Origin of the sequence: Glycomyces artemisiae (assembly GCF_003002955.1) — a bacterium.
Lineage (GTDB): Bacteria > Actinomycetota > Actinomycetes > Mycobacteriales > Micromonosporaceae > Glycomyces > Glycomyces artemisiae.
The window spans coordinates 57,672-158,694 of sequence record NZ_PVTJ01000012.1 but is presented as its reverse complement, the minus strand read 5'-3'; the positions used below and the strand labels follow the sequence as shown (position 1 = coordinate 158,694).

Genomic DNA, 101,023 nt, shown 5'->3' with positions numbered 1-101,023 from the left:
CCCGGTCCCATTCCGAACCCGGTCGTTACGGCTTCCAGCGCCGATGGTACTGCACCCGAGGGGGTGTGGGAGAGCAGGACACCGCCAAACATGAAACGAATAGAAGGGCCCGACACCTAGTGTCGGGCCCTTCTGCATGCCCGGAAACGGTTCTCGGCGATCAAGTCGGCCGGTGGAGCCTGCGTCGGATGGCGCGTTTGACGTGCCGGACGAGGTTGTGGGTGCTCTTGGTCTTGTGGACTTCGAGGGCGACTCGCTTGCGGGGGTTGGTGAGGTACTGGTGAACGCTCACGCTGGTGCGGAGCCGATAGCGGGTCAACATCGTTCGCCGGCGGGAGAGTTCTGCGGGGTTCGGGACTCGTAGGGCCTGTTGGAGGGTCTGGCCGGGAAGTTCGAACTCCACGTAGAGGTCGAACACGTCGCCCTGGGCGAGATCGTGGAAGTCCTCGATGGGGTCGATCTCGATGTTGAAGTGCTGGGTATCGGGGTCGTACTCGGCGGGTTTGGTCAGGGTGGCTCCGGTCTCGCGGGCGATGGCGACCATGCGGGGATGCAGACCCAGGACCCGGTGGCGCGCGAATCCGGTGGTGCCGCTGATGTGGAGACGGCCGTTGCGGCGGGCGATGCCGGTGACGGTGGTGGACATGCGTGAGGGCTTGTCCAGGAGGAAGGTCGTGGGGGCACCGCGGTCGGCGATGGCCAGGTAGCGCTCGTGGAGGGCGCCGTCGATGACGGTGAGTTCCTTGACGCGGCCGTGGTCGGCGGCGCCTCGGTAGTGGCCTTCGATCTCAGTGAACTCGGTTGCGGCCGCGGCCAAGAGGATCGGCTGGTTGTGGGGGTGGAGTTTGGCGAGGGAACCGGCGGTGAGGTGGCGGTGGAGAAGCTCGGTGGTGCGCTGCCACCATTCGGTGCGGGCTTCGGGGTCGTCGATCATGGCGATGAAGCGCAGGAGCGAGATGCCTTCGGTCTCCCAGTGGCGGTACATGAGGTGGTCGCGGCCGGGGCCGGGCGGGACGTGCTCGTGGAGGAGCTCGACCATGTGGACGAGCATTTCCCAGAGGATCGCGGTGCGCTGCAAGAAGTCCTCTCCGGTCGCTGAGGTGACGTTGCCTCCGTCGTCGCGGCGGACGAGGTACAGGCAGTCGTAGTCGGCGACGATGGAGATGTTGCGGGCGCGGAGGTAGGCGTGGAATGTGAACGGCTGGTCCTCGGCGCGTTTGACGCCCACGGGAAAGCGGATGCCATGCCGGCGGAGGTGGTCGGTGCGGAAGAGTTTCCAGGCGGCGATGGACCAGTAGATGCGGGACGTGTAGAGGTCGGCGGCGTCCTCGTTGCGGCGGAACATCGACTGGGGCGCGGAGCGGTCGACGCCGACGACCTTGCCGAGGACCACGTCCGACCCGTTGCGGCGGGCCGATGCGACGAGGCGTTCGAGGGCTTCGGGTCCGAGATGGTCGTCGGCATCGAGGAAGAAGACGTACTCGCCGGTGGCGAAGTAGTCGAGGGCGACGTTCCTCGGGTGACCGGGCCCGCCGGAGGCGGCCTGGTGGACGACCGTGATGAGGTCGCCGTGGTGGTGGGCGAGCTTGTCGAGGAAGTCGCCGCTGCCGTCGGTGGAGCCGTCGTCGACGGCGATGATCTCGATCCGGTCGGTGCCGATGGTCTGGGACAGCACCGAGTCGATGGTCTTCTCCAGATACGGCATGGCGTTGTGCACAGGTATCACAACGGACACAGTCGGGAACCGCACTACTGTCTCTCCTTGTCCTCACCGTGTCGGAAGGACGGTAGTGCGGAGTCGTAACCAGAGATGTCTTCGCGGAGTTAACGCGAAGTATCCATGAGTCCCGTTTGGAATTCGTTCTGTGCGTTTGCGAGCCGGCCTCGGCTCAGACGTACGGGCCTTCGATGTGCTCGCCGGCGTGCTGGCGGTACCAGAGGCCGCGGTAGCAGCGCCACGGCTGGGGGCGCAGCTGGGTCGGCGCGAAGATCTGTTCGAGGAGGCGGCGGGCCTCCAGGAAGAAGTCGAGGCGCTCGTCGGGGGCCGCGATGTGCTGGGAGTCGTCGACGGGACTCTCCGCGGGGAGGATCGTCAGCGACGGCCACATCGTGGTCTGCTCGGCGAGGGGGAGGAGCCAGGCGCGCATCTCGTCGAGCGGTTCGCTGCCCACCGTGTAGGTGAACGAGGTGCGGTGGCCGGCTTCCCTTGCCGCCGAGAGGATCTCGGAGAGGCGCTCGGACTGGCGGCTGGCGACCGGCATGACGGGGTCGGCGGCCGCGGCGTCCTCGGGGACGATCGGTTCGGCGGCGAGTTCGGCGCTGTCGTCCTTGTACGTCTCGGTCGTGAGGAACAGGAGGACGGGCCCCACTTTCTCGGCGAGCTCGTTGAACGCGGCCTTGCTGCGCAGGGCCGGGGTCAGGACGCCGAGCGTCGTGGACTCGGGGAGCCCTTCGGCGGTCATGGCCTCGCGGACCGCGAGGAGGTGCTCGACGATCAGCTGCTCGTCGCGGGCGCCGCTCGCGGAGAGGGTGACCTCGTCGAAGAGGTGCTGCTCGCCGTCGTCGGCGAGGTCGGAGGCGAGGGCCTCCAGGAGGTCGCGGTAGCACTTGACCAGTTCGGCGGACTCGACGTCGGCCTGGAGGAGGAGGGTGGCGGCGGTGCCGTCGGCGCGGAGGTATCCGCGGACCTCTTCTCCCGGTTCGGCCTCGATGATCTCGGCGACCGGGGTGCCGTCGACGCAGAGCTCGCTCAGGCCGTGCTGGGGCGAGGACGGGTCGACGTGGGCGCGGAGGCTGAACGGCGAGGTCGCGCGGTCGGCCGGGAGGACGAGCATGAACTCCTCGTCCTCGGAGTTCAGCCGCAGGCGCATGCCTTCGCTGTTGTTGCCGCGCAGGCCGTACAGGTTGAGGGCGATGAGCAGGAGCTCGCTCCACTCAAGGTCGTGCCGCACTGCGAGGCGCCGCCAGCGGTGCACCGTAGACGAGATCGGTCCGGCTGAATCAGCTGGTTGTATCGGCTCTTCCATGACCAGTTCCGATCTTTCCTCTCGTCCCCACCGCGGAAACTCCACCGTACAAGAGACTTGGGCGTACAGGTGGACGCGGTCCACCTCTATGCTAGGTCCGCCGACGGACAAAAACACCCGTCGTGAGCACCGGCACGCGGTCCGAATGCTGGGAACCGTGTCTCCATGGACGCCATTGCGATCCGCCTCCCCGATCTTATCGAGTGGGATCGATGCGCGCATGCCGCGGCGGGGTGGGCGCCCCGATCGGGGCGCTCGTCACTAGCCGCGCGGCAAGGTAGGCTTTCCGCCATGCCGGACCTGCGGTCCGGCGCGAATCCGTCCCCCCGTTCGGCGATGGCCGGCGGTTGCGCAAAGGAGTCACCCGTGGTCGACCAGGGTGTGGTCTGTTCCGTCGATCCGCACGTCAGCCGGATCGGCGCCGACGTGCTCGCGAACGGCGGCAACGCCGTCGACGCCGCGATCGCCGCCGGTGCGGCGCTGACGATCGTGGCCCCGCACCTGTGCGGGCTGGGCGGGGACCTGTTCGCACTGGTCCATGTGCCCGGCGAGGACGTTCCCGCGTATCTGAACGCGTCGGGGCGTGCGGGGTCGGGTGCCGACGCCGAGGGGCTGCGGGCCGAGGGGCACCGGGCGATGCCGTTCCGGAACGACCTGCGGTCGGCGACCGTGCCGGGCTGCGTGGACGGGTGGTTCGCGCTGCACGGGCGGTACGGGTCGCGGCCGATGGCGGAGCTGCTGGCGCCCGCGATCGAGCTGGCGTCGCAGGGCTGGCCCGCGACGGCGATGCTCGCGAAGGCCGGGACGCTCCTGGACGGCGTCGAGGGCGCCGAGGACCTCGTGGGGCTTGAGGCCGGGGCGACGGTGACGCGGGAGCGGACCGCCGCGGCGCTGCGCGCGGCCGCCGAGGGCGGGCGCGACGGGTTCTACCTGGGGGACTTCGGGCAGGGGCTCGTGGAGATCGGGAAGGGCCTGTTCACGGAGGCGGACCTCGCCGCGGTGCAGGCGCAGTGGGAGGAGCCGCTGAGCGTGGAGGCGTTCGGGCACCGAATCTGGTCCGCGGCGCCGAACTCGCAGGGGTACCTGCTGCTGCTCGCGCTGGCGATCGCCAACAGGCTGGACCTGCCGGTGGACGCGGGCGACCCGCTGTGGGCGCACTACCTGGTCGAGGCCGCGCGGCAGGCCGGGTACGACCGGCCGGAGCGGCTGTTCGACGGTGCCGACGTCGCCGACCTGCTGGCCGCGGCCGGGGAGCGGGCCGGGAGGATCAGCGCCGACGCGAAGGCCGAGGTGCCGGTGCACCAGGCCGCGGGCGGCACTACTTATATGGCGGTGCTCGACGGGAACGGCATGGGCGTCTCGTACATCCAGTCGAATGCGGCCGGGTTCGGGACGTGGCTGTTCGAGCCGCGCACCGGGATCGGCCTCCAGAACCGCGGGACCGGGTTCAACCTGGAGCCGGGGCACCCGGCCGAGTACGGGCCGGGGAAGCGCCCGCCGCACACGCTCGTGCCGGCGCTCGTGACGCGGGCCGACGGGTCGCTGCGGCTCGTGGCCGGGTCGATGGGCGGGGACTCGCAGCCGCAGATCGTGTCGCAGCTGATCGCGCGGGTCCTGCACGGCGGCGAGTCCGTCGAGGCGGCGGTGGCGGCGCCGCGGTGGCGGCTGCACCCGGGGGAGACCGGGTTCGGGACGTGGACCGGCGTGTACGAGACGGACGTGGAGCTGGAGGACGGGAGCCCCGAGGCGTGGGGCGCGGGCCTGAGCGAACGCGGGTTCGCGGTCGCCCCGGCGGCGGCCGGGAGCGGGTTCGGGCACGCGCACCTCATCGAAATCGACGAGGCGGGACGTGTTGCGGGCGCGGCGGATCCGCGCGCGGAGACGGGGACGGTCGGGACGGCGCCGAACCGGGGCTGACGGATTGTCGGACCCCGGCGGTACGGTCGGGGGCGATCGGTGTGGCTCGTGGAGAGGACTGGTGACGTGCCTGAGTCGTTGCGGCTGGCGGATGCGCGGCGGATCGCGATCGCCGCGCAGTTGCGGCCGAAGGCCGCGCGCTTCAAGACGGTGCTGGAGCGGCTCGGGTGCATTCAGCTCGACACGATCTCCGCGGTGCGGCGCGCGCACGAGCTGACGCTGCTCGCGCGGGACCTCGACGTCGATGAGGCGGTGCGGAGCCTGGACCGGCGCAAGTCGCCGGTGGCGTTCGAGTACTGGGCGCACGCGATGTCGCTGCTGCCGGTGTCGGCCTGGCCGTACCTGGCGCGGCGGCGCAGCGCATGGCGCGAGCGGTACGCCGACGACTCGCTCGCGGAAGCCGAGGCCGAGGTGCTGGCGCTGCTGCGCGAGCGCGGCGCGATCACCGTGTCGGACTTCCCTTCCGGCGCGATGCACCGCGACCGGGGCACCGGGAACATGGGCGACTCGTGGAACTTCAGGACCGACCACAAGCACGCCGTGGAGCGGCTGCTGTGGTTCGGGGACGTCGCGTGCACGCACCGGATCGGCTTCAAGCGGGTCTACCAGCTGGCCGAGCGGGCGATCCCCGCCGAGCACCTGTGGGACGCCGACGACGCGGAGTGCCTGCGGTACATGGTGTCCACGGCGCTGCGGAACCTCGGCGTGGGCACGACGAAGGACGTCGCGGACTACTTCCGGCTCAAGATCGCCGACACCGAGCGGGTGCTGCGCGAACTGGAGGTCGAGCAGGTCGCGGTGGAGGGGTGGAAGGGCCGCGCGTGGATCGACCCGCAGGTGCGGCGCACCCGCACCACCGGAGCCGAGCGGGCCGTCGCGGTGTCGATGTTCGACCAGCTCGTGTGGCTGCGCGAGCGCATGGAGCGGCTGTGGGGCCACGGCTGGAAGATCGAGATCTACGTGCCCGAGCCGCAGCGCACGTTCGGGTACTACTGCCTGCCGGTGTTCGTCGGCAGCGACCTGCCGGGGCGGGTCGCCTTGCGCCGCAGCAACGGTGACCTCGTCGTCGAGGCGGCGCAGTGGGACGACGCGCGGGCCGACCGGGAGCACCTGCATGCGGCGGTGGACCGGGCGGCGTCGTGGGTCGGGGCCGAGGCGCGGTGGAAGACCGAGGTCCGGGGGTTCGACACCGCCTGAGGCGGGAAAGGGGGCGCGGTTGAGCGGTTAGGGGACACGGCGAAGCCCCGGCCTGGGGTGGCGACCGGGGCTCCGGAGTCCGAGCCGTCGCGGCTCAAGAAGGTCGGGCCCGGCCGTTGTCGATCCGGCCGGACCCTGGCATCGGTCCTACGTCGTGACGAGCGTCAGGCCCCACGCGGAGAGGGCCGGGCCGATCGGCTGGAAGTAGGTCGTGCCGCCGGAGGAGCAGTTGCCGGAGCCGCCGGAGGTCATGCCCTGGGCGGAGTTGCCGGTGATGAACGAGCCGCCGGAGTCGCCGGGCTCGGCGCACACGTTGGTGCGGGTCAGGCCGGTGACGGTGCCCTCGGCGTAGTTGACGGTCTGGTTGAACGCCCCGACCGTGCCGCAGTGCCAACCCGTGGTCGAGCCGGAGCGGCAGATCGAGGAGCCGACGGCCGCCTGGTTGGCGTTCGCGACGTCGCGCGAGCCCGAGTACATGTTGACCTCGTCGTACAGCGGCTCGCTGGAGCCGACCGCGACCCAGGCGCGGTCGGAGCCCGGGAACACCGAGTTGCGGAAGGTGCCCGGGGCGGCCTCGCCGCTGGTCACCTGGTCGCCGGCGGAGCCGCAGTGGCCCGCGGTCACGAAGCCGGGCGTCGAGCCCTGGCGGACCGAGAAGCCCACCGAGCAGCGCCACGAGTTCTCGATGATGTACGAGTCGCCGCCGCGCACGAAGTACAGCTCGGGCGCCTCGGCGGCCGTCACCGAGACGAGCGACGGGTCGATGCCCGCGGCGTCCACGGCCTCGGCCGCGACGGCCTCGTCGGCCGCCTCGACCACGAGCGTGTTGCGCTCCACGTCGATGTAGTGGCCGTACAGGCCGTCGAGCGCGAGGGCGTCGAGGCTGGATCCGGCCGCTTCGAGGTCGGCGAGGGCGTGCTCGACGAGGACCGGGGTGGCCCCTTCGGCGCGGACCTCGTTGAACTCGGCGCGGTCGGTGGTCGCGACGAGGATCTCGTCGGCGCCCTCGGCGACCCACAGGCCGCCGTAGGAGGCGTCGAGCGAGTCGGGGACCTCGGTGAGGAGCTCGGACGCGACGGCCTCGACGGCGAGGCGGTCATAGGCCTCGGACTCGGTGAGCCCGAAGGTGTCCGAGAGCTCGTCGATGAGGGCGGGGGAGACGTTCCCGAGGAGGTCGGCGCGGGCGTCCGCGGCCTTGGCGTCGAGGATCTCGGCCGAGGCGGGTGCGGCGCCCGCGGCGAGCGAGAGCGCGGTGACTACGGCGCCGGCGGCCGTGACCGCAAGTGCGCGTTGGCGATTCATGTGATGCATGCCTTTCGGGTGAGGGCATCGACGGCCGACGGGGTTGGCGACCGCCATGGCAGGGCCGGGTGCGACCGCTGGTTGCGGTCTCACCCGAGGTGATGGGTGAGCCATGCCATACATGGAGATTAGAGGTAAACCGCGCAAAACTAAAGATAGAAATAATTCAGTGAATATCGGGCTAAGTGGTCTTCAGTTTCAGAAATGCGAACTGGGCTGTGATTTCACAGATTTACACCAAAAGGGGCGGCGTTCCGACCGGAACGCCGCCCCTTTCCGCTGGGGCGCTACTTGAACGCGTCGGCGTGCTCGGCCGCCCACTGCGCGAACGTGCGGGCCGGGCGGCCGGTGACCCGCTCGACCGTGTCGGCGACGGTCTTCCCCTCCGGCGGCGTGTTCCCAAGGGCCTCAAGAAGGAACGCGATCAGGCCCTCGTGGAAGCCCTCGCCGCGCCACTTCTCCTTCGCCTCTTCCACGGTGAGCTCCACGTACTCGACCTCGCGGCCGATCGCCTCGCCGAGGGCGCGGACCTTGTCCTGCATCGTGAGGACCTCGGGGCCGGTGATAACGAGCTCCGCGCCGTCCTGCCCGCCGTCGAGCAGGACCCGCGCGGCGACCGCGCCGATGTCGGCGGGGTGGACCATCGCGCTGAGGCGGTCGCCGAAGGGCTCGCGGATGCGGCTCTCGGCCTTGATGGGCGCAGCCCACCACATGAGGGCGTTCGACATGAACTCGACCGGGTGGAGGAAGGTCGTCTCGATCGCGCTGGCGGCCAGGAGGGTTTCGAGCGGGCCGTCGGCCATGCCGCCCAGGACGGTGGCGCGGCGCACGCCCGCCTCTTCGGCGAGGGCGACGACGGCGGCCGGGTCGGGGATCGCGCCGTACTGCTCGCCCGCGAAGTTGATGAAGTGGACGGCGTCGACGCCCTTGAAGGCGTCGGCGAGGGTCTCGGGCGCGGCCAGGTCGCCCACGGCGAGCTCGACGCCGGCGGGGACGGCGGCCTCGGGGTTGCGGGTGAGCGCGCGGAGCTCGGCGGTCGGGTCGGCGGCGATGAGCTGCTCGACGACGTTGCGGCCGACGGTGCCGGTGGCGCCGGTGATCAGGATGCGCATGGGGACTCCTCGAAAACTCTGGAACGGAATGAGTTGTTCCAAGTATAGCAGAGCGGAATGATCCATTCCAATAGGCGGGTCGAAGTTTCCTGAGAAGGGGTGTTCCTACTGCTCGCGGGGGTCGCCCGCGGTGACGAGGCCCGTTTCGTAGGCGCAGATGACGGCCTGGGCGCGGTCGCGGAGTTCGAGTTTGGCGAAGATCTTGCCGACGTGGGTCTTGACGGTCTGCTCGGAGACGAAGAGGGCGGCGGCGATCTCGGGGTTGGAGAGGCCGCGGGCGATGAGGCGCAGGACCTCCTCTTCGCGAGGGGTGAGGGAGTCGAGGCGGGAGGAGCGGCGGAGGGCCGGGCGGGCCTTGAAGCACTCCTCGATGAGGCGGCGGGTGACCGAAGGGGCCAGGAGGGCGTCGCCGTCGGCGACGACGCGGACCGCGGCGATGAGGTCGCCGGGCGGGGCGTCCTTGAGGAGGAAGCCGCTGGCGCCCATGCGGAGCGCTTCGTAGACGTAGTCGTCGATGTCGAAGGTCGTGAGCATGAGCACGCGCGGGCGGCGCTCCGGCGGCGCCGACAGGATGCGCTTCGCCGCCTCAAGGCCGTCCATCGTCGGCATGCGCACGTCCATGAGGACCACGTCGGGGCGCAGGCGGGTCGTCTCGGTGACCGCCGCGACGCCGTCGGGGGCGTCGCCGACGACGTCGATGTCCTCCTGCGCGTTCAGGAGCGCGGCGAAGCCGGCGCGGACCATGGCCTGGTCGTCGGCGATGAGCACCTTGATCGTCACGCGGACTCCTCTGCGGTCGGACGGATCGGCAGGACCGCGCGGACGCGGAAGCCGCCTTCGGACGTCGGCTCCGCCACGAGATCGCCGCCGTCGAGGGCGACGCGCTCGCGCATGCCGACCAGGCCCAGGCCCGAGCCGTCGCGGCCCGTCGGGCCGGGGCCGCCGGGCGGCGGGCCGTTCACCACCGTAACGTCCAGTGTCCCGTTCTCGGAGGTGACGGAGGCATGTACGTGTGCGCCCGGCGCGTGGCGCATCACGTTGCTCAGGGCTTCTTGGACCACTCGGAACACCGTGAGCGCCAGCGTTTCCGGGAGGTCGTCGGGGAGGTCGCCGACCTCCAGATCCACGGGTGTGCCGGTCCTCGTGACCGCCTCGGCCAGGCCGTGCAGCGCCTCCGGGCCCGGCTGCGGCTCCCTCGTGCCCGCGTCGTCCTCGCTGCGCAGCACGCCCAGGAGCCGCCGCATCTCTGCGAGCGCCTCGCGGGCCTGGTCGCTGATCGAGCGGAACTCCGCCTTCGCGTCTTCGTCGAGGCCGGCGAGGCGGTACTCCGCCGTGGAGGACTGGACGGCGACGACCGACATGTGGTGGGCGACGATGTCGTGCAGCTCCCGGGCGATGCGGGCGCGCTCCTCCAGGAGGCGGCGGCGCTGGCGCTCGCCCTCGGCGACGCGTTCCTTCTCGGCGACGCGGGTGCGGCCCTGGCGCCAGATGCGCACCGTCAGGCCGACGAGGAACGCGAACGCGCCGAGGAGGAGGCCGAGCGTGAGGTTGTCGGAGGCCGGGTTCGGGTTCGCGTCGAGGACCGGCTGCGGCATGGGGGACAAGCGGTGCGAGCTGACGCCCCAGACCGCGGCGGCGCCCACGGCCGCGTACCCCAGCCAGCACAGGACGCCCGCCCAGGCGCGGCGGTCGCGGCCGAGCGCGAACAGCACGGTCATGAGGGCGAACAGGCTGGGGACGGTCAGCGGCCACGGCTCCCACTTCGTGGTCACCGTCCAGAGGGCGGTCGCGACGAGGGAGGCCATGACCAGCAGCCACGCCTCGACGGGCCGGAACCGCGCGAGGATGATCGCGGCGCCGGTGGCGATGGTGATGGGCGCGCCCACGGCGATGCCGTAGTTGGTGGCCATGAGGCCGTTCTGGATGGCGAACATCATGAGCGCGAAGGGGACCGAGCCGGGGCCGACGAGGGCGAGCGTGGAGGTGAAGCGCCAGCGCCAGTCGCCGTCGCCGAGGGGCGCGACGGGCACCAGGTAGCTGATGACCCGGCGGACGGGATGCGGGTGCTGCGCGGGCTCGTTCGGTGCGGTCTCGGCGGTCACGTGCCCAACGGTATGCCGCCGGGGACCTGCGCGCCCTCACTCCGGGGTACGGGCCCGGCGGGGGCGTCTCACCCCTGGGTATGAGGGGGGATTCCACGCCTCGGCTTGAGGGAAGGGGACTTCCCGGAACCTACCGTTCGGCGCATGAACCGAGACTTCTTCCGAACGCGCGCAGCCGAGGTGACCGCCATGTCGGGGATCGCCGCCTCCCAGGCGGGCTTCGCGGTGATGCACTTGACGCAGTCCCATGACGTGGATGCCGTCTCCACGCCGGTGTCGGCGTATGCCGTGACCTGGCCCGGCGTTCTTCTGTTCCCCGCTTCGGTGATCGCGCTGGCCGCGACCTGCTTCATCCTGGCGATGCGCGGGGTGGGGCTGGCGCGGGAGGGGTTCGTGAAGTTCCTGCTGGGGGCGACGGCGGTGATGCTGGTGTGCGCGGCGGTGTTCCGCACGGGGACGCCGGAGTCGGGGCTGACGTGGTGGGCGCAGATCCACCGGTATTCGGCCGGGGCGGCGTTCGTGCTGCTGACGGTGGTGGCGGGGATCTGCGCGGCGCGGATGCGGGGCGCCGATGCGCCCGCGTGGGTGCGGCACGGGACGTGGTGGGCGACGGTGCTGGCGGCGCTGACGTTCCTGACGACGACGGTGAACACATTCCTGCCGGGGGTCCTCGACGGCGGGGACTGGCGGGGGATTCCGCAGCGGGTGCTGCTGGTGGTCCTGTCGTCGCTGCTGTGGTTCCTGGTGGCGAACTCGATTCGGACGGCGGCCCCGGTGGCTCCGGTTCCCGTGGTCGAACCGGTGCCGACCCCGGCCCGCGTCCTGACGGGGGTCCGGTCGTGAAGGGCCTCAAGGGGATTCGGTCACGCATGGCGCGGGTCCGGCTCGCCTTGGGCGGTTGCCGCGAACTGCGGCGGGCCCGGGAGGAGTGCTCACCCTTCACCGCTCGGCAGGAGTCGGGGGACGGTCCGTACTTCGGCAGCTGGTTCTAGCCGGATCACATATCCTATAGGATATAGGATATGTGATCCGGGCCGGAGGGTTCGACGCGTCATGCCGCTACGCGGGCCAGTTCCGGTTCTGCCGCTTCGGGTTCGGCGGCGCGCTTCGGCAGGAACGCGGCGATGGCGAGCGCGGCGAGCGAGGCGCCCGCGGCGATGAGGAAGATGATCTGGAAGGCGTCCCGGGAGGGGACGGCGGTGCCCGCGAAGTCGACGGTGACGTGGGCGAGGACGACGCCGGCGATGGCGCTGGAGACCGAGGTGCCGATGGACCGCATGAGGGTGTTCAGGCTGTTGGCGGCGGCGGTCTCGTGGACGGGCGTGGCGTCCATGATGAGGGCGGGCATGGCGCCGTAGGCGAGTCCCATGCCGGCGCCCATGAGGGTGGCGACGAGGACGAGCTGCCAGATCTCGGCCATGAGGAACGCGCCGAGGCCGTAGGCGAGGGCGACGACGACGGCGCCGGCCATGAGGGTCGTCTTGGGGCCCTTGGCGTTCGTGATGCGCGCGGAGACCGGTGACATGGCCATCATGACCAGGCCGGAGGGCATCATGACGAGGCCGACGGTGAGCATCGACTGTCCGAATCCGACGCCGGTGGCCTCGGGGATCTGGAGGAGCTGGGGCAGGACCAGCGACATGGCGAGCATCGCGAAGCCGAAGACGACTGAGGCGAGGTCGGTGAGCAGGACTTGGCGGCGGGCGGTGGTGCGCAGGTCGACGAGCGGCTGCGGGGTGCGCAGTTCCCATGCGCCCCAGGCGAGGAGGACGACGACGGCGCCGATGCCGAGGCCGAGGGTGAGCGGGTCGGTCCAGCCCCAGTCGGCGCCTTTGGAGACGGCGAGGAGCAGGGCGAGGAGGCCCGCGGAGAGGCCGATCGCGCCGACGGGGTCGAAGCGGCCGCCGGACTTGACGCCGGATTCGGGGACGGTGGCGGCGACGAGGAGCAGGCACAGGAGCCCGGCGCCGGAGGCGACCCAGAAGAGGACGTGCCAGTCGGCGTGGTCGGCGAGGAGCGCGGCGGCGGGGAGACCGAGGGCGCCGCCGATGCCGAGGGAGGCGCTCATGAGGGCCATGGCTCCGGCGAGTCTCGCCTTCGGGAGTTCGTCGCGCATGATGCTGATGCCCAAGGGGATCACGCCTGCGGCGAGGCCCTGGACCGCGCGGCCGGTGATGAACGCGGCGAGGTTCGTGCTGAGCGCGGCGACGACCGAGCCCGCGGTGAGCAGGACGAGGCTGATGAGGAGCATGCGGCGCTTGCCGAACATGTCGCCGAGGCGGCCGACGACCGGGACGGCGACGGCGGAGGCGAGGAGGGTCGCGGTGACGGCCCACGAGGTGTCGCCGACGGAGGCGCCGAGGAGTTCCGGCAGTTCGGGCAGGAGCGGGATCACGAAGGTCTGCATGAGCGAGACGACGATCCCGGAGATGGCGAGGACCGCGATGATGCGGTTCGGGCGCACGGGCGTTCCGTCCAGCTCGGCGGTGTTCTGAGTCATCAGTGGTGGTTTCCATCCTGGTAGTGCATGTGACCCGAAATATTTTAAGTCAACTGCTTGACTTACTGTACTCCGCGGGGTTGAATAGTGGGCAAATCGCACTGCCGTCGATCTGCCAGGAGGCCCCATGTCCGAGCGCACCGCCCTCCAGTACCCGATCCCCAACGACGCCGTGCTCGACCCGCCGGCCGAGTGGGCCGAGCTCAGGGGCAAGTGCCCCGTCGCGCATGTGACGTTCGCCTCGGGCGACCCGGCGACGCTCCTCACCCGGTACGAGGACGTCAAGGCCACCCTCGCCGACCCGCGCTTCACCCGCACCTCCGCCGACGGCGACAGTGCCCGCGTCGGCGAGGAGTCCGGCGGCGTCCTCGACTCCCAGATGGCCTCGGTCCTCCCGCAGCACGGCGAGGCCCACCTCAAGTGGCGCCGCACCCTCAACAAGTGGTTCACCGCCAAGCGCATGGCCGCCCTCCGCCCCGGCATCACCGCCATGGCCGACCGGCTCGTCGACGAGATGACCGCGCAGGGCGACACCGCGGACCTCAAGGCCGCCTTCGGGTTCCCGCTGCCGGTGTGGGTGATCTGCGAGATCCTCGGCGTCCCCGAGGACGACCGCGACAAGTTCTCGTACTGGTCCGACACGCTCCTGAGCATGACCAGGTACACCCAGGACGAGATCGTCGCCGCGCAGACCGCGTTCCACGTCTACCTCGCCGGGCACGTCGCCGCGAAGCGCGCGGAGCCCGGCGACGACCTCCTCTCCGAGCTCGTCACCGACTCCGACATGAGCGACGCCGAGATCATCGCCACCGGCCAGGGGCTCCTCGTCGCCGGGCACGAGACCACCGCGAACATGATCGCCAAGATGGCCGCGATGCTCCTCGCCGACCGCACCCGCTGGGAGGCGCTCCTCGCCGACCCGAAGCTCATCAGGTCCGCCGTCGAGGAGTCCCTGCGCATGGACGTCAACGCCGGGTTCGGCATGGTCCGCTACATCGACCGGGAGTTCGAGGTCGGCGGGTCCGTGATCGAGCCGGGCACCACCGTCGTCTGCTCCATGGCCGCCGCCAACCGCGACGAGGCCGCGTTCGACGACGCCCACGCGATGGACCTCGCCCGCACCCCCAACCCCCACTTGGCGTTCGGCGCCGGAGCGCACTCGTGCCTCGGGCAGGCGCTCGCGCGCACCGAGCTCCAAGTCGCGCTGGAAGTGCTCCTGCGGCGCCTGCCGTCGCTCGAACTGGCCGTCGCGCCCGGGGACCTCCAGCGGGTGGAAGGACTCCTGGTCGGCGGCATGGCCGCCGTCCCCGTACGGTGGCGGACATGAGCACCAGCACCAGGGCCTCGCGGGTCGCCGCGACCCGCGAGGCGATCATCACCGCAGCCGAGCGCCTCTTCGCCGAGCACGGCGTCGCGGCCGTCTCCAACCGCCAGATCTCCGAAGCGGCCGGGCAGGGCAACAACACCGCCGTCGGCTACCACTTCGGGACCAAGGCCGACCTCGTGCGCGCCATCATCCGCAAGCACATGGCGCACATAGAGGAAGCGCGCGAGGAGCGCCTCGCGCACATCGGACCCGAGCCGGGGCTCCGCGACTGGGTCGAGTGCTTCGTCATGCCGACCATGGACCACCTCGGCTCGCTCGGCGACCCGACCTGGTTCGCGCGGTTCGCCGCCCAGGTCCTCACCGACCCGGCCGTGCGCGACGAGATCGCCGACGAGGCGATGCAGTCGCCCGCCCTGCGGCGCGTCAGCGACGGGCTCGACGTGTGCCTGTCCGACCTGCCGCCCGAGATCCGCGACGAGCGCAACGCCATGGTCAGGCAGCTCGCCGTGCTCGTCCCGGCCGTGCGCGAAGCCTCGCTCGCGGCCGGGAAGACCACCGCCAGGGACACCTGGCATGAAGCAGGCCTCGGCCTGGTCGACGCCATCGTCGGCCTGTACGGGGCCGAAGTCACCGAACTCAGGGAGTTACCCGCCATGAAAGTGACCGTGGACGAAGACAAGTGCTGCGGCGCGGGCTCGTGCGTGCTCGTCGCGCCGGACGTGTTCGACCAGCGCGACGAGGACGGGATCGTGATCCTCCTCGAACCCGCGCCCGCCGCCGAGCACCACGAGGCCGTGCGCGAGGCCGCGAGCGTGTGCCCCGCGCTCGCCATCGACGTCAGCGAGGGCGCGTGACGGCGAGCGTCCTCGTCGTGGGCGCCTCCGCGGCGGGGCTCGCCACCGCCGAGGCACTGCGCCGCAAGGGATTCGACGGACGCCTGACGCTCCTCGGCGCCGAACCGCACCTGCCGTACGACCGGCCGCCGCTGTCCAAGCAGGTCCTCTCCGGGGCCTGGGAGCCCGCGCGGGCGCGGCTGCGGCCCGACGCGATGCTGTCCTCACTGGACGCCGAGTTCGCGCTCGGCGAGGCCGCCACCGGCCTTGACGTGGGGAACCGGGCCGTCACGACCGAGAACGGCCGGGTGCTGGGGGCCGACGCGATCGTCATCGCCACGGGCATCCGGGCGCGGACGCTCCCGGGCGCCGCCGGGCTCGGCGGCGTGCACGTGCTGCGCACCATCGAGGACGCGCTGCGGCTCAAAGGCGAACTCGCGCAGGCGAAGCGGCTCGTGGTCGTCGGTGACGGCGTCCTCGGCGCCGAGATCGCCGCCACCGCCACCGGGCTCGGACCGGACGTGACCCTCGTGGGGCCGCAGGCCGCGCCGATGGAGCTCCAGCTCGGCCCCGGCGTCGCGAAGCACCTCGCAGAGATGCACACCGAGCGCGGCGTCAGGCTCCGGCCCGGCGTCGGCGTCGCGGGCCTGGAGGAGCGCGACGGGCGCGTGACGGGCGTGCGCCTCGACAGCGGAGACGTGCTCACCGCTGACGCGGTCGTCGTGTCGATCGGGTCGATCCCGGTCACCGAGTGGCTCACCGGCTCGGGCCTGCGGATCGACAACGGCATCGTGTGCGACGCGAACTGCCTTGCCGCCGAGGGCATCTGGGCGGTCGGCGACGTCGCGCGCTGGCACCACGCGGGGCTCGGGCGCGACCTGCGCCTGGAGAACCGCACGAACGCCACCGAGCAGGCGGCCGCGGTGGCCGCGAACATCCTCGGCGCCGACCTGCCGTACAAGCCGGTGCCGTACTTCTGGACCGACCAGTTCGACGCGAAGATCCAGGTCTACGGCCTGCCTTCGGTCGACGGCGAACTCGACGTCCTCGAAGGCGACCCGGCCGCGCGCCGCTTCGTCGCCGCGTACCGGACCGAAGGCCGGATCACCGGCGTCGTCGGCTGGTCCATGCCGAAGCAGGCCCGGCAGCACCGTCAGTCTCTTGTGGAGTCGTTCGCGTAGCGTCCCCGCGCCCCCGGATCTCAGAACGCCCTTGAGCGTCGCGGTGCTGCGCCCCGACTGCGCCTTTACGGAACCGGTACCGCGACTTGAACACCCGAACCGAAAGGAACGCGCGATGACCGACCAGGAGATCCCGGCCTATCCGATGGAGCGGGCCGTGAAGTGCCCGTTCGACCCGCCGCCCGAGCTCAAGACCCTCCAGGAGGAGGGGCCGATCACCAAGGTGCGCTTGGCCGACGGCCAGACGCCGTGGCTCGTCACCGGCTACGACGACCAGCGCGCGGTCCTGTCGGACCCGCGCGTCAGCTCCGACACCGCGAGCCCCGGCTACCCGAACCCGGCCGTCGCCAAGGACTACGAGGGCGACGGCGACGAGCCGCAGGAGCAGCGGCCGAAGATCGGGTTCATCCTCATGGACGACCCCGAGCACGCGCGCCTGCGCCGCATGGTGACCGCGCCGTTCGCGATCAAGCGCTCCGAGGCGCGGCGGCCCGCGATCCAGAAGATCGTCGACGACGCGATCGACGCGATGCTCGCCGGGCCCAACCCGACCGACCTCGTGGAGGCGTTCGCGCTGCCCGTGCCGTCGCTCGTGATCAGCGAACTGCTCGGCGTCCCGTACGCCGACCACGACTTCTTCCAGGAGAACAGCAAGGTCATCGTCAACCTCGATGTGGCGCCGGAGGAGCGCACGGCCGGGATGCGGAACCTGACCGTGTACCTCGACGACCTGGTGGGGCAGAAGATGAAGGCCCCGGGCGACGACCTGCTGTCGGGACTCGTCGGGCGCATCCAGGCCGGGGACCTCACGCGTGCGGAGGCCGCGCAGATCGGCGTGCTGCTGCTCATCGCCGGGCACGAGACCACCGCGAACATGATCGCGCTGGGCACGTTGGCGCTCTTCGAGAACCCCGACCAGCTGGCGCTCCTGCGCGACAGCGACAACCCGGTCGTGGTCGCCAAGGCCGTCGAGGAACTGCTGCGGTACCTGCACATCACGCACAACGGCCGCCGCCGGGCCGTCCTGGAGGACATCGAGATCGGCGGGCAGCCCGTCAAGGCCGGCGAGGGCGTCATCCTCCCCGGCGACATCGCCAACCGCGACCCGCGCCTCTTCCCCGACCCCGACCGCCTCGACCTCACCCGCGACGCCCGCCGCCACATCGCCTTCGGCTTCGGCGTCCACCAGTGCCTCGGCCAGTCCCTCGCCCGCGTCGAACTCCAGGTCGTCTACAGCACCTTGTACAAACGCATCCCCACCCTCGCCCTCGCCGGCGACCTGAGGGAACTCCCCTTCAAACACGACGCCGCCGTCTACGGCGTCTACGAACTCCCCGTGACCTGGTGACCCGGCCCGGGGGCCGACGCGGCAGCCGGCCCCCGGGCCTTCGACCGGCCCTCTCCCGGCGCGGCCCGTGTACATTGGCCCGATGAACCCGAACGACCGTCCGACCGGCGCCGACCTCGGCATCGCAGCGGCGGACGTGCTCGCCCGCAGCGGCAACCGCCCGATCGCCCCGGGACTCACCGACGCCGAGTTCGAGCGCATCGAGCACGAGTACGGCTTCGAATTCAGCGACGACCACCGCGCCTTCCTCGCCGCCGGACTGCCGCTCGACACCCCCGCCGAACGCGGACACCCTGGACGGACCTGGTGGATCGACTGGCGCTCAGACGATCCAGAGACCATTCGGGACATGCTCGGATGGCCGGTCGAAGGCGTGCTCTTCGACGTCGAGTCGAACGAGTTCTGGTACGACGGCTGGGGCCCGCGGCCGACCGCGATGAGCGAGGCGCTGGCACTGGCGGCATCACAACTCGCCGATGTACCGCGCATGGTCCCGGTCTGCGGCCACCGGTGCCTGCCCGCGGGCCGCGGCACGTGGGGGCGTCCGGTCCTGTCGATGTACCAGACCGACATCATCGTCTACGGGACGGATCTCCTCGCGTTCATCGCGGGAGAGAAGACCGACAACGCCGACTATGCGGACGCGATCAACCGGTCGGCCGACTTCTGGCGCGACCTCATCGGCTGAGTCGCCGCCAGTTCGGGTCATGGGACGGAAGCGGGTCCGCTCGTAAGGTCGACCGGATCAGCTCTCAACTTCAGAGTTAGCTGGAATCTCCTGGCGCACCAGCACTCGCAGCGCCGACAACGGCGGGCAGTGCGTAGAGGTCGGGCCCCTGGCGGATGGCTCGGGTCGGGTGGCGGTTCGTCACTCCCATAACCCCGAGAGCTCGGTGATCGTCTACACCCGCGCCGAGTGGGCGGCCTTCCTCGCCGGGGCCAAGGACGGCGAGTTCGACTTCGGCTCCGGCAGCTAGAGTCCGCGGAGTTCGCCCGGGCAATGCACCTGCGGCTTCCGTTGGCGGGCAGGTCAAGTGGGCTCCTTTCGGGTCGCGTCGGGGGACCGGGTTCACCGGTCACGGCGTCTTGCAGTGGTGCAGCGGCGTGGTGTGCGGTCCGCTGGACTTGCCGTGTGCCTCGTTGCGAGCACGTGCTCCCCGGGGCGAGGTGATCCCGCCCGGAGGTCTCCCACCCCCTTGCGACCCTTCCCAGGGCCCGGGATGGAACCCGATGGCACTGAGGGCTGAGACCCGCCCGACCGCCCTGCGCGGTCCGGGGTTCTCGAAATCAGTCCGGTGCACGGTCCCGGCCAGAGGCTTGTCTCAGTCTGCTTACACCTGCCGCCAACCGTCCTGATTTCGCATCCCTGTGCGTATATCAATGGTCCCTCGTCGCCTGAATGGGCCGCAACACCCACACGGGGAGAAATCGTTCATGTTCTCGCGCAGGGAATCAGTACGATGCCGAGATACTCAGGGACATGCGGATGGTCGGCGGGTGATGGCGATGCGGCTTGCAGGGCGGGAATGGCGGGTCGTCGTTGACGAGGTTCGGCTTGGGGCGGATCGGTTCCGGGTGGTGCGGTCGGCGAAGGTCGGGCACATGCCGCTGTACGAGGGGCGGCTCGGGGCGCAGATGGGTGTGGACAAGCACGGGACCGTTGACCTCGCGATCGCGTGGTGGTTGGCGGCGCGGTCGCCGCGGAGCCTGGTGTACCTGCCGCTGAAGGGAAGCGCGGTGGACTGCGGGGCGGAGTACGGCGGGCGGAAGCTCGATCTGGTGCTGCTGCATCACAGCCTGGGGTTTCGGGTGTCGCGGTGGAAGGAAGTGCGGGGGCGGCTGGGGGCCGGGCGGGTGCAGAAGGTGACCATGCCCGCCGACCCGTTCCCCGAGCAGGAATTGGAAGCCGCTCGGACCCGATGGCATCGGGACTTCAAGGACCGGCTCCGATGGGCGATCGCGGCCGACACGCTGTTCCTCGTGGGAAGCCGCTCGGCGTTCGAGTTCGAGGGCGAGCAGCTGCGGGCGTTGGTGGAGGACTGCCCCTCGCATCTCGCTGAGCAGCCCGATGCACATTGCTGCGCGGAGATCGAACTCGGCCGCTTTAACAGCACCGACCGGCGGAATTCCTGGTCGCAGCTCCATGTCGAATGCTGCAACCGCCATTGGTGATCAGTGCTGCCGCAAGCGGTCGAGGACGGCCTTGATCGCGGGGGTGTAGGCCGGATGCGGGGTCCATGGGGTCTGTCGGGCTGCGGCGGCGTGGCGGTCGGTGAGGATTCGGTAGAGGAGTGCACGAAGGGCGAGTTGCGGTGAGGCGCTGTCGAGGAGGACGGTGGGGGCGTCGTGCCAGCAGATGGCGTCGATGAGGGCGACGGCGGTGGCCCAGGCGGTGGGGCGCCAGTAGGGCGCCCAGTCGATGACGGCCGGAGGCAGACCGGGCTCGTAGAGGACGTTGCCGAGGAGGTCGCCGTGGACGAGCTGGTGGGGGACCGTCATCGGGGTGCGGGCTGCGGCGAGGTCGTCGACCTCCGCGGGGAGGGCGATATCGAGGTTCCAGGAGTCGCGGTCGGCCGTCGACCACCAGTCGTCGCGGGAGGCGAGGAACTCCGGGCAGGGGACGGCGGCGAGCGCTGCGTGGAACTGTTCGCCGGTCGCCACGGCTTCGTTCCAGCTTTTCGGGTCGGTCGAGCCGGAGAGGAGTTCGCTCGCTTCCCAGTGCTCGACGATCCAGTTGCCGGAGACCGACCTTATGGGTTTCGGAACTCGGAAGGCTTCGCTTTCGGGGAGCGCGGCGAGGGTTTCGGCCCGCCATTCGGCCTCGGCAGAGTTGTCGACCGGCTTGAGGACGATGTCGCCGCTTCGCCAGGTGCGTCCTTGTCCGCCTTCCATGAGCGTCGGTTCGGCGGTGGATCCGAAGGCGGTGAGAACGGTTCTGGGTGGGCCGGTTTGCATGTGGGCGACCGTAGCCGCGACGATCGGGCTGGTCAATCGCTTTGCGCGGCGTGGAGGTGGTGGAAGGCCCGCACTTGAGCGGCGGCGTACGCGTCTTCGGGGTCGACGCCGGTGGTGCGGTGGCGGCAGATCTCCGCGCGGAGGCCCTCACGGATGAGGGGGATGAGGAGGGCCCGGTCGAACGGGCGGCCGGTGGCCGTCTCGTAGGTCTGGAGGAACGACGTTGCGGCGGCGTGCCGGAGGGCGTCGCCGTCGGAGTGCTTGCACAGTTCCCAGACGGTCCAGGCGAATTCGCGTTCGGGGTGGTCGATGCGGAGTTCGTCCCAGTCGATGAGGCCGCGGATCGCGTCGTCGGCGCAGATCAGGTTGCGGCGGTAGAAGTCGCCGTGCAAGGGGACCGGGCGCCCGCGGGTCCGCCGCCATGCGGCGAGGGCGTCGTCCAGGGCGGGGTCGCGGAGGTCAGGCCAGTGCGGGCAGTCGGTGCAGCGGCGGGGCGGGTTCGGGCGGGGAGCGTCAGGCAGCGATTCGGCCGCGAGGTGGAGGCGGGCCAGGAGGTCGGCGGCGCGGGTTCGAGCGGCGGGGTCGTCGCGGTCGAGGTGGGTGCCGTCGATCCAGGGCCACACCGAGACCGGGCGGTCGTGCCAGTCGGCGGTGGTGCGGCCGCCGCGGGTGCGGAGCGGGGGCACCGCTTCCGGGACGACCGCCGCGAAGCGCCCGACGAGGTCGTGGACCCATTCGAGGTCGGTGCGGAACGCGGGGCTGGCGCGGATGGCCAGGCCGCCGTGTTCGCGAGTGCTCCAGATGTCGCACTCGTCGCCCAGGCCGCGAACGGGATCGGCGCTGGCGATGCGCAGGCCGAATTCGTCGGCGAGGAGCGCGCGCAGGGAGTCGTCGAAGGGGGCGGTCATCCTTGCAGGCTAGTGCCCGCTTCAGCGCCAGTAGGCCATTGAGTGGAGGCGGTCCTTGGGGACGGCGAGGTCTTTGCGGGCGAAGGCGGTGAGGGCGCGGGTGGTGCGGGCTTCGCAGGTTATCCACAGGTATGTGGACGGCGTGACGAGGGGCGGGAGGGCGGTGCGGACGGCGGTTTCGAGGGCGGTGCCGTCGCCGCGGGGGACCAGGTGGAGGTCGTGGACGTCGCGGGCGCGGAAGGGGAGGTCGTCGTCGCTGGTGGTCTCGAACCAGATCGTGGCGGGGGTGTCGGGGAAGGCGTCGAGGAGGGAGTTGATCGCGGGGAGCGAGGCCGGGTCGCCGACGAGGAGGAGGCGCTCGGGGAACGGGTCGGGGGTGGTGAAGGCGGTGCCGTAGATGGTGGCGGCGATGGCGTCGCCGGGGGCGGCCGTCTCGGACCAGTTGCTCGCGACGCCGTCGTGGAGGGCGAACTCGATGTCGAAGGTGCCGGCCTCGGGGTCCGGGTCGACGAGGGTGTAGCCGCGCTGGTGGGGCTTGCCGTCGGCCTCGAACCAGAGGCGGACCCACATCGTGGGGTGGACGCCGAGCTCGGAGAGGAGCCCGCCGTCGGTGAACGAGAGCCTCCGGTAGCGGGGTGCGACCTGTTCCGCGCCGGTGACGGTGAACTTGAAGTCCTTGGCGCGCAGCAGCTTCAGTACGGCGCCTTCCCAGCCCTTGCCCATGCCGGTCCTCTCGAAACTAGGGGTTCTCGTTAGTTAGGCTAGACTAACCTAATTATGAGGTTCGAATGCTACCGGGATTCCTGGGGGATCCCGCACCTGCGGGCGCCCGACTCGACGGCGCTCGTCTTCGCCCAGGGCTGGAACGCCGCCACCGACCGGGCCTGGCAGCTGGAGCTGCTCCGGCGTCGTGCGACGGGGACCGCCTCGGAGGCGCTCGGGAGCGAGTGGGTCCACTGGGACCGGTTGACGAGGCAGGTGCGCGTCACCACCTCGGCGCGAGCGGCTTTCGATCGGCTTGACTCTTCTACGCGGGAATGGGTCTCGGCGTTCGTCAACGGGGTCAATTCGGTTGGGACTTACTCGGATTGGGAGCCTTGGACGCCTCTCGCCGTATGGCACGCGGAGCACCTGACGTTCGGGTCCGGGTTCCCCGCCAAGATCTGGCGGCAGCGGGTCCGCGAGACGCTCGGGGCCGATGCCGTCTCGCGGTTCGCCATGGACGGGCCCGAGCCGGTCGGGTCCAACGGGTGGTTGATTTCGGGAGGCCTGACTGAGTCGGGCGCTGCCATCGTCGCCGGGGACCCGCACCGGTTCATTCAGCTTCCCGGGTCCTACCAGCAGATTCGACTCTCGTGCGATGAGTTCGACGTCGTCGGGCTCGCCATGCCCGGCATCCCCGGGATCGCTCATTTCGGCCATACCGGCTCCGTTGCCTGGGGCATCACCAACGCGATGGCCGATACCTCTGACTTGTTCCAGGAGCAGTTGCGGCGCAATGAGGATGGATCGGTAGAGGCGTTCGGGCCCGACGGGTGGGAGGCTGTCTTCTCCGCTACCGAGTCCTTTGCGGTGGCCGGGGGCGAGGATCACGTTGTCGAGATCCTGGAGACCGCCCGCGGACCGATCGTCGGGAAAGGGCCCGAAGGCGTGGTGAGCCTTCGCGGGCCCGTCACGGCTGGGGCCGATCTCGGGTTCGCCGCCGTGCCGAAGCTGCTGCGGGCCCGCACCGTGGCCGATGTCGATGCCGCACTTGACGACTGGGTGCTCCCGGTCAATGTCGTCATGGCCGCCGACACTCAGGGCGGGCTCCTGCACCGAGCCGCCGGGAAGGTGCCCGCGCGCGACCTGGAGAACCGCAAGTACCCCGTCCCCGCCTGGGACGCACGCTACGCCTGGCACGGCTGGGAGCCCATGCCCCGCAAGGATGTCGGGCAGGTCGCGACCATGGCGAACGACCGCGGCGTCGCCGCCCCGCTCGGGGTCGAGTTCTGCCAGCCGTACCGGGCCGACCGCATCCGCGACCTCCTCCAGGAGCGGACCGACTGGACCGCACCGGACATGGCACGCATCCACACCGACACCCTGCTGCCCTCGGCCTGGATCGTCCTCGACCTGCTGCCAGCGCTCAAGCTCGGCCCCGAAGGCCGCGGCCTCCGGGAGCGGCTGCTGCTGTGGGACCGGCACATGGACGCAGGCAGCACCGAAGCCGCCGCGTTCGCGCGCGTCAGGGCCGCGTTCATCGAGCGGCTCGCCGGGCTGCCGGTGTTCGCGCCGCTCACCGAGCCGACAGCGTATTCGCCGTTCTTCGCCGGTTGGCTGGCCCTGGTGCCGCGCATCGCGTACGCGCTGGAGCACGTGCTCGCCAGCGGCCTGATCGGCGACGAGGAGCGCGACGCCGCGCTGGCCGCGGCCGTCGAGGAGGTCGCCGCGCGCGAGCCGGTCGAGTGGGGCGAGGTGCATCGGCTCGCGCCGTGGCACGACGCCGCGCCGGGTGAGGACGCGGTCGAGCCGATCGGCGGCATGGGCGGGGACGCCGACTGCGTGCTGTCCACCGCGGGCGGCCTCGGGGCGAGCGAGGACTTCCTGCGCGGGCCCGCCGCGAGGTGGGTGTGGGATCTCGCGGACCGCCGGAACAGCCGTTGGATCGTCCCCTTCGGATCTTCGGGGGAGCCCGGGGCGCATCAGCGGGACCAGTTCCCGCTGTGGCGGCGCGGGGAGCTCGTGAGGATCGAGACCGATTGGCACGCTTTGGAACTGGAGTACCGCATGATCGACCGGCCCGCAGTGTTCGAGGAGCGGGTGGAGGGCTTCGGGCGCATCGCGATCGTGCCCGTGCGGCCCGCCGAGGACCTCGACCTGATCTACGGCTGGGTCACCGAGGAGCGCGCGAAGTTCTGGGGGATGACCGAGCACTCCAAGGACCATGTGCTGGAGATCTACGAGTACCTCGACTCGCTGGAGACCCATCATGCGTTCCTGGTGCTGCGGGATCGGACGCCCATCGCCCTGTTCCAGACCTACGAGCCCGCCGCCGACCCGGTCGGCGAGTGCTACGAGGTCGAGCCCGGCGACATCGGGGCGCACCTGCTCGTCGCGGGGGCGAACGGGCGGGCCCGGCCCGGGTTCACCGGGGAACTCATGGGGGTCCTCGCGCAGTACCTGTTCGCCGACCCCGCGCATCGGCGGATCGTCGTGGAGCCCGACGCGAGGAACGCGCAGGCCGCGGCCCGCATGCGCCGCACCGGGTTCGCGCTCGGGCCGGAGATCCAGTTGGGGGACAAGCGCGCTCAGCTGGCGTTCCTGCGCCGCGAGGACGCGCCCTGCCGGCTGAAGTGAAGCGATGGATGAGCGGCGGCCCCAACCCCAGGGCCGCCGCTCGCGGTTCAGCGGCGGTGCGGCTCAGGTCCCAATACCGGGCTGCGGGCCGCTGAACCGGCTCAGGAGGGCCGGCACCGCGCGGGCGGGGTCGAGCCGGTAGTCGTAGAAGTCGCGCGGGTCGAAGCCCTCGCCCTGGGAGGTGACGAGCCCGTCGTCCCAGGTGCAGTCGACGGTGACGTTGCCGCGCTGCACGAGTTCGCCGTCGATCGTGTAGTACGGGTTGTGGACCCGCTCGTAGAAGCTGTTCTCGATGACGCCGTTGGAGAAGCCGCGCACGTAGTTCCCGTACGCGCTGACGTCCTGCAGCAGGTTGTTGTACATGTGCAGGTTCGCGATGTTGTCGGCGCTCGGGTTGCGCTGCACGGTGTCCTTGAACCAGTTGTGGTGGATGGTCATCTGCGAGGTCACGTTGGGCGTCCAGCCGATGCCGAACGTCTTGTTGTTCTCCCACAGGCGGTTCCACGAGACGGTGAGGAACGTGGTGTCCTTGCGGGAGTCGATGAGCCCGTCGTTCATGCGGGTCAGCGTGTTGTGGTCGATCCAGACGTGGTCGGCGGTGTCCATCTGGATCGCGTCGAAGTCGAACTGCTTGTCGTCCGGGTCGTCCTCGGGCATGAGGGTGTCGCGGATCGTCAGGTTCCGGATGATGACATTGTGGACGCCCGCGGCGAGGAAGAAGCCGCCGCCGACGATCTCGCCGCTGGTGCCGACGCCGACGATCGTCTTGTTGGAGGCCACGCGGATCTCGGTGCCGCGCGGGGCGATGTCGATCGCCGCCGCCACGCGGATGACGTAGGGGTCCGCGGCGGTCGCGTACGCGTTCAGGTCCTCCTGCGTGGTGACCGTGACGACCGCGCCTCCGGCGCCGCCGGTGGTCGGCCCGCGGCCGAGGCCGGGGAGGGACGCGAAGCCGTCGGCGCGGTCGGACCAGGGGCGTCCGGCGGCCTCCGCGGCGGCGGGCAGGCCTGCCGCGAACGTACCGGCCACGGCGGCCGCGCCGAGGGCGCGGCGGGTCAGTCTCGTTGTCTTCCAGGGGTTCACGCGAGGCTCCTTCGACTCGGGGAGGGCGAGGTCAGGGAGCAGTCTAAGCAGGTCGATTGATTATGGTCAATGGATTGCCCTAATCTCGGATTAATTTTTTTCATGACTTGACATAACCTCGGACGGGGTCGTAACCTGAGCGCCCAACCATCGAGTCCGATCGATACGCCGGACACGGGTGTCCGCGTGAAGGGACCGCAAGCGTGACCACAGCACAACCCCCCTCCACCCCTCGGCAGGCGGTCAGCCGCCGCAACCTCATGAAGGCCGGCGGCCTCGGCCTCGCCGCCGTCCCCGCGCTCGCCGCCTGCGGCCGCGGCTTCGGCGGCGGCGGGGACGGCGACTCCGGCGACGGCGTCACCCTCAACATGGTCTGGTGGGGCGACGCCGTCCGCGCCGAGAAGACCCAGGCCGCCCTCGACGCCTTCATGGAGCAGCACGAAGGCGTCAAGATCGAGGTCGAATACCAGGACTCCGGCCCCTACCAGGACAAGCTCGCGACCCGCTTCGCCGCGGGCGACCCGCCCGACCTCATGGCCATGCGCATGGACTCGCTCCGCGAGTACGCCGACCGCGGGGCCCTCCTCGACCTCAACGAGTACGCCGGGGACCTCGACCTCAGCGGCCTCAGCGACAACGCCGCGACCATCGCCGAGGTCGGTGACAGCATCTACGGCGTCCCCGCGGGGCTCAACACCGTCGGCTTCGTCGTCAGGCAGGACTTCGCCGAGCGGTACGGCGTCGCCGTCCCCGACGGCGACACGTGGGGCTGGGAAGACCTGGCCGCCTTCGCGACAGCGATCACCGACGCCAGCGGCGGCGAGGTCTACGGCACCGGCTTCGAGGCCCAGACCCTCGCGAACATCCTCGTCTTCACGCGCCAGCGCGGCGAGGACTTCTTCACCGAGGACGACCGGCTCGGCGTCACCGCCGCCACCGTCCAGGCCTGGTTCGAGATGATCAACGGGATGCGCGCCGACGGCGGCTTTCCGCCCGCCGGGTTCTTCGAGAACATCGGCGGCTCGGCAGACCAGTCCTACATCGCGCAGGGCAAGCTCGCCTCGCAGATCATCCCCACCAACAACTTCCTCGGCTACAACGAGGCGTGCGGCGGGACGCTCGCGCTGCTGCGCATGCCCGGCGAGACGCAGGGCGCGCGCCGCGGCCAGTCGGTCGACTGCCCGCACCTGTGGTCGGTCGCGTCCGAGTCGGAGCACCCGGAGACGGCGCTGAAGCTGCTGGACTTCCTGCTCAACGACCCGGCCGCGTCCCTCGCGACGGGCACCACGCGCGGCGTCCCCGCGAACGCCGAGGTGGCCGAGGAGATCAAGTCCTCGCTGGAGCCCGACGACCAGCTCGCCACGGACTTCCTCATCTCGCTCCAGGGCGAGGACCTCCCGCGCTCGCTGCTGTACCCGCCCGGCGGGTCGGCCGTGTTCGACTTCCTCGACGCGCTGGCGGTCGAGGTCGAGTTCGGGCGCGTCGGCCCGGCCGACGCCGCCGCGCAGTTCATCGAGCAGGCCGAAGGGGCCATTGCAGGGTGAGCACCGAGACCGCCGTCATGCCGGAGGCGGACGTGCCGCCGGCCCCGGGAGACGGGCGCCCCTCCGCAGGGCGCCTCCGGGGCCGGCGGGCGCGTAAGGACCGCGCCGGCTACCTGTTCCTCCTCCCGTGGTTCATCGGGATGCTGTTCACCGTGGTGCCGTTCTTCGCGTCGCTGTACCTGGCGTTCACGGACTACAACCTGCTGAACAGTCCGAAGTGGATCGGGTTTGAGAACTTCACCGCGATGTTCCGGGACCCGGTGCTGCTCAAGTCGTTGCAGGTCACGTTCGTCTACACGTTCGTGTCGGTGCCGCTGTCGCTGGCGGCGGCGCTGGGCGTGGCGATGATCCTGAACAAGGGCATCAGGGCGCTCCCGGTGTACCGGGCCGTGTTCTACCTGCCCTCGCTCCTCGGGGCGTCGGTGGCCGTGGTCCTGCTGTGGCGCTACGTCTTCGGGCTCGACGGGATCGTGAACGCGTTCCTCGGCTGGTTCGGGGTGCCCGCGATCGCGTGGACCTCCGACCCCGACTACGCGCTGACGACGCTCATCATCCTGCATATCTGGACGTTCGGTTCGCCGATGGTGATCTTCCTGGCGGGCCTGCGGCAGATCCCGGTCATGTACTACGAGGCGGCGGCGGTCGATGGGGCGTCGAAGTGGCGCCGGTTCCGCTCGATCACGCTGCCGCTCTTGAGCCCCATCATCTTCTTCAACCTGATCCAGTCGCTCATCGCGTCGTTCCAGACGTTCACGCAGGGCTTCGTGATGAACGACGGCGGCGGCGGTCCGGCGAACTCCACATTGTTCTACAACTTGTACCTGTACCAGCAGGGCTTCAACCAGTTCAACATGGGCTACGCCTCGGCGATGGCCTGGACCCTGCTGGTCATCATCGCCGCGTTCACCGCCCTGACGTTCTTCTCCGCGAAGTACTGGGTCAACTACGACAACTGAGGCCGCATCGATGACAACGACCTTGCAATCCCCGAAGGCGCGGCGCCCGGACGAGGACGCGCTGATCGAGCGGTTCGGTTCGAGCCGCAAATCCCGCTTCGCCAGGCACCTCGCGCTGTGCCTCATCGGCCTGTTCATGATGTACCCGCTGCTGTGGCTGGTGTCGAGCTCGGTGAAGCCGAACGGGCTGATCTTCTCGGACCTGTCGCTGTGGCCGGCCGAGTGGAGCCCGCAGAACTACGCGGACGGGTGGACGGCCCTGGAGTACGACTTCGGGGTCTACTTCTCGAACTCGATCGTCATCGTGGTGCTCAGCATCGTGGGGAACCTGTTCTCGTGCTCCCTTGCGGCGTACGGGTTCGCGCGGCTGAACTTCACCGGGCGCAAGCTCTTCTTCGCGCTCATGCTCGGGACGATGATGCTCCCGGGGCACGTGCTGCTCATCCCGCAGTACATCCTGTTCGCGAAGCTCGGCTGGCTCAACACGTACTACCCGCTGCTGGTGCCGAACTTCCTGGCCACCAACGCGTTCTACATCTTCCTGATGGTGCAGTTCATGCGCCAGCTCCCGCAGGAGCTCGACGACGCGGCCCGGATCGACGGGTGCGGGCCGTTCCGCACGTTCTGGAGCATCATCCTGCCGCTGTGCCGCCCGGCGTTCGCGACGACCGCGATCTTCACGTTCATCTCGGTGTGGAACGAGTTCTTCGGGCCGCTGCTGTACCTGACGGACCCCGAGCTGTACACGGTGCCGCTGGCGCTGCGGCAGTTCGTGGACTCGGAGGGCCAGTCGCAGTGGGGGCAGATGTTCGCGATGTCGGTGCTGTCGCTCGCGCCGATCATCGGCTTCTTCATCGCCGGACAGAAGTACCTGGTCAAGGGCATCGCCACGACCGGGCTCAAATAGAAGGAACGCCTTGACGAATCCGCTCCACGCCGACGTCCGCGGAGGCGCGGCTCCGATATGGACCGCCGACCTCGGCGACGGCACGTACCGCAACCCGGTCCTCAACGCGGACTGGTCCGACCCCGACGCGGTCCGGGTCGGCGACGACTTCTACCTGACCGCTTCCAGCTTCCACCGGGTGCCGGGCCTGCCGGTCCTGCACAGCCGGGACCTCGTGAACTGGACGGTCATCGGGCACGCGCTCACGAGGCTCGTGCCGGAGGAGGACTTCCGGACGCCGCAGCGCGGCGGCGGCGTCTGGGCCCCGGCCCTGCGCCACCACGCGGGCCGCTTCTGGATCGTGTACCCGGACCCCGACCGGGGCCTGTTCGTCACGAGCGCCAAGAACCCGGCCGGGCCTTGGAGCGAGCCGCTGCTGCTGAAGGGCGGCAAGGGGCTCATCGATCCCTGTCCACTGTGGGACGAGGACGGGTCGGCATACCTGGTGCACGGGTGGGCCAAGAGCCGGTCCGGGATCAACAACCGGTTGACCGTGCACCGCATGAGCACTGATGCGACCGAGTTGCTCGACGAGGGCGCGGTGGTGATCGACGGCGACGCGCTGGACGGGTACCGGACCCTCGAAGGCCCGAAGTTCTATAAGCGCGACGGCTGGTACTGGATCTTCGCCCCTGCGGGCGGGGTCGCGCAGGGCTGGCAGTCGGCGTTCCGGTCCCGGGACCCGTTCGGGCCGTATGAGGACCGGATCGTGCTCGCGCAGGGCTCGACGTCGGTGAACGGGCCGCACCAGGGCGCGTGGCTGGATACGCCCGACGGCACGGACTGGTTCCTGCACTTCCAGGACAAGGGGTTCCTGGGGCGGGTGGTCCACCTCCAGCCGATGCGGTGGAGCGAGGATGGCTGGCCCGTGATCGGCGACGGCGGCGAACCGGTGGCGGTGCACGCCAAGCCGATCCAGGGCGAGCCGGTGGCGGCGCCCGCCGCGGCGGACGACTTCGCGAACGGCATCGGACTCCAGTGGAGCTGGCAGGCGAACCCGGAGCCGCACTGGATCGAGTCGGCGGGGGTAAAGGGCGGTGGATTGCGGCTGAAGTGCGTGCCCGGACCGGCCGATCTGCGGTTCCTGCCGAACCTGCTGGGGCAGCTGCTGCCGAACGACGACTTCCGGGCCGAGGTCGCGGTGTCGCTCGACGACGCCGCACCCGGGGACCGGACCGGGCTCGCGATCGTGGGCGACACCTATGCGTGGATCGGCTTGGAGCGCAAGGAGAACGGGACCTTCCTCGTGCACCGCACTGCGGAGGACGGCGTCGAGACCGATGCGGCCGAACCGGTGGCGGTCGACGGAGCGGCTACGCTTGCGGTGGAGGTCGAGCCCGGAGGCCAGTGCCGCTTCGCCGCGTGGAGCGGAGACGACTCCAACCGGCAGAGAAGACGGATTCAAAACCCGTACATTGTGGGTTCGAATCCCACCCGGGCTACCGATGCGGCGCTTGTCGGCGAACCGTTCCAGGCCACCGAAGGGCGGTGGGTCGGGGCCGCGCTCGGGTTGTTCGCGAGCGGTGCGGGGGACGGCGGCTCTGCGGCGTTCGGGCCGTTCAGCGTCGAGGCGCGGTCGGGTGACCATGGATGAGCAGGTCACGCTCGTCCAGACGCATCCGCTGAGCCTCGGCGGCGCCACGGTCGCGGAGTACGTGTGGCGACCGCACCTGCCGAGCCTGCTGTCGCCGCGGCCGTACCTCCACCCCGTGCGGACCCTCGCCGGGACCGAGGTCACCGAGGCCATGCCCGTCGACCACCTCCACCACCTGGGCGCGAGCGTCGCCGTCCCGGACGTCGGCGGCGTCAACTTCTGGGGCGGGCGGACTTACGTGCGCGGCAAGGGGTCCGTGCCGCTGCCGAACCACGGCGTGCAGCGCCACCACCGCTGGGAGGCCCGGACCGACGCCGTGCTCGCGCACGAGCTGCGGTGGGTCGGGCCCGACGGGGCGACGGTGCTCCGCGAGCGGCGCAGGATCGCCGCCCGGCCGCTCGACGACCGGGCGTGGGCGCTCGACTTCCGGTACGCGATGCACAGCGCCGCGGCCGGGCCGCTGGAGTTCTCCAGCCCGGGGGCCAAGGGCCGCATCGGGGCCGGGTACGGCGGGTTCTTCTGGCGCGCGAACCGCGGCCTGCGGAGCGTGCGCCTCCTCGGGCCCGGCGGCGAGGGGGCCGCGCGGCTGCACGGGTCGCGGGGGCGGTGGGTCGCGCTCAGCGCGAGCGGGCCCGACCCGTGGACGCTCGTATTCATCGACGTTGCGGCCCAAGGGGACCCGTGGTTCGTGCGCGGCGACGACTACGTGGGGGTCGGCGCGTCGCTGGCCTGGGCGGAGGCGTTCTCGGTCGCGCCGGGGGAGGGTCCGCGGCGACGTATCATCACGGTAGTCGCGGACGGCGCGCTCGGGCCCAGGGAGACAGCGGACCTGGCGGCGTCGGTGTCCGCGGCCTCGGCGGAGCCGGATCGTGGATCGTAGATCCTATAGGATATCGGATCCGGGGCCCGGTATCGTACGGCCGGGACCGGCCGTTCTCTTGGGAGGCGCAATGGAGCACTCCGGCACGACGGGCTCGGTGGTCGCCGAACGGCCCGACGCCTTGGCACTGCACGTCGACGGCCGTGAGGTCGCCAGCTACGTGTGGCGCTCGCACCTGCCCGCCTCCACCGCGCCCCGCCCGTACCTCCACCCCGTGCGCACCCTCGCGGGCACCGTCGTCACCGACGCGCGCCCCCACTCGCACACGCACCAGCTCGGCATCAGCATCGCCGCGCCCGACATCGGCGGCCGCAACTTCTGGGGCGGGCGCACCTTCGTCGCCGGGCACGGCCCGGCCTGGCTCGACGACCATGGCGCGCAGCAGCACCGCCGCTGGCTGCGGCACACCGAGTCCGAACTCGCGCACACCCTCAACTGGGTCGACCGGGACGGCGCCGAACTGCTCTACGAGCGCCGCGAGATCGCCTGCCACCCCCTCTCTCCCGGAGCCTGGACGCTCTCGGTCCGCACGAGGCTACTCAACGCCACCGACAATCCGCTCCAGATCCGCAGCCCCGCGGCCCTCGGCCGCGTCGGCGCCGGCTACGGCGGGTTCTTCTGGCGCGGGCCGTCCAGGTCCGAGCGGGTCCGCGTGCTCAGCTCCGCCGGGGACGGCGAGCGCGCCGTCAACGGCACCACCGCCGAATGGGTGGCCGTCTCCGGTGCTGGACAAGGGGGGTGGACCGTCGTGTTCGCGCCCGCTGATGCGATCACCGCCGCCGACCGGTGGTTCGTGCGCTCGCGCGACTACCTCGGCGTGGGGTCCTCGCTCACTTGGGACCGTCCACTGGTGCTGGAGCCGGGCGGCGCGATCGCACGGCATATCCTCGCAGTCGTGGCGGACGGCACTCTCGACTCGGACGCGGCCGGCGCGCTGGCCGCGTCGGCGCGGTCCGCGCCGTGACCGGCGACCCCGCGCGCCAGGAGCGCCTCCGCGAACTCAACCTGGGCCTGGTGTTCCGCGAGGTCCTCGCCGCCGACGCGCCGCTCTCGCGCACCGAGCTGGCCGCCGCGACCGGCCTGACCCGCCCCACGATCACCCGGATCGTGGAAGAGCTGCTCGCCGGGCGGCTCGTCACCGAGACCGGCACCAACCCCGACGGCCGCGCCGGGCGCCCCCGCGTCGGGCTCACCCTGTCGCGCACCGGACCCGCGGGCCTCGGGCTCGACATCCGCTCGGACGGGCTCGCCGCGTGCGTCGTGGACCTCGCCGGACGGGTGCGGCACCTCGCGTTCGCGCCGCTCACCGACACCGACGCGCCCGCGGTCCTCGAACGCCTGGGCCGCATGGCAGCTGAGGCCGTCACGGCCGCCGCCGCCGAAGACCTCACCGTGGTCACCGCGACGCTCGCCGTCCCCGGACCCGTCGACGGCGGGATCGTGCGCACCGCGCCCGCGCTCGGCTGGCGCGACGTTCCGGCCGCCGACCTCCTCGACGCCGCGCTCTCGGGCCTCGGCCTGGCGACCGCCGTCGACTCGGAGGCGAACCTCGCCGCCCGCGGCGAGCTCCACGCCACCGGCGCCGACCGCGCGCTCACTCACTTCGTCTATGTGTCAGGCGGACTCGACATCGGCGCGGGCCTCGTCATGGACGGCCGCCTCATGCGCGGCGCCCGCGGCTGGGGCGGCGAACTCGGCCACGTCACCGTCGACCCCGAAGGCAAGCCGTGCCGGTGCGGCTCGCGCGGGTGCCTCCAGACCTATGCGAGCCTGCCCGCGCTCCTCGGCGGCGAGGTCGTCCCGGCCGGGGCCAGCCCCGAGTCCGTGATCCTCGGCCGCGCCGATGCGGGCCGCCCCGAGACCCTCGCGGCCCTCGACGCCGCTGCGAGCGCCCTCGGCGTCGCGCTCGCGAACGTGTGCAACCTCCTCGGGGTCGACACGGTGTTCCTCGGCGGCAGCTTCGCGCTCCTGGACTCCTGGCTCTCCGCGGGCGTGCAGGCGGAACTGTCCCAACGGGTCCTGTTCGCCGACTGGGCCCCCGTCACCGTCCGGCCCGCGACCATCGGCCCCGACGCCGCCGCGATCGGCGCGGCCCTCGCCGTCGTCGACCGCGTCAGCGCCGACCCGTCCGCCTGGCTCGCCGCCAACCGCTAGACGGAAGCGACCCCTCCCTCGGTTCGCATCATCAGGACTTCGGTTGGTCCTTGCAGCGACATCCCGCCATGAAGGAGGTCGCGCCAGCTTGCATCTGGTCGCCTCTGACATGGGAGTTCTCGTATTTCAGGTGAATGTGGTGGCGGCTGTGGCGGCTCCGGCGGAAGGTGTGGGAGATAGTCCGGGGCTTGGATGCCGGGTCTGGATTGATGCACGGGGACGCCGACCTTCTCAGTGTCCTGGGTTGGATTGCGGCTTCGCTGGAGGATGGTTTCTCCGGTCAGGGCGGGCGGCGACAAGGGGGTGGGTGGTGGGGCGGGGTCTGGTGCTGTGGCTTTGGGGTGTGTTGGGGTGCGGGTTGTTTGGCGGCGACGGAGTGGTGTGGGGGCGGGCCAAGCTTGGACGCCGGGCCTGGGGTTTTGATGTGCCTGTGCTTGTGCCTTCGCTTTCCTTCTCCCGCCCTGGTTGGGTGGTCCGGGGCGGGCGGGTTCAGAAGGGCGGGTCTTCTGGGCTGCCGGTCGGGATCGGTTCCCGATGGCTGGCCGCAGGCGGGGGCGGTCCGGTCGGCCTGCTCGCCTTGGCCGGTGCAGGCTCTTTGGCCTGGGGTGTGAAGCGTGTTCGGCATTTGGCTCTGGCTGCCCGGATCGAGGCGAGGGCTCTTTGCCGTTCGGCCTGTTCGGCTCGTGCGTCGAGGTCGGGTTTGAGGGTGGGGGACCATTCGGTGCGGTAGAGGCCGGTCGGGAACACATCCCAGTCCGTGTCCTGGTTTTCGGTGTCCATGTCCGCATCGGTGCGCCAGTCGGAGCATCCGCATTCCCTGGCCTGCCCGGCCCCGGTGTCATCACCGGTGGCGGGGTGGTCGTGGTGGGTGATGGTCGCCTGGCCGGGGCCGGTCTTTTCGATCGTCCAGCCGGTGGTGTGGATGCGGCCGTGGTGGAACCGGCACAGGAGGATCAGGTTGTCGGCACTGGTGTCGCCGCCGTCGGCCCAGTGCTGGATGTGGTGGGCTTCGGTCCAGGCGACCGGGCGCGAGCAGCCCGACCAGGCGCACCCTTCCCGCTGCTCCAGTTCGAGCTTGCGGCGCAGCGCGGCATTGGGGAGGCGGGCGGCCCTGCCGAGTTCGATTGCCTCGCCGGTCGCGTAGTCGAAGACGCCGGGGATGATCCCGGCTTCGCATGCCATCAGGCGGGCTTTGGCGACCGAGACGGGCTGGCCTTCCAGGAGGGGCGTGCGGCCGGTGTCCTTGCCCTGCAGGGTGTCGATGTCCACCATGAGGTCCAGGGTGGCGGTGTGGCCGTGGCGCTTGACTGCGTCGGGGCTGGTGCCGTAGCTGGCGAGGAGTTGGTGGAGGGCTTCGGCGTGCCGGTTCGGCTGCGCCGGGAGCACCCCGTCGAGGTCTTGTTCGTCTTGGCGGGGCGGGGGGCAGGCGGTCTTGAGGTACTTGTCGAGGAGTCTGCCGGTGTCGCCGGAGAGTTCGCCGGAGAGGGCCCACATGCCGTTGTCGGTCTCGGCCAGTTCGATCCATTGGAGGGACTGCTGGCCGAGGGAGTCGAGGAGTTCGGACTCCTCGGCCAGGTGGGCGGCCAGTTCATCAAGGTGCCGCTGGAGGTCTTTGAAGGGGGCGTGCTGGCAGTACTGGGCGATCAGGTGTTCGGGTGTCGCGCACAGCACCGCAGGATCGAAGGGGGAGGCCACGGGGGTGCGGAAGGGGGTGAGGGCGAACAGGCGCATCGCAGGGGACCGGTCGAGTTGCCTGACGGCGTAGGCGACCTGGTCGATTCTGGCCTGCCCGGAGACGGCTGCTTCGACGAGTGCCCGGAATTTGGTGGAGAGGCGGGCGATGGCGGCGATGTCGGCGGCGGTGCGGTGGGTGAAGTCGAAGGTGGAGATGAGCCAGTCGCGCAGGGCGGAGAAGCCGAAGGCGGTGCGGTGGAGGTTCGCCTGCTTGGCGTCGATGACCGCGGCGAGGACCTGGGCGTACTGGGTGTTGACTACCGTGGCGGCGCCTTCGAGGAGGGTCTGGATGGTCTGGGCCTGGTCGCTTGCGCTGGTGCGGGCTTCGATCGTATTGGCCGCCATCGGGATCACCCCCTCGCCTGTCGCTGTTCTCGAATGTGTCGCCTGTTTCCGTCTGCCTGTTCGATGAACGTGCTTCAATTGTGACGCTGTGTGCTAAAGTGCGTCAACACCCAGAAGGGTGATCTTTGGTGAGGAAGTTTCATCCAGCCCCGGCCGCACCACCGCTCTCTTTCCCTCCCGCCCGCCCCCGGACCCCAAGGCCGCCAACCCGACCCAAGCGCAATGGGACCTCTTCGTCGCTGCCCGCACTAGCCAGCACCCCACCGGACCAGAGAGTCAATCACTTGAGCAGCCCTTCCAGTGCGGCCCACTGGAGGAGCATCACCGTCTTCGCGTCGGCGATCTCGCCGGTGCGGACCATGCTGAGCGCCTTCGCGAACGGCAGCTCCACGACGGCGATGTCCTCGCCCTCCTCGGCGACGCCCGCGCGGTCGGCGAGCGGGGACGACCCGTCGTACGGGGCCGCGAAGCAGTGCAGGCGCTCGGTGACCGAGCCGGGGGACATGTACGGCGCGAACACGCGCTGCGGCTCGCCGATCGCGAGGCCGGTCTCCTCGGCGGCCTCGCGGCGGATCGCCTCCTCGGGCGCGTCGCCGTCGAGCAGGCCCGCCGGGACCTCCAAGAGCATCCCGTCGGGGTGCCCGTTCACATACGCGGGCAGTCGGAACTGGCGCGTGAGGACGACCGTGCCGCGCCCGGCGTCGTAGAGGAGGACCGCCGCGCCGTCGCCGCGGTCGTAGGTCTCGCGCTGCTGCCGGGTCCAGGTACCGTCGGGGCCGCGGTAGTCGAACGTGGTCTTGCGCAGCACGTACCAGTCGCTGGAGAGCAGCTCGACGTCGACGATGCGCACGTCCGGGTTCCCGTCCAGGCCCCGCCCCTGCCGGTCGAGCCCGGTGCGGCCGCGGCGGTCCGGGGTGTCGATCCCTGCGGTCATCGCGATGCCTCTTTTCGATAATGTGTGAATACGTTTGATTTTGATGATACTGCGGGGATTCCTCGGCGGCGAACGCCATGGTACGGTCACCTGCATACCGACCAGACGGTTTGGAGTCGTGGATGCAGAGGTTCGCGGACAGAGTCGCCCTCATCACCGGAGCGAGCAGGGGCATCGGCTTCGCCGTCGCCCGGCGGCTCGTCGACGAGGGCGCGTCGGTCGTCGTCACCGGTCGCGACGAGGAGGCCCTCAAGGCCGCCGTCGCCGAACTCGGCGAGGAGCGCGCCGCCGGCGTCCCCGGCAAGGCCGACGACCCCGCCCACCGGGACGCGGCCGTCGCGCACGCCGCCGAGCGGTTCGGCGGCCTCGACCATCTCGTCAACAACGCCGGGATCAACCCCGCGTACGGGCCCCTCACCGGCATCGACTTCGACGCGGCCCGCAAGATCCTGGAGGTCAACGTGCTCGCCGCGCTCGCCTGGACGAGCGCGGCCCTCAAGGGAGGGCGGCTGAAGTCGGTCGTGAACATGGCCTCGATCGCGGGCACCGCCGCCAGCCCCGGCATCGGCTTCTACGGGATCTCCAAGGCCGCGTTGATCAACCAGACCCAGCAGCTCGCCGCGGAGCTCGCGCCCGCCGCCCGCGTCAACGCGCTCGCGCCCGCGGTCGTCAAGTCCCGCTTCTCGAAGGCGCTCTACGAGGGCCGCGAGGCCGAGGCCGCCGCCGCGTACCCGCTCGCGCGGCTCGGGGAGCCCGAGGACGTCGCCGGGCCGGCCGCGTTCCTGCTCTCGGACGACGCCGCCTGGATCACCGGTCAGACGATCCTCGTGGACGGCGGCGCCAGCGCCCGCCTCACCTGGTGAAGGATGGGAGCCATGAAGACGAAGAACGTGGCCGACGAGGTGCTCCGCGCCGCCCTCGAACTGTTCGCCGCGCAGGGGTACGCCAACACCAGCGTCCAGCAGATCGTGCAGGCCGCGGGCGTCACCAAGGGCGCCATGTACCACTACTTCACGTCCAAGGACGACCTGCTGTTCGCGATCTACGAGCGGATGCTGTCGCTCCAGAAGCGCCGCCTCGACGAGATCACCGCGGCGGGCGGCGAGACCGAGGACGTGCTGCGGGCGGTGTGCGAGGACGTGGTGGTGACCTCGATCGACTTCCTCCCCGAGGGCACGGTGTTCTTCCGCAGCCAGCACATGCTCACGCCCGAGCGGCAGGCCGAGGTCAAGCGGCGCAGGCGCGAGTACCACGACAAGTTCGCCGAGCTCATCGTGCGCGGGCAGGAGGAGAAGCGGTTCCGCGACGACGTGCCCGTCTCGGTCCTCATCGCGCACTTCTTCTCCGACATCCACTACCTGCCCCACTGGTTCACCTACGAGGGGCCCGAGAACGAGGCCGAACTGGCCGCCCAGATCACCGAGCTGTTCCTGCGGAGCCTGCGGAGGGCCGATGGCTGAGACCATGCGCGCGTGGCGGATCGGCGCCTACGGGGAGCCCGCCGACGTCATGGCACTCGGCGAGGCGCCCGTGCCCGAGGCCGGGCCCGGCGAGGTCCTGATCCGCAATCGCGCTGTGGCCGTGAACTTCCCGGACGTGCTGCTCGCACGCGGGCAGTACCAGGAGCGGCCGCCGCTGCCGTTCACGCCCGGGATCGAGCTGTGCGGCGAGGTCGCCGCGCTCGGGCCCGGCGCGGAGCGGTTCGCGGTGGGGCAGCGGGTGGTCGCGACCGCGATCGGCGTCATGGCCGAGTACGCCGCCGTGCCGGAGGCGTCGGTCCACGAGGCGCCGGACGCCCTGGACGACGCGGCCGCCGCGGCGTTCCTCATCGCGTACCAGACCGCCTGGTTCGGACTCCACCGGCGCGCGAATATCCAGAGTGGAGAAACACTCCTCGTCCATGCCGCCGCGGGCGGCGTCGGCACTGCCGCCTGCCAGCTCGGCGCGGTCGCCGGGGCCGAGGTGATCGGCGTCGTCGGCTCCGAGGCCAAAGCGCGCGTTGCGGAAGCGTCCGGGGCGGCGCGGGTGCTGCTGCGCGGCGAGGACTGGGCCGGCGCGGTCAAGGCCGCCGGGGGAGCGGACGTCGTGTTCGACCCTGTCGGCGGCGCCGCGTTCACCGGGTCCGCCAGGGCCGTGGGCTTCGAGGGCCGCATCGTCGTGGTCGGCTTCGCCTCCGGGGAGGTCCCGCCCGTGCGCGCCGACCACGCCCTGGTCAAGAACTACAGCGTCCTCGGCCTCCATTGGGCCCTGTACCAGCGCCGCCGCCCCGACCTCGTCGCCGAGGCGCACGCCGAGCTGACCCGCCTCGCCGCCGAAGGGGCCGTGCGGCCCGTCGTCTCGGCGGCGGTGCCCTTCGCCGATGCGGCGCAGGCGGTCCAGCGGCTCGCCGACGGCGGGACCACCGGGCGGCTCGTGGTGGCGGTGGGGGAGTGAACGGCCTGGCCGGGCGCACCGCGATCGTCACCGGCGGCGCCCGCGGCATCGGCGAGGCGTACGTGCGGGCCCTGCACGCCGAGGGCATGCGGGTCGTGATCGCCGATGTCCTTGCAGAACAAGGGAAGGCGCTGGCCGAGGAGCTGGACGGGGCGCGGTTCTGCGCGCTCGACGTGACCGACGAGGGCGCCTGGGACGCCGCGGTCGCGGCGACGCTCGACGCGTTCGGGGCGGTCGACGTGCTCGTCAACAACGCCGGGATCGCGAACGCCGCCCCCATCGAGCACTTCACGCTGGCGAAGTGGAACGCGGTGCTGGCGGTGAACCTCACGGGCGTGTTCCTCGGCTGCCGGGCCGTCGTGCCCGCCATGAAGGCCGCCGGGCGCGGCGCCATCGTCAACGTGTCCTCTGTGGAAGGGCTGCGCGGTTCGGAACGGCTGCACGGCTACACCGCGGCCAAGTTCGGCGTCCGCGGGCTCACCAAGTCGCTCGCCGTCGAGCTCGGGCCCGCCGGGATCCGCGTCAACTCGCTCCATCCCGGGTTCGTCGCCACGGACATGACCACCCGGATCGACCCCGGCCGGCTCCAGATCCCGCTGGGGCGCCCCGGCGTCCCCGCCGATCTCGCCGGGGCCATCGTGTTCCTCGCAGGGGACGCCTCCGCGTACCTCACCGGCGCCGAGATCGTCGTCGACGGCGGCATGACCGTCGGCATCCCTCACACCTGACCTGCCGAAAGACACGCAAGATATCGACATGGATTCACTGTCCTCAGCACATACCGTCCGGTCGGTATCTAGGGTATGGTGAGACCACCCCCACACGAAGAGGTGCGCGCATGACCCCCTCCCCGCCCCGACTCGCCGTGAGCGGCCTCGAAGTCGCCTTCGGCGGCCTCACCGCCCTCGACGGCGTGAGCTTCGACGTCCGCCCCGGCGAGACCGTCGCCCTCATCGGCCCCAACGGCGCGGGCAAGACCACCGCCTTCAACGCGATCTGCGGACTCGTCAAGCCTCGCAAGGGAACCGTGCACATCGACGGGCGGCCCGCCCCCGCCCGGACCACCCGCCTCCTCGCCGCGGGCGTCGCCCGCACCCTCCAGGGACTCGGCCTGTTCGACCGCCTCACCGTCCTCGACAACGTCCGCGCGCCCCTCATCGCGCTCCGGGACCGCGACGCGGACGCCAAGGCCCGCACCGTCCTCGACGACCTCGGCCTGACCGGACTCGCCGACCGGCCCGCGGGCGCCCTGCCCTACCCCGAGCGCAAGCGCGTCGCGCTCGCCCGCGCCCTCGCGCCGCGCCCGCGGCTCCTGCTCCTCGACGAGCCCGCGGGCGGCCTCGGCCCCGCCGACATCGACGCCCTCGCCGAGACCGTCGACCGCCTCGACTGCGCCGTCCTCCTCGTGGAGCACCACGTCGACTTCGTCATGCGCACCGCCGACCGCATCGTCGTCCTCGACTTCGGCCGCGTGATCGCCACCGGCACCCCCGACGAGGTCCGCGACGACCCCGCCGTCGAAGCCGCGTACCTGGGTGTGGAGGCCGCCGCATGAGCGCCCTCGCCTGCGACGGCCTCACCGTCGGCTACGGCGACGGCGCCCCCGTCATCGACGGGCTGCACCTCGACCTCGCCGAAGGCGCCGTCACCGCCCTCCTCGGCGCCAACGGCGCCGGGAAGACCACGCTCCTGCGGGCCCTCACCGGGCTGGTCCCGCTGCGCGCGGGGCGGATCCTCCTCGGCGGCACCGACCTGACCGGTATGTCCACTGAGGATCGGATGCGGGCCGGACTCGGACTCGTGCCCGAAGGGCGCAGCACGGTCGTGGAGCTCACCGTGGACGAGAACCTGCGCCTCGGCGGGCTCTGGCGGCACAAGGCGAAGGCCCGCAAGGCCGCCGTGGAGGAGATGTACGGACTGTTCCCCGCGCTCGACCGGCGCCGCCGCACGCCCGGCCACACGCTCTCGGGCGGGGAGCGGCAGATGCTCGCCCTCGCCCGCGCCCTCCTCGCCCGGCCCCGCGTGCTCCTGCTCGACGAGCCGTCGCTCGGTCTGGCGCCCAAGGCGACCGCGCAGCTCCTCGGCGTGCTCCGCGAGACCGCGGCCCGCACCGGACTGACGGTGCTCCTCGCCGAGCAGAACGCCGCGAGCGCGCTCTCGGTCGCCGAAAGGGGCGTCGTGCTCTCGCTCGGCGCGGTCGCCGCCGACCGCCCGGCCGCCGAACTCGCCGCCGACCCGGCCCTGCGCCACGCCTACCTGGGGTTCTGATGGAACGAGCCCCCGCACTCGCCCCCCGGCACGAAACGGAGCCGCGCTGATGGACCGCCTCCTGTTCCTCCTCGCCGCCGGGCTCGCCCGCGGCGCCGTCCTCGCGCTCTTCGCGCTCTCGCTCGTGATCGTCTGGCGCGCCGCGAGAGTCGTCAACTTCGCGCAGGCCGCCATGGCCGCCGCCGCCGTGTACGCGGCCTTCCACGCCACCGCCGCCACCGGCTCCTACTGGATCGGCCTCGCCACGGGCCTCGCCGCCGGGGCGCTCCTCGGCGCCGCCGTCGAACGCGGCCTCATGCGGCGCCTGCCCGCGCACGCGCCGCTCCCGGGCATCATCGTCGCGATCGGACTCGTCATGGTCCTCCAAGCCGGGCTCGCCATCGCCTTCGGCCCTGAGCACCGGCCCATGCATCCGCCGTTCTCGCAGCGGCCCTTCGTGATCGGCGGTGTGCCCCTGCTCTCCCCGTACGACTTGTTCACGCTCGGCGCGGCCGCCGCGGTCATGGCCGCCCTGGCGCTGCTGTTCAACCGCACCCCGCTGGGCCTGCGACTGCGGGCCGCGGCGTTCGCGCCCGAGACCGCCCGGCTCGCCGGGGTGCGCGTCCCGCGCATGGTCGCACTCGGCTGGGCCCTGTCGGCCGCCGCCGCGGCGCTCGCCGCACTCCTGCTGGTGCCCACCGAACTCGGGCTCAACCCGCACGCCGTGGACCTCCTGTTCGTGAACGCGTTCGCCGTCGCCGTCATCGGCGGCCTCGACTCGCCCGCCGGGGCGCTCCTCGCCGGGATCGGCACCGGCCTGCTCGTCAGCCTCGTCACCGGGTACGCCTCCGCGTCCGCGGCCCCGCTCGCCGTCCTCGCGCTCATGACCCTCGTGCTCCTGGTCCGCCCCGGCGGCCTCCTCGCCGCGAAGGAGGCCCGCACCGCATGAAAACCCCGCTGCGCGCCCTCCTCCTCACCGTCCTCGCCCTCGGCGGGACCTTCGGGCTCGACCCGTTCCGCAACTACCAGCTCGCCGCCGCCGCCGCGTGCTTCGCCGCCGTCGCGGGCCTCACCGTCCTCGTCGGCCTCACCGGGCAGCTGTCCCTCGGCCACGCGGTCCTCATGGCCGCCGGAGGCTACGGATTCGCTTGGGCCGCAACGGCAGTGGACGGTCCATGGCCGCTCGCACTGCTCGCCGGCCTCCTCGCCGCGGCCCTGGCGTCCGGCCTCCTCGGGCTGCTCCTCGGCGCCGCCGCCGCGCGCCTGCGCGGCCCCTACCTCGCCGGACTCACCCTCGCCCTCGTCATCGCCCTCTCCGCCGCGGCGGGCGCCCTGCCGCTCGGCGGCGACCAGGGCGTCCGCGCGCCCTTCTTCCCCGTGCCCGAAGCGCTCTCGGCGCTCATCGCCGTCGAGCAGTGGCACGCGTGGCTCGCGATCACCGTCGCCGCGGCCGCAGTCACGCCGCTCGCCGTCCTCCGCTCCGGCCCGGCCGGGCTGCGCATGCGCGCGGTCCTCGACGACGAGACCGCCGCCCGGCTCTCCGGCATCGACCCCGGGCGCGTGAAGACCGGCGCGTTCGTCGCCTCCGCGATCCCCGCGGGGCTCGGCGGCGCGGTCCTGGCGATCGCCACCCAGCAGGTCACGCCCGGCGGATACGGCCTCGCGTTCTCGCTGTCGCTCGTCGTCGCGGCCGTCGCCGGCGGCCTCGGCAGCATCGGCGGCGCCGCCGCAGGGGCGGTCCTGGTGACCGTCCTCCCCTGGGCCGCAGACGAACTCGCCGCCCTCGCCCCCGCCGAACTCGGACGGCGGCTCGACGGGAACCTCGCGGTCCTCCTCTTCGGCGCCGCCCTCGTCGCCCTCACCCTCGCCTGGCCCGGCGGCGCCGCCCGCCTGCTCCACCGGGCCCGGGCCCTCCGCTTCGCAACCCCTTCCACGACCACAGAGAGGTGATCGTCATGCGAAACCCCAGAACCCTCAGCACCGCCGCCGCACTGGCCGCGGCCGCCCTCGCCGCCGCCGCGTGCTCCACGCCCGGCGGCGACGAGACCGTCCCCGGCGTCACCGACGACGCCGTCGTCATCGGCACCCACCAGCCGCTCACCGGCCCGGCCGCCGCCGGGTACTCCGCGATCTCCGCGGCCACCGCCGCCTACTTCGCGTACGTCAACGCCAACGGCGGCGTCAACGGCCGCGACATCGAGTACCTCGTCAAGGACGACGCGTACGACCCGGCCGCCACCCAGACCGCCGTGCGCGAACTGGTGACCGAGGACGAGGTCTTCGCGATCGTCAACGGCCTCGGCACCCCCACGCACTCGTCGGTCCTCGACTACCTCGACCAGCAGGGCGTCCCCGACCTGTTCGTCTCCTCCGGGGCGCTGGCCTGGAACCAGCCCGAGGTCTACGACAGCACCTTCGCGTTCAACGCCGACTACGTGACCGAGGGCGCCGCGCTCGCGCAGTACGCCGTCGAGCAGGACCCCGGCGCGGTCGTGTGCGTCCTCGGCCAGGACGACGACTACGGCGAGGGCATCCTCGAAGGCGTCGAGACCGTGGTGGGCTCCAACGAGATCGCCGAGGTCCAGACCTACGCGGTGTCCAGCGAGGACCTCACGGCGCAGCTCGGCGCCATGATGACCGCCGGGTGCGAGGTGAACGTCCTCGGCACCATCAACGGGTTCACCGCGATGGCCGTGGGCACCGCGGCCCAGATGGAGTGGTTCCCGCGGTGGTACGTGTCCTCCTCCGGCGCCGACTACCCGACCCTCGCGGGCTACCTCGGCGAGGACCTCGCCCCCGCGCTCCTCCAGGGCATGGTGAGCGTCAACTACCTGCCCTCCAGCGCGGGCGGCGAATGGGACGCGCTGTTCCGCGAGATCAACGACGAGTACAACGACGGCGCGCCCTACACCGGGAACACGGTCTTCGGGATGAGCGTCGGCTACCTGTTCGCCGAGGCCCTCGCCGCCGCCGGGGACGACCCGACCCGCGAGTCCCTCGTGGCCGCCGTCGAATCGGGCGACCTGGCGGGCAACGGGATCGTGCCCCTCTCGTTCTCCGAGGACGACCACGCCGCCTACCGGGCCGTGGGCGTCACCGTCGTCGACGAGGGCGTCCAGGACTACGCCGGACCGGTGTACGAGGTGACCGCGGGCGGCGTGAACGCGATCGAGGCGTCCCCCGTCCCCCTGGAGAACGAAGGCATCCCGGGCGAGTAGCCCGCGAGCGGAAGGAGACCGATGACCGACATGCCAGGGCTCGACACCGCGGGGCTCGCCCGCTGGCTGGCCCGGGAGCACCCCGGGCTCGCGGGGGAGGGCCCGCTGCGGGCCGCGCTGATCGACGGGGGGCGCTCGAACCTGACGTACCGGGTCGACGGCGCCGAGACCCCGCTGGTGCTGCGGCGCCCGCCCCTGGGCCACGCCCTGCCGACCGCCCACGACATGCGCCGCGAGCACCGGGTCGTCACGGCCCTGCACGGGACGATCCCGGTGCCCGCCACCGTGGACGTCGTGGACGACACCGAGGCCCGCGAGGTCACCGGCACGGTCTTCTTCGTGATGGCGTTCGTCGAGGGCGCGGTCCTGGACCGCCCCGCGCGCAACGCCGACTGGACCCCCGCGGGACTCCACGGCCTCGGGATCGAGGTCGCCGAGATCCTCGCCGACCTCCACGCCGCCGAGCCCGAGGCGCTCGGGCTCGGCGGCTTCGGCCGGCCCGACGGGTACCTGGCGCGCCAGATGCGCACCTGGGCGCGGCAGCTCGACGCGTCCCGGTCCCGGGAGGTCCCGGCCCTGGACGCCCTCGGGACCCGGCTCGCCGCCGCCGTCCCGGACTCCGGCCGCGCCGCGATCGTCCACGGCGACTACCGACTCGACAACATGATCGTCGCCGGGCCGCCCGGATCACCGCGCGTCGCCGCCGTCCTCGACTGGGAGATGGCGACCCTCGGCGACCCGCTCGTGGACCTCGGCATGCTCGGCATGTACTGGCACATCACGGAACTCGCCGGCGGCGAGCGGGCCGCGGGCGCGATCGTCCCCGGCGCGGGCTACCCCGCGTTCGGCGAGATCGTCGACGCGTACGCGGCGCGCGCGGGGACGCCCGTCCCCGACCTGCGCTGGTACCGGGCGTTCGCCTGCTACAAGCTTGCGGTGATCCTCGAAGGGGTCCACTTCCGGTACACGAAGGGCCACACCGTGGGCGAGGGCTTCGATGCGATCGGGGCGCTCGTGGCGCCCCTGGCGGAGGAGGGGCTGTGGATTTCCGACCCGACGAGATGACCCGCGCGTTCGCCGACGAGGCGGCCGCGTTCCTCGACGAGCACGTGCTCCCCGCCGAGCCGGTGCTCGCGCAGCAGCTCGCGGCCGCGCCCGGCGAGTGGGGCCCGCGCCCGATCGTGCGCGAGCTCCAGGAGATCGCCCGCGAACGCGGCCTGTGGAACCTGTTCCTGCCGCCGGGACCGCACGGGCGCGGCGGGGGCCTGTCGAACCTCCGGTACGCGCCGGTCGCCGAGATCACCGGCCGCAGCTCCCGGCTCGCCCCGGCCGCGATGAACTGCGCCGCGCCCGACACCGGGAACATGGAGCTCCTCGTCCACTTCGGCACGCCCGAGCAGCAGGAGCGGTGGCTCGAACCGCTCCTGGAGGCCCGCATCCGCTCGGCGTTCTGCATGACCGAGCCGGGCACCGCCTCCTCCGACGCCTCCCAGATCGGGACCCGGGTCCAGCGGGACGGCGGCGAATGGGTCGTCAACGGCCGCAAGTGGTTCGCGACAGGCGCCATGAACCCCGAGTGCGAGCTCCTCGTCGTCATGGGCAAGACCGACCCGAACGGGCCGCGGCACCGGCAGCAGTCGATGGTCCTCGTCCCGCGCGGCACCCCCGGCGTCACCGTCGTCAGGCCGCTCACGGTCCTCGGGTACGACGACCGCGACCACGGCGGGCACGCCGAGATCCGCTTCGAGGACGTGCGCGTCCCCGCCGCGAACCTTCTCGGCGAGCCCGGCGGCGGGTTCGCGATCGCGCAGGCCCGCCTCGGGCCCGGCCGGATCCACCACTGCATGCGCGCCCTCGGCATGGCCGAGCGGGCCCTGGACCTGGTGCGCGGCAGGGCGAACGAGCGGATCGCCTTCGGCGGGCCGCTCGCCCGCCGGGGCGTGGTCCGCGAGTGGGCCGCCGACGCGCGCGTCCAGGTCGAGGCGCTGCGGCTCCTGGTCCTGAAGACCGCGTGGCTCATGGACACCGAGGGGAACCGGGCCGCCATGAAGGAGATCCAGGGGATCAAGGTCGCCGTCCCCCGTGCGGTGCAGGGGATCCTCGACCGCGCGATCCAGCTGTTCGGCGCGGCCGGGCTCACCGGCGACCACCCGCTGGCGGAGATGTTCGCCGCCGCGCGGGCGCTGCGCCTGGCCGACGGCCCCGACGAAGTCCACGCCGCCTCCCTCGGCAAGGCCGAGCTGCGGCTATCATCATCCACAATGGAAGGAGCCGTGCAATGACGCACCGACCCGACCCCGCGATCGACGGCCCCGGCTACGGGACCCTCTCGATCGCCGCCATCCTCGCCGACACCGCGCGCCGCACGCCGGACGCGCCCGCCCTGCACTTCATGGGCGCCACCTTGCATTACGGGGAGCTGTGGGACCAGACCCGCGCCTACGCCGGGGCGCTCGCGGCCCGCGGCGTCGGGCGCGGCTCGCGCGTGGCGATGCTCGTGCCGAACGTCCCGGACTTCCCGCGCGTCTACTACGCGGCGCTCGCGCTCGGCGCCGTGATCGTGCCGATCCACCTGCTGTTCAAGGCCGACGAGATCGTGTTCGTGCTGGAGGACTCCGAGGCCGAGCTCCTCGTGGCCGCCGCGCCGCTCCTCGCCGAGGCCGCCCCCGCCGCGGCGCGCACCGGGACCCCGCTCGTCTCGGTGCTCGCCCCCGAGGGCCTCGAAGTCGGAGGCCGGCCCCTGCCGCGCCTCGAAGCCGAAGCGGCGCAGGCGGACCCGATCGAACGCTACGCCTCGGTCAACCCCCTCGACGCCGCCACGATCCTCTACACGTCGGGGACGACCGGCACGCCGAAGGGCGCGGTCGGCTCGCACCTGGCGATGGTCGAGCAGGTCAACGTCTCCCTCATCGACTCGTTCCCGATGTTCCCCGAGGACGTGGTCTACGGCGGGCTCCCGTTCTTCCACTCCTTCGGGCAGATGGCCGTCCTCAACGTCGCGTTCCGGCGCGGCGCCTCGATCATCCTGCTCCCGAAGTTCGACCCCGACGATGCGCTGGAACTGCTCAACCGCCACGGCGGCACCGTGTTCACGGCGGTGCCCACGAACTTCGCAGGGCTCGTCGAGGCCGCCGGGCGCAACCCCGCGCGACCGCCGCTGCGGTTCGCGGTCTCGGGCGGCGCGGCCCTGCCGGTGGCGCTGCTGGAGGCGTTCGAGGCGGCGTTCGGCGCGCAGGTCCACGAGGGCTACGGGCTCACGGAGACCGCGCCGTCGGCGACGTTCAACAAGGCGGGCGAGCCGATCCGGCCCGGGACCGTCGGCACCCCGATCTGGGGCGTGGACGTCGCGGCGGCCGACGCCGAGACCGAGGACCGCATCGTCCTGCTGGCCCCCGGCGAGCTCGGCGAGATCGTCATCCGCGGCCACAACCTCATGAAGGGCTACCTCGGGCGGCCCGACGCGACGGCCGCGGCGGTCGTGGACGGGTGGTTCCGCTCCGGCGACCTCGGCACCGTCACCGCCGACCACGTCGTGACCATCGTGGACCGCAAGAAGGACATGATCATCCGCAACGGCTACAACGTGTACCCCTCGGAGGTCGAGGCGGTCCTCGCGCGGCATCCGGCGGTGTCGATCGGCGCGGTCTTCGGCGTCCCGCACGACACGCACGGCCAGGAGGTCCACGCGGCGGTCGTCCCCGCGCGGGGCCGGGAGGTCGACGCGGCGGAGGTCGTGGCGTTCATGAAGGAGAAGGTCGCGGCCTACAAGTACCCGCGGGTCGTCCACGTCGTGGAGGCCCTCCCGCTCGGCGCGAGCGGGAAGGTCCTCAAACGCGAACTGGTGCAGAGGTTCACGCCTTAGCGCGCGCCTTCGCCGATCCGCAGCTCCGCCTCCACGGCGGCGCGGACCGGCGCGGGCACCGGCACCGGGCGGCGGCGGGCGCGGTCCACGAACACGTGCGTGAACCGCCCCAGCGCGAGCGGCGCCTCCCGGCCGGGGGCGCCCTCGCGCAGGATCGCCAGGTCCCACGTGATCGAGGTGGTCCCGAGGCGGGCCACCGCGATGTCCACCTCCAGGACGTCGGGGAACGAGGCGGGCGCGAGGAACTCGCACGACGAGGCCCGCGCCAGCCCGATGACCTCCCCGGCCGGGTCCAGGCCCGCGCGGCGCATCATCCAGGTGTTGACGCCCGAGTCCATCGCCTCGTAGTACACGGTGTTGTTCATATGGCCGTACTGGTCGTTGTCGTTCCAGCGCAAGGGGAACGGGAATCGGTTGGTCACGGTCTCCTCCAAGGGGAAGGCGGGGGTCCATGCATCCTAACCACATACCGACCGGTCGGTCCAATCTGTTGGAGGGCGACTTCTACGCCTTCCAGGACCTCCTCGCGCCCGAGGAGCGGGAGGCCGCGCTCCGCCTCCGCGACTTCATGGAGCGCGAGGTCCGGCCCATCGCCGACGACTACTGGGACCGCGCCGAGTTCCCGCACCACCTCATCCCGGGCATCGCCGCCACCGGCGTCCTCGGCACCGCCTGGCCCGAGTCCCGCCGGTTCCCCAACAGCGCCCTCTTCCGCGGCTGGGCCGCCGTCGAGATCGCCCGCGTCGACGCCTCCTTCGCCACCTTCGTCGGCGTCACCTCCGGACTCGCCATGGGCGCCATCGGCGTCGGCGGCTCCGACGAGCAGCGCGCCGCATGGCTCCCGCCCATGGGGCGCGGCGAGGTCGTCGGCGCGTTCGGCCTCACCGAGCCCCTCGCCGGGTCCGACACCGCCCGCGGCCTGCGCACCACCGCCGTCCGCCGCGGCGACACCTGGATCCTCGACGGCGCCAAGCGCTGGATCGGCAACGCCACCTTCGCCGACATCACCCTCATCTGGGCCAAGGACATCGACGACGGCCAGGTCAAGGGCTTCATCGTCCGCAAGGACACCCCGGGCTTCAAGACCGAGAAGATCGAGCGCAAGCAGTCCCTGCGCGGCGTCCAGAACGCCGACATCACCCTCACCGGCGTCGAAGTCCCCGAAGCCGACCGGCTCCAGCGGATCGACTCCTTCAAAGACCTCGCCGGCGTCCTCGGCCCCACCCGCGTGGGCGTCGCCTGGGAGGCCATGGGCATCGCCCTCGGCGCCCACGAGGCCGCCGTCCGCTACGCCGCGGAGCGCGAGCAGTTCGGGCGCCCCATCGCCTCGTTCCAGCTCGTGCAGCAGAAGCTCGCCGAGAACCTCGCCGACGTCACCGCCGGGCTCGCCGTCTGCGTGCGCGCCGCCCAGCTGGAGGACGCCGGGAAGCGCCGCGACGAGCACGCCGCCATGGCGAAGGCGTTCTGCACCTCCCGCATGCGCACCGTCGTCGCCCGCGCCCGCGCCGTCCTCGGCGGCAACGGCATCCAGCTCGACCACGGCGTCGCCCGATACTTCGCCGACGCCGAGGCCGTCTACTCCTACGAGGGCACCTACGACATGAACACCCTGATCGTCGGCCGGGCGATCACCGGACGCCAAGCGTTCGTCTAGAAAGGACACCGTCATGACCGAGGCCTACATCGCCGCCACCGCCCGCTCCCCGATCGGCCGTGCCCGCAAGGGCTCCCTCAAGGACGTCCGCGCCGACGACCTCGCCGCGCAGATGGTCCGCGCCGCCGTCGACAAGGTCCCCGGCCTCGACCCGGACCGCATCGACGACCTCCTCCTCGGGTGCGGCATGCCCGGCGGCCGCCAGGGCATGAACATGGCGCGCATCGTCGCCGTCATGCTCGGCTGGGGCGCCGTCCCCGGCGCCACCGTCACCCGCTACTGCGCCTCCAGCCTCCAGACCACCCGCATGGCCTTCCACGCGATCAAGGCGGGCGAGGGCGACGTCTTCGTCTCCGCGGGCGTCGAATCCGTCTCCGGCATGGACGTCGGCTCCAGCGACGCGATCCCCGGCGCCGAACTGGAGAATCCCGTCTTCGCTGAAGCGATGCGCCGCACTGCGAGACGCGCCGGAGGCACCCCCGACTGGACCGACCCTCGCGAGGACGGCCTGCTCCCCGACGCCTACATCGCCATGGGCCAGACCGCCGAGAACGTCGCCGCACTCCGCGGCATCACCCGCGAGGAGCAGGACGCCTACGCCGCCCGCAGCCAGCAGCGCGCCGAACGCGCCATCGCCGAAGGCTTCTGGGACAAGGACATCACCCCCGTCACCCTTCCCGACGGCACCGTCGTCGCCGCCGACGACGGCCCCCGGCCCGGCACCACCGTCGCCGGACTCGCCGCGCTCGACCCGGTCTTCCGGCCCGGCGGGACCGTCACCGCCGGGAACGCCTGCCCCCTCAACGACGGCGCCGCAGCCCTCGTCGTCGTCTCCGACCGCGCCGTGGCCGAACTCGGGATCGAGCCGATCGCGCGCATCGTCGCCACCGGCGTCTCCGGGATCTCCCCGGAGATCATGGGACTCGGCCCGGTCGAGGCGTCCCGGCGGACGCTCGCGCTGGCGGGCCTGGGGATCGGGGACATGGACCTCGTCGAGATCAACGAGGCGTTCGCCGCGCAGGTGATCCCCTCGGCCCGGGACCTCGGGATCGATGAGGACCGCCTCAACGTCAAAGGCGGCGCGATCGCCGTCGGCCACCCGTTCGGGATGACCGGCGCGCGGATCACCTCGACGCTGCTGAACGCCTTGCAGGACACCGGCGGCCGGTACGGCCTGGAGGCCATGTGCGTCGGCGGCGGCCAGGGCATGGCGATGGTCCTCGAACGGCTTTGATCCCACACGAAAGCGGCGCGGGCCCACGAGGCCCGCGCCGCTTCGTTCCCTACGCGGGGACGTAGAGCGTGATGGTGTCCGCGACGAGCGCGGGCTTCTCGGCGCCCTCGATCTCGACGGCGACGGCGTACCCGGCGCGCACGCCGCGGGCGGTGGCCTCGGCTGAGGCGAGCTCCACGACGGCGCGGACGCGGGCGCCGACCGGGACCGGCTGGAGAAACCGCAGCCGGTCGAGGCCGTAGTTGACGGACATGGCGAGGCCGTCGATCGCGACGAGCCCGCTGAGCAGGTGCGGCAGGAGCGAGAGCGTCAGGTACCCGTGGGCGATCGGCGCGCCGAAGGGACCGGCGGCGGCGCGGGCGGGGTCGGTGTGGATCCACTGGTGGTCGCCGGTGGCGTCGGCGAACGCGTCGACGCGGTCCTGGTCGATCGTGAGCCATTCGCTGGTGGCCTTGGCGCCCAAGGAGTTCGCGAGGTCGGCGGGGGAGGCGGCGGTGATCGTCATGCCTTCGGACCTCCGGCGACGTAGAGGACCTGCCCGGAGACGTACCCGGCCTCCTCGGAGCAGAAGAACGCGACGGCGGCCGCGATGTCCTCGGGCCGGCCGACGCGCCCGACCGGGACCTCCTTCGCGGCGTGCGCGAGGAAGTCGGCGAAGGGCACGCCCACGCGCTCGGCCGTCGCCTTCGTCATCTCGGTCTCGATGAACCCGGGCGCGACGGCGTTCGCGGTGATCCCGAACTTGCCGAGCTCGATCGCGAGCGTCTTGGTCAGGCCCTGCATGCCGGCCTTTGCGGCGGCGTAGTTCGCCTGCCCGCGGTTGCCGAGCGCGGAAGTGCTGGAGAGGTTGACGATCCGGCCCCAGCCGGACTCCACCATGGACGACTGGACGGCGCGGGCCATGAGGAACGCGCCGCGCAGGTGGACGCCGAGGACGGCGTCCCAGTCGGCGGCGCTCATCTTGAACAGGAGGTTGTCGCGGAGGATCCCGGCGTTGTTGACGAGGATCTGCGGCGGGCCGAGCTCGGCGGCGGCGCGCGCGACGGCGGCCGTCGCGGCGGCCTCGTCCGCGACGTCGGCGCCGATGGCGATCGCCTTGCCGCCCTTGGCGTTGATGTCGTCGGCGACGCCTGCCGCCTGGTCCTCGGCGAGGTCGAGGACGGCGACGGCGTGCCCGTCGGCGGCGAGGCGGCGGGCCGTGGCGGCCCCGATGCCGCGCGCGGCTCCGGTGACGATGGCGGTCCGTGAGGTCATGGGCGTCCTTTCGGTCAGAACATGATGAGCTGGCGCAGCGCCTCGCCCGAGGCGAGGCGGTCCAGGGCGGCCGGGAGGCCGTCGAGGCCGATCCGGTCGGAGACGAGCCGGTCGAGCGGGAGTCGCCCGGCACGCCAGAGGTCCGCGTAGCGGGGGACGTCGTCGCCGGGGACCGCGGAGCCGAGGTAGGACCCGACGACGGTGCGCGCCTCGGCGGTCAGGCGCAGCGGCGCGAGCGACGCGCGCGCGTCGGGGTGCGGCAGGCCCACGGTCACGGTGGTCCCGCCGGGGGCGGTGAGCGCGAACGCGGTCTCGAACGCGCGGGCCGAGCCCGCGGCCTCGACGACGACGGGCGCCCGGAGTACTTCGGCCGCTTCGGGAGTGCGGGCCTCGGCCCCGAGCGACCTGGCCAGGTCCAGTTTCGCGGGCACGGTGTCGACGCCGATCACGGAGTGGCCCAGAGCCAGCGCGACCAGGAGCGCGGCCATGCCGACCCCGCCGAGGCCCACGACCGCCACGGGCGCACCGGGTTCGGGCCTGCCCGCGTTGACGACGGCGCCGCCGCCGGTGAGCACCGCGCACCCGAGCAGGGCCGCAATGTCCGCGGGCACGTCGTCCTCCACCGGGACCACGGAGCTCTCGGAGACCACCGCGTGCGTCGCGAACGCGCTCACGCCGAGGTGGTGGGCGACGGGCTCGCCGCCGCGGCTGAGCCGCACGGCCCCGCCGACGAGGGTCCCCGCCGCATTCGCAGCGGAGCCGACCGCGCACGGCAGGCGCCCGAGCGTCCCGCACTCCTCGCAGCGCCCGCAGCGCGGCAGGAACGTCATGACGACGCGGCGGCCGACCGCGACGCCGGTTTCCGGGCCCGCCTCCTCGACGATGCCCGCGGCCTCGTGGCCCAGGAGCATCGGCACCGGCCGCACTCGGCTGCCGTCGACCACCGACAGGTCCGAGTGGCATAGTCCCGCGGCCTCCACGCGCACCAGCAGCTCGCCCGGTCCCGGGCGGTCGAGCTGCAAGGGCCCCAAGGTGACCGGCCGCGACTCGGCGTACGGCGCGGGGGCGCCGCAGCGCTCCAGCACGGCTCCGGTGATCTCCACGCCGACCTCCTCGTCGTTCGGTACCGCTCAGCATACCGACTGGACGGTTTGCAGCGCCAGTCCCGCGCCGCGGCGACCTGTGGCGATCCGCACAAGATGATGCACTCAGTGCATCGTTGCATTTAGTGTAGGCGGCATGGCCGCTCCCGCAGGACCCGTCGACCCGCCGCCCGGCCCGCCGGTCGACCGCCGCGCCGCGCTCAAAGCCAAGAGCCGCAAGGCGATCCTCGACGCCGCCGCCGACCTCATGCGCGAGCGCCAGGGCACCGGGTTCTCCGTCGACGAGCTGGCCGCCGCCGCCGACGTCTCGCGCCGCACCGTCTTCAACCACTTCGCGACCCTCGCCGACGTCGCCACCGAGGTCGCCGGGCAGATGCTCGTCGAGGTCGTCGACCGCATGTCCGCGCGCGCCGCCAACGACGAGCGCGAACCCGACACCGTCCTCGCCGACCTCGCCGCCACCTCCTCCGGCGACCACCTCGTGCCCGTCGTCGTGGAGCTCTTCGGGATCCTCGGCGGCGAGCCGCAGCCGGGGGAGCGCGAAGCCCTGCTCATGCAGCGCGCCTTCAACCTCTTCACCGAGCGGATGACGGCCGCGATGACGGGCCGCCACCCCGACGTGGACGCCCTCGCCGTCCGCCTCCTCGTCGCCGCGTTCTGCGGCGGCCTCCTCGGATTCGTGCACCTCTGGATCGAGGAGACCGGCGCCGCGGACACGCCCGGTTCGCGCCGCGCCTGGGACCGCTTCGTCGGCCGCGTCACCGCGGTCCTCCGCGAGCCCGGCACCTGAGCACCAGAACACCCGCAACCACCACCAGGAGACCACCTTGGCCGAATTCCTGTACCGCGTCGGGCGCTGGTGCGCCCGCCGCGCCAAGACCGTCATCGCCGCGTGGGCGCTGATCCTCGCGGCCGCCGCCGCGGCGTTCGTGCTCTTCGGCGGCGCCTTCGCGACCACGCTCTCCATCCCGGGCACCCCGACCGAGGAGGTCACCGACCACCTCGCCGAGGCGCTCCCCGAAGCCTCCGGCGGCACCGGCAGCATCGTCCTCTCCACCGCGAACGGCGACCCGTTCACCGACGAGCAGAAGGCCGCGATCTCGGCCCTCATCGCCGACGCCGCCGACGTCGACGGCGTCGAGACGGTGGTCGACCCGTTCGCCACCGAGGCGCAGCGCGAGGAGCAGCAGACCCAGATCGACCAGGGCCGCACCCAGATCGAGGACGGGCTCGCCCAGGCCGAGGCGGGCCGCGCCCAGATCCAGGACGCCCGCGCCGACCTCGACGCGTCCCAGGCGCAGCTCGACGCCGCCCGCGAGCAGTTCGGCGACTCCGCCGACCTCGACGCCCAGCAGGCCCAGCTCGACGCCGGGTACGCGGAACTCGAAGCGCAGGAGGCCCAGCTCGAAGCGGGCGCCGCCGAGCTCGAAGCCCAATCGAAGTCCCTTGAGGACGGCGCGGTGCTCCTCGACCTCGCCGCCGACGCGGGCGTCGTCTCCTCCGACGGCAGCGCCGCCATCGTCACGGTCGCGTTCACCGAGCCGCAGATGGACGTCACGCCCGAGACGAAGGAGGACGTCACCGCCGTCTTCGAGGACTCCCCTGTGGACGGCGTGGACTTCGACTACTCCTCCGAGATGCTCGACGCCGTCCCGCAGATCGCGGGCGTCAGCGAGGTCATCGGCCTCGTCGTCGCCGGGATCGTCCTGGTTCTCATGCTCGGCACGTTCGTCGGCGCGGTCCTGCCGCTCGCCACCGCCCTCGTGGCCGTGGGCATCGGCGCGCTCGCGAGCATGTCGCTCTCCGGCGCCGTCGAGATGACCTCGGTGACCCCGATCCTCGGCCTCATGCTCGGCCTCGCCGTGGGCATCGACTACTCGCTGTTCATCGTCAACCGGCATCGGCGCCAGCTCAAAGAGGGCTACGACGTCGACGAGTCGATCGCGCTCGCCACCGGCACCTCCGGGAACGCGGTCGTGTTCGCGGGCGCCACGGTGCTCATCGCCTTGGTGGCGTTGAACATCACCGGCATCCCGTTCCTCGGCCTCATGGGCTCGATCGGCGCGTTCTGCATCGCGATCGCGGTGCTCGTGGCGATCACGTTCATCCCGGCGCTCCTGCGCCTCGCGGGCCTGAAGATCCTGTCGAAGCGCGAGCGCAAGGCCCGCGAGGACCACGCGGAGACGCGCAAGCCCGACCCGCAGCCGATGCACACCGGCCGCGCCGTCATGCGCGTCCTCGTCGGCCTCGGCGCGCTCATCGCCGTCGCGCTCCCCGCGATGGACCTGCGGCTCAACCTGCCCGACGGGTCCTCCGAGCAGCACGACACCACCCAGTACCAGGCGTACGAGACGATCGCCGAGCGCTTCGGCGAGGGCCAGAACGGCTCGCTGCTCGTCGTCGCCGACCTCGCCGAGGCCCCGGCCGACGACACCGCGGCGCTCGCCGACCAGGTCGCCGTCGCCCAGGCCGTCGCCGCCGAGGACGACGTGGTCGCCGTGGCGCCCATCGGGACCTCCGAGGACGGCACCACCATGGCGTTCCAGGTGATCCCCGAAGAGGGCCCGACCTCGGAGTCCACTCAGGAGCTCGTGCACGCCCTGCGGGACCTGTCCGTGGACGGCGTCGAGGACGTCGGCGTCGCCGGCTCGGCCTCGGGGAACATCGACATCTCGGAGATCCTCGCCGACGCGCTCCCGGTATACCTCGCGGTCGTGGTGGGCCTGTCGCTCATCATCCTCATCCTGGTGTTCCGGTCGATCCTCGTGCCGGTGCTCGCGACGCTCGGGTTCATCCTCAGCTACTTCGCGGCCCTCGGCGGCGTCGTCGCGATCTACCAGTGGGGCTGGCTCGCCGACGTCTTCGGCGTCGACACGCCCGGCCCGATCCTGAACTTCCTGCCGACGCTCCTGGTCGGCATCCTGTTCGGGCTCGCCATGGACTACATGCTGTTCATCGGCTCGGGCATGCGCGAGGCGTACGCCCACGGCGCCCCGGCGCGGCAGTCCGTCGTCCTCGGCGTGCGCGCCGGCCGGTCGGTCGTCACGGCCGCCGCGATCATCATGATGGCGGTCTTCGGCGGGTTCATCTTCTCCCACTCGACGATGATCCGGCCGATCGGCTTCGCGCTCGCCTTCGGCGTGCTCGTCGACGCGTTCCTGGTCCGGATGCTCATCATCCCGGCGCTCATGCACCTCGTGGGCGACAAGGCGTGGTGGCTGCCGAAGTGGCTCGACCGCATCCTCCCGGACGTGGACGTGGAGGGCGCGGCACTGGAGCGCCGCCACCCGCACGTGGAGAAGGCCGAGGACTGACCGGTCTCCTACCGGGCCCCTTCGCCTTCGGGCGAGGGGGCCTTCCACTCGGGGTCGCGGCCCAGATAGGCGAGCAGCTCGTCCATGGGGTCCGCGTCGGCCGCGGCGGTCACCGCGGGGGCGAACGGCGCGTAGGGGCCGGACCGCGCGGGCCCGGTCGCCGGAACTTCGAGGGCCAAGGGCAGCACGGCGTCCAGCAGCGGGCGCGGGAACACGGGCGGGCGCCCGAGCGAGACGCCGACGTCCCAGGCGTGGACGACGTAGTCGATGAAGTGGAACCCGATCGCGGTGCGCCCCGGCACCTGCACCTCCTGGTCGGCCCCGGCGAGGATCGACCAGGTCCGCTCGGCGGCGCCCTCGGAGGCGAAGGCCGCCAGCACTTCCGCGGCCGAGGCCCGGAACGCCGCGGGGGTGGACGGGACCTCCGCCCAGGTCCGGGGCTCGAAGCCGTCGCCGCGCGCGGCGGCCGCGAACCCCAGGTTCTGGCCGGTCATGTGCGCGACGAGCCGCCCGAGGTCCCAGCCCGCGCAGGGCGTGGGCAGGTCGAGCCGCTCGGCCCCGTCCACGAGGTCGACGGTGGCGTTCAGGGCGACGGCGTGGAATTCGAGGAGTCCGGTCATGACCGGGATCATAGGCCCTCGGCGTCCGAGCGGTTACGATGCCGGACGGCGTCCTCCGGGACGCCGGGCATCGAAGGAGCACGACATCAGTTCAGAGACCGACCGCCTGGTCGCGTTCAGCACCCAACTCCGCAGCGTCCACCAGCGCCTCCGGCAGGCCCTCGACCTGGCCCGCCGCCAGATCGACGACGAGTTCGACGACAGGAACGGCGAGGACCTCCTCGTCTACTGCCGCGGCTTCTGCGCCGCACTCAGCGGCCACCACCAGAGCGAGGACCGGGGCCTGTTCCCCGAGATCACCGCCGCGCACCCCGAGCTCGAACCCGTGATCGCCAACCTCATGCGCGACCACAACATGCTCGAACACCTCCTCGGCGGCTTCGCCGCCGCGATCGACTCGGGCGCCGACGACGACACCCTCCACCGCCACCTCGACGGCATCGGCGCGGTCATGGAGACCCACTTCGGCTACGAGGAGCGCCAACTGCTGAGCATCCTCGACGCCCTCGCCCTGGAGACCGACCCGAAGGAACTTCTCGGGGACCTCGCCTAGGCGTACGCGGTGGCGAAGGCCGCCCAGATCGCGGGGGAGTCCTCCAGGCGGCCCGCCGCCTCCCAGCGGGCCGCTTTGTCGCGTTGCCAGGCGTTCAGGGCGGCGACGGGGTCGTCGGCGTCGTGGGCGGTGTTGACCGCCAGGATCGCCTCCGGGAGCACGGTCGTCGATGCCGTTGCGCCCGGGGCGAAGTGGCGCAGGCCCTCGTCGGTGGGGAGGGTCCAGCGGGTGGCGGTGACGTAGGAGGCGCCGGTGTGGACGGCGGCGGCGACGAGGCCGACGGGTTCGGCGAAGCGGACTTCGCCGCCGCTCTCGCAGGCGATGAGTGCGACCCGGTTCGGCATGCGCCAAGGGGCCGCGGGCCCGGGGCGGTGGCCCAGGAGGAGGTCGGCCGCGGTGAGGGGGCGGTGGCCGTTGACGACCGCGGCGCGGCCGGTCGTGGCGGGCCCGCAGCTCAAGTGGAGGCGGGCGTCGAGGCCGTGCTTCGCGGTCGTGACGTGGCCGACGTAGAGGAAGCGCGCGGCGCCGGCGAGGAGCGGCTCCAGGACGTCGCGGTCGAGGTCGCCGCGGCGGGCGGGGGGACCAGAGGGGACGCGACGCTCGCCCAGGGCCGTGATGAGCGGGGCGTCGTCCGGGACGTCGCCCAGGACCGATCCCAGGTCGCGGCCCGCGCCGGGGATCTTCGGGTCCAGGACCGCCACGACCGGGCCGTCCGGGTTCCAGGCGGTCCTGCGGCGCTCCGGGGCGTTGCGGACCGTCGCGGGCGGGAGGACCGAGACGTCGGCGTTCGTCACGAAGCGCTCGCCTTCATCGACTCGCAATGCCTCCCAAGGGACTTGAGCGGTCGACAGCGACGGCTGGATGCGCACGTGCGGGCGCAGGCCCCGTTCGAGGAGCGCGTTCATCTCCACGGCGAGCTGGTAGGGGATGAGCGCCGCGGCGAGGGCCGTCGCGAGCCCGGCCTCGCGGTCGCGGTCGGTCAGCGGGCCGGTGAGGGAGCGCTGGAGCGCCTGGTCCACGGTCTCGCCGGGCAGCGGCGTCGGGAGCGCCTCGGCGAGCGCGTCGAGGGCGGGCTGCACGTAGCCGGGCTCGACCATGATGTTCTGGATCGCGCCGAGTTCGTGCTCCCAGCGCCACGAGTAGTACAGCCCGTCGGCGTCGACCAGCTTGAGCTGCACGGTCGGGCGGTTCACCATGTGTCGACCACTTCGTCCGAGCGGATCGGGAACCCGTAGCGGCGCTCGGTCTCCCGGATCCACGGCTCCAATCGGGACTCCCGCCAGGGGTTGACGCGCAGCCGCGGCGGGAGGCTGAAGCGGGCGGCCGGGAAGTCCGCCGAGGTGCCGGAGACGAGGGCCGAGGCGGTGAAGGAGAGCCGTTCTCCTTGGGCGGGTTCGGGAAGCGGGACGTCCGGGGGTTCGGCGAACGGCTGGAATTCGCCGGGCGCCGAGGCGTGGAGTGAGACCGTGGCGCTCATGTGCTCCAGCAGCTCCGAGACGAGCGCGCCGTCGCGCAGGGCCGCGGCGAGGCTCAGCGCGTGGGCCATCGCGGGGATCGCCACCGTCGCGGCCCAGCGCTCCCGGGCGCGTCCGGGCGCGAAGCCGTGGCGGATCGCGTCGGTCGCGAGCGCCGAGGTGAGGGACAGGTCGAACGCGCGCCGCAGGAGCCGGGTGCGCCCGCGCGGGGTTCGGGCGGTTTCGGCCTGGGCGGTGACCGCGAACGAGCGGCGCATGTCGAGGCGGGCGAGGTGGTAGCGGGCGCCGGTCTCCTCGTAGACCTGCCAGGCGGCGAGGTAGGAATCGTCTGCCTTGTCGAAGTCGCCCGCGGCGGCCTGTAGGTCGCCTTGGACCGCAAGGGCTTCGGCGAGGACCGTCACGTGACCGGCCCGGCGCAGGGCGGTGATCGCCGGTCCGAGTAGTTCGCGCGCCGCGGCCGCGTCGCCCGCCTGGAACGCGGCGTGCGCGCGACTGTAGCGCAGTTCCGCGGCGCGCAGCGGCTGATCGCTCGCGTCGAGTGCCTGCTCGGCGGCGGCGAGGAGCCGCTGCCCGGTCGCCACGTCCCCGGCGCGCATCGCGGCCCGGCCCTGGTTGGCGACGGCGAGCGCGGCCGAGACGGGGTCGCCCGCCATGAGATGGACCTGCTCGGCGAGCCGCAGGTAGTCCATGGCAGCCTCGTGGTCGTTGAGCGACTGGGCGATCACGGCGAGGTTCGAGTACGGGTGTCCGGTCAGGCGCGGGTCGAGGGCCGCGGCGAGGCGCAGCGTCAACTGGGCGGCGGCCTCGGCCTCTTCGAGGCGTTCGAGTCCGATGAGGAGTACGGTGCGGGTGTTGTTGGCCGTCACGGCGAGGAGCCCTTCGTCGCGGCCGTCGCCGTCGCCGATGATGTCGAGCGCCCCGGTGACGTCGGCGAGCGCCTCATCGAGGCGGCCGAGGAGTTGCAGGGTCTGGCACCGGTTGACGAGGACCGAGGCGCGGACGGCGACGGTGCCGTACCGGTCGCCCGCCTGGGCTTCGGCGGCGTGGCAGGCGTCGAGTGCCTGCGCTGCGAAGCGAAGCGCCCCTTCGGTGTCGCCCTGGCCTTCGGCGAGTCCGGCGAGGTTCCCGAGCGCGCGGGCCCGGCCGTCGAGGCCCGCCGCGTCGACGTCGTCGACGTAGGTGAGTTCGAGGGCGCCGTGGAGTATCGCGATGGCTTCGACCGCTCGGCCTTTGGCCGCGAGCTTCGCGGCGCTGTTGTTCAGCTCCCGGAACTCGGCCCACCTCGGGCCGCTGGTCTCCTTGCCGCGCAGGCCGATCACGTCGTCGTCGGTCATGCCGCGGCCCGTTCGGTGAGCGTCGCGTCGGGGGAGGCGAGGCGGTCGCGCGCGAACGCGATGAGGGCCGCGCGGCGCTCGGCCCGGTCTTCGGACCGGTCCGCGGCGTAGCCGGGGGCCTGGACCTGGATCGGGCGGCCGCCGCCGAGGCGCATCGCGAAGTCGGGCGGCGCGGGCGCTTCGCCGGTGAAGGTGCCGGTGCCGGAGTCGAGGCGGAGCGGGATCTCGACGGTGTCGACGACCGCGGTCAACGCGGCCGGTGCGGCGTCGGGTGCCGCGGGGGCGGCGACGTGCAGTACCCATGCGCCGGAGCGGTGTTCGAATCGCCATGCGGCTTCGCCCGCGGCGTCGAGCGTGCGGGCCGGGACCAGGCTCCAGTCGATCGGGGCCGAACCGGACGCCACCGCGAGACCTTCCTCTGCGCCGCCCGCCGCGAGCGCCCAGTCCTCGGGCCGGAGCCGGGCCGTGTCGCGCAGCGCCACCCCGTACGAGTCCGCGAGGTCGGCGATGCCTGCCGCGAGGTCCGCGGCCTCCGGGTAGGAGACCAGCGTGCCCAGGTCGACCTCCGCGAGCGCGCGCTCCACGGCCGTGTCATCGTCCAGGAGGTGTTCGAGTCCGGCCGTGTACCAAGCGGTCTCGGCCCGCAGCAGGCCGGCCGGGAGCGCGGGGATTCCGGCGGCATGGGACGCGGGCCACCACACCCCCGCCCAGTGCAGGAACGCCAGGTTCCGGGCGGCGTCGAGCACGGGCGACTCCCATTCGGTCGCCATCGTCCCGGCCCCGGTCAGCGCCTCCGGGCCGTAGACCTCCCACAGCCAGTCGCCCGCGGCCCGCGCGTCGAAGACCTCCGCGGCCGGGTGCGCCCGCAGGTCGAGGGCGTCCCAGTACAGGAGCGCGCCGCGGGCCTCCACGAGCATCGTGCGCTCCGGGTGCGGCGGGCGGTCGCCGACGAGGATCGCGGTCGCGGTCCGCCGGACCGTGAAGGCCGTCATGACCGGTCCCCTTCGCGCTCAAGGGAACGCTTCAGCCGGTCGCGCTGGTCCATGACGACCGAGCGCAGCGCGCCGTCGAGGAGGTCCCACACCTCGTCGGCCGCGGTGGCCTCGCCGCGCAGCTCGCGGCCGTGGAGCCGCACCCACAGGCGCCTCATGTACGCCCGTCTTGTGCCGCGCACCTCCCAGCCCATCGCGGACGGGTCGGGCAGGCGCAGCACGCGGTGCACATAGGACTCGCGACGCCAGCGGTTGAGCAGGCGCGCATTGGCGTCGGAGGCCGCCTCCGGCGGCTCATCGGCGCCCAGGCCCGCGCTGGCGTCGCGGCCGAGGGCCATCGCGACGCGGCTCGGCTCCTCGGCGAGCTGCCACGGGGCTGCGGATCGTCGGATCTCGCCGGTGACGAGCGCGGGGATGTCGGCCATCGACTCGCGCTGGAACCAGGCGGTGAACGCCGCGAACAGCCGCTCCATGATGGACCGGTCGAAGGGCTTGGGCAGCTTGCGCTTCGAGGCCCGCTCGCCGAGTTCGGGGGCTGCGGGGCGGTCGCGACCGGTGAGGCCGTAGCCGAGTGCGACGCCGGGGCGGTCCAGGGACGCGGCCTCCGCGGTGCCCACCGCGGCGTCGGCGAGGGCCCGCCACAGGCGCGGGTCGGGGGCGGTCGCGCAGTCGTCGAGGAACGCGGCCACACCGGGATGCGGCTCGGCCGCGGCGGGCTCGGGACGCTGCGACCAGGCGTCGTGCAGGAGCCCGGCGAGTTCGGCGCTGCGTGCCGGGTCGGTGAGGAAGCGGCGCAGGCCGTCCACCGACACCTCGCCGCGCTCGGCGTGGACCTCGGCGACCGCTTCGGCCGCGATCTCGGCGGCGCCCGGGAGCGCGGCCGGGTCGCCGTGGACGTGCGCGAGCTCGTAGCAGCGCTGGAAGTACAGGTCCTGCGGGTGGCCCTCGGTGACGCCCGCGCGGCGGCGGGCCCGCTTGAGGAGCTGGAACCACGCGGCGGTCGCGGCGAGGGCCGGGCCCGCGTCGAGGATCGCGTTCCGGAGGGCGTCGACGTGCTCGATGGCGACGACGCCGCCGGAGAACCGCGGGTTCTGCGCGGGCCGGAGCACGAGCGGGTCCAGCAGCAGCTTGACGGTGCGCGCGAGGGGCCGCCCCGAGGCGTTGCTCAAGGGCGCCACGGCGTCGCCGAGCTGGGACCAGGCGTCGGCGACGAGCATGCCGCGCGGCACGGCCGCCGAGGCCGCGAGGCCATGGACCATGCGCGAAGTGTAGCCGGGCCGTACGACTTCCGCGGAAACCTGTGATCGGTAGGGGCCGCCGCGGGGCGACGCTGACGGCGTCGCACACCCCGCACGCCATCCCGCCCAGGAGGAGGCCCCGATGTTCCAAGACTTCCGCGCGGCCGGTCCGCTCCCGCCGCACTCGCAGCTCGTGCGCTCCCCGTACGGCACCCCTGAGCACCCGCTCGAACCGAAGCGCCGCCCCCGCGGCGCCGGCGGCAGCATGCTCGGGTTCGCCCTGCTGATGTCGGCCGGGACGTTCGTCGCCGCGACCGGCGGCGAGTACCTGACCGCGCCCGAGCCGGACGTCATGCTGCGCACCGGCATCGCGTTCTCCGCCGACGGCCTCGCGCTCGTCCCCTACGACCGCGCAGGATCGGGCGGCCTCCTCGCCGAGCTCGCCACCGACGTCAACGCGGTGCGCCTCGCCGCCGTCGACCTCGCCACCGGCGAGACGAGGTGGGACGTGCAGCTCGCCGACGAACTCGACCAGGACGCCGCCGCCGTCGGCGCGGGGGAGCAGTACGCGTACATCGCGACCGCCGAGGGCCTGGAGATCCGCGACCTCGACGACGGCGCGCTCGTCACCGGCGCAGGCGACGTCCCCGGCCTCGAAGGCGCCGGGACCGGCACGGCCGCATACGGACTCGACCCCGCGGCCGGAGTCGTCGCGCTCGGCTTCGACGGCGCCTACCGCGCTCTCGCCCTCGACGCGCTCGAAGCCGTCCCGGCCGACCCCGCCGTCGCCGAGGCCTGGACCGGCCGCCTCGCCGCCGAAGGCGCCGCGAGCCAGCTCGGCGGCATGACCACCACCGAAGCGTCCATCAGCGAGGACGCGACGGTCCGCGTCGAGCCGACCGCCCCCGGCGCCGTCACCTCCCGCCTCGTCGTCTCCGATGACGGCCGCGCCCTCGGCACCGGGACCTACACCGAGGCCGCGATCGTCCTCGACCAGACCCAGGCCACCACCGCCTGGGACATCGACCTCGACGTCGACGGCCTCATCGAAGGGCTCCTCGAAGACCCCACCGCCGCAGAAGCGCTCATCGACGACCCCACCGGGGCCATCGACCTCACCGCCCCCGCCGGGACCGCCGCAGGCGCCGCCTCCGGGCACGTCCTCGTCGAGCACCGCCGCACACCGGGCGGCGAGGACTACGCGCTCACCGTCCTCGACCTCGACACCGGGCAGACCACCGCCTCGATCGACACCACCGACCACGCCGGCCGCAGCATGACCGCCCCCGGCGGACAGACCGTCGTCATCGTCGCCCCCGCCGACGGCCGCTTCCAGAGCGACCTGCTCATCGTCGCCCCCGACGGCTCCGTCGACCGCGCCGAATTCGGCGCACTCGACCTGCTCGGCGACCCCGACACCGACTGATCCGCACCCAAACCTGTGACCGGTAGCCGCCGCTCCGGCCCGAGACTCAAGACAACAGCAACCCAGAAGGGAACACCCCGATGTTCAAGCTCATCAACACCCTCGCGCTCATCGTCGGCCTCGCCTGCACCGCGATGTTCGTCTACACCGGCCTCACCAGCGACGCGATGATCCCCTGGGTCAACGGCTGGATGGCCGGCCCGATCATCCTCCTCACCGTCCTCCCCTTCGCCATGATCGGCCGCCTCTTCGACGGGCACATGCGCGAACTCAGGGGCCAGGTCGCCAAGGGCTTCGAGAACGCCCCCATCGCCATCGGCACCGTCGTCTCCGTCTCCCGCACCGGCCTCACCGTCAACGACCAGCCGCAGCTGGAGATCCTCTTCGACGTCGACACCGCCGACGGCCAGTCGTTCCGGGCCGTCTCCCGCAGCCTCGTCGACCTCACCGAGCTCGCCGCGGTCGTCCCCGGCGCGATGCTCCCCGTCCGCTACCGGCCCGGCAGCACCGACGGCCGCGTCGTCATCGCCGTCGACGCCCCCCAGGCCGAGATGCAGGCCGCGTTCGACCGCGTCCGCGTCGCCAAGGGCCTCGTCACCCCCCGCCAGCTCCACATCGCCGAACAGGGCCTCGACGGCCGCGCCGTCGTCCTCGCGCTCGCCCCCACCGGCGAGATCCAGGGCGACCGCGCCGTCATGGACATCGACCTGCGCATCACCCGCTTCGACGGCACCACCTTCGACCTGAAGCAGCGCAAGCCCGTCGACGGGAGCGCCGTCGCCCAGATCCAGCCCGGCATGGTCGTTCGCGTCAAGTACCTCCCGCACGACGAGTCCGAGGTCGTGATCCTCACCGCCCTCAACCCCTGACGCACCCGTACCGGACCCGCCCCAGTGGAGGGTCCGGTACGGGCGGAAACGCCCGGTACCTGCACTCCGATCCCCGCCCGCGGGCCCGGCCGCGTCACCCCCGCCGGGTATCCTCGCGGGGGTCCACCGGCCCCATCGCGGACCCCCGTCCCTTCGCAGCCCCCGAGTGAGTAGGCCCCGTGAACGCTCCCGTCTGGCTCGCCGTCGACCTCGGCACCACCCACACCGTCGCCGTCATCGGCCGCGGCGGCGCCGAGCCCCGCTCCCTGCTCTTCGACGGCTCCCCGCTCCTCGCCTCCGGCGTGTACCTCGACGCCGACGGCGACTTCCACACCGGCCGCGACGCCCAGCGCCTCGCCGCCGCCGACCCCGGCCGCTTCGAGCCGCACCCCAAGCGCCGCATCGACGACGGCACCGTCCTCCTCGGCGACCGCGAAGTCCCCGTCGAAGAACTCCTCGCCACCGGCCTGCGCCGCGTCGCCGAAGAGGCCGCCGCCTCCGGCATGCGCCCCACCGACACCGTCCTCACCTTCCCCGCCGACTGGGGCCCCGTGCGCCGCGCCAAGCTCGAAGCGGCCGCCGACCTCGCCGGGATGGGGACGGTCCGGCTCCTGCCCGAGCCCATCGCCGCCGCCACCTACTGCGCCGAAGTCCTCGGCCAGGAGATCCCCGTCGGCGGCACCGTCGCCATCTTCGACTTCGGCGGCGGCACCTTCGACGTCGCCGTCGTCCGCCGCGACGAGCAGGGCCTGCGCACCCTCGCGTTCGGCGGCCTCGACGACCTCGGCGGCCTCGACGTGGACATGGCGCTCGCCGCCCACCTCGGCCGCGTCATCGCCGGACGCGATCCCGAACTGTGGAAGCGCCTCAGCGAACCCCAGACCACCGCCGACCTGCGCGACCGCCTCGCGTTCTGGGGAGAAGTGCGCGCCGCCAAGGAGATGCTCTCGCGCACCTCCACCGCGCCCGTCGCCCTCCCCGGCCACAACCCGATGGGCCTGCACCTCACCCGCGACGAACTGACGAGCCTCGCCGACCCGCTGGTCGCCCGCGCCGTCGACGAGACCCGCCGCACCGTCGAACGCGCCGGGGTCGAACCCGCCCAGCTCACCGCCGTCCTCCTCGTCGGCGGCTCCAGCCGCATGCCCCTCGTCGCGACCCGCCTCCACTCCCGGCTCGGCGTCGCCCCCTCCGTCCCCGAGCAGCCCGAACTGCCCGTCGCCTTCGGCGCCTTCACGCACGCGCTGGCCGGACCGGAGACGGCCGTGCCGAGCCCGCCCGTCACGCCGGTCGCCTACGCGCCCTACCCGGTCGGGAGCCCGCAGTACTCGCCGCAGGGCCTCCCGCCCCAGCAGAGCCCGCAGCCGACCCCCCAACCGAACCCGCATTTCCCGCCGCCGCAGCCGAGTCCGCAGTTCGCGCCCTCGCAGCCGACGCCCGCCGGGCCCTACCCGCCGCCGGGCGCCGCCCCGTACCAGCCCAAAGTCCACACTGGACCGCTGCCCACCGGCGGACCGCAGCCGAAGCGCTGGATCGGCCTCTCGGTGGCCTCCTCGATCGTCACCGTGATCGTCATCCTCATCGTGATCGCCGTGAACAACAGCAACCTCGGCGGCATCTTCGAAGACGTGACCGGCGGCGACCTCCTCGAAGGGCTCGGCGACGCCGTCGGCGACGGCGCCACCGAGGGGACCGGCCTCGACCTCGTCTACGAGCAGACCCTCGCGGGCACCGGCGCCGCATCGGTGGCCGCCGCCGACGGCAAGGCCGTCATCGCCGAAGTGGTCGACGGCAAGACCGCCGTCTCCGCGTTCGACGCCGCCGGAACGGAGCTGTGGAAGCAGGAGTACGAGCTGGAGCCGACCGAGCTGCACCTGTTCACCGTCGAGAACGTCCTCGTCATCGACGCGCTCGGCTCGGCCACCGACGAGGGCCAGAACATGCGCGCCGCCGCGTCCCTCGACACCGGCGAACTCCTGTGGAAGCAGCCCTGGATCGACCGCAACGACCTCGCGTTCTACGGCACGGACCTGCTCGTCGAGCAGCGCACCGGCTTCGACGACAACGCCGTCATCCGCATCGACCTCACCACCGGCGACGAGGTGTGGAAGAAGAAGGGCCCCGAAGACCTGTTCATCATCGACGAGTACCGCATCCGCGCCGAGACCGTCTGGGACGACGGCGGGGAGCACGCCGGGACCGCCGCCCCGAACTCGTACTCGCTCTACGACAACCTCGCGGCCGCCGACCGGGTCGTGGACCTCGATCCCTACGAGGGCACCGGGATCGTGCGCAGCGCCGCCGACGGCGACTCGCTCGTCAGCGGCGACCTGCCGCTCGACTCGTACCACTGGACCGCGTTCGACGGCCTCGCCGTCGGCAAGATCTCCGAGGACGCCTCGCCGGGCCGCACGGTCCTCGCCGGGTACTCCCTCGACGACCTCGGCGAAGTGTGGAGGCACGAGTTCGAGGCCGGCTACGCCATCACGCTCGTGAAGGCCTGCGGCGAGCACCTCGTCTGCGCCGCAATCGAGAACACCACCGCCGAGCAGTACCAGACCGTCGCGGTGAGCACCGAGACCGGCGACCTCGTGTGGGAGCTCAATTCCTTGGATTGGTCTGATGAGGAATCCTGGTACACCGCGCCAACCGGGATCGTCCACGGCAGTCAGTCTTTCGACACAGTCTCCGATGCACGCGTTGTAGATTTTGCGGGGGTGGTCCAGCAGGGCGCCAATGAGCCGTACTCCTCGATACTCGCCCTCCAGAATGGTCGCGCAGTCGTCGAGAACATCGGCTATAGCGGCACTACAACAGACTGGACAGTATTCGTCCTTGATCTTGCAACCGGCGATCGGACTCCCGTTTTCAGTACCGGGGCCGAGCTATACGAACACGTTTCGATCGCGGGGGACCTCGTGGTCGTCCACACCGGCGACGGCAAGGCTCTGATCCTCATGGCCTCGGGCCTAAATTGACTCAACTGATAGGGCGGGACGCTAGTAGCTTTCGGCAAGAGCTGGTCCGCGATGCACGCCACTTGCATGTAATAGAAGAGCTAACGCAACCTGTCTGACTCAATAATCACATGCAAGTGGCCAACTGAAGCAAGGATGCTCTACCTACCTCAAAAGTGCTGTCCGATTAGACGAGCAGTTTGAAGGAAGTGCAGTTTAGACAGCCTCGATGATGCGACCAGCTGACCGAACCAGGTGCTGAGACTGAGTTCTCATTATTGGTTCCGTTATGCCAGTAAGTCTGGTCATTTATTCTCACTCCGAGTGCGCCCTCGCAGTTCCCACGAGGATAGTAGGTGCTTGAGGCGATGGTCGAGGAGTTCTTGCCTCTCACAGTCCCTGTGCACTGAGTACGAGGTACGTCAACCAGACCAGCGTAAGCGGCAGTTGCCGCTGCAGAGACACTTCCGACGGAGATCAAGCTGGCCACCAATAGGCTGGAGATGTAGATTCGCATTTTTGAGTATACTTTCAAGTATTTTCCTTTCGTGATCGGAATGATCGATGAAGCCTTAGGGGTATCTACGCGCGACGACGTTCTCACAACGCTTCACAAAAATGTAAATAAAGATCCGTCGGATGGATCTTGCAAGAATTTTTGAGCGTTCGCGAGGTATTCGTTGACTTGCTCCTCCCATGCGTATACTTCGACCTCTCTAGGGAGGAGGTACTCCACGTACATGCGAGCCCATGCATCTTCGGGAGCACCACGAAGTCCGGAAGCTTCGGCGCATCGCGAAAAATCTAGTGCCAATGCGAACTCAAGTTCTTTCAGCTCTTCAGGAGTTCCAGCGTCAGCAAATCGCTGTATATTGGAAAGAGTACTGCTTTCGGAGGCCCCCTCGTACAGTTGGCTCAATTCGGCGGCAATGGGAAGGTATCCGAACTCATCAAACTCCCATTGGCCGTAGCCTGCTCGTTCGATGCAATCCAGGAAATCCCGCTCCTCTTCAGCGTAAACTTCTGAGAACTGACTGTACAGATCACCATCTGAAACCCATGTGAGAGGACTTTCGATTGATGGCCTGGACCAGACTCCTCCTGATTCAGTCTGGATATATCTCGGTTCGCCGTACACAGCTTCTATAGATTTGAGTTCGCAGCCGGAAAACTCGGCTGATTCAGAGAAAGCCAATCCGTTAGTTGATTCATTCTGAAGATTTTCTTCGAATGCAAGACGTTCAGCGCCCATGAATGATTCAAGCCATTCGCGTTGGTATGCATCGTCTGATGCAGCCCATTCTTCAATTGCTTTAGATTCGCTTGGATCCTGCCAGCCAAGCTCGTCGGCGGCAAAAGCAATATACTCTGGGCTTTCTGCCACTTCGTTCGCGGAATCTGTATCAGTGTAATACAGCCAAATTCCAAATCCGAAACTCTCAGCCTGCTCAACATTTGGAATCTTGCTGTATGGCGAGGCAAATCCTTCAAATCTGTCGGGAACCATCCCGCCATTCAATGCAAATGGATGTTGGATCGTGAAACCTAGATCCTGCATACACATGCTCGCCACCCGCGATTCCGTCTGTGCGAGTTCCCAAGACAATTCCGAACCGTGTGTGAGGCTCTGCTCAATTCGTGAGATATCTTGTGAGGTCACCTCGACCTGTTCTGTTCTTGAGCAAGCAGAAAGAAGCAGGGCACCGGCGATCAGTGTCGATATCGAAGGGTGTATTGGCACCTGCGGCCTTTCTTGGAGGGGACTGGTGCGTAATGCTAATGGTAGCTAAGTTGGCGGAACTTTGTCAACGTTTTCCAACTCTGGGTAGTGGCCCATGGCGACCGGCAACCGCGCCCACTTTGGCTGCTTGCCACTGTTGGTTGTCAGTTCGTCATCGACTTAGGGCTGAAAAATCCGACATTGGGAACCAATTGGGTGACTCACCGGCGACGGGCGGGCCCAGGTGCTCGCCGCCTCCGGGCTCGGGGAGTAACTCCGCGGGCGCCACAAGGACTTTCGCGGCCGTCGACTGGAGCTCCTCCAGCCGCGCCGCCGGGATGTCCGGGTCGACCACGACCAGATCGAAGTCGGCGACCGGCGCGAGCCGGTAGAGCCCGCGGCGCTGGAACTTGGTGTGGTCCACCAGGAGCACGCGGCGGTCGCATGCGTCCATCAACGCGCGCTTCACCGCCACGGTCTCGGGCGACTGGTGGTAGCACGAGCCGCGCGTGATCGCCGTGGTCGACGCGAACAGCAGGTCCGCGTGCAGGCTCGACACCGAGTCCACTGTGCGCAGTCCCAGGTAGGCGTCGTACGCCGGGTAGTACGTGCCGCCCAAGGAGATCAGCTCGATCCCCGGGCTCCCCGCGAGCGTCTGGATCACCGGCCCGAAGTACGTGATCACCGTGAGCGGCGCGCGCTCGGGGAGCAGCTCGGCGAGCGCGAGCGCCGTCGTGGACTCGTCCAGGAGCACCGACTGCCCGGGTTTGACCAGGCGCAGCGCCGCCCGCGCGATGGCCTCCTTCGCTTCCGCCATGGCGCCCATGCGGTGCCGCACGTCGCCGTGGAACGCCGTCGAGGGCTGCGCGGTCGCGCCGCCGCGCACCTTCCGCAGCCAGCCCTCCCGCTGGAGGTAGTCGAGGTCGCGGCGGATCGTCATGGTCGTGACGCCGAGGTCGGCGGCGAGCTGCTCGATGCGCACGAACCCCTCGTCCACCACGCGGGTCCTGATCATTTCGCGGCGGGCGCGCGGCGCGCGGCCCCCTTCGCCTGCGGGATCGGGTTCCGGCGCCATGGTCGACCTCTGTTCGTTCCGTGTGAAGTGAACAACCCCCGCGAGCCGCGCGGGCCGGGAGTCCGGGCCTCCTGAGCGGCGTCTCCCTCGCTGCAAGGCAAGCGGTGACGGCCGCCCCGGTGTGCGGCTCCGGACCTTCTTAACACAATCCTGCGGTCGCTTACAACACCGATCCTGTTCGTTTCGCGCGCGGTAGTGACATCCGGGCCGGTGCGGGTCTACGGTCGCAGTCACGACACAACCCCTCCCGTCAGGGAACCGACAAAGGAGTCGTCGATGAGCAGACTTGCAGCTGGTGCCCTCACCGGCGTGCTGGCCCTGGCCGCCCTCGCGGCCTGCGCCGAAGAGCCCGGGACGGGCGAAGGCGGGGACGGCGCCGGGACGGTCGCCTTCCTCATGCCCGACCTCGCCTCGACCCGCTACGAGCAGTACGACGCGCCGCTGTTCGAGCAGCGCATGGGCGAGCTGTGCGCCGACTGCGAGGTGATCTACCAGAACGCCGACTCGGACGCGGCCCTCCAGCAGCAGCAGGCGAACTCGGCCATCGCGCAGGGCGCCGAGGTGATCGTGATCGACCCGGTCGACTCGACCGCCGCGGCCACGATCGTGCAGACCGCGCAGTCCCAGGGCGTCAAGGTCGTCGCCTACGACCGCCCCATCCCCGACAAGCCCGCGGACTTCTACATCTCCTTCGACAACGAGGCGATCGGCGAGGCCATCGGCCAGTCGCTCGTGGACCACCTCGACGCCGAGGGCGCCGAAGGGGGCCTGCTCCAGGTGAACGGCTCGCCGACCGACGCCGCGGCCGGACTCATCAAGCAGGGCATCCACAACGCGATCGACGACTCCGGGTACGCGCTCCTCGCCGAGTACGACACCCCGGACTGGTCGCCCGAGGACGCACAGCAGTGGGTCGGCGGCCAGATCGCCCAGTTCGACGGGCAGATCGCGGGCGTCGTCGCCGCGAACGACGGCACCGGCGGCGGCGCGATCGCCGCGTTCAAGGCCGCCGACGCGGAAGTGCCCCCGATCACCGGGAACGACGCCGAGCTGGCCGCGATCCAGCGGATCATCGCGGGGGACCAGTACAACACCATCTCCAAGCCGATCAGCATCGTCGCCGAGGCCGCCGCCGACGCCGCGTACGCGCTCATGCAGGGCGAGGAGCCCGAGGCCACGCACGACCTGTTCGACACCCCGTCGCAGCTGTTCGAGCCCACGGTGGTCACGCAGGAGAACCTCGCCGAGGTGGTCTTCGGCCCCGAGGGCGTGCTCGCCGTCGAGGACGTCTGCACGCCCGAGTACGCCGACGCCTGCGCCGCGCTCGGCATCGCGTAACCCCTTCGCACGTAAAGGAACAGACCAGACCATGACGAAGACAGGAGCGGCGACGGTGCTGTCGCTGCGCGGGATCTCCAAGAGCTTCGGCGCGGTCGCCGCCCTCGCCGACGTCGACCTCGACGTCGGCGAGGGGGAGGTCGTCGCGGTCGTCGGCGACAACGGCGCCGGGAAGTCCACGCTCGTGAAAGTCCTCGCGGGCGTCCACCCGCCCGACTCGGGGACGATCGAGTTCGAGGGCCGCGAGGTGCGGCTCGAATCGCCGACGCAGGTCCACGCCCTCGGGATCGCCACCGTGTTCCAGGACCTCGCGCTGTGCGAGAACCTCGACGTGAAGGCGAACCTGTTCCTGGGCAGGGAGATCCGGCCGTTCCTCCTCGACGACGTCGCCATGGAGAAGCGGTCCTGGGAGCTGCTGCGCCAGCTCTCGGCGAAGATCCCCACGTTGAGCGTGCCCGTGGCGGCGCTCTCGGGCGGGCAGCGCCAGACCGTCGCCATCGCCCGGTCGCTCCTGGGCGACCCGAAGGTGATCCTCCTCGACGAGCCGACCGCCGCGCTCGGCGTGGCCCAGACCGCCGAAGTCCTCAACCTCGTGGAGCGCCTGCGGGACAAGGGGCTCGGCGTGGTCATGATCTCCCACAACATGGAGGACGTGCGCGCGGTCGCCGACCGGGTGGCCGTGCTCCGCCTGGGCCGCAACAACGGCGTCTTCGACGCCCGCACCGTGTCCACTGAAGACATCATCGCGGCGATCACGGGCGCCGCCGACAACGTCGTGGCGCAGCGGGCCTCCCGCACCGCCGACCGCACTTCCCAAGGGAGCGACCCCCGATGAGCCCCGAGACCCCCGCCCTCGACCTCCAGGACGAGCGCCTCGTCGCCCCGCAGACCCTCGGCGACGCCGTGCGCGCCGCGTTCCGGCGAGTGCGCGACGGCGACCTGGGGATGCTCCCCGTCTTCGGCGGGATCGTCGTCATCTGGACGGTGTTCCAGCTCCTCAACCGCACGTTCCTGTCGAGCACGAACCTCGTCAACCTGTCGTTCGACATCGTTCCCGTCGGGTTCCTCGCGCTCGGGATCGTGTGCGTGCTCCTGGTCGGCCAGATCGACCTGTCCGTCGGCTCGGTCAGCGGCGTCGCCGCCGCCGTCACCGCGCTCGTCATGGTCCGCTACGAGCAGCCGATCTGGCTCGCGATCCTCGCGGCCGTCGCCACCGGGTGCCTCATCGGGTTCGTGTACGCGCAGGGCTTCAACCGGTTCGCGGTGCCCTCGTTCGTGATGACCCTCGCCGGGCTCCTCGCGTTCCTCGGCGTGCAGCTGTGGCTGCTGCGCGGCCAGAACGCCGTCAACCTGCCGTACGACTCCGACCTGGTGCAGTTCGCCCAATTGTGGTTCGTGCCGGAGTGGATGTCGTACCTGTTCGCCATCATTGCAGCGGCGGGGTTCCTCGGCACGAGCCTTGCGGGGGCGCGCACGCGCAAGGCGGCCGGGCTGTCCGCGCCCTCGCCGCGGCTGCTGGTGTTCCGCGCGGCTCTGGTGCTCGCCGCACTCGGCTTCACCGTGTTCTACCTGAACAAGACCCGCGGCGTCGCCTGGATGTTCGTGCTGTTCGTCGTCGTGGTCCTCGTCATGCACTACGTGCTCTCGCGCACGAAGTTCGGGCGGTCGATCTACGCGGTCGGCGGGAACCCCGAGGCCGCGCGCCGCGCGGGCATCAACGTGAAGTCCGTGTACGCGTGGACGTTCGTGATGTGCTCGACCCTCGCGGCCGTCGGCGGCGTGCTCGCCGCCGCCCGCCTCGCGGCCGCCACCCAGTCCACCGGCACCGGCGACGTCAACCTGAACGCCATCGCCGCGGCCGTCATCGGCGGCACCAGCCTGTTCGGCGGGCGCGGCTCGGCGTTCTCGGCGCTCCTCGGCATCCTGGTGATCCAGTCGATCTCCAGCGGCCTGACGCTGCTCAACCTCGACTCGTCGTACCGGTTCATGATCACCGGCGCGGTCCTCGTCCTCGCCGTCGCGCTCGACTCGTTCGCGCGCCGCTCGCGCCAGGCGCACGGGAGAGGATGACGCCATGACCTCCATCTCGATCGACGCGGGCACCACCGCGATCAAGGCCGTCGCCCACGCCGACGACGGCACGGAGCTCGCCGTCGTCCGCGGCGCGGTCGGCGTGCAGCGCCCCCGCACCGGCTGGGCCGAGCAGGACATGGCCGAGGTCTGGCGCGAGACCGCCGCGGCCGTCCGCGAAGCGGCCCGGCACCTCCCGGGCCCGCCCGACATGATCGCCCTGACCGCCCAAGGCGACGGCTGCTGGCTCGTCGACGCCGACGGCGCGCCGACCGGCCCGGCCGTCCTGTGGTCCGACGGGCGCGCGGCGCCAATAGTGGACCGCTGGCGGGACGCAGGGATCCTCGACGAGGCGTTCCGCGCCAACGGATCGCTCACGTTCCCGGGCCTGCCGAACGCCGTCCTCGCCTGGCTCGCCGAGCACGACCCCGACCGCCTCGACCGGTCCCACGCCGCGCTCACCTGCGGCGGCTGGGTCTTCCACAACCTGACGGGCCTGTTCGCGGCCGACGAGTCCGACGCCTCCGCGCCGTTCCTCGACCCCGCGACCCGCGACTACGCGCCGCGCCTCGTCGAGCTGTTCGGCCTCTCCCGGGCCGCCCGCCTCCTTCCGCAGGTCCTCGGCGACGGCCGGCGCGCCGCCGCGCTGCGCCCCGAAGCCGCCGCGGCGCTCGGACTCCCGGCCGGAGTACCGGTCGTCATGGCGCCCTACGACGTCGCGTCCACCGCGATCGGCGCCGGAGCCGCCACCGCGGGCACGGGCTGCGCGATCCTCGGGACCACCCTGTGCACCGAGATCGTACGCACCGGGACCGACACTTCCGGCGAACCGGCCGGGCTCACCGTCGCCCTCGACTCGACCGGCCAGTGGCTCCGCGTCTACCCGACCCTCGCCGGGACCGAGGTGATCGACTGGGCCACAGCCATGCTCGGCCTCGACACCCCGGAGGAACTCGGCGACCTCGCCGAACTCGCGCCGCCGGGCGCGGGCGGCCTGGTGTTCCTCCCGTACCTCTCCCCGGCCGGGGAGAGGGCCCCGTTCCTCGACACCGCCGCCCGCGGCACCTTCTGGGGCCTCACCCTCGAACACGACCGCGAGCACCTCGCCCGCGCCGTCTTCGAGGGCCTGAGCCTCACCATCAAGGACTGCCTCGCCGCCTCCGGCGCGGCAGTCGACGAGCTGCGCCTGTGCGGCGGCGGCGCGGGCAGCGACCTGTGGTGCCGGATGATCGCCGACGCCACCGGCGTTCCGGCCGTGCGCACCGCCGACACCGAGATCGGCGCGAAGGGCGCGTTCCTGTCCGGCCTCGTCGCCACCGGCGCCGAACCCGACCTGGCAACGGCCGCAGCGAAGTACGTGCGCCCCGGCGACCGGTTCGAACCCGAGGACGCAGGGCTCTACGACGACCTCTACGCGCAGTTCCTGGCGCTGCGCGACGTCGCCCGCGCGGGCTGGCGGGTCCAGGCGGGACGCCGTGGCTGACCGCGTCTGGATCGGCGCCGACCTCGGCACGCAGAGCGTCCGCGTGCTCGCCGTCGACGACGCCGGACGCGTCCTCGGCCGGGGCTCCGCGCCGCTCACCGGGACCCGCGACGGCGCCCGCCACGAGCAGGACCCCGAGCAGTGGTGGACCGCGTTCTGCACCGCCGCCCGCGAAGCGACCGCGGCCCTCGACGCCGCCCGCATCGCCGGGTTCGCCGCCGACGGCACCTCCGGCACGATCCTCCTCGCCGACGACGCGGGCCGCCCCGCCACGCCGGGCCTCATGTACGACGACGCCCGCGCCGCGGCGGAAGCCGAGCGCGTCAACGAGTCCGGCGCCGAAGTCTGGGACCGCCTCGGCTACCGGCGCATGCAGCCGGGCTGGGCGCTCCCCAAGCTCCTCCGGCTGGTGGAGCAGTCCGAGGGCGGAACCCGGCTGCTCCACCAGCCGGACCTCATCACCTGGCGCCTCGCGGGCCGCCGGCTCGCCGCCGACGCCAGCCACGCCCTCAAGACCGGCTACGACCTCGTCGAGGAGCGCTGGCCCGCCGAGGTCCTCGACGCGCTCGGCATCCCCTTGTCGCTCATGCCGGACGTGGTCCGGCCCGGCACCGTCATCGGCGACGTCGGCCCCGCGGGCGCCGCGGCCACCGGCATCCCCGCCGGGACGCCGATCATCGCCGGGATGACCGACGGCTGCGCGGCACAGCTCGCGGGCGGCGCGCTCGCCACCGGCTCCTGGAACTCGGTCCTCGGCACCACACTCGTCCTCAAGGGAGTGTCGGAGCACCTGGTGCGCGACCCCGGCGGCGTCGTCTACTGCCACCGCGGCCCCGGCGGCACCTGGCTGCCCGGCGGCGCCTCCTCCAGCGGCGCCGGGGCCCTCGCGCGGCTCCTCCCGGGCGCCGACCTCGACGCGCTCACCGCCGTCGCCGCCGAACGCGGCCCCGGGCCCGTCGTCTACCCGCTCGCCGGGACCGGCGGCGAGCGGTTCCCCTTCGCCGCAGCCGATCTCGAACCGTTCACGCTCGGCACCACCGACGACGACGCCGACGTCCTCAGCGGCGTCCTCACCGGCCTCGCCTGCGTCGAGCGCCTCTGCTTCGACTACCTCGACCACCTCGGCGCGCCCGTCGGCGGCGACCTCGCCTTCACCGGCGGCGGCAGCGCCAACCGGTACTGGTCCCAGCTGCGCGCCGACCTCCTCGGACGGCCCGCGCGCCTCCCCGCGCACGCCGAGTCCGCCGCCGGGATGGCCGTCCTCGCCGCCACCTCCACCGGTACATCCCTAGTGGACGCCGCGGCGCGGATGACCGGCACCGGCGAGCGCGTAGAGCCGGACGCGTCCCGGCACCGCGCGCTCACCGACCTCTACCTGCGCTTCACCGACCATCTCCATGAGCGGGGCCGGATCGACCGGCCGTTCACCGCCCATGTCCACCGGAGGGCCGAACACTGACCGACATCGTGATGGTGCGCCACGGCGAGACCGTCTGGCACGCCGAGAACCGGTACACCGGGACCACCGACGTCCCGCTCACCGACCGCGGCCGCGACCAGGCCCGCAGCCTCGGCGCGTGGGCCGCGGGCGCCGGACTCGCCGCCGTCTGGTCCTCCGACCTGACGCGCGCCGTCGAGACCCTCGCGCCCGCCGCCGCCTCGACCGCCCTGCCGCCCTTCAGGGACGACCGCCTCCGCGAGGTCGCCTTCGGCGACGGCGAGGGCCTCACCGGCGCCGAGATGCGCGAGCGGTTCCCGGACCGCTACGCCGCCTTCGAGAAGGACCCCGTCGGCGACCACCTCCCCGGCGGGGAGGACCCCGTCGCCGCCGTCGCCCGCGCCAGCGCCTGCCTCGACGAGATCGCCGCCGCCCACGAGGGCGGGCGCGTGCTCGTCGTGTGGCACTCGACGCTCATGCGCCTCGTCCTGTGCGACTGGCTCGGCATCCCGCTCTCGGAGTACCGGCGGCGGCTCCCCGTGGTGCGCAACGTGGGGCTCACCGAAGTGCGGGTCGCCGGAGGGCGGCGCTCGCTGCTCCAGTTCAATACCCCCGTCTGGACCGATGAGGAGGACCACCGATGACCCGAGTGCTCGCCGCGGGCGACAGCTTCGTCCTGCCCGGCCTGCTCGCCGCCGCGCTGCGCGAGCGCGTCGACGGCCTGGAGATCGCCGAGCTCGCCCTGGACTGGCCGGACACGCCGTTCGGGCCCGTCGCCGAAGTCGTCGAGGCCTCCGGCACCGAGGACGCGATCATCGATGCGCTGCAAGGCGTCCGCGTGTGCGTCACGCAGATGGCGCCGATCACCGCGCGGGTCCTGGAGGCCTGCCCGGACCTCGCGTTCGTGGCCGTGGGCCGCGGCGGGCCGGTGAACGTCAACCTCGACGCGGCCACGAAGCACGGCGTCGCGGTCTCCAGCGCCCCCGGCCGCAACGCCACCGCCACCGCGGAGCACACGATCGCGCTCATGCTCGCCGCGATGCGCCGCATTCCGCAGGTCCACGGCGACCTCGCCGCGGGGACCTGGCGCGGCGACTACTACCGGTACGACTCGGTGGGCCTGGAGCTGGAGGGCCGCACGGTCGGCCTGATCGGCTACGGCGCCATCGGGATCCGGGTGGCGCGCATCGCGGGCGGCTTCGGCGCGCGCGTCGTCGTCCACGACCCGTACGTCGACCCGGCGCTCCTCGCCGGGATCGCCGAGCCGCTCGGCCTGCCCGAACTCCTCGCGCAGTCCGACGTGCTGTCGCTCCACGCCCGACTCACCCCGGACACGCGCGGCATGATCGGCGCCGCCCAGATCGCGGCGATGCCGGCCGGCTCGGTCCTCGTCAACTGCGCCCGCGGCGCGCTCGTCGACTACGACGCGGTCTGCGACGCCCTCGACGCCGGCCACCTCTTCGCGGCCGCGTTCGACGTCTACCCCGAGGAGCCCATCCCCGCCGCGTCCCGCCTCCTGCGCACCGACGGGATCGTCATGACCCCGCACCTCGCGGGCGCCAGCCGCGAGACCGCCCACAACGCCGCCCGCATCACCGCCGAGGAGACCGCTCGCTTCCTCGCGGGCGAACCCCTCCTCCACTGCCAGAACCCGGACGTCTTCGGCTGACCGGATCGTTCCGGTCCCGGCCGGGATCGTGCCTGTCGCCGCGGGCTCCGCGGCGGCAGGATTGAGGGCATGAACCGAGCGCTGATCGTCATCGACGTCCAAGAGTCCTTCCGGCAGCGGCCCAACTGGGCCGCGACCTCCGACCCCGACGTGGCCGACAAGGTCGCCCGCCTGGTCGACCACGCACGCGCCAAGGGCGACCTGGTCGTGTGGGTGCTCCACCACGAGCCCGGCACCGGCAACGTGTTCGACCCCGACCGCGGCTTCTGCACCTACATCGAGGGCCTCAAGCCCGAAGCGGGCGAGATCGAGGTCGCCAAGACCTCGCACAACGCGTTCTCCACCACGAACCTCCAGCAGGTCCTCACCGAGCGCGGCATCCGCGAGGTCGCGATCAGCGGCATCCGCACCGAGCAGTGCTGCGAGACGACCGCGCGGGTCGCCTCCGACTTCGGGTACACCGTGGACTTCGTGGTCGACGCCACCGCGACCCACCCGATCCCGCACTGGGACGCCGACCCCGACCGGTCCGTCGAGGAGGTCCTGGCCGACCCGCTGACGCTCCAGACCGCGGACGTGATCGAGCGCACGGTCTATGCGCTGGCGGGCCGGTTCGCGACGATCAGTACTGTCGAGGAAGTGATCGCGCGCTGACCGGATCGGGAGGCCCCATGACCCGCGTCGTCTTCCTGCTGGTGCCGCAGGTGCACCTGCTCGACCTGGCCGGACCGGCCCAGGTGTTCTCGACGGCCGCCGACCTCGGGCTGGACTACCGCACCGAGTACGTCGCCGACCGCGAGGACGTGCCGACCGCGCAGGGCCTCCCGCTGCGCGCGGGCACCGAGTGGCCGGACCTGGAGTCAGGGGACCTGGTCCTCGTGCCGGGGTGGCGGTCCCCGAAGACCGCGGGCGGGCCGCGCCTCACCGATGCCCAAGTGGCGCAGGTGCAGGCGCATCATGCGCGCGGCGGCACCGTCGGGTCCGTCTGCTCCGGGGCGTTCGCGCTCGGGCAGGCCGGGCTGCTCGACGGCCGCCGCTGCACCACCCACCACTCGCTCCAGGACGAGCTGGCGCGCCGCTTCCCGGCCGCGACGGTGGAACGGGACCGGCTGTTCACCACGGACGGCCGGGTCGTGACGTCCGCGGGGATCGCCAGCGGCATCGACCTGGCGCTGCACCTGGTCGCCGTGCGGCACGGCCCGGCCGCGGCCGCGCAGATCGCCCGCGAGATGGTCGTCTACGCGCGGCGCGGCGGCGACGCCGCGCAGGACTCGGCGATGCTGCGGCACCGCTCGCACCTGTCCGACGCGGTGCACCGCGTCCAGGACCTCATCGACGTGCGGTTCGCCGAGCCGCTGCGCCTCGCCGACCTCGCTTCCGCCGCAGGCGTTTCCGAGCGGACCCTCACCCGCCGCTTCACCGAGTCGACCGGCCTGACGCCGCTGCGCTACCAGTCGGTGCTGCGCCTCGAACGCGCCGAGCACCTGATCGCCCAAGGGAGCCCGGTCGAGTCCGCCGCCCGCGCGGTCGGTTTCGGCGACGCCCGGATGCTGCGGCGCCTGCGCTCGGCGCGGTTCCAGAGCTGATGCGTTTCAGTGGGTGGGCCTCTTGCACCTTGCGGGTGCGTTGGGGGTGGGGTTAGTGCGGGCGGCGACGAAGGGGTGGGTGGCGGGGCAGGGTGCGCGGGTTGCCTTGGGGCAGTGGGGGTTGGGGGCGGAACGTGAGGATGTTCCCCACCTGTGGGTGATGACAGTGACACCTGGTGCGAGGGATGATTGGGGTACGCACAGGGACAGGGAAATCGTACAGGTGTCGGGCGGTGCAAGCAGACTAAGCCAAGCCTCTGGCCGACCGGCAAACCAGACGATCTCCGAGGCAGCGCCGCCGACGCAAGGTGTCGGGCCGACGGCAGATCTCATCCCCGCAGTGCTATCGGGACCCGCAGCAGTCAACCACCCCCCACTGGGGCATGGTGATCGGGCGGGGGACCCGGGGAAGGGATCACCTCGACCCCGGGCGGTGTCCACTACGAGGCACACGACCGGAACACCAAAGCGACCGACAGGCCGACCCACACACACGCCGCACGCAGCGACCGCGCACACGCAGGGCAGTGCCGCACCCGGCCGGGCATTAGAGGACCCGGCACCGCGACACCACCCCACGAGCAGATCCCCACCGCGGCAACGGCCCACCCAACTGCACCACCCCGACACGGGCGCGAGCCTGTCCGGGCGGGCGCATCATCCCGGCGGGCCTCCAAGGCCCCTATCGGGACGGACCACCCACCGGCCGGCGCGACCACACGCCCGCCACGGGAGCACGACCCCCGACCGGCATCGAGCATGCCCGAGGGAAGCCACACCCGCCAAGCACCCGCATGGCGGGACCGGGAACCGGGGAACGCACCCCCGAGATCCGACACCGGGACCGGGGAACCAACCCCGGACCCGAACCGATCCCGACACCGGGACCAGGACCGGAACCCGGGGGTGAGGAACCGGACAGCGAGAGAGACGAAGGGAGGGAACAAACAAGGCCCGCACCGCCGAGGACCGACACACACCAGCACCGAGGCTCGGCGCCCGCAGACCGCAGACAGGGGCCGGAGACCAGGAGGCTTGGAGCCCTAGAGGCCACAGGGGCCGACGAGACCGCACCCGCAAGGGAGGTGACACACCATGCCCGCCACGACCACACCACACCCGCACCTATTCCCGCTGTCGGTGCCGCGGCCCCGCGAGCAGGCCGCCACCACCAGCACCCGAACCCGCCCCAGCCCGGCGACGCACCCCAAACAATCCCGTCCGCCGCCGTCGCTGACCGCCCGAACCCCAACCCCATCACCGCCCCAGCCCGGCGAGGCACGCCGAGCCGATCCCATCTGCCACCGTCGCTGACCGCATGAACCTCGACCCGATCACCGCCACAGCCCGGCAACACCACCTGAGTCACATCGCTGCGGCCATGCGTCCCCGACTCACTCTGGCTCCGCTCCGGCCGCTGCCACCCGGCAACATGCGCCGTGTCGGAGCCCGCCTTGCCGTCGCTGAGCGGCAACGGGAGAACGACGGCCGGTGATCTCGTCTTAGCGGTTGTGGACGTCGAGCCCGGAGCCGTCGCGGAAGCGGATGCGCAGGTAGACGTCGCCGCCTCGCGTCACCCTGTCTTCGAACACGAACCGGGCCGCGGGCACTTCGAGCACCTTGTCGAGCAGCACGAGCGTGTCGCCGTCGCGCCGCAAGCCCTTGGCCTGCTTGCCGTCCGAGGCCGAGGTGATCCGGTCCGCGGCGAACCCGAAGCGCCGGTCGGTGAGGATCCAGATGCCGCTGCGGTGCGGGCCGGTCTTCAGCAGGCGCGCGGCTTCGCAGTCCCGGCCTTCGCCGAACGCGACCAGGCCCGGGGGCCGGCCCTCGAAGCGCCGGATCTCGTTCCAGTACGGCACGCCGCCGGTGACGATCCCGACCGGGCTGACGAGCTTGACCGCCGCCCAGCCGACCGCGGTCGCGGCGCGGTAGGCGGCGGACGGGTGGCCTCGGATCTCCGACTTGTAGTTCCCGCGCCCGGTCGCCGCGTACGACCGCAGCTGCTCGCCGTCCTGGAGCCATTGGCCCGCAACGAGACTGCGGGCGTCTTCCAGCAGGTCGTACTCGCGGCCGGTCATGTCGGCGTCAGCGCCCGGCGAGGAGCTTGTTGAGCGCGGCCGCCTGCTCCTCGTCGCACGCGGCGTGGTCGTCGCGGCAGGCCCCGATCCGCATCGCCTGGCCGTCGAAGGCCGCCACGATCTCGCCGATCGCCTCGCTGAGCCCTTCGGCCGTCGAGGAGTAGTGGCCCTCCAGTCCGACCCACCCCGGGACGCCCCACGAGGTCTCCTCGGCCATGGTCTCGGACGCCTGCGACTGGATCGGCGACGCCTGGCCCTTGAGGCCCTCCAACGCGCCCTTCAACGCGTCGAGTTCGTCCAGGTCCACGCGGATCGCGCCGCCGCCTCCGCCCCCGCCGGAGCCGCCCGAGGACGTCGCCGACGAGAACATGTCCATGGCCGCCTGCGGCGCGTTCCCCGCGAGGCTCGCCCCGGCGCCGATGCCCGCCTTGATGAGCACGCCCTTCCACAGGGCGTAGTTCAGGCCGTCGCGCACGCCGAAGATCTGCCCTGACGTGACGTGGAAGGCGCCCTTGCGGTTGAGGCCCTGGTCGACCAGGACCCGGAGGATCTTCCCGAAGATCCCGGTGGCCTTCTGGATCTTGCTCATCACGCGCAGGAACATCGAGGTCGCCTTGTAGAACGCGGAGAGCACGAACGCCGCGACGCTCGCGCCGAACGACCACGGCCCCGTCGCGAGCGCGATGAGCCCGCGGGTGATCAGCCACGCGACCAGCTCGGCGAGGATCGACTCGATGAGCGCCTTGATCGCCTCGGCGAGCATCCGGCACCAGCTCGCGATCTGCTGCACGTTCGACGCCTCGTGGCCCGCGGCCGCGATCGTGGCGGCGAGGGCGTCGAGCTGCTCGCGCGCGGCGGTGGCGTCGGCGCCCTGCCACTGCGTCATGTTCGCGCCGACCGCCGCGCCCGTCTCGGTGGACAGGGAGTTGAGCGACTCGGCGACCTTGCCCCAGGCGTCCTCGACGCGCTGCATGTCGCCGGGCGAGCCGGAGACGTACTCGATCGCGTCGTTGAACGGCTCCACCAGCTCCAGGACGATGCTGAGTCCCGCGGACGCCAGCGCGAACACCGGGTCCTTCATCGCGCCGAGGACCTCCATGCCGAGCCCGGTGATCTCCCCGGGGATGGCCGCGGCCGACGTGAGCCGGTCGTCCCCGGCGATGGTGCCCCAGATGTTCTGGGCGAGGCTCGATCCGGTGCTGACTACGGGGATGTTCGACACGTGTGCAACTCCACGGCTTGGGGGGTTTCGAGTGGGTCGAGCATACTGTCCCGCCGCGACGCCCGGCCGCCGCGGACAGCGGCGGGGGCCCGGACGTCCGCCCGGGCCCCCGCCGCCCCCTCTGAGAATCGAGTCTCGTTGCGATGCAGTCGCTTACGGCACCGTGTATCCGGCGGCCCTGACCAGCTCGTACCACTCGGGGCGCGTCAGCGGCACCTCCGAGCCCTGCGCGGAGCCGGTGATCCGCTCGATGTTGGTGGTGCCGATGACGACCTGCATGTTCGCCGGGTGGCGGGTGATCCATGCGACGGCGATCGCGATCGGCGGCACGTCGTACTTCTTCGCGAGCCGGTCGACGACGGCGTTCAGCTCGGGGTACCGCTCGGAGCCGAGGAACGGCCCGTCGAAGAACCCGGCCTGGAACGGCGACCACGCCTGGACGGTGATGTCGTGGAGGCGGCAGTAGTCGACGATGCCGTCGTCGCGGCTGATCGACTGGTCGAGGCCCTGCATGTTCGCGGCGATGCCCTGCGCGATGAGCGGCGCGTGCGTGATCGACAGCTGCACCTGGTTCGCGACGAGCGGCTGGTTCACATACTTGCGCAGCAGGTCCATCTGGCGCGCGGTGTGGTTCGAGACGCCGAACGCCCGCACCTTGCCCGCGGCGGCGAGGTCGTCGAACGCGCGGGCGACCTCCTCGGGCTCGACGAGCGCGTCGGGCCGGTGCAGCAGGAGGATGTCGATGTAGTCGGTGTCGAGCGCCGCGAGCGACTCGTCCACGGACTCGGTGATGTGCTCGTACGAGAAGTCGAAGTACGGGCCGGGGTGCATGATCCCGGTCTTGGTCTGGATGACCAGGCGCTCGCGCTCCGAGGGCGTGAGCTTCATGGCCTCGGCGAAGCGGCGCTCGCAGCCGTGGCGGCCGCTGCCGTACAGGTCCGCGTGGTCCACGAACGTGATCCCGGCGTCGACGGCGGCGCCGACGATGGCGCGCACCTCCTCGTCGGTCTTCTCCTGGATGCGCATGAGCCCGAGCACCACGTTCGGAGCGGTGATGTCGGTGCCGGGCATGGTGAAGGTCTTCATCTGGTTCCTCGTTCGTCAGGCGGCGGACAGGCGGGCGACCTGCTCCGGGGTCAGTTCGAGTCCGGCCGCGCCGGCCGAGTCGCGGATGCTCTCGGGGCGCGAGGCGCCCGGGATCGGGATGACGACCGGCGCGAGCGCGAGCTGCCACGCCAGGGTCACCTGGTAGACGGAGACGCCGAGTTCGGCGGCGACCTCGTTGAAGGCGGCGTGGCGCGATCCGAGTTCGGGCGCGCTCTTGATGCCGCCCAAGGGGCTCCACGGCAGGAACGCGACGCCGAGCTTCGCGCAGTGGTCGAGTTCGGCCTCGCTGGAGCGGAACCGCGGCGAGAACTGGTTCTGCACCGACGCGAGCCGCCCGCCGAGGATCGCGTTCGCCTCGTCGATCTGCGCGACGGACGCGTTCGAGATGCCCGCCTGCTGGATGACGCCCTCGTCGAGGAGGTCGCGGATCGCGCCGACCGAGTCGGCGTACGGGACCTTCGGGTCGGGGCGGTGGAACTGGTAGAGGCCGATCGCTTCGACGCCGAGGCGCTTCGCGGAGGCCTTGACGGCCTCCTTGAGGTACTCGGGGCGCCCGTCCTGGGTCCACGAGCCGTCGCCGGGGCGCAGGTGGCCGCCCTTGGTGGCGACCAGGACGCCGTCGGCGCCCGGGCCGTACGACTTCAGGGCCTTCGCGATCAGGGTCTCGTTGTGGCCGACCTCGTTCGCGTCGCGGTGGTAGGCGTCGGCGGTGTCGATGAGCGTCACGCCCGCGTCGAGCGCGGCGTGGATCGTGGCGACCGACCGCTCTTCGCCCGGGCGGCCCTCGATGGACATCGGCATGCCGCCGAGCCCGATCGCCGATACCTGCCGGTTGCCGATGGTGCGCTGCTGCATGGTGCACTCCCTGCTGATTGGCGGCGCGCCCCCCGCGCCCGCCGGCCGACGGATGACCAGGCCGATGCTAGGTATTCTCGATCTAGAAATCCAACAACTGGCGTTTCTGGTATTGAGAACCCGAGGGAATGATTCATGGACCTGCGACAGATGGAGTACCTGGTCGCGCTCGCCGATGAGAGGCAATTCACACGGGCGGCCGAGCTCATGGGCATCTCCCAGTCCGGCCTGTCCGCGGCGATCCGCAGCCTGGAGGACGAGCTCGGCACCGCCCTGTTCATCCGCACCACCCGCCGCGTCGAGCCCACCGAGGCGGGCTTCGCGCTGCTGCCGTACGCGCGCATGATGCTGGAGCAGGCCGCGGGCGCCCGCGACGCCGTCGTCAAGGCCAGCCGCGCCGTCTCCGGGTCCCTGTCGATCGGCGCGGAGCAGTGCCTCGGCCTCATCGAGGTGAGCCCCCTGCTCGACCGCTTCCACCGCCGCCATCCGCAGGTCGAGACCATGTTCACCCAGTGCGGCTCCCACGACCTCATCGGCATGGTCCGCGCCGGGGAGCTCGACGTCGCGTTCGTCGCCACCGACCGGCGCCTCTCGGGCCTGCCGCACCGCGAGATCGGCCGTGAGCCCCTCGTCGTCGTCACCCCGCCCGACCACCACCTCGCGGCCCGCGCCTCCGTCCCCTGGGCTGCCCTCGACGACCAGGACTTCGTCGACTTCGGCGCCGCCTGGGGCGTGCGCACCCTCAACGAGTCGGCGTTCGCCGCCCGCGGCCTGCGCCGCCGCGTGCGCTGCACCGTCAACGACGTCCACACCCTCCTCGACCTGGTCTGCCGCGGCCTCGGCATCGCCGTCGTCCCGCGCCACGTCGCCGCGAAGCCCCAGGCGAGCGCCCTGCGCGTCCTCCCGCTCGCCGACGATGACGTCCCGCAGTGGACCGTCTCGGTCGTCTCCACCGCGTGGGACCAGGCCGACTCGCCCGCCGCCCACCTCCTCGAACTCCTCGAAGAAGGCCAGGTCCCCGACACCGTCCCGGCCGCCGCATAAAAAATCCGAACTTCCTCCGCCGGGGATGTCGAAAACCGCCGACCGGCCCCGTCGTCCCGGTGAAAGGTAAGACCCGACCGGCCACCAGGAGGCAGCCATGAAGTACGTCATCCTCATCCACTCGAACCCGCAGCCGTGGGGCCACCCCACCAGCGACTACCTCGCCGAGCACCAGGCGCTCCCCGCCGAGCAGCGCGAGCGCCTGAACGCCGAGTTCGAGCGGCTCCTCACCGAGATGAGCGCCAACGGCGAGCTCGTCGCCGCCGAAGCGCTCGCCGACCCGTCGACGTCCGAGCTCTACCGCTGGAGCGGCGGCGAACCGCTCGCCACGGACGGCCCGTACTCCGAGACCAAGGAGCACCTTGCCGGGTTCTTCCTCATTGACGTGTCCGGACCCGAACGCGCCCAGGAGATCGCGCTCGCGTTCTCCGGCCCCGGCGAGACCGTCGAGCTGCGGCCCGCGATGTGGCCCGGCGGCGAGGAGCACTGATGGACTCCGGTGTCGAGGACGTGTGGAGGCGCGAGTCGCCGCACGTCCTCGGCGCGCTCGTGCGCCGCTACGGGCACTTCGACGCCTGCGAGGACGCCGTCCAGGAAGCCCTCCTCTCCGCCGCACTGCACTGGCCCCGCGAGGGGCTGCCCGCCAACCCTCGCGGCTGGCTGATCCGCGCCGCCTCCCGCCGCCTGGTCGACGCCCTCCGCTCCGACCGCGCCAGGACTGCCCGCGAGGACACCGCGAACCGCCTCGAACCGAGTGAACCACCACCCACCGACAGTGACGACTCCCTGCACGTGCTCCTGCTGTGCTGCCACCCGTCGCTGACCCCCGCTTCCCAAGTGGCCCTGACCCTCCGGGCCGTCGGCGGCCTCACCACCGAGCAGATCGCCGCCGCGTTCCTGGTCCCGCCCGCCACCATGGGGCAGCGCATCAGCCGCGCCAAGGCCAAGCTCGCCGCCGCGGGCGCCCGCCTCGGCGACGTCACCCGCGCCGACTTGCCCGCCCGCGTCGAGTCCGCCCGGCAGGTCCTCTACCTCGTGTTCAACGAGGGCTACACGGCTTCCGGCGGGATCGATCTCATCGACGTCTCCCTCACCGCCGAGGCGATCCGCCTCGCCCGCGAACTGCGGCAGCGGCTCCCGAGCGACACCGAGACCGCCGGGCTCCTCGCGCTCATGCTCCTCACCGAGGCCCGCGCGCCCGCCCGCACCGACGCCGCCGGCGACCTCGTGCCGCTCGCCGACCAGGACCGGTCCCGCTGGGACGCGAGCCTCATCGCCGAAGGCGTGTCGCTGCTGGAGCAGGCGCTCCCGGCCGGCCCGGTCGGCCCGTTCCAGCTCCAGGCCGCCATCGCCGCCGTCCACGACGAGGCCGCGGCCTACGCCGACACCGACTGGCCGCAGATCGCCGAGCTGTACCGGATGCTCGACGCCCTCGCGCCGAGTCCGGTCGTGACCATGAACCGCGCCGTCGCCGTCGCCATGACCGACGGCCCCGACGCCGCCCTCGCCATGCTCGACCCGCTCCTCGCCGAGCCTGGTCTCGACCAGCGCCACCGGCTCCACGCCGTCCACGCCCACCTCCTCGACCTGGCCGGGCGCCGAACCGAAGCGCGCCAGGCGTTCCGCGAAGCCGCCCGCCTCGCCACCAGCACCCCCGAGCAGCGCTACCTCCTCCGCAAGGCCGGATGACCGCTTGGCGCACGTTCGGCGCACCGAACGCGCCGTCCGGCGCAGCGGGCTTGCCGCCGCACCACCATAAATCGATAATTCTCAATGTCAAGTTCCATCGCCATCGCTCCACCGTCCCCCTCATGACGACCACGGCCCTCACCCCGGGAACCGTCGACGCCGACTGATGCGCCCGTACTCCCAAGGAGGGCACATGCACGGCATCAGCCGCCGCATCAGACCGCTCATCGCCACCCTGTCCGCACTCGCGTTCGCCGCCGCGACCGCCGTCGCGATCCTCATCGCCAGTCCCGCGCAGGCCCAGACCTGCAACGGCTACGTCGGCCTCACCTTCGACGACGGCCCCAACCCGGGCACCACCAGCAGCCTCCTCAACGCGCTCACCTCCAACGGCCTGCGCGCCACCATGTTCAACACCGGCCAGCGCGCCGCGAGCAACCCCGGCCTCGTCGCGGCCCAGGTCAGCGCGGGCATGTGGGTCGGCAACCACTCCTACACGCACCCGCACATGACGGGCATGTCCGCCTCCCAGATGGCCCAGGAGATCTCCAGCACGCAAGCGGCGATCCAGCAGGGCGGCGGCGGCACCCCCGTCCTGTTCCGCCCGCCCTACGGCGAGACCAACGCGACCCTCAAGTCCGTCGAGGCCCAGTACGGTCTGACCGAGGTCCTGTGGAGCGTCGACTCCCAGGACTGGAACGGCGCCAGCACGGCCGCGATCGTCAACGCCGCGAACAACCTCCAGAACGGCGGCGTCATCCTCATGCACGACGCCTACCAGAACACCATCAACGCCATCCCGCAGATCGCGTCCAACCTGCGCGCCCGCGGCCTGTGCGCGGGGATGATCTCCCCGTCGACCGGCCGCGCCGTCGCCCCCACCGGATCCGGCGGCGGTGGCGGCGGGGGAGGGGGCACGGGCACCGACCTGCTCCGCTCCACCTCCGCGGGCAAGTGCATCGACGTGCCGAACGGCAGCACCGCGAACGGCACCCGCGTCCAGCTCTACTCGTGCTACGAGGGCGCCAACCAGCAGTTCACCGTGACCGCCGCGCAGGAGCTGCGCGTCCTCGGCAAGTGCCTGGAGCCCTCCGGGACCGGGAACGGCTCGCTCGCGCAGATCAACACGTGTTCCGGTGCGGCGAATCAGAAGTGGACGTTCGGCTCCGACTCCACGATCCGCAACGTCGGCACGGGCCTGTGCCTCGACGTGTACAGCTCCTCGGACGGCGCCGCCGTCCAGCTCTACTCGTGCTGGACCGGCGCCAACCAGAAATGGACCCGCGTGTAAATACCGAAGCCGGTCCCGCGGCTCGGCCGCGGGACCGGCGTTCCCGAGCGAATACCGGACGGTAACCACTGGGCCTCCGCAGTGGAAGCGGTGCCAGGTGTGCGAGACCCATTGAACTCCAATGCATCGAGGTCATAGACTCCGCAGATGCCTCTCACCCCTAGAGCGGCGGCCGTCGGGGTCGACCTCGGGTCGTCGACGACAACTGTCTCCATTAGACGAATATCCGAGCCGGGGACGCGCGACGTGCGCCACTCGCCCACCCGGGCCGAGGCCACCTGGTCGGCGCCGGGCGACGAATCGGCGCTCGTGGGCCTCGCCGTCCCCGCCACCTGGAGCGCGACCCGGCGGCGCGCCCACGCCGAGGCCGCCGCCGAAGTCGGCTTCACCCCCTCGTTCCTGGTCTCCGAACCCGAGGCCGCCGCCCGCCACTACGCCGAAGTCCAAGGGAGCGGGCTCGACCCGGCCGCCCAGCTCCTCGTCTACAGCCTCGGCGACGCGACCTGCCACATCGCGCTCGTGCGCCGCGACGGCGACCGCTACACCGTGGCCGCCGCGAAGAGCGCCGACGGCGTCGGCGGCCGGGCCTTTGACCGGCTCCTGCTCGACCACCTCGCGTCCCGGCTGCGGTACAGCGACCCCAAGTACTGGTCGCGGCTCCAGATCCCCGGCGAGACCGCGTTCCGCGACGAGGTCCTCGACGAGGTGCGGACCGCCCGCGAGCACCTGTCGGCCCATCCGTCCGCGACCGTGGTGCTGCCGGGCCTCGGGCGCGACCTGCGCCTGACCCACGAGGACGCCGACCGGTGCCTCGCGCCGGTCCTGCTGCGCACCATCGGCATCGCCGAAGACGTGCTGTGCGACGCCGGCGCGGTGGCCGACGAGGTCGCCGCGGCGCTCCTGGTCGGCGGCGGCAGCCGCACCCCGCTCGTCGCCTCCGTCCTCGGCCACCACCTCGGGATCGAACCGGTCGTGCCCGACCTGCCCGAGCTCGCCGTGGCCGAGGGCGCGGCGCTCGCGGGGCTCGCCCGCATCAGCATCGCGGCCGAAGCGGCGGACCCGGCGCCTTCTTGGCACGGGCGGCTGCGCACGAGCTCCGACGTGCTCGCGACGATGCTCGTCGTCCTCTTCGCGATGGCGGCCTTCGCCGGTGTGGCCCTGCTCAACCGCTCCGGCGTGGACGCCGACGACATCGACGCCGACAGCCCGAACCTCTCGGTCCCAAACGAGACCGGCACGGCGGAGCCCGCCGCCCCGTCGCCGCCCGAAGGCGAGTCCGCGCCCGTCGAACCGTCCGAAGAGGACGACACCGTCGCGGCGCCGTCCGAACCGCCGCCCACGTCCCAGGACCCCACCACGTTCCCTCCCTCGGCCTCGCCCGTCGCCGAGGCGGACGCGGCGCTCCCGGACGCGGTGGGCCGGACCCTCGCCGAGGCGCTGGCCCTCCTCGCCGACGCCGGGTTCACCGACGTCAGCGCCGAGGGCCAGCGCGTCACCGGCAACACGGACTATGCGAACTGCGAGGTCACCGCGCAGAGCCCGGAGCCCGGCAGCACACAGCCGCTCGACGCCCCGGTCGTGCTCTCATACGCGTACCGCGGCAGCGACCACTGCTGAGACCACCGCTGAAGGGCGCCAAGCCCTCCTACACCGCGACGGGTTCCGGCTCGGGCGCGCTCTCGCGGGTGCGCCCGAGGTTGAACACCCCCACGGCCACGGCGACGACGGCCGCCGCGAGCGGCACGAGCAGCGCCGCGCGGTACCCGTCGAGGAGCGCCCCGGGCGCATTCGAGGCGGTGGCGGCGACGTTCACCGCGGCCACGCCCGCGAGCCCGAGGGCCGCCCCGAACTGGAACGACGTGTACAGCAGGCCGCCCGCGAGCCCCTGCTCGTCCTCGGCGATCCCGTTGGTGGCGATGATCGTCATGGGGCCGTAGGCGAGGGTGAACGCCAGGCCCACGAACACCAGGCTCGGCAGCAGCTCCCAGTACGTCGAGTCGTGCCCGGCCGTGAGGAACAGCGCGAACGCGACCGCGGCCGACGCGAGCCCGGCCAGCAGCACCGGGGCGTTCCCGAAGCGGCGCACCAGCTTCGGCGTCAGGGTCGGCGCCAGCGCCACGTCGATGCCCATGACGAGCATCGCGAGGCTCGCCTCGATCGTCGTCCAGCCGCGCAGCTCCTGGAGGTACAGCACCGCGAGGAACTGGAACCCGAAGAACCCGGCCATGAACAGCATCCCGATGACGTTGGCGCGCAGCAGGGAACCGGACTTGAAGATCCCGAGTCGCACGAGCGGCGCGGCGTGGCGGCGCTCGACCGCGACGAACGCGGCGATCAGCACTGCGCTCAGCGCGATCGTTCCGGCCGTCCAGCCGAGGCCGACGTGCGTGGCGCGCTCGACCCCGAGTACGAGCACCACGACCGCCGCGGTGACGGTGAGCCCGCCGAGCACGTCGAACCGCTGCCCGTCCCGCTCCGGCGGGGCCTGCTTCGGGATGAGGAGCATCGCGGCGAGGAGCAGCACCAGCGAGAGGCCCACGGGCATGAAGAACACCCACCGCCAGTCGAGCGCGGTGAGCAGCCCGCCGATGACCATCCCGAGCGTGAAGCCCCCGGCGCCGATGGCGCCGTAGATCATCAGGGCCCGGTCGCGCTTGGGGCCCTCCTCGAACCCGGTGGTGATGATCGACAGCCCGGCGGGCGTCATGAACGCGGCGGCGAGGCCGGTGACGAACCGGGCGGCCACGAGCACGGCCCCGTTCTCGGCGAGCCCGCCGAGGCCGGAGAACAGCAGGAACACCAGCAGCGCGGCCAGGAACACGCGGCGGCGCCCGAGGATGTCGGCGGCCCGGCCGCCCAGCAGCATGAAGCCGCCGTAGCCGAGCACGTAGGCGCTCACGACCCACTGGAGCGACCCGGTGGACAGCCCCAGGTCGTCGCGGATCGAGGGCAGGGCGATGTTGAGCATGGCGATGTCGATGCCCTCCAGGAAGATCGCTCCTGAGAGGACGAGCAGCACACCCCATTCACGGGCTTTCACGGGTTTCTCCTCTTGACGGGTTTCCAATGCCCGCCAATCGTCGGCCCGCGCAGGGCCGGGAACAACGGCGAAGATCGCAACGTTCATTCAGTCAGGCTTACCGATGGAGGACCCCGTGGAACGCGACGAACTCGAATGCTTCCTGATCCTGGCCGAGGAGCTGCACTTCGGGCGCACCGCCGCCCGCATGCGCCTCTCCCGCGCCCGCGTCTCCCAGCTCGTCCAGCGCCTCGAACGCCGCCTCGGCGCGCCCCTGTTCGAGCGCACCAGCCGCTCCGTGGTCCTCACCGACCTCGGCGCGCGCTTCCGCGACGACGTCGAGCCGCACCACCGCGCCATCGAACAGGCCCTCGCCCGCGCCGCGGCCGCCGCGAGCGGCTTCGGCGGGACCCTGCGGGTCGGCTTCTCCGCGTCCCTCACCGGCGAGATCGCCCTGAACGCCGTCGACGCCCTCCGCGCCGCCCACCCCGAACTCGCCGTCGAGATCTGCGAGATGTCCTACACCGACCCGTTCTCGCAGCTGCGCGACCGCTACTACGACGTCCTCCTCATGGAACTCCCGGTGCGGGAAGACGACCTCGGCAAGGGCCCGACCCTGCTCACCGAGGGCCGCATGCTCGCCGTGGCCGCGGACCACCCGCTCGCCGCGCGCCCATGGCTGACCATGGACGACCTCGCCGCGGTCGACCTGATCGCCACCGACGGCGACCTCCCCGACTACCGCCGCGCCCTCCAATCCCCGCCGCGGACCCCTTCAGGCCTGCCGATCCCGCAGGGGCCCATCGTCATCAGCCTCCCGGAGGCCCTCGTCTTCGTCGCCGCGAGCAAGGGCGCCCTCCTCGTCGGCGCCCACACCGCGGTCTACCAGTCCCGGCCCGGCATCGCCTACGTCCCCGTCGTCGACGCCGAACCCGTCCGCTACGGCCTGGTCTGGCGCGCCGAGGAGCGCACCGCCGCGATCGACGCCTTCGCCGCCCGCGTCACCGCCGCGATCCCGGCCGCCGACCGCCTCCTCACCCCGGCCGCCTAGGCCTTCATGACCCTCAGCAGCGCGGGCAGCCCCTTGGCGAGCCCGTCCCGCTCTTCTTCGCTCATCGCCGACGCCCACGCCTCGTACCGGGCGTGCAGCACCTCGGCGGCCTTCCGGTGCAGCTTCCTCCCGGCCGCGGTGATCTCCAACCGGTAGAGCCGCCGGTTCCCGGGGTCGCGCTCGCGGACGACGAGCCCGTCGGCCTCCAGGTCTGCGACCAGCCGGCTCACACTGCTCTTCTCCAACCCGAGCCGCTCGGCCAGCTCCCGCTGCGACATGCCCGCGTGGAAGTCCAGCTCATGGATCGCGAACAACTGCGACATCGACATCGCCCGCCCGGGGACGACGTCCGCCATCAGGGCGAACTCCGCGGTGCGCACGACGTCCATCAGGAGATGGTGCAGGTGCTCGGCGTCATGGCTCATAGTTGCATCCTACAACCAATGGCGCTACCCTCAAAGTTGTAGGGCACAACTATGAAGGAGCCTGCAATGCACGACCACCCGCACAATCACTCCCACGGCGGAGCGATCGAAGGCCGCCACAGCCGCGTTTACAACCGGCTCGCCCGTCTCCTCATGAGGCCCCAGTACCGCCGCATCGCCGCCGACATCGCGTCCTCCGCCCCGCACGGCGCCGCCGTCCTCGACATCGGCACCGGCCCCGGCCTCCTCCTCCGCTCCCTCGCCGCCACCCGCCCCGACCTCCGCCTCACCGGCATCGACATCGCCCAGGACATGATCGACCACGCGTCCAGCAACCTGGCCGACCTGCGCGTCGACCTCCGCGCGGCCGACGTCGCGAGCCTCCCCTTCGAAGACGACACCTTCGACCTCGTCGTCACGACCTACAGCTCCCACCACTGGGGAGACCCCGCCACCGCAGCCTCCGAAATCCGCCGAGTCCTCCGCCCCGAAGGCCGCCTCCTGAACTACGACTTCGAAAGAGCCCCCTTCACAACCCTGGAAACCGCCCTCGCGCAGACCTCCCGCACGAATTTCCGCGCCCCGTGGTCCCTGGTCATGAAGACGATCCGCTTCGAAGCCCGCCCACCGATGACCGAACAATGACGGCGCGATGCCGGGCGCACATACCGTCCCGGGCATGAACCTGAACCCGCTGTCGCCCGAACTCCACCAGCTCGCCGAGCAGACCGGCCTCGGCGTCCACCGCGCCGAGTACCGACCCCGCCCGGCCCCGTTCGCCGTCCCTCTCGCAGTCGCGCTCACGATCTATGCGCTGGTCATCGCCTGCCTCGCCGGAAGCAACATGCTGGAGAACAGCTTCGGCGTCATCATGCTGGTCGTCTTCACGGTGTTCATCGGCCTGGGGGTCCTCAACCTCCTCCACATGAAGCGCAAGTCAGGCGCCTCCGACGAGCTCCACCTCTTCGACCACGGCCTCATCGTCAAGGGCCCCAAGACCCTCGTCTCCCTCCACCACTGGGACGACGCCACCGTCTACCAGCGTCTCTTCCACTACCCCCAGACCGGCCTGACGACCTACAACTACCTCCTCGTCGCCCCCGACGGCGCCGCCATCAGCATCGGCGACCCCAAGGGCGCCACCACCTCCGCCGTCACCAACCTCCCGAACCTCGACCACTTCACCCTCGGCGCCAGCTTCGACCGCCCCGACCAGTGGGGCCCCGCCATCCAAGAAGCCGTCACCCGCACCCAGATCCCCGCAGTCCTCGCCCGCATCGCCGACAACGAGACCGTCGCCTTCGGCCCCCTCACCCTCAACCGCGACACCCTCACCGTCGACGGCACCGCCATCCCCCTCACCGGCCTCCAAGAAGCCGCCGTCAAGGACGGCACCGCCGTCTTCAAGTCCTACAACCGCTTCTTCAAGACCCGCGAACCCGTCTACGCCATCCCCAACTTCTTCGTCTTCAAAGCGGCCCTCCAAACCCAGACCGGCCGCTCCTGGTCCTAGCCGAAACCAGATGCACCGGAGCCGCCCGGTATGCCAGAGTCGCAGGAACCCTCCTCAGAAACGGAACCGAGCGATGAACGAGACCCTGACCCTCTGGCGCCCATGCGGTCCCGCCGAACTCGAACTCGTCCGCGCCTCCGGATGGACCGCCTGGCCGCCGCGCCTGCCCGACCAGCCGATCTTCTACCCGGTCCTCAACGAGGAGTACGCGACGAAGATCGCCCGCGACTGGAACGCGCCGCGCGCCGGCGTCGGCTACGTGACCCGCTTCAACCTCGACGGCGCCTTCGCCCAGCGCTACCCGGTCCAGCAGGCCGGCGGCCGGACCATCCTCGAACTCTGGGTTCCCGCCGAAGAACTCGACGAATTCAACGACCACATCATCGGCCCGATCGAAGTCGTCGCCGAATACCGCCGAGTTGCAGACGCGACCGGCTGAGCCGCCTACCTGCCCGCCTCCACGGCGGTCAGGAAGTCCGAGAGCCGACGGGGGAGGGTCATCCCGGTGAGCATGGCGACATGCCCGCCGGGACACCGCACGACCTGCGGCGGCCGCGCCAGACCCTCGACCAGGGCAAGACTCGCCGACGGAGGCACGATGTGGTCGTCCGCGGTGACGGCGAGCAAGACAGGCACATCGAGACTCCCTAGCCGCGCCGGTCGGCCGAGAACCGTCCAGCTCCCGTCCTTCAGACCATTGCCTCGAACGTAATCCACAAGATCGAACAACAGCGCACCCGGGACGGGAGTCTGCTCCCACACCCACCGCGACAACGGCCCCGCCACCGACCGCCACTTCTGATTCCGCCGACGCCGCCACGTCTGCCGCGCCGTGCGCAGCGCCACCGGCCTCAGCCAGTGGAAACTCTCCCGTACCAGCGACGCGGGCACGAGCCCGCGCTCATCGAGCGTGAGCACCGGCATCAACCGCCTCGACCGCAGAATGCCACCCAACCGGCCCGCCGCCGCAGTATCAACAAGCGGCGCAATCGCAGTCATCGAAGCCAACCCGCCATCCCCAAGCGCCGCATGCACAGTGAGCGCCAACGTCCCGCCCAGGCAGTACCCGACCAGATGCACCTCCGGCCGACCGCTATGCCTCCGAACTGCCTCCTCGGCCGCCATCAACGTCTCGGCATAGACATCGAACCCATGCCCCGCCTCTGCCGCCCCCGGCACCCCCCAATCGAGCAGGTACACATCACGACCCCCGCCGATCAACGCGCCGATGAGACTTCGCCCCGGCGCCAGATCCAGCACCCATGACCTCGTGACCAGCGAATGCACCACCAGCACCGGCGTCCCAGCCCCACCCGCGCAGTGCCGCACCACCACCCTCCCCGCACTCCACACGACCGACGAATCAGTCACCGGCACCGAAACCCGAGGCAACCCCGCCGCCACCTCAACCACATGAGCCCACCCCGACACCGCAGCCAGCCCCCGCACAACCCCGCCCCGAACCCACCGCCCCACCCGCACAGCCCCGTTGCCCCGCAACAGGCGCCGATCAGTCGAACTCAAACGAGACATCATCAAACCCACCAGCATCCCGCACCGAACACAGCCATGAACAACACAAGCGAAGCGCACTTATGGTGGCCGACATGGCTTCTCTGAACCCGATACGCATCCATGCGCGGGAAATCGGCTTCGCGAGGATCGCCGCTGGTGTGCTCACGATCGGCGTGCTTGGCTTCGCCTACGTCGTCGGCGGTGAGAACGACGGCTTCAACCCGTTCAACTACTTCGGATACTTCACCAACCTGACGAGCCTGTCCACCTCCGCCCTCCTGATCCTCACCGGCCTGCGCACCTTGTCGGGGAGCCCAATACCCATGTGGCTGAACGCATCGCGCGCCGTAGCAACCACATGCATGCTCATCGTCGCCGTCGTCTACAACGTCCTGGTCCCCGGCACCGGCTCGGCTCCGCCATGGGTGAGCGCATGGCTCCACCTCGCCTTCCCCGCAGCGGTCTTCCTCGACTGGCTCCTGATCGGCGACCGCTCCCCCCTTCCTTGGCGCCGGGTGTGGCTCGTCATCCCGTACCCGCTCCTCTGGCTCGCCGTCGTACTGATCCGCGGCGCGACAGACGGATGGGTCCCCTACGGATTCCTCCTCCCCGAACGCGGGGCGGCCTCCATTGGGCTGCACATCATCGGGCTGCTCGGAGCCTTCCTGGCGTCGGGCGCCCTCGTATGGTCGGCCAGTCGGGGTTCAGGTCTCGGCCGGGGGGAAATACTCTGGCGGGATGGCACCACTCACACCGGAGGACCGGTTGCGACTGGCCCGAGAGATGGACGAGACCCGGCTTCGCATGTTCCGGATGAACGTGCTCCGGAAGCGGCCGGGCATTGACGCGGGGGAGTTGAAGCGCGCCGTCCTGGAATGGATGGGCGATGGAGGAATCCAGGACTTCGTGGACTCCGGCGGCGAGCGGCCCAAAGGGATGGACGCGGCGGTGGTGAACGGCCTTGAACGCTCCTATTCCCGCCTCGGCGCCGTGTTCGACGCGCTCGATGCGCCCTGGTCGCTCGCCGGGAGCCTGGCGGTCTCGGCCCGAGTTGAACCGGCGTACATGACCCAGGCGGGCGTGATCCTGGCCGTCAAGGACGAGCAGGTCGCGCAAGGCATCCTCGACGGTCTGAGGGAGGCCGGCCTCCGCCTGCTCAGCGTCACCGACCAGATGTGGGTCAAGAACTGGGACCACGAGCACGGCCGCCCGGCCGACCCGGACAACGTCGAGATCGAGCACCACCCGAACGGCCTCGTCGCCGGAGCCCGCCTCGTCGACGAGACCGGCGACCGCGACCTCGAAGTGGACCTGGTCTTCGCCGCCTCCGGCATCGAAGCCGAGATCACCGCCGCCGCCGATCCACTGGAGATCCTTCCCGGCCAGGTGTTCCGGGTGGCCCGCACCGGCCATCTCATCGCCCTGACCCTCCTGTCCCTCGGCGACCCCGGCAGGCAGCCCCAACCCGACGAGTTCGCCGACATGGACGCCTTTGCCTCCGAACAGGCCTTCACCGGCATCCGCGAACGCGCCGACCTCACCGCATTGACAACCGCGGCCACCCCCGACGACTGGCGCCTCGCCTGGCAAGCCGTCGACCTCATGGCAACCCGAAGCGCCACCAGATCCCGCAACCTCCGCACAGAACTAGCAGCATTCCTCGCCGAATCCGAAGGCTGAGCCTCACCACCGAGAGGTAGAGCTCGGAACGCAGTGAATCCCGGGTGAAACTCATCCCGTATTGCGTTCCACGAGGCGCCCCGGTCGAGAAGTCGATCCAGTTGACCGAGTTCCTACGACCGGGGCGGGGCCATCCATGACCGCGCTGGCTGATCGCATTGGTCAGCTGTTCCCAGTACTCAAGGTAGAGCGGTCGCTTACCCTCGCCGCACTGCTGGGCCGCGGCGGTCGACCGGACGCGTTTCCCCCCGTCGTTCGGGGCTGCGACCACGTTGAACTGCAACGCCGGAGCCGAATCCCCGATGCGCCAGACACGGACGGCGACGCCGAAGCACCGGGTGTCGGAGTCAGTGCGTTCGTTGAGCCAGTCGAGTGCCCTGCGGTGTTCCTCGCGGAAGTTCCGCGCGATCCAGACGACGGCCGCCGCATCGGTTCCCGCAGCGAAGGTCAGCAACTGGCCGAGATGGCCGTGCTCGGTGCCAGGGAGGCTGCTCTGGAATCCACACGCCGTCCATCTGCTCAGTCTTGTTCTGAGGGTTGTACAGAGAGTACGGATACGCTAACGTCCTTCATGTAGTGAGGGCGTTACGCAAAGTGGGGGGTAAGTCTGACGCCGTTCCTTCCCAAGGGAGGCAGCGTCATGACCGGTAGCGTTCGGGACATCCTCGACCATATTCGAGTTGCGTCGCAGACCAATGCGGAACGAGGCAGACGTTTCGAGCAGCTCATGCTCGCCTTCTTCCGCACGGATCCGCAATGGCGGCAGCAGTTTGCCGAGGTGTGGATGTGGGCCGACTCCCCTCTCGCCGAGGACAATGCCACCGACACCGGCATCGATCTCGTGGCGCGAGAGGCCGAATCCGAAGAGTTCTGCGCGATTCAGTGCAAGTTCTACGAGCCGGACAAGATGATCCGTAAGGCCGACATCGACTCCTTCTTCACCGCCTCCGGCAAGAAGGGCATCAACCGACGGATCATCGTGTCCAGCACTGACAAATGGGGCCCGAACGCCGAGGCCGCCCTCGCGGACCAGCAGGTCGAGGTGACCAGGGTCGGTATGTCCCAGCTCGACACGAGCCCGATCGACTGGAGCAAGGTCGCCTACGAGCACGCGTGGGTCGCAGGGGAGCGTCTCGGGCCGCGCTATCTGCGCGC

General features: G+C 71.5%; 89 protein-coding genes, 1 tRNA gene, 1 rRNA gene and 1 pseudogene (1 of these 92 running past the window's edge). 61 read left to right on the top strand and 31 right to left on the bottom strand.

The window, feature by feature from the left end:
• Positions 1-90: ribosomal RNA gene (gene rrf / locus B0I28_RS28695) — 5S ribosomal RNA — on the top strand; the annotation flags it as partial.
• A 70-nt stretch (positions 91-160) separates the two neighbouring features.
• On the opposite strand, the gene B0I28_RS24375 is transcribed toward rrf, so the two are convergent.
• The gene (locus B0I28_RS24375; protein WP_425433454.1) at positions 161-1,735 is read right to left on the bottom strand and encodes a glycosyltransferase; all 1,575 of its coding nucleotides are present in this window, start codon (positions 1,733-1,735) and stop codon (positions 161-163) included.
• A gap of 154 nt (positions 1,736-1,889) precedes the next feature.
• A complete protein-coding gene (locus B0I28_RS24370; protein WP_146148229.1) occupies positions 1,890-2,951 on the bottom strand; it encodes a hypothetical protein in 1,062 nt (353 codons plus the stop codon).
• A 441-nt stretch (positions 2,952-3,392) separates the two neighbouring features.
• Between B0I28_RS24370 and B0I28_RS24365 the strand changes: the two genes are divergently transcribed.
• Both B0I28_RS24365 and B0I28_RS24360 read left to right on the top strand, forming a co-directional pair.
• Entirely contained in the window at positions 3,393-4,943 is a 1,551-nt protein-coding gene (locus B0I28_RS24365; protein WP_219926968.1) for a gamma-glutamyltransferase family protein, read from the top strand.
• A 66-nt stretch (positions 4,944-5,009) separates the two neighbouring features.
• Positions 5,010-6,140, top strand: coding sequence for a DNA glycosylase AlkZ-like family protein (locus B0I28_RS24360; RefSeq protein ID WP_181245943.1), 1,131 nt, complete (start codon positions 5,010-5,012; stop codon positions 6,138-6,140).
• Positions 6,141-6,287: 147 nt separating this feature from the next.
• Here the strand turns inward: B0I28_RS24360 and B0I28_RS24355 are convergent, their stop codons facing one another.
• The 4 genes from B0I28_RS24355 to B0I28_RS24340 form a co-directional block, all read right to left on the bottom strand.
• Positions 6,288-7,442: a S1 family peptidase gene (locus B0I28_RS24355; RefSeq protein WP_106366458.1), complete on the bottom strand. Its 1,155-nt coding sequence runs from the start codon at positions 7,440-7,442 to the stop codon at positions 6,288-6,290.
• Positions 7,443-7,729: 287 nt separating this feature from the next.
• Positions 7,730-8,554, bottom strand: coding sequence for an NmrA family NAD(P)-binding protein (locus B0I28_RS24350; protein WP_106366457.1), 825 nt, complete (start codon positions 8,552-8,554; stop codon positions 7,730-7,732).
• Positions 8,555-8,659: 105 nt separating this feature from the next.
• Positions 8,660-9,334 carry a response regulator gene (locus B0I28_RS24345; RefSeq protein WP_106366456.1) on the bottom strand — a complete coding sequence of 225 codons (675 nt, stop codon included), beginning with the start codon at positions 9,332-9,334 and terminating at the stop codon, positions 8,660-8,662.
• The gene (locus B0I28_RS24340; protein ID WP_106366455.1) at positions 9,331-10,656 is read right to left on the bottom strand and encodes a sensor histidine kinase; all 1,326 of its coding nucleotides are present in this window, start codon (positions 10,654-10,656) and stop codon (positions 9,331-9,333) included. Before B0I28_RS24340 ends, B0I28_RS24345 begins: the two co-directional genes overlap by 4 nt.
• Positions 10,657-10,800: 144 nt before the next feature.
• Here B0I28_RS24340 and B0I28_RS24335 point away from each other — a divergent pair, with 144 nt between their 5' ends.
• Complete coding sequence (locus B0I28_RS24335; RefSeq protein ID WP_106366454.1) at positions 10,801-11,499, top strand: DUF998 domain-containing protein; 699 nt, start codon at positions 10,801-10,803, stop codon at positions 11,497-11,499.
• A gap of 208 nt (positions 11,500-11,707) precedes the next feature.
• On the opposite strand, the gene B0I28_RS24330 is transcribed toward B0I28_RS24335, so the two are convergent.
• Positions 11,708-13,156, bottom strand: a complete 1,449-nt coding sequence (locus B0I28_RS24330; RefSeq protein WP_106366453.1) for an MFS transporter — start codon at positions 13,154-13,156, stop codon at positions 11,708-11,710.
• Between the two features lie 127 nt (positions 13,157-13,283).
• Here B0I28_RS24330 and B0I28_RS24325 point away from each other — a divergent pair, with 127 nt between their 5' ends.
• From B0I28_RS24325 to B0I28_RS24295, 7 genes are all read left to right on the top strand, one after another.
• Positions 13,284-14,483 carry a cytochrome P450 gene (locus tag B0I28_RS24325; protein WP_106366452.1) on the top strand — a complete coding sequence of 400 codons (1,200 nt, stop codon included), beginning with the start codon at positions 13,284-13,286 and terminating at the stop codon, positions 14,481-14,483.
• Complete coding sequence (locus B0I28_RS24320) at positions 14,480-15,337, top strand: 4Fe-4S domain-containing protein (RefSeq protein WP_146148227.1); 858 nt, start codon at positions 14,480-14,482, stop codon at positions 15,335-15,337. Before B0I28_RS24325 ends, B0I28_RS24320 begins: the two co-directional genes overlap by 4 nt.
• Positions 15,334-16,497, top strand: coding sequence for an NAD(P)/FAD-dependent oxidoreductase (locus tag B0I28_RS24315; RefSeq protein ID WP_106366450.1), 1,164 nt, complete (start codon positions 15,334-15,336; stop codon positions 16,495-16,497). Before B0I28_RS24320 ends, B0I28_RS24315 begins: the two co-directional genes overlap by 4 nt.
• 115 nt (positions 16,498-16,612) lie before the next feature.
• A complete protein-coding gene (locus tag B0I28_RS24310) occupies positions 16,613-17,845 on the top strand; it encodes a cytochrome P450 (RefSeq protein WP_106366449.1) in 1,233 nt (410 codons plus the stop codon).
• Between the two features lie 82 nt (positions 17,846-17,927).
• Complete coding sequence (locus B0I28_RS24305; RefSeq protein ID WP_106366448.1) at positions 17,928-18,533, top strand: hypothetical protein; 606 nt, start codon at positions 17,928-17,930, stop codon at positions 18,531-18,533.
• An 85-nt stretch (positions 18,534-18,618) separates the two neighbouring features.
• Positions 18,619-18,822, top strand: coding sequence for a DUF397 domain-containing protein (locus B0I28_RS24300; protein WP_106366447.1), 204 nt, complete (start codon positions 18,619-18,621; stop codon positions 18,820-18,822).
• 625 nt (positions 18,823-19,447) lie between these two features.
• Positions 19,448-20,017, top strand: coding sequence for a hypothetical protein (locus tag B0I28_RS24295; RefSeq protein ID WP_219926967.1), 570 nt, complete (start codon positions 19,448-19,450; stop codon positions 20,015-20,017).
• Here the strand turns inward: B0I28_RS24295 and B0I28_RS24290 are convergent, their stop codons facing one another.
• From B0I28_RS24290 to B0I28_RS24280, 3 genes are read right to left on the bottom strand one after another with little or no spacing between them, the layout of a single operon-like run.
• The gene (locus tag B0I28_RS24290; protein ID WP_146148226.1) at positions 20,018-20,800 is read right to left on the bottom strand and encodes a phosphotransferase; all 783 of its coding nucleotides are present in this window, start codon (positions 20,798-20,800) and stop codon (positions 20,018-20,020) included.
• A 32-nt stretch (positions 20,801-20,832) separates the two neighbouring features.
• The gene (locus tag B0I28_RS24285) at positions 20,833-21,708 is read right to left on the bottom strand and encodes a phosphotransferase (RefSeq protein WP_106366445.1); all 876 of its coding nucleotides are present in this window, start codon (positions 21,706-21,708) and stop codon (positions 20,833-20,835) included.
• Between the two features lie 21 nt (positions 21,709-21,729).
• A complete protein-coding gene (locus tag B0I28_RS24280; protein WP_106366444.1) occupies positions 21,730-22,431 on the bottom strand; it encodes a siderophore-interacting protein in 702 nt (233 codons plus the stop codon).
• 54 nt (positions 22,432-22,485) lie between these two features.
• Here B0I28_RS24280 and B0I28_RS24275 point away from each other — a divergent pair, with 54 nt between their 5' ends.
• Positions 22,486-25,047 (top strand): GNAT family N-acetyltransferase, encoded by a 2,562-nt coding sequence (locus tag B0I28_RS24275; protein WP_106366443.1) that lies wholly within the window; start codon positions 22,486-22,488, stop codon positions 25,045-25,047.
• Between the two features lie 63 nt (positions 25,048-25,110).
• On the opposite strand, the gene B0I28_RS24270 is transcribed toward B0I28_RS24275, so the two are convergent.
• The gene (locus B0I28_RS24270) at positions 25,111-26,130 is read right to left on the bottom strand and encodes a pectate lyase family protein (protein ID WP_181245942.1); all 1,020 of its coding nucleotides are present in this window, start codon (positions 26,128-26,130) and stop codon (positions 25,111-25,113) included.
• Between the two features lie 203 nt (positions 26,131-26,333).
• Here B0I28_RS24270 and B0I28_RS24265 point away from each other — a divergent pair, with 203 nt between their 5' ends.
• The 8 genes and pseudogenes from B0I28_RS24265 (at position 26,334) to B0I28_RS24235 (ending at position 34,204) form a co-directional block, all read left to right on the top strand.
• Positions 26,334-27,674, top strand: a complete 1,341-nt coding sequence (locus tag B0I28_RS24265) for an ABC transporter substrate-binding protein (protein WP_146148225.1) — start codon at positions 26,334-26,336, stop codon at positions 27,672-27,674.
• The gene (locus B0I28_RS24260) at positions 27,671-28,630 is read left to right on the top strand and encodes a carbohydrate ABC transporter permease (protein WP_219926966.1); all 960 of its coding nucleotides are present in this window, start codon (positions 27,671-27,673) and stop codon (positions 28,628-28,630) included. Before B0I28_RS24265 ends, B0I28_RS24260 begins: the two co-directional genes overlap by 4 nt.
• A gap of 10 nt (positions 28,631-28,640) precedes the next feature.
• Positions 28,641-29,537, top strand: a complete 897-nt coding sequence (locus B0I28_RS24255) for a carbohydrate ABC transporter permease (RefSeq protein WP_106366440.1) — start codon at positions 28,641-28,643, stop codon at positions 29,535-29,537.
• A 10-nt stretch (positions 29,538-29,547) separates the two neighbouring features.
• Positions 29,548-30,384 (top strand): annotated as a pseudogene (locus B0I28_RS28690) (glycoside hydrolase 43 family protein); the annotation flags it as partial.
• 568 nt (positions 30,385-30,952) lie between these two features.
• Positions 30,953-31,015 (top strand) — tRNA-Leu (locus tag B0I28_RS27490).
• A 147-nt stretch (positions 31,016-31,162) separates the two neighbouring features.
• A complete protein-coding gene (locus tag B0I28_RS24245) occupies positions 31,163-32,050 on the top strand; it encodes a DUF6807 domain-containing protein (protein WP_106366439.1) in 888 nt (295 codons plus the stop codon).
• Positions 32,051-32,120: 70 nt separating this feature from the next.
• The gene (locus tag B0I28_RS24240; RefSeq protein ID WP_106366438.1) at positions 32,121-33,014 is read left to right on the top strand and encodes a DUF6807 domain-containing protein; all 894 of its coding nucleotides are present in this window, start codon (positions 32,121-32,123) and stop codon (positions 33,012-33,014) included.
• Entirely contained in the window at positions 33,011-34,204 is a 1,194-nt protein-coding gene (locus tag B0I28_RS24235) for an ROK family transcriptional regulator (protein WP_106366437.1), read from the top strand. Before B0I28_RS24240 ends, B0I28_RS24235 begins: the two co-directional genes overlap by 4 nt.
• 489 nt (positions 34,205-34,693) lie before the next feature.
• Here B0I28_RS24235 and B0I28_RS24230 read toward each other — a convergent pair whose 3' ends face one another.
• Positions 34,694-36,283 (bottom strand): HNH endonuclease signature motif containing protein, encoded by a 1,590-nt coding sequence (locus tag B0I28_RS24230; protein ID WP_106366436.1) that lies wholly within the window; start codon positions 36,281-36,283, stop codon positions 34,694-34,696.
• 280 nt (positions 36,284-36,563) lie between these two features.
• Positions 36,564-37,217 carry an NUDIX domain-containing protein gene (locus B0I28_RS24225; protein ID WP_106366435.1) on the bottom strand — a complete coding sequence of 218 codons (654 nt, stop codon included), beginning with the start codon at positions 37,215-37,217 and terminating at the stop codon, positions 36,564-36,566.
• Positions 37,218-37,339: 122 nt separating this feature from the next.
• On the opposite strand from B0I28_RS24225, the gene B0I28_RS24220 reads away from it, so the two are divergent.
• From B0I28_RS24220 to B0I28_RS24165, 12 genes are all read left to right on the top strand, one after another.
• Complete coding sequence (locus B0I28_RS24220; RefSeq protein ID WP_106366434.1) at positions 37,340-38,080, top strand: SDR family oxidoreductase; 741 nt, start codon at positions 37,340-37,342, stop codon at positions 38,078-38,080.
• 12 nt (positions 38,081-38,092) lie between these two features.
• On the top strand, positions 38,093-38,677 hold the full coding sequence (locus B0I28_RS24215) for a TetR/AcrR family transcriptional regulator (RefSeq protein WP_106366433.1): 585 nt from the start codon (positions 38,093-38,095) through the stop codon (positions 38,675-38,677).
• 4 nt (positions 38,678-38,681) lie between these two features.
• Positions 38,682-39,650, top strand: a complete 969-nt coding sequence (locus B0I28_RS24210) for a zinc-binding dehydrogenase (protein ID WP_106366470.1) — start codon at positions 38,682-38,684, stop codon at positions 39,648-39,650.
• A complete protein-coding gene (locus tag B0I28_RS24205; protein WP_106366432.1) occupies positions 39,647-40,378 on the top strand; it encodes a glucose 1-dehydrogenase in 732 nt (243 codons plus the stop codon). Before B0I28_RS24210 ends, B0I28_RS24205 begins: the two co-directional genes overlap by 4 nt.
• 110 nt (positions 40,379-40,488) lie before the next feature.
• Entirely contained in the window at positions 40,489-41,205 is a 717-nt protein-coding gene (locus B0I28_RS24200; RefSeq protein ID WP_106366431.1) for an ABC transporter ATP-binding protein, read from the top strand.
• Entirely contained in the window at positions 41,202-41,918 is a 717-nt protein-coding gene (locus B0I28_RS24195) for an ABC transporter ATP-binding protein (protein ID WP_106366430.1), read from the top strand. The genes B0I28_RS24200 and B0I28_RS24195 overlap by 4 nt, the downstream gene beginning before the upstream one ends.
• 49 nt (positions 41,919-41,967) lie before the next feature.
• The gene (locus tag B0I28_RS24190) at positions 41,968-42,846 is read left to right on the top strand and encodes a branched-chain amino acid ABC transporter permease (RefSeq protein ID WP_106366429.1); all 879 of its coding nucleotides are present in this window, start codon (positions 41,968-41,970) and stop codon (positions 42,844-42,846) included.
• Positions 42,843-43,847 (top strand): branched-chain amino acid ABC transporter permease, encoded by a 1,005-nt coding sequence (locus B0I28_RS24185; protein WP_106366428.1) that lies wholly within the window; start codon positions 42,843-42,845, stop codon positions 43,845-43,847. The genes B0I28_RS24190 and B0I28_RS24185 overlap by 4 nt, the downstream gene beginning before the upstream one ends.
• A gap of 5 nt (positions 43,848-43,852) precedes the next feature.
• Positions 43,853-45,115 carry an ABC transporter substrate-binding protein gene (locus B0I28_RS24180; protein ID WP_106366469.1) on the top strand — a complete coding sequence of 421 codons (1,263 nt, stop codon included), beginning with the start codon at positions 43,853-43,855 and terminating at the stop codon, positions 45,113-45,115.
• A 21-nt stretch (positions 45,116-45,136) separates the two neighbouring features.
• Complete coding sequence (locus B0I28_RS24175; protein ID WP_106366427.1) at positions 45,137-46,180, top strand: phosphotransferase family protein; 1,044 nt, start codon at positions 45,137-45,139, stop codon at positions 46,178-46,180.
• Positions 46,156-47,397 (top strand): acyl-CoA dehydrogenase family protein, encoded by a 1,242-nt coding sequence (locus B0I28_RS24170; protein ID WP_245889090.1) that lies wholly within the window; start codon positions 46,156-46,158, stop codon positions 47,395-47,397. The genes B0I28_RS24175 and B0I28_RS24170 overlap by 25 nt, the downstream gene beginning before the upstream one ends.
• A complete protein-coding gene (locus B0I28_RS24165; RefSeq protein WP_106366425.1) occupies positions 47,394-48,977 on the top strand; it encodes an AMP-binding protein in 1,584 nt (527 codons plus the stop codon). The genes B0I28_RS24170 and B0I28_RS24165 overlap by 4 nt, the downstream gene beginning before the upstream one ends.
• Here the strand turns inward: B0I28_RS24165 and B0I28_RS24160 are convergent.
• Positions 48,974-49,399 (bottom strand): acyl-CoA thioesterase, encoded by a 426-nt coding sequence (locus B0I28_RS24160; protein ID WP_245889089.1) that lies wholly within the window; start codon positions 49,397-49,399, stop codon positions 48,974-48,976. The two genes, B0I28_RS24165 and B0I28_RS24160, sit on opposite strands and share 4 nt — an antisense overlap.
• Positions 49,400-49,428: 29 nt before the next feature.
• Here B0I28_RS24160 and B0I28_RS24155 point away from each other — a divergent pair, with 29 nt between their 5' ends.
• Positions 49,429-50,631, top strand: a complete 1,203-nt coding sequence (locus tag B0I28_RS24155; protein WP_106366424.1) for an acyl-CoA dehydrogenase family protein — start codon at positions 49,429-49,431, stop codon at positions 50,629-50,631.
• A gap of 13 nt (positions 50,632-50,644) precedes the next feature.
• Positions 50,645-51,865: an acetyl-CoA C-acetyltransferase gene (locus B0I28_RS24150; protein WP_106366423.1), complete on the top strand. Its 1,221-nt coding sequence runs from the start codon at positions 50,645-50,647 to the stop codon at positions 51,863-51,865.
• Positions 51,866-51,914: 49 nt separating this feature from the next.
• Here B0I28_RS24150 and B0I28_RS24145 read toward each other — a convergent pair whose 3' ends face one another.
• From B0I28_RS24145 to B0I28_RS24135, 3 genes are read right to left on the bottom strand one after another with little or no spacing between them, the layout of a single operon-like run.
• Entirely contained in the window at positions 51,915-52,370 is a 456-nt protein-coding gene (locus B0I28_RS24145) for a MaoC family dehydratase (protein WP_106366422.1), read from the bottom strand.
• Positions 52,367-53,119 carry a 3-oxoacyl-ACP reductase FabG gene (gene fabG / locus B0I28_RS24140; protein WP_106366421.1) on the bottom strand — a complete coding sequence of 251 codons (753 nt, stop codon included), beginning with the start codon at positions 53,117-53,119 and terminating at the stop codon, positions 52,367-52,369. Before fabG ends, B0I28_RS24145 begins: the two co-directional genes overlap by 4 nt.
• A 14-nt stretch (positions 53,120-53,133) precedes the next feature.
• Positions 53,134-54,222, bottom strand: coding sequence for an alcohol dehydrogenase catalytic domain-containing protein (locus B0I28_RS24135; RefSeq protein ID WP_106366420.1), 1,089 nt, complete (start codon positions 54,220-54,222; stop codon positions 53,134-53,136).
• A 136-nt stretch (positions 54,223-54,358) separates the two neighbouring features.
• Between B0I28_RS24135 and B0I28_RS24130 the strand changes: the two genes are divergently transcribed.
• Complete coding sequence (locus tag B0I28_RS24130; RefSeq protein WP_106366419.1) at positions 54,359-55,012, top strand: TetR/AcrR family transcriptional regulator; 654 nt, start codon at positions 54,359-54,361, stop codon at positions 55,010-55,012.
• 37 nt (positions 55,013-55,049) lie between these two features.
• Positions 55,050-57,536: an MMPL family transporter gene (locus B0I28_RS24125; RefSeq protein WP_106366418.1), complete on the top strand. Its 2,487-nt coding sequence runs from the start codon at positions 55,050-55,052 to the stop codon at positions 57,534-57,536.
• 8 nt (positions 57,537-57,544) lie between these two features.
• On the opposite strand, the gene B0I28_RS24120 is transcribed toward B0I28_RS24125, so the two are convergent.
• On the bottom strand, positions 57,545-58,156 hold the full coding sequence (locus tag B0I28_RS24120; RefSeq protein ID WP_181245941.1) for a TIGR03086 family metal-binding protein: 612 nt from the start codon (positions 58,154-58,156) through the stop codon (positions 57,545-57,547).
• On the opposite strand from B0I28_RS24120, the gene B0I28_RS24115 reads away from it, so the two are divergent.
• Positions 58,155-58,709, top strand: coding sequence for a hemerythrin domain-containing protein (locus tag B0I28_RS24115; protein WP_106366416.1), 555 nt, complete (start codon positions 58,155-58,157; stop codon positions 58,707-58,709). The two genes, B0I28_RS24120 and B0I28_RS24115, sit on opposite strands and share 2 nt — an antisense overlap.
• Here B0I28_RS24115 and B0I28_RS24110 read toward each other — a convergent pair.
• Genes B0I28_RS24110 through B0I28_RS27485 form a run of 4 tightly spaced genes read right to left on the bottom strand, consistent with a single transcriptional unit; the run spans position 58,706 to position 63,769 of the window.
• Positions 58,706-59,905 (bottom strand): CHAT domain-containing protein, encoded by a 1,200-nt coding sequence (locus tag B0I28_RS24110; protein WP_106366415.1) that lies wholly within the window; start codon positions 59,903-59,905, stop codon positions 58,706-58,708. The two genes, B0I28_RS24115 and B0I28_RS24110, sit on opposite strands and share 4 nt — an antisense overlap.
• Complete coding sequence (locus tag B0I28_RS24105; RefSeq protein WP_106366414.1) at positions 59,899-61,518, bottom strand: tetratricopeptide repeat protein; 1,620 nt, start codon at positions 61,516-61,518, stop codon at positions 59,899-59,901. Before B0I28_RS24105 ends, B0I28_RS24110 begins: the two co-directional genes overlap by 7 nt.
• Positions 61,515-62,510, bottom strand: coding sequence for a hypothetical protein (locus tag B0I28_RS24100; protein ID WP_106366413.1), 996 nt, complete (start codon positions 62,508-62,510; stop codon positions 61,515-61,517). Before B0I28_RS24100 ends, B0I28_RS24105 begins: the two co-directional genes overlap by 4 nt.
• The gene (locus B0I28_RS27485) at positions 62,507-63,769 is read right to left on the bottom strand and encodes a hypothetical protein (protein WP_181245940.1); all 1,263 of its coding nucleotides are present in this window, start codon (positions 63,767-63,769) and stop codon (positions 62,507-62,509) included. Before B0I28_RS27485 ends, B0I28_RS24100 begins: the two co-directional genes overlap by 4 nt.
• Before the next feature lie 121 nt (positions 63,770-63,890).
• Here B0I28_RS27485 and B0I28_RS24090 point away from each other — a divergent pair, with 121 nt between their 5' ends.
• The 3 genes from B0I28_RS24090 to B0I28_RS24080 all read left to right on the top strand — a co-directional run bounded on the left by B0I28_RS24090 (position 63,891) and on the right by B0I28_RS24080 (position 69,021).
• Positions 63,891-65,174: a PA2928 family protein gene (locus tag B0I28_RS24090; RefSeq protein ID WP_106366412.1), complete on the top strand. Its 1,284-nt coding sequence runs from the start codon at positions 63,891-63,893 to the stop codon at positions 65,172-65,174.
• An 80-nt stretch (positions 65,175-65,254) separates the two neighbouring features.
• A complete protein-coding gene (locus B0I28_RS24085) occupies positions 65,255-66,043 on the top strand; it encodes a hypothetical protein (protein ID WP_106366411.1) in 789 nt (262 codons plus the stop codon).
• 179 nt (positions 66,044-66,222) lie between these two features.
• Positions 66,223-69,021 (top strand): Hsp70 family protein, encoded by a 2,799-nt coding sequence (locus B0I28_RS24080; RefSeq protein ID WP_106366410.1) that lies wholly within the window; start codon positions 66,223-66,225, stop codon positions 69,019-69,021.
• Positions 69,022-69,610: 589 nt separating this feature from the next.
• Here B0I28_RS24080 and B0I28_RS26995 read toward each other — a convergent pair.
• Positions 69,611-70,741, bottom strand: a complete 1,131-nt coding sequence (locus tag B0I28_RS26995) for a hypothetical protein (RefSeq protein WP_146148224.1) — start codon at positions 70,739-70,741, stop codon at positions 69,611-69,613.
• Between the two features lie 151 nt (positions 70,742-70,892).
• On the bottom strand, positions 70,893-71,735 hold the full coding sequence (locus tag B0I28_RS24075) for a DeoR/GlpR family DNA-binding transcription regulator (protein ID WP_106366409.1): 843 nt from the start codon (positions 71,733-71,735) through the stop codon (positions 70,893-70,895).
• A gap of 336 nt (positions 71,736-72,071) precedes the next feature.
• On the opposite strand from B0I28_RS24075, the gene B0I28_RS24070 reads away from it, so the two are divergent.
• From B0I28_RS24070 to B0I28_RS24030, 9 genes are all read left to right on the top strand, one after another.
• Positions 72,072-73,133, top strand: coding sequence for a substrate-binding domain-containing protein (locus B0I28_RS24070; protein WP_106366408.1), 1,062 nt, complete (start codon positions 72,072-72,074; stop codon positions 73,131-73,133).
• A gap of 31 nt (positions 73,134-73,164) precedes the next feature.
• On the top strand, positions 73,165-73,968 hold the full coding sequence (locus B0I28_RS24065; protein WP_106366407.1) for an ATP-binding cassette domain-containing protein: 804 nt from the start codon (positions 73,165-73,167) through the stop codon (positions 73,966-73,968).
• Entirely contained in the window at positions 73,965-75,203 is a 1,239-nt protein-coding gene (locus tag B0I28_RS24060; RefSeq protein ID WP_106366406.1) for a sugar ABC transporter permease, read from the top strand. The genes B0I28_RS24065 and B0I28_RS24060 overlap by 4 nt, the downstream gene beginning before the upstream one ends.
• A gap of 4 nt (positions 75,204-75,207) precedes the next feature.
• Positions 75,208-76,686 carry an FGGY family carbohydrate kinase gene (locus tag B0I28_RS24055; RefSeq protein ID WP_106366405.1) on the top strand — a complete coding sequence of 493 codons (1,479 nt, stop codon included), beginning with the start codon at positions 75,208-75,210 and terminating at the stop codon, positions 76,684-76,686.
• Complete coding sequence (locus tag B0I28_RS24050) at positions 76,679-78,145, top strand: FGGY-family carbohydrate kinase (RefSeq protein ID WP_106366404.1); 1,467 nt, start codon at positions 76,679-76,681, stop codon at positions 78,143-78,145. Before B0I28_RS24055 ends, B0I28_RS24050 begins: the two co-directional genes overlap by 8 nt.
• An 11-nt stretch (positions 78,146-78,156) precedes the next feature.
• Positions 78,157-78,768, top strand: a complete 612-nt coding sequence (locus B0I28_RS24045; protein ID WP_106366403.1) for a histidine phosphatase family protein — start codon at positions 78,157-78,159, stop codon at positions 78,766-78,768.
• A complete protein-coding gene (locus B0I28_RS24040; RefSeq protein ID WP_106366402.1) occupies positions 78,765-79,793 on the top strand; it encodes a 2-hydroxyacid dehydrogenase in 1,029 nt (342 codons plus the stop codon). The genes B0I28_RS24045 and B0I28_RS24040 overlap by 4 nt, the downstream gene beginning before the upstream one ends.
• Positions 79,794-79,862: 69 nt before the next feature.
• A complete protein-coding gene (locus B0I28_RS24035; RefSeq protein ID WP_106366401.1) occupies positions 79,863-80,447 on the top strand; it encodes a cysteine hydrolase family protein in 585 nt (194 codons plus the stop codon).
• 17 nt (positions 80,448-80,464) lie between these two features.
• Entirely contained in the window at positions 80,465-81,379 is a 915-nt protein-coding gene (locus B0I28_RS24030) for a GlxA family transcriptional regulator (RefSeq protein WP_106366400.1), read from the top strand.
• 1,502 nt (positions 81,380-82,881) lie between these two features.
• Here B0I28_RS24030 and B0I28_RS24025 read toward each other — a convergent pair.
• The 4 genes from B0I28_RS24025 to B0I28_RS24010 form a co-directional block, all read right to left on the bottom strand.
• Complete coding sequence (locus B0I28_RS24025) at positions 82,882-83,457, bottom strand: hypothetical protein (protein WP_106366399.1); 576 nt, start codon at positions 83,455-83,457, stop codon at positions 82,882-82,884.
• 7 nt (positions 83,458-83,464) lie between these two features.
• A complete protein-coding gene (locus B0I28_RS24020) occupies positions 83,465-84,679 on the bottom strand; it encodes a WXG100-like domain-containing protein (protein ID WP_106366398.1) in 1,215 nt (404 codons plus the stop codon).
• 153 nt (positions 84,680-84,832) lie between these two features.
• A complete protein-coding gene (locus B0I28_RS24015) occupies positions 84,833-85,765 on the bottom strand; it encodes an aldo/keto reductase (protein ID WP_106366397.1) in 933 nt (310 codons plus the stop codon).
• A gap of 15 nt (positions 85,766-85,780) precedes the next feature.
• Entirely contained in the window at positions 85,781-86,641 is an 861-nt protein-coding gene (locus tag B0I28_RS24010; protein WP_106366396.1) for an aldo/keto reductase, read from the bottom strand.
• A 135-nt stretch (positions 86,642-86,776) separates the two neighbouring features.
• Here B0I28_RS24010 and B0I28_RS24005 point away from each other — a divergent pair, with 135 nt between their 5' ends.
• The 5 genes from B0I28_RS24005 to B0I28_RS23985 all read left to right on the top strand — a co-directional run bounded on the left by B0I28_RS24005 (position 86,777) and on the right by B0I28_RS23985 (position 92,282).
• Positions 86,777-87,685, top strand: coding sequence for a LysR family transcriptional regulator (locus B0I28_RS24005; protein WP_219926961.1), 909 nt, complete (start codon positions 86,777-86,779; stop codon positions 87,683-87,685).
• 97 nt (positions 87,686-87,782) lie between these two features.
• A complete protein-coding gene (locus B0I28_RS24000; RefSeq protein WP_106366395.1) occupies positions 87,783-88,175 on the top strand; it encodes a YciI family protein in 393 nt (130 codons plus the stop codon).
• Positions 88,175-89,374 (top strand): RNA polymerase sigma factor, encoded by a 1,200-nt coding sequence (locus B0I28_RS23995; RefSeq protein ID WP_106366394.1) that lies wholly within the window; start codon positions 88,175-88,177, stop codon positions 89,372-89,374. The genes B0I28_RS24000 and B0I28_RS23995 overlap by 1 nt, the downstream gene beginning before the upstream one ends.
• A 193-nt stretch (positions 89,375-89,567) precedes the next feature.
• Positions 89,568-90,665 carry a polysaccharide deacetylase family protein gene (locus B0I28_RS23990; RefSeq protein ID WP_181245938.1) on the top strand — a complete coding sequence of 366 codons (1,098 nt, stop codon included), beginning with the start codon at positions 89,568-89,570 and terminating at the stop codon, positions 90,663-90,665.
• Between the two features lie 147 nt (positions 90,666-90,812).
• Positions 90,813-92,282, top strand: coding sequence for an Hsp70 family protein (locus B0I28_RS23985; protein WP_106366392.1), 1,470 nt, complete (start codon positions 90,813-90,815; stop codon positions 92,280-92,282).
• A 28-nt stretch (positions 92,283-92,310) separates the two neighbouring features.
• Here the strand turns inward: B0I28_RS23985 and B0I28_RS23980 are convergent, their stop codons facing one another.
• A complete protein-coding gene (locus B0I28_RS23980; RefSeq protein WP_181245937.1) occupies positions 92,311-93,705 on the bottom strand; it encodes an MFS transporter in 1,395 nt (464 codons plus the stop codon).
• 115 nt (positions 93,706-93,820) lie between these two features.
• Here B0I28_RS23980 and B0I28_RS23975 point away from each other — a divergent pair, with 115 nt between their 5' ends.
• Entirely contained in the window at positions 93,821-94,735 is a 915-nt protein-coding gene (locus B0I28_RS23975) for a LysR family transcriptional regulator (protein WP_106366390.1), read from the top strand.
• Here the strand turns inward: B0I28_RS23975 and B0I28_RS23970 are convergent.
• The gene (locus B0I28_RS23970) at positions 94,732-95,160 is read right to left on the bottom strand and encodes a MarR family winged helix-turn-helix transcriptional regulator (RefSeq protein WP_106366389.1); all 429 of its coding nucleotides are present in this window, start codon (positions 95,158-95,160) and stop codon (positions 94,732-94,734) included. The genes B0I28_RS23975 and B0I28_RS23970 overlap by 4 nt on opposite strands.
• Before the next feature lie 66 nt (positions 95,161-95,226).
• Here B0I28_RS23970 and B0I28_RS23965 point away from each other — a divergent pair, with 66 nt between their 5' ends.
• The 3 genes from B0I28_RS23965 to B0I28_RS23955 all read left to right on the top strand — a co-directional run bounded on the left by B0I28_RS23965 (position 95,227) and on the right by B0I28_RS23955 (position 97,112).
• On the top strand, positions 95,227-95,805 hold the full coding sequence (locus B0I28_RS23965) for a class I SAM-dependent methyltransferase (protein WP_181245936.1): 579 nt from the start codon (positions 95,227-95,229) through the stop codon (positions 95,803-95,805).
• Between the two features lie 34 nt (positions 95,806-95,839).
• Positions 95,840-96,673, top strand: coding sequence for a DUF6585 family protein (locus B0I28_RS23960; RefSeq protein ID WP_106366387.1), 834 nt, complete (start codon positions 95,840-95,842; stop codon positions 96,671-96,673).
• A gap of 73 nt (positions 96,674-96,746) precedes the next feature.
• Complete coding sequence (locus tag B0I28_RS23955) at positions 96,747-97,112, top strand: ADP-ribosylation/crystallin J1 (protein WP_106366386.1); 366 nt, start codon at positions 96,747-96,749, stop codon at positions 97,110-97,112.
• Between the two features lie 5 nt (positions 97,113-97,117).
• On the opposite strand, the gene B0I28_RS23950 is transcribed toward B0I28_RS23955, so the two are convergent.
• Entirely contained in the window at positions 97,118-97,969 is an 852-nt protein-coding gene (locus B0I28_RS23950; protein ID WP_181245935.1) for an alpha/beta fold hydrolase, read from the bottom strand.
• Positions 97,970-98,280: 311 nt separating this feature from the next.
• Between B0I28_RS23950 and B0I28_RS23945 the strand changes: the two genes are divergently transcribed.
• The 3 genes from B0I28_RS23945 to B0I28_RS23935 form a co-directional block, all read left to right on the top strand.
• Complete coding sequence (locus tag B0I28_RS23945; protein WP_181245934.1) at positions 98,281-99,033, top strand: Pr6Pr family membrane protein; 753 nt, start codon at positions 98,281-98,283, stop codon at positions 99,031-99,033.
• A complete protein-coding gene (locus B0I28_RS23940) occupies positions 98,927-99,868 on the top strand; it encodes a hypothetical protein (RefSeq protein ID WP_219926960.1) in 942 nt (313 codons plus the stop codon). The genes B0I28_RS23945 and B0I28_RS23940 overlap by 107 nt, the downstream gene beginning before the upstream one ends.
• A 640-nt stretch (positions 99,869-100,508) precedes the next feature.
• A protein-coding gene (locus B0I28_RS23935) for a DEAD/DEAH box helicase (protein ID WP_106366383.1) crosses the window boundary here: on the top strand, positions 100,509-101,023 show its beginning. 4,327 nt of this gene lie beyond the right edge of the window; only the first 515 of its 4,842 coding nucleotides appear in the window; it begins with the start codon at positions 100,509-100,511; its stop codon lies beyond the right edge, outside the window.

Bases quoted from the DNA above. Each gene is read 5' to 3' on its own strand.
- B0I28_RS23985 (WP_106366392.1), top strand. From the start codon at position 90,813: ATGCCTCTCACCCCTAGAGCGGCGGCCGTCGGGGTCGACCTCGGGTCG.
- B0I28_RS24120 (WP_181245941.1), bottom strand. From the start codon at position 58,156: ATGACCGGACTCCTCGAATTCCACGCCGTCGCCCTGAACGCCACCGTC.
- B0I28_RS24045 (WP_106366403.1), top strand. From the start codon at position 78,157: ATGGTGCGCCACGGCGAGACCGTCTGGCACGCCGAGAACCGGTACACC.
- B0I28_RS23960 (WP_106366387.1), top strand. From the start codon at position 95,840: ATGAACCTGAACCCGCTGTCGCCCGAACTCCACCAGCTCGCCGAGCAG.
- B0I28_RS23940 (WP_219926960.1), top strand. From the start codon at position 98,927: ATGGCACCACTCACACCGGAGGACCGGTTGCGACTGGCCCGAGAGATG.
- B0I28_RS24090 (WP_106366412.1), top strand. From the start codon at position 63,891: ATGTTCCAAGACTTCCGCGCGGCCGGTCCGCTCCCGCCGCACTCGCAG.
- B0I28_RS24070 (WP_106366408.1), top strand. From the start codon at position 72,072: ATGAGCAGACTTGCAGCTGGTGCCCTCACCGGCGTGCTGGCCCTGGCC.
- B0I28_RS23945 (WP_181245934.1), top strand. From the start codon at position 98,281: ATGGCTTCTCTGAACCCGATACGCATCCATGCGCGGGAAATCGGCTTC.
- B0I28_RS24215 (WP_106366433.1), top strand. From the start codon at position 38,093: ATGAAGACGAAGAACGTGGCCGACGAGGTGCTCCGCGCCGCCCTCGAA.
- B0I28_RS24255 (WP_106366440.1), top strand. From the start codon at position 28,641: ATGACAACGACCTTGCAATCCCCGAAGGCGCGGCGCCCGGACGAGGAC.
- B0I28_RS24155 (WP_106366424.1), top strand. From the start codon at position 49,429: ATGCATCCTAACCACATACCGACCGGTCGGTCCAATCTGTTGGAGGGC.
- B0I28_RS27485 (WP_181245940.1), bottom strand. From the start codon at position 63,769: ATGGTCCATGGCCTCGCGGCCTCGGCGGCCGTGCCGCGCGGCATGCTC.
- B0I28_RS24065 (WP_106366407.1), top strand. From the start codon at position 73,165: ATGACGAAGACAGGAGCGGCGACGGTGCTGTCGCTGCGCGGGATCTCC.
- B0I28_RS23990 (WP_181245938.1), top strand. From the start codon at position 89,568: ATGCACGGCATCAGCCGCCGCATCAGACCGCTCATCGCCACCCTGTCC.
- B0I28_RS24240 (WP_106366438.1), top strand. From the start codon at position 32,121: ATGGAGCACTCCGGCACGACGGGCTCGGTGGTCGCCGAACGGCCCGAC.
- B0I28_RS24335 (WP_106366454.1), top strand. From the start codon at position 10,801: ATGAACCGAGACTTCTTCCGAACGCGCGCAGCCGAGGTGACCGCCATG.
- B0I28_RS24210 (WP_106366470.1), top strand. From the start codon at position 38,682: ATGCGCGCGTGGCGGATCGGCGCCTACGGGGAGCCCGCCGACGTCATG.
- B0I28_RS24110 (WP_106366415.1), bottom strand. From the start codon at position 59,905: ATGGTGAACCGCCCGACCGTGCAGCTCAAGCTGGTCGACGCCGACGGG.
- B0I28_RS24175 (WP_106366427.1), top strand. From the start codon at position 45,137: ATGACCGACATGCCAGGGCTCGACACCGCGGGGCTCGCCCGCTGGCTG.
- B0I28_RS24190 (WP_106366429.1), top strand. From the start codon at position 41,968: ATGGACCGCCTCCTGTTCCTCCTCGCCGCCGGGCTCGCCCGCGGCGCC.
- B0I28_RS24150 (WP_106366423.1), top strand. From the start codon at position 50,645: ATGACCGAGGCCTACATCGCCGCCACCGCCCGCTCCCCGATCGGCCGT.
- B0I28_RS24185 (WP_106366428.1), top strand. From the start codon at position 42,843: ATGAAAACCCCGCTGCGCGCCCTCCTCCTCACCGTCCTCGCCCTCGGC.
- B0I28_RS24275 (WP_106366443.1), top strand. From the start codon at position 22,486: ATGAGGTTCGAATGCTACCGGGATTCCTGGGGGATCCCGCACCTGCGG.
- B0I28_RS24165 (WP_106366425.1), top strand. From the start codon at position 47,394: ATGACGCACCGACCCGACCCCGCGATCGACGGCCCCGGCTACGGGACC.
- B0I28_RS24245 (WP_106366439.1), top strand. From the start codon at position 31,163: ATGGATGAGCAGGTCACGCTCGTCCAGACGCATCCGCTGAGCCTCGGC.
- B0I28_RS24130 (WP_106366419.1), top strand. From the start codon at position 54,359: ATGGCCGCTCCCGCAGGACCCGTCGACCCGCCGCCCGGCCCGCCGGTC.
- B0I28_RS24075 (WP_106366409.1), bottom strand. From the start codon at position 71,735: ATGATCAGGACCCGCGTGGTGGACGAGGGGTTCGTGCGCATCGAGCAG.
- B0I28_RS24225 (WP_106366435.1), bottom strand. From the start codon at position 37,217: ATGACCGCAGGGATCGACACCCCGGACCGCCGCGGCCGCACCGGGCTC.
- B0I28_RS24060 (WP_106366406.1), top strand. From the start codon at position 73,965: ATGAGCCCCGAGACCCCCGCCCTCGACCTCCAGGACGAGCGCCTCGTC.
- B0I28_RS24010 (WP_106366396.1), bottom strand. From the start codon at position 86,641: ATGCAGCAGCGCACCATCGGCAACCGGCAGGTATCGGCGATCGGGCTC.
- B0I28_RS24015 (WP_106366397.1), bottom strand. From the start codon at position 85,765: ATGAAGACCTTCACCATGCCCGGCACCGACATCACCGCTCCGAACGTG.
- B0I28_RS24030 (WP_106366400.1), top strand. From the start codon at position 80,465: ATGACCCGCGTCGTCTTCCTGCTGGTGCCGCAGGTGCACCTGCTCGAC.
- B0I28_RS23955 (WP_106366386.1), top strand. From the start codon at position 96,747: ATGAACGAGACCCTGACCCTCTGGCGCCCATGCGGTCCCGCCGAACTC.
- B0I28_RS24145 (WP_106366422.1), bottom strand. From the start codon at position 52,370: ATGACGATCACCGCCGCCTCCCCCGCCGACCTCGCGAACTCCTTGGGC.
- B0I28_RS24310 (WP_106366449.1), top strand. From the start codon at position 16,613: ATGACCGACCAGGAGATCCCGGCCTATCCGATGGAGCGGGCCGTGAAG.
- B0I28_RS24320 (WP_146148227.1), top strand. From the start codon at position 14,480: ATGAGCACCAGCACCAGGGCCTCGCGGGTCGCCGCGACCCGCGAGGCG.
- B0I28_RS24220 (WP_106366434.1), top strand. From the start codon at position 37,340: ATGCAGAGGTTCGCGGACAGAGTCGCCCTCATCACCGGAGCGAGCAGG.
- B0I28_RS24200 (WP_106366431.1), top strand. From the start codon at position 40,489: ATGACCCCCTCCCCGCCCCGACTCGCCGTGAGCGGCCTCGAAGTCGCC.
- B0I28_RS24180 (WP_106366469.1), top strand. From the start codon at position 43,853: ATGCGAAACCCCAGAACCCTCAGCACCGCCGCCGCACTGGCCGCGGCC.
- B0I28_RS24330 (WP_106366453.1), bottom strand. From the start codon at position 13,156: ATGACTCAGAACACCGCCGAGCTGGACGGAACGCCCGTGCGCCCGAAC.
- fabG (WP_106366421.1), bottom strand. From the start codon at position 53,119: ATGACCTCACGGACCGCCATCGTCACCGGAGCCGCGCGCGGCATCGGG.
- B0I28_RS24055 (WP_106366405.1), top strand. From the start codon at position 75,208: ATGACCTCCATCTCGATCGACGCGGGCACCACCGCGATCAAGGCCGTC.
- B0I28_RS24085 (WP_106366411.1), top strand. From the start codon at position 65,255: ATGTTCAAGCTCATCAACACCCTCGCGCTCATCGTCGGCCTCGCCTGC.
- B0I28_RS24355 (WP_106366458.1), bottom strand. From the start codon at position 7,442: ATGAATCGCCAACGCGCACTTGCGGTCACGGCCGCCGGCGCCGTAGTC.
- B0I28_RS24105 (WP_106366414.1), bottom strand. From the start codon at position 61,518: ATGACCGACGACGACGTGATCGGCCTGCGCGGCAAGGAGACCAGCGGC.
- B0I28_RS23970 (WP_106366389.1), bottom strand. From the start codon at position 95,160: ATGAGCCATGACGCCGAGCACCTGCACCATCTCCTGATGGACGTCGTG.
- B0I28_RS24230 (WP_106366436.1), bottom strand. From the start codon at position 36,283: ATGGCGGCCAATACGATCGAAGCCCGCACCAGCGCAAGCGACCAGGCC.
- B0I28_RS24100 (WP_106366413.1), bottom strand. From the start codon at position 62,510: ATGACGGCCTTCACGGTCCGGCGGACCGCGACCGCGATCCTCGTCGGC.
- B0I28_RS23995 (WP_106366394.1), top strand. From the start codon at position 88,175: ATGGACTCCGGTGTCGAGGACGTGTGGAGGCGCGAGTCGCCGCACGTC.
- B0I28_RS24280 (WP_106366444.1), bottom strand. From the start codon at position 22,431: ATGGGCAAGGGCTGGGAAGGCGCCGTACTGAAGCTGCTGCGCGCCAAG.
- B0I28_RS24000 (WP_106366395.1), top strand. From the start codon at position 87,783: ATGAAGTACGTCATCCTCATCCACTCGAACCCGCAGCCGTGGGGCCAC.
- B0I28_RS24005 (WP_219926961.1), top strand. From the start codon at position 86,777: ATGGACCTGCGACAGATGGAGTACCTGGTCGCGCTCGCCGATGAGAGG.
- B0I28_RS24195 (WP_106366430.1), top strand. From the start codon at position 41,202: ATGAGCGCCCTCGCCTGCGACGGCCTCACCGTCGGCTACGGCGACGGC.
- B0I28_RS24305 (WP_106366448.1), top strand. From the start codon at position 17,928: ATGAACCCGAACGACCGTCCGACCGGCGCCGACCTCGGCATCGCAGCG.
- B0I28_RS24350 (WP_106366457.1), bottom strand. From the start codon at position 8,554: ATGCGCATCCTGATCACCGGCGCCACCGGCACCGTCGGCCGCAACGTC.
- B0I28_RS24115 (WP_106366416.1), top strand. From the start codon at position 58,155: ATGACCGGGATCATAGGCCCTCGGCGTCCGAGCGGTTACGATGCCGGA.
- B0I28_RS24295 (WP_219926967.1), top strand. From the start codon at position 19,448: ATGCCGCTGTACGAGGGGCGGCTCGGGGCGCAGATGGGTGTGGACAAG.
- B0I28_RS24040 (WP_106366402.1), top strand. From the start codon at position 78,765: ATGACCCGAGTGCTCGCCGCGGGCGACAGCTTCGTCCTGCCCGGCCTG.
- B0I28_RS24290 (WP_146148226.1), bottom strand. From the start codon at position 20,800: ATGCAAACCGGCCCACCCAGAACCGTTCTCACCGCCTTCGGATCCACC.
- B0I28_RS24035 (WP_106366401.1), top strand. From the start codon at position 79,863: ATGAACCGAGCGCTGATCGTCATCGACGTCCAAGAGTCCTTCCGGCAG.
- B0I28_RS24285 (WP_106366445.1), bottom strand. From the start codon at position 21,708: ATGACCGCCCCCTTCGACGACTCCCTGCGCGCGCTCCTCGCCGACGAA.
- B0I28_RS24325 (WP_106366452.1), top strand. From the start codon at position 13,284: ATGTCCGAGCGCACCGCCCTCCAGTACCCGATCCCCAACGACGCCGTG.
- B0I28_RS24025 (WP_106366399.1), bottom strand. From the start codon at position 83,457: ATGACCGGCCGCGAGTACGACCTGCTGGAAGACGCCCGCAGTCTCGTT.
- B0I28_RS23965 (WP_181245936.1), top strand. From the start codon at position 95,227: ATGCACGACCACCCGCACAATCACTCCCACGGCGGAGCGATCGAAGGC.